Here is a 113,529-nt window from a genome sequence, read left to right on the forward strand (position 1 = left end):
GGGTGGATTTCGCCATTCAAAATCGATTGTCGGGTGGCAATCAGGTCGGCTTTCATGTGCAAAGGCTCCATTGAGGCTGAGTCAGGATGCTATAATCCTAAGGCTTTGTTGCTCTGAGCGTCTGTCATATGCGCTACTTGCGTCCAAGAAACTCAAAAGCAGCAAGCACATCCGCAAACCAGCCCCTCAAGGTGTTGCGCCGAAACAGATTCGGTGTGATCAGTGGGTTGGATTTAAGAAACAACCTTTGGAGTACTTTATGTCCGTTACCATGCGCGAAATGCTGGAAGCCGGTGTCCACTTCGGCCACCAAACCCGCTTCTGGAACCCCAAGATGGCCCCCTTCATCTTCGGCCACCGCAACAAGATTCACATCATCAACCTGGAAAAATCGCTGCCGATGTTCCAGGATGCGATCAAATTCGCGAAACAACTGTCTGCCAACCGCGGCACCATCTTGATGGTGGGTACCAAGCGCCAAGCCCGTGAGCTGGTGGCTGCTGAAGCCCAACGCGCTGGCGTGCCTTTCGTTGACCAACGCTGGTTGGGCGGCATGCTGACCAACTTCAAAACCGTCAAGACCTCGATCAAGCGTCTGAAGGACATGAAGGCCCAGCAAGAAGTCGGCCTCGACAGCCTGAGCAAAAAAGAACAACTGATGTTCAAGCGCGAGATCGAAAAACTCGAAAAAGACATCGGTGGTATCCAAGATATGGCTACTTTGCCTGACGCGATCTTTGTGATCGACGTGGGCTACCACAAGATCGCCATCGCCGAAGCCAAGAAGTTGGGCATCCCATTGATCGGTGTGGTCGACTCTAACCACTCGCCCGAAGGCATCGACTACATCATTCCCGGTAACGATGACTCGGCCAAGGCCGTGGCTTTGTATGCCCGTGGCATCGCTGACGCCATCATCGAAGGCCGTGCCAACGCCGTCAACGATGTGGTCAAGGCTGTGACCGAAGGCGCTGACGAGTTCGTCGAAGTGGAAGACGCTTCGGCCTGATTCCCCAAGACTCGGTGAAAGGGGCTTTGTGGCCCCTTTTTTTTAACCTGACTTTTAGATTGAATACGGAGAAATCAAATGGCTGCAATTACCGCAAGCATGGTCGCTGAACTGCGCGCAAAAACCGACGCTCCCATGATGGAGTGCAAAAAAGCCCTGACCGAGGCCGATGGCGACATGGCCAAAGCTGAAGAGTTGTTGCGCGTCAAGCTCGGCACCAAAGCCGGCAAAGCCGCATCGCGTGTGACCGCCGAAGGCGTGGTCACCAGCTTCGTTGAAGGCAACACTGGCGCCATGATCGAAGTGAACTGCGAAACTGACTTTGTGACCAAAAACGACAGCTTCCTGGCCCTGGCCAATGCTGCTGCGCAGTTGGTGGCCAAGCACAACCCCGCCGACGTGGCTGCTCTGGGTGAGCTGCCTTACAGCCAAGACGGTTTTGGCCCCACTTTGGAAGAAGTTCGCAAAGGCCTGATCGGCAAGATTGGTGAGAACATGAGCTTCCGCCGCTTCAAGCGTGCGGCCGGTGGTGCCCAATTGGCCACTTACCTGCACGGCACACGCATTGGCGTCTTGGTTGAATTCGAAGGCCAAGAGCAAGCGGCCAAAGACGTGGCCATGCATGTGGCCGCCATGAAGCCCGTGGCTTTGACCAGCGCCGATGTGCCAGCTGAGTTGATCGAAAAAGAGCGTTCTGTGGCCACCGCCAAAGCTGCTGAGTCTGGCAAGCCTGCTGACATTGCCGCCAAAATGATCGACGGTTCGGTTCAGAAGTACCTCAAAGAAGTCTCCTTGTTCAACCAACCTTTCGTGAAAAACGACAAGCAAACCGTTGAACAAATGCTCAAAGCCAACAGCACTACCGTCAAGGCCTTCACCTTGTTCGTGGTCGGCGAAGGCATTGAAAAGAAAGTGGACGACTTCGCTGCTGAAGTGGCTGCGCAAGTGGCTGCTGCACAAGCTGCTGCTTGATTTGAATCCATCGCGTCATCCCATCGTTCGTATCCATATTGAAGGAGTCCATCATGTCCGAAGCCAAGCCAGCCTATAAGCGCATATTGCTCAAGCTGTCCGGCGAGGCCCTGATGGGGGACGACGCTTTTGGTATCAACCGCGCCACCATTGTTCGCATGTCTGAAGAGATCGCCGAAGTCACTCGACTGGGCGTTCAGGTGGCGGTGGTCATTGGTGGCGGCAATATTTTTCGCGGCGTCGCTGGCGGCTCGGTCGGCATGGACCGCGCCACGGCCGACTACATGGGCATGTTGGCCACCGTGATGAACTCACTGGCTTTGGCCGACGCCATGGACAAAGCCGGTTTGACCGCTCGCGTCATGTCGGCCATTGGCATTGACCAAGTGGTGGAGCCCTATGTGCGCCCCAAGGCTTTGCAATACCTCGAAGAGGGCAAAGTGGTGGTGTTTGCAGCTGGAACAGGCAACCCGTTTTTCACCACCGACACGGCAGCCGCATTGCGTGGCGCAGAAATTGGTGCTGAGATGGTGCTCAAGGCCACCAAGGTCGATGGCGTTTACACCGCTGACCCCAAGAAAGATCCATCGGCCACCCGTTACAGCGAAATCAGCTTCGATGAGGCCATTTCCCGCAACTTGGGCATCATGGACGCGACCGCTTTTGCCTTGTGCCGTGACCAGAAGCTGCCGATCAAGGTGTTTTCGATCATCAAAAATGGCGCTTTGAAGCGCGTGGTGATGGGCGAAGACGAAGGCACCTTGGTTTATGCTTGAACGCGTTCTGACGAGGAGAACCCCATGACCATAGCTGACATCAAAAAAACAACCGAGACCAAGATGGAGCAATCCATTGCGGCATTCAAAAACAACCTGACCAAAATCCGGACAGGACGCGCCAACCCCGCATTGCTCGACACCATCCATGTCGACTATTACGGCTCCATGGTGCCTTTGTCGCAGGTGGCCAACGTGTCCTTGATGGATGCCCGCACCATCAGCGTGCAGCCTTGGGAAAAAGGCATGGGCGCCAAGATCGAAAAAGCCATTCGTGAAAGCGACTTGGGCTTGAACCCCTCATCCATGGGTGAACTGATTCGCGTGCCCATGCCGCCGATGAGCGAAGAGCGCCGCAAAGAGATGACCAAACTCGCGCGCACCGAAGGCGAGAACGGCAAGATTGCCATCCGCAACTTGCGCCGCGATGCCAACGAATCGGTCAAAAAGCTGGTCAAAGACAAACTGGCATCCGAAGACGATCAAAAGCGCGCAGAAGCCGATGTGCAAAAATTGACCGACAAGCGCATGACCGAGATTGACCAACTGGTGGCTGCCAAAGAACAAGAGATCATGGCGGTCTGAGTTTGCGTACGATGCCGTGGCACCCCACGGCCTGAATGGCCGCCCTTTGGCGGCCTTTTTTTCTGGAGAAAGCATGCTCAAGCAAAGAGTCATCACTGCACTGGTTCTGTTGGCCCTGATGCTGCCCGCATTGTTTGCGTCCAACCCCATGCCATTCATGGCGTTGACGGTGGTCATGATAGCCGCCGGTGCTTGGGAATGGGGACGCTTGAATGTCATGGGCTCGCTGTGGTCGTGGGTGGGCGCGCTCTTGACCTTGGCCTTGTGCGGATTGGCTTGGCGCATGGGTTGGGTGACTTCAACCCCGCCGCAATTGTGGTTGTTGGCCGGTGCTGGCTGGGTCTTGCTGGGGGCCTGGATGATCCACCGAGGTGTGGCAGCTTGGGCTTTGTGGCCTCAGGGGCTGCGCTGGGCGGTCGGGTTGCTGTTGCTGACCATGGCTTGGCTGGCCATGGCTCAAGCCCATCAACGTGGTGTGAATTTTCTGCTGTCTGTTTTGGTTTTGGTCTGGGCTGCTGACGTGTTTGCTTATTTCTTTGGTCGCGCATTGGGCGGTCGAATGGTGTCTGTCAAATTGGCCGCCAGCATCAGTCCTGGCAAAAGCTGGGAGGGTGTGTTTGGCGGCATGCTGGGGGTGATGCTGGTTGCTTTGGTGTGGGCTGAAGTGGACAAACACTGGGCTTTGCCAGACTTGAGTTTTTATTCGTTGCTGTTTGCCAAAGGCGCTTGGGTGGCTTGGCCTGCCTTGCTTTTCATGTGCGCCATGAGTGTGGTGGGTGATTTGGTCGAGTCTTTGGTCAAGCGCAGCGTGGGCATGAAGGACAGTTCAGGCTTGCTGCCAGGTCACGGCGGTGTGCTCGACCGAGTGGATGCCCTCTTGCCCACATTGCCTTTGGCCATGATGCTCATGACCTGGATCTGATGGAGCAACGATGAACAAGAAACACCACATTACGATTTTAGGCTCCACGGGTTCCATTGGGACCAGCACTTTGGACGTCTTGTCGCGCCACCCTGATCGGTTTGCGGTCTATGCCTTGACTGCATCCAGCCAAGTCGATTTGATGTTGGCGCAATGCGCGCAGTTCAAGCCCCAAGTGGCCGTGATGGCCCAAGAATTGTCAGGTCGGTTGTTGGCGGACAGAATCAAAGCCGAAGGTTTGCCTGTACAAGTGCGTTGGGGTGCTGAGGCCTTGGATGAAGTCGCCAGCGCGCCCCCTGTGGATGCCGTCATGGCGGCCATCGTGGGCGCTGCGGGCTTGTCACCCTGTTTGGCGGCCGCCAAAGCCGGTAAGCGCCTTCTCTTGGCCAACAAGGAAGCCTTGGTGGTGGGGGGCGATGTGTTTCTGTCTGCTGTTAAACAGGGTGGGGCCGTGTTGCTGCCCATTGACAGTGAGCATTCCGCGATCTTTCAGTCTCTTCCGGAAGATCCTGCGACCTGGCAAAACCGTGTTCAAAAAATCATTTTGACGGCCTCCGGCGGGCCATTTCGTGGACGTGATCCTGCCACCTTGAAGGATGTGACACCTGAACAAGCCTGCGCTCACCCCAACTGGGTCATGGGGCGCAAGATCTCGGTGGACTCGGCCACCATGATGAACAAGGCGCTGGAAGTCATTGAGGCGCGGTACTTATTTGGGATGAAACCCGCTCAATTGGAGGTGGTGATTCATCCCCAAAGCGTCATCCATTCCATGGTCCAGTACCAGGACAACTCGGTGGTCGCTCAACTCGGCACGCCGGACATGCGTGTGCCCATTGCCTATGGTTTGAGCTGGCCTGAGCGGATGACATCGGGCGCATCAGCGTTGGATTTCCATGCTTTGGCCGCCATGACTTTTGAGGCCATGGATGACCATGGTCACCCTGAACGCTTTCCAGGCTTGAACTTGGCCTGGGAAACATTGAACGGTGCACCTGGCAGTTGTGCCTTGCTCAACGCGGCCAATGAAATTTCGGTCGAGGCATTCTTGAATCGACACATCAGGTTTGATCAGATCCATGCGGTGAACCGCGCGACCTTGGACCGCATCACCAATCCTGCGCCACAAAATCTGGAAGATTTGATGGATCTGGACCGTCGAGGGCGTGAAGCAGCGAAATCCATTGTCAAAGCGCTGAACATTTGACGGTTTTTTTACCTGAAGTGTGGCCCGCTCAAAGTGGGTATTTCCAGACACCTGAGATATGATCACGATGACCACGGCAGTGGCCAAGGGTTCATTGCTTAAGCCCTTGCATCTTCACCGGATCACCCATGAATTTCTCAACCGTTCGCGCGCGCATGAATCCTGCGGCTTTGACCTTGTTGGCATCGGCCATGGCTTGTTTGCCTTCGTGGGCCGTGGATCCTTTCACTGTCCGCGATATTCGCGTCGAAGGTTTGCAACGGATCGAGCCAGGGACGGTCTTTGCCTCCTTGCCCTTTCGCGTGGGGGATCAATACACCGATGACAAGGGCGCTTCGGGGATTCGCGCCTTGTTTGCCTTGGGTTTGTTCAAAGATGTGCGTCTTGAAACTCAGGGCGACGTTTTGGTTGTGGTGGTGGAAGAGCGGCCATCGGTGGCTGCCGTTGAATTTATCGGCCTCAAAGAATTTGACAAGGATGTCCTGAGCAAGGCGCTCAAGGAAGTGGGCTTGGCAGAAGGCCGCCCGTATGACAAAGCTTTGGCGGACAAGGCCGAGCAAGAACTCAAGCGTCAGTACATCAGCCGCAGTCTTTATGCCGCTGAAGTGGTGACCACTGCCACACCGATTGATCGCAACCGTGTCAATTTGACTTTCACCATCACTGAAGGTGGTCCGGCCAAAATCGCCAAGATCGAATTGGTCGGCAACAAGACTTTTTCAACCGACACGCTGCGCGATCAGTTCAACCTTGACACCGGCGGCTGGATGAGTTGGTATACCAAGTCCAACCGCTACTCCAGAACCAAGCTCAATGGCGATCTGGAAGCATTGCGTTCCTATTACCTGTCTCGAGGTTTCCTAGAGTTTCGGATTGAGTCCACCCAAGTGGCCATGTCCCCTGACAAGCAGGAAATGGCCATCACCATCAACGTGACGGAAGGCGAGCGCTTTGTTGTGTCGGGGGTCAAACTCGAAGGCAATTACCTTGACAAAGAAGACGAGTTCAAGTCCTTGGTGAAGATCGTTTCTGGCCAACCGTACAACGCGGAAACGGTGGCAGAAACCACCAAAGCCTTCACTGATTATTTCGGGAAATTTGGATTTGCTTTTGCCCGGGTAGACGCCAAGCCCATCATTGACCGTCAAAACAACCGGGTTCAGTTTGTCCTGCAAGCTGAACCTTCCCGTCGGGCGTATGTGCGCCGCATTTTGGTGGCGGGCAATAACCGCACACGGGACGAAGTCATCCGCCGAGAGTTCCGACAGTTGGAGTCTGCTTGGTACGACGGTGACAAGATCAACTTGTCACGCGACCGCGTCAATCGCCTGGGTTATTTCACAGATGTGAATGTGGACACGCAGGAAATCTCAGGCGCTCCCGATCAGGTGGATTTGTTGTTCAGCGTGACGGAAAAACCAACCGGCAGCATTTCTCTGGGCGCAGGCTTTTCGTCCACTGAAAAAATTGCCCTGACGTTCGGTATCCAGCAAGAAAATGCTTTTGGATCGGGTAACTACTTGGCACTGCAAGTCAATACCAGCAAGTACAACCGCAATTATGTGGTCAGCACCACCGATCCTTACTTCACACAGAATGGCATTTCAAGATCGTTCGATCTGTTCCACAGGACGACCAGGCCTTATCTGGGCGATCTGAACTCTTACAGCCTTGTCAATTCGGGCTTGGGTTTGCGTTTTGGCGTGCCGATCACCGAAACCGACAGGGTCTTTGTGGGGGCTAATTTGGAGCAGACGCAGATCGTTGCGGGCACGAATTTGCCAACAGAATATGCCAACTACGCCCTGAAATTCGGCAGCAAGAGCACGGCGATTCCTTTGACCTTGGGGTGGGCCCACGACGCGCGAGACAGTGCTTTGGTTCCGACCAAAGGGTCTTTGCAAAGCTTCACCGCTGACGTCAGTGTGGCAGGTGATGTGCGTTACGCCCGAACGAACTACAAGTATCAGCAGTACATTCCCCTCAGCAAGAAATACACGTTTGCTTTCAACACGGATCTCGGATGGGGGCAGGGCTTGAATGGGCAGGACTATCCGTTGTTCAAGAACTTCTATGTGGGCGGCTTGGGCAGTGTGCGAGGATTTGAACAATCCACCCTCGGCCCCAAATCGTCCACAACAGGCATTTACTTAGGTGGCCCCAAGAAAGTGGTGTTCAACGCAGAATTCATCACACCGTTTCCAGGGGCGGGCAATGACAAGACACTCCGCATGTTCGCTTTCACCGATGTGGGCAAAGCATTCGGTCAGGACGAAAAGGTTTCCTTTGGTGAGCTTCGCGCCTCAGCCGGTATCGGTTTGAGCTGGATTTCGCCGATGGGCCCCTTGCGCTTTTCATATGGTGTCCCTATTCGCCAGCAGACTGGCGATAGAATCCAAAAACTTCAATTCCAAATCGGAACTTCCTTCTAATGAAACCGTTTCGCTCCACCATCGCCCTGGCGTTGCTTGCTGCAACCGCCACTTTCAGTTCTTTGGCGCAAGCCCAGGAATTCAAGCTGGGGTTCGTCAACACCGAACGCATTTTCCGCGAGGCGGCGACAGCCAAGCAGGCTCAAGCCAAGCTTGAGCAAGAATTTTCCCGCCGCGAAAAAGAACTCGTGGATGCTGGTAACGCCTTGAAACTGGCTTCTGAAAAGTTCGAACGCGAAGCTCCCACCTTGGCAGAGTCACAACGCACAGCTCGTCAAAAGCAGTTGCTGGAGCAAGACCGTGAGTTCCAGCGCAAGCGCCGTGAATTCCAAGAAGATTTGAATGCCCGTAAAAACGAAGAGCAGCAAATCGTGGTCGAGCGCGCCAACCGTGCAGTCAAACAGGTGGCTGAGTCTGAGAAATACGATGTCGTTTTCCAGGAAGCCGTCTACATCAACCCCAAGCACGACATCACCGAAAAAGTCATCAAGGCGCTCAACGCCACAGCGGGTAAGTAACAGGCTTTGGCCTGTTCAAGAGGTAGCGCGTGAAGCTGGCTTCGATCGTTGAGGTGCTGGGTGGTCGATTGCTGGGGGATGCGCAGTTGGACATTGTGGGTCTTGCACCATTGCAGTCGGCTCAATCCAATCAGATCAGCTTTCTCAGTCATCCTCGCTACCAAAGTCAATTGGCCGAAAGTTTGGCAGCGTGCGTCATCGTCGCGCCTGCGTTTGAAAATTTGGTAGCCGCGCGACCTGCCGCCATCGTGACGGATGATCCCTATCTGTACTTTGCGCGCTTGACCCGTTTGTGGAAACAAACGCACCAAAAGCCCCAGCGTTCGCGCATCCACCCCAGCGCAGTGATCGACGAAGACGCCTTCGTCGCCCATGATGCCGTCATCGGCCCCCTGTGCGTCATTGAGCGGGGTGCCCGTGTGGGCGCAGGAACCGTTTTGAAATCCCGCGTCACCGTGGGTGAAGATTGCCATCTTGGTGCCCGTTGCATGGTGCATTCTGGGGTGGTGATCGGGGCCGATGGTTTTGGCTTTGCACTGCACCAAGGGCAATGGGAAAAAATCGAACAGTTGGGGGCTGTGCGCATCGGTGACGATGTGGAAATTGGCGCCAACACCTGCATCGACCGCGGTGCACTGGATGACACAGTCATTGAAGATGGCGTCAAACTCGACAACCTGATTCAAATTGGCCACAACGTGCACATCGGCAAGCACACGGCGATGGCCGGTTGTGTCGGGGTAGCAGGCAGTGCTCGCATCGGTGCGCATTGCACCGTTGGCGGTGGTGCGGTGGTCTTGGGACACCTGACCCTGGCCGATCATGTGCACATTTCTGCAGCCTCGGTGGTCACACGTTCCATATTGCAAGCGGGTCAGTACACCGGCATGTTTCCCTTGGACAGCAATGCCAACTGGGAAAAGAACGCTGCCAGCCTCAAACAACTTTCACGATTGCGAGAACGCATCAAAGCGCTTGAATCCGAGATTCAAAATAACAAGGAAAATTGACCATGATGGACATCCACCAAATTCTCAAGCAACTCCCGCACCGCTATCCCATTTTGTTGGTGGACCGTGTGTTGGAGTTGGAAAAGGGCGTACGGATCAAGGCGCTCAAAAACGTGTCCATCAATGAGCCGCATTTCCTGGGTCATTTCCCGCATCGCCCCGTCATGCCGGGTGTCTTGATGCTCGAAGCCCTGGCACAAGCTGCGGCCTTGTTGGCTTTTGACACGCTGGGTGAAACGCCTGACGATCAAACGGTGTATTACTTTGCGGGCATCGATGGTGCGCGCTTCAAGCGCCCTGTGGAGCCTGGTGACCAGCTCATCCTTGAGGTGGAACTCGACCGCATGAAAGCTGGTATTTTCAAGTTCAAGGCTCGAGCCAAAGTGGGTGATGACATCGCGACCGAGGCCGAGTTGATGTGTACCATGCGGAAAATTCCTCAGGCCTGAACACCATGAGCAAGATCCATCCCACGGCCATCATCAGCCCAGGCGCGCAGCTCGACAGCTCCGTGACGGTTGGGCCCTACAGCGTGATCGGCCCTCACGTTCGCATCGATGCGGGCACCACGGTGGCCAGTCACTGCGTGATCGAAGGCCACACCACCATTGGTCGAGATAACCGGATTTTCCAGTTCAGCTCTTTGGGGGCTGTGCCACAAGACAAAAAGTACACCAACGAACCGTGCGAGCTCACCATTGGAGACCGCAACACGATCCGTGAATTTTGCACATTCAACATCGGCTCGCCAGGCGACCGCGCTGTGACCTCGGTGGGCAATGACAATTGGATCATGGCCTATGTGCATTTGGCACATGACTGTGCCGTGGGCAACCACACGATCTTTGCCAACAACACCCAATTGGCCGGCCATGTGGTGGTGGACGATTGGGTGATTTTGGGTGGCTTCACGGTGGTCCATCAGTTTTGCCGCATTGGTGCCCACAGTTTCACGGCGATGAACTCTTTGCTGTTTGGCGATTTGCCACCGTTTGTGATGGCTCAAGGTCAGCCCGCACAGGCGCGATCGATGAACTTCGAAGGCCTGCGCCGTCGTGGGTTCTCTGCTGAGCGCATTGCTGCGGTCAAAGCCATGCACAAGGCGCTTTACCGCGATGGCTTATCACTGGCGGATGCCATGGCCCGTATTGCAAGCTTGACGGAAAAGACGCCAGAGGCCACCCCTGACGTGAAAATGATGCTCGACTTTTTATCAACCACATCACCTCAGCGCGGCATTGTGCGTTGAACCTGAATGGCTGACTTGGACACACAAGCACCACAGGCCCCTTCGGGGGCTTTGTCCTTTGGCATGGTCGCAGGCGAAGCGTCTGGCGATTTGTTGGCCGGGCTTTTGATCGCGGGCTTGCACAAGCGTTGGCCGCAAGCGCAGGGGCGTGGTATTGGTGGCCCCCGAATGGCCGCCTTGGGGTTTGATGCTTGGTGGCCCCACGAGCGATTGGCCGTGCGTGGCTATGTGGAGGTCCTGCGCCATTACCGAGGCATTGTGGCCATTCGTGAGCAGCTCAAGCAGCGCCTTTTGGCCGTGCCGCCCGACGTCTTCATCGGCGTGGATGCGCCTGATTTCAATCTCGATTTGGAAGCAAGCCTCAAAAACGCAGGCATTCCCACGGTGCATTTTGTGTGCCCCTCTGTTTGGGCGTGGCGGCCGGAACGCATAGAAAAAATTCACCGCAGTGTGGATCACATGTTGTGCATTTTCCCTTTTGAAACGCCTTTGCTCGCCAAAGCTGGAATCGATGCCACGTATGTGGGGCACCCGCTGGCTTCAACCATCGCGATGACACCTGATCGGGCTGCTGCGCGCGAGGTGTTGGGCTTGGATCAATGCCGTCCCGTGGTGGCTTTGTTGCCCGGCAGTCGCCGCTCTGAGATCGAACACTTGGTGCCCCGCTTCATTCAAGCGGCACAAGTGATGCAGCAAAAGCAGCCGGGTTTGCAGTTTGTGTTGCCAGCCATTCCCAGTCTTGTGACGGCTGTGCAGGAGCTGGTCGACGCTCAAGGTGCAGTCAATGGCTTGAAGGTGCTCAATGGCCAGTCGCACCCAGCATTGGCCGCCTGTGATGTGACGATGATCGCCAGTGGTACGGCCACTTTGGAAGCCGCCTTGTTCAAGCGCCCCATGGTCATTGGCTACCACATGAATTGGGTCAGCTGGCAAATCATGAAGCGCAAGAAGCTGCAGCCTTGGGTGGGTTTGCCCAACATCTTGTGTCAAGATTTTGTGGTGCCAGAGCTCATCCAAGATGCGTGCACCCCAGAAGCCTTGGCAGCATCAACGCTGGCATGGTTGAGCCATCCGGATCGCGTCGATGCATTGCAAATCCGTTTTCAACAGCTGCACCAGACCTTGCAGCGTGACACCGCAACTTTGGCAACCCATGCCCTCGAAAAAGTCTTGGGTGCTTGAGCAAGCTGCGCTCAATTTTGATGTCCCTGGCCTCATGGCCGGGGTGGACGAAGCCGGCCGTGGCCCATTGGCAGGGCCTGTGGTGGCGGCTGCTGTGATTTTGGACGATCAGCATCCGATTGCCGGCTTGAACGATTCCAAAAAACTGAGCGCCAAGCGACGCGAGAAGTTGTTCGATGAAATCAAGGCCAAGGCATTGTGTTTCTCGATTGCCGAGGCTTCGGTGCAAGAAATTGACGAGATCAACATCTTGCAAGCGACGCTGCTGGCCATGAAACGCGCGGTGGAAGGCTTGCGGCTCAAACCCGTCAAAGTGCTGGTGGATGGCAACCGATTGCCTGCGCTGGACATCCGTGCTGAAGCCATTGTTCAAGGCGACGCATTGGTGCCAGCGATTTCGGCGGCCTCGATTTTGGCCAAAGTGCATCGCGATCGTTTGTGCGAAGAGATGCATGCCCGATACCCGCAGTATGGCTTTGACCAGCACAAGGGCTATGGCACAGCGGTCCATTTGGCTGCCTTGCAAGCCCATGGTCCAGCCGATTGCCACAGATTGACTTTTGCCCCGGTGGCCAGGAGTGTTCGATGAATTTGATCACCTCGCGTGACAACCCCCAGGTCAAAGCCATTCGTCGCTTGGCACAGGACAACACCGCTTACCGCAAAGCGGGTCAGTTCTGGTTGGAAGGCGATCATTTGTGTAAAGCTGCACTGGACCGGGGTGTTCGCCCGCAACAGATGGTGCTGACGGAGTCTTTTTGGAACGAGCAAGGGCCGCAGTGGGCATCGATGTGTGATCAGGTGCTGGTCATGCCCGATGCTTTGTTCGCGACCCTGAGCGGATTGGAGTCACCCGCTCGCATGGGTTTTGTGGTGGCCTGGTCTGACCCCGCTCGGGTCATGAACGACGTCGCCACGGTCATATTGGACCGCCTGCAAGACGCAGGGAATGTTGGGGCCATCTTGCGGTGTGCTTCAGCGTTTGGTTATCGCCAAGTTTTGGCCATCAAAGGCACGGCAGCTTTGTGGTCGCCCAAAGTCCTGCGAGCTGGCATGGGCGCGCATTTTGGGCTCCATTTGGTGGAATCCGCATCGCTTGACGACGTCGCCACTTTGAAGGTGCCGATCCTGACCACGAGCTCGCATGAGGGTGATTTTTTGCACGAGCTTTTGAAAAGCGGTCGCTTGCAGCCCCAATGTGCGTGGCTTTTGGGGCATGAAGGGCAGGGCGTCAGCCATGATTTGATGGTTCTGGCCGGCCAAAAAGTTCGCATTGCCCAGCCCGGCGGCGAGGAGTCGCTGAACGTGGCCACTGCCGCTGCGATATGCCTGCATGCCAGCGCTACGGCTTAAAAAGAGTTCTTTTGTACATATTTGACCTCAGGGCTTGTGGCACTGAGTCAGGGTTTTCGCGGTGGTCCTCGGCTATAATGAGAGGCTTTCCCGCATCAACCCGTACGCCACAGTCCATCCCAGGCCCATTCCTCGAACAAGCAGCCAAAAAGAGACTCGTTCTCTGATGCGCGCTGAGGCGTACCCGAACTATTCCGGAGAACCCAGTGCTTTTGTCTCTTCAGGGAACCTTCCCGCCCGCCATCCTGGCGCTCGCAGACGGCACGGTCTTTATCGGCAACTCGATCGGAGCCACCGGCTCCACAGTCGGCGAAGTGGTGTTCAACACCTCGCTCACCGGCTACCAAGAAATCCTCACCGACCCCAGCTACTGCCAGCAGATCGTCACCTTGACGTATCCGCACATTGGTAACTACGGCGTCAACACGGAGGATATCGAGGCTGACCAAGTCCATGCCGCTGGCTTGATCATCAAAGACCTGCCCTTGATTGCGAGCAACTTCCGCTCCAGCCAAACCTTGTCGTCTTACTTGGCCGATGCCGGCACCGTCGCCATTGCCAACATTGACACCCGTCAACTCACCCGCATCTTGCGCACCAAAGGCGCCCAAAACGGTGCGATCGTGGGTTTGGCCAAAGGCCAAGAAGTCACACAAGCCGTGATCGACCAAGCCGTGGCGGCAGCCAAAGCGGCGCCCCACATGGCTGGCCTCGATTTGGCGCAAAAAGTCACCGTGTCCAAGTCGTATGAGTGGACACAATGCGAGTGGAAGCTGGGCGAAGGCTACGGCAACTTGTCCGCGGCCAAGTTCCATGTGGTCGCGTATGACTTCGGCGTCAAGAAAAACATCTTGCGCATGTTGGCCGAGCGCGGCTGCAAAGTGACCGTTGTGCCCGCCAAGACGCCTGCTGCTGAGGTGCTCAAGCACAAGCCCGATGGCATCTTCTTGTCCAACGGCCCTGGCGATCCAGAGCCTTGCGATTACGCGATCACAGCTGCGGCTGAGCTGATCGAAACCGGCATTCCGACCTTCGGCATTTGCTTGGGTCACCAAATCATGGCTTTGGCCAGTGGCGCTAAAACTTTCAAGATGAAGTTTGGCCACCACGGCGCCAACCACCCCGTGAAAGACCTCGATTCCGGCCGTGTGTCCATCACCAGCCAGAACCATGGTTTTGCGGTGGATGAAAAGTCCTTGCCTGCCAATCTCCGCGCCACGCATGTGTCCTTGTTTGATGGCACCCTGCAAGGCTTGGCCCGCACCGACAAGCCCGCGTTTTGCTTCCAGGGTCACCCTGAAGCATCGCCTGGCCCACACGACATTGCTTACCTCTTTGACCGCTTCATCAAACTGATGGAGGCGAAATAATCATGCCAAAGCGCACCGACCTCAAAAGCATCCTCATCATTGGCGCGGGCCCGATCATCATCGGTCAGGCTTGCGAGTTCGACTATTCCGGCGTGCAGGCTTGCAAAGCTTTGCGTGAAGAGGGTTACAAGGTCATCTTGATCAACAGCAATCCCGCCACGATCATGACCGACCCGGCCACGGCCGATGTGACCTACATCGAGCCCATCACTTGGCAAACGGTTGAGAAGATCATCGCCAAAGAGCGTCCCGACGCCATCTTGCCCACCATGGGTGGCCAGACCGCGCTCAACTGCGCTTTGGACCTGTGGCACCACGGTGTGCTCGACAAATACAACGTCGAGCTGATTGGCGCTACGCCCGAAGCGATCGACAAAGCCGAAGACCGCCTGAAGTTCAAAGACGCCATGACCAAGATCGGTCTGGGATCGGCCCGTTCGGGCATTGCCCACAGCATGGAAGAAGCTTGGGATGTGCAAAAGCGCGTGGGATTCCCCACCGTCATTCGCCCCAGTTTCACGCTGGGAGGCACCGGTGGCGGCATTGCCTACAACCCCGAAGAGTTCGAGACGATTTGCAAACGCGGCTTGGAGGCGTCGCCCACCAATGAGTTGCTGATTGAAGAATCGCTGCTCGGTTGGAAAGAGTACGAGATGGAAGTGGTGCGCGACAAGGCGGACAACTGCATCATCATCTGCTCGATCGAAAACCTGGATCCTATGGGCGTGCACACCGGTGACTCGATCACCGTGGCCCCAGCCCAGACCTTGACCGACAAGGAATACCAGATCCTGCGCAACGCCTCTTTGGCAGTGCTCCGTGAAATTGGCGTGGACACCGGCGGATCGAACGTTCAGTTCTCGATCAACCCCAAAGACGGTCGCATGGTCGTCATCGAGATGAACCCACGCGTGTCGCGTTCTTCCGCCTTGGCATCCAAAGCCACAGGTTTCCCGATCGCCAAAGTGGCTGCTAAATTGGCTGTTGGCTACACCTTGGATGAGCTGCGCAACGAAATCACCGGTGGCGCTACGCCTGCATCGTTCGAGCCTTCGATCGACTACGTGGTCACCAAGATCCCACGTTTTGCGTTTGAGAAATTCCCAACAGCCGACAGCCGCTTGACCACCCAAATGAAATCGGTGGGCGAGGTGATGGCGATGGGGCGTACCTTCCAAGAGTCCTTTCAGAAAGCCTTGCGCGGCCTGGAAGTGGGCGTGGACGGTATGAACGAAAAAACCCAAGACCGTGAAGTGCTGGAAAAAGAATTGGGTGAGCCCGGTCCCGAGCGCATTTGGTACGTGGGCGATGCCTTCGCCATGGGCTTGAGCGTGGACGAGGTGTTTGCCTTGACCAAGATCGACCCTTGGTTCTTGGTGCAGATCGAAGAGATCGTGAAGATTGAACTGGAGTTGGAAAAAACCAGCCTGGATGCGATCACCGCTGTCGAGTTGCGTGCCCTGAAGAAAAAAGGCTTTTCGGATCGCCGATTGGGCAAATTGCTCAAGACGACCGAGCACGTGGTTCGCGCGCGCCGCCATGAACTCAACATCCGTCCTGTTTACAAGCGCGTGGACACCTGCGCTGCCGAATTTTCGACGGACACCGCTTACATGTACTCGTGCTACGAGGGGCATGGCGACGGTGAGTGCGAAGCCGAACCCACCAACAACAAAAAAATCATGGTGCTGGGTGGCGGACCGAACCGCATTGGTCAAGGCATCGAGTTTGATTACTGCTGCGTTCATGCTGCGCTCGCCATGCGCGAAGACGGCTACGAAACCATCATGGTTAACTGCAACCCAGAGACCGTCTCAACCGACTACGACACTTCGGATCGCTTGTACTTTGAGCCATTGACTTTGGAAGACGTGCTTGAGATCGTCGCCAAGGAAAAGCCGACCGGCGTGATCGTGCAATATGGCGGTCAAACCCCATTGAAGTTGGCGCTGGGTCTGGAAGCGGCTGGTGTTCCGATCATCGGTACCAGCCCCGACATGATCGATGCGGCCGAAGACCGTGAGCGTTTCCAAAAACTGCTGCAAGACCTGGGGCTGCGCCAACCGCCCAATGCCACTGCGCGTACCGAGCCAGAAGCATTGGAAAAAGCAGCCGCTTTGGGCTACCCCTTGGTCGTCCGCCCGAGCTATGTGCTGGGTGGCCGCGCCATGGAGATCGTGCACGAGCAACGTGACCTTGAGCGCTACATGCGCGAAGCGGTCAAAGTCTCTAACGACTCACCCGTGCTTTTGGACCGTTTCTTGAACGATGCGATCGAGTGCGATGTCGATTGCCTGCGCGACCCCGAAGGCAAGACCTTCATCGGCGGCGTGATGGAACACATCGAGCAAGCCGGTGTGCACAGCGGTGACTCCGCTTGTTCATTGCCGCCTTATTCCTTGTCGGCCGAAACGGTGGCCGAACTCAAACGCCAATCGGCGGCCATGGCGGGTGCTTTGAACGTGGTAGGTTTGATGAACGTGCAGTTCGCCATCCAACATGTGGACGGCAAAGATGTGATCTACGTGCTGGAAGTCAATCCCCGTGCTTCACGCACCGTGCCTTATGTCTCCAAAGCCACGGGTATCCAGTTGGCCAAGGTGGCTGCCCGCTGCATGGCCGGTCAAACCTTGGCGTCGCAAGGCATCACCAAAGAAGTCACACCCCCTTACTTCAGCGTCAAGGAAGCCGTCTTCCCCTTCGTGAAGTTCCCTGGCGTGGACACCATCCTCGGCCCGGAAATGAAATCCACCGGTGAAGTCATGGGCGTGGGCAAGACATTTGGCGAGGCCTTTGTGAAGAGCCAACTGGGTGCTGGCACCAAGCTGCCACGTTCGGGCAAAGTTTTCCTCACGGTCAAAAACAACGACAAAGCGCGCGCGGTGCAAGTGGCTCGCCAATTGGTCGACCTGGGTTTTGAGTTGTTGGCCACTAAAGGCACGGCTGCGGCGATTGAAGCGGCGCAAGTGCCGGTGCAATTGGTCAACAAGGTCACCGAAGGTCGCCCCCACATTGTGGACATGATCAAGAACAACGAAGTGGCCATGGTCATCAACACCGTGGAAGAGCGTCGCAATGCGATTGCCGATTCGCGCCACATCCGCACTTCGGCTTTGCTCAACCGCGTGACCACCTTCACCACCATCGCTGGTGCTGAAGCGGCCGTGCAAGGCATGAAGAGCATGGATAACCTGGACGTCATTTCCGTGCAGGAAATGCATGCCCAATTGACCGCATGACGCCCATGCCATGCGATGTTTCGCAGGGCATAATGGCTAAAAATCACCGCCGAGAGGCAACTCTCGGCGGTTTGCTTTTGGAGAATACCTGATGTCGACCATCCCAATCACCAAACGTGGTGCTGAGAAACTCAAGGAAGAGTTGCAACGCTTGAAAAGCGTGGACCGGCCAGCGGTCATTCAAGCCATTGCCGAAGCACGTGCGCAAGGCGACTTGAGTGAAAACGCCGAATACGACGCCGCCAAGGACCGTCAAGGTTTCATTGAAGGCCGCATTCAGGAAATCGAAGGCAAGTTGTCAGCCGCACAAATCATCGACCCGGCCACGGTCGATGCCGGTGGCCGTGTGGTGTTTGGAACCACCGTTGAACTCGAAGACGAAAGCACCGGGGACCCCGTGACTTACCAGATCGTGGGTGAAGACGAAGCCGACTTGAAGCTGGGCTTGATCAACATCAGCAGCCCCATCGCCCGTGCCTTGATCGGCAAGGAAGAGGGCGATGTGGCCGAAGTTCAGGCACCCGGTGGTGTTCGCCGTTACGAGATCGTGGGCGTTTCTTACATTTGAGACCCATAAAAAAGCCTGGTGAGGCTGTGGCATCACCAGGCTCTAAGTTGCAATCAAGCTTTCAGGCTTGACGGGTTGTCATCAGTCGAGACGGCCTTTTTTGACCGACTTTTGTTTGGGCTTGGCGCGCTTGATCTGGCCGCCAGCAGTTAGCCGTTGGTTGCCCAGAACGCGCAGTGTTTTGACTTCAGGGCGCTGACCACCGCGTTTGCTGTATTTCAAAACCTTGAAGTCGCGTGGGCCTGCTTTGCGGTCCTCGTCGATTTCTTTGATCTTCTCGGGCTGTGGCCTCCACAGCACCAGCAGCTTGCCGATGTGTTGTATGGGGGCTGCATTGAGTTGATCGGCCAACTGTACAAACATGGCTTCGCGGGCGGCGCGGTCGTCGCCCAAAACGCGGATTTTGATCAGGCCGTGGGCATTGAGCGCCGCTTCGGTTTCCTTGATCACGGCGGCTGACAAGCCATCGCCGCCGATCATGACGACAGGATCAAGGTGGTGTGCATCGGCGCGGAAAACTTTGCGCTCTGCGGGAGTGAGTTGTATTTGAGGCATGGCGCTATTATCCTCGCAAGGACGGACAGGTATGAAAGTAAAAACACAAAGTAAAAAAGTCAACAAGGCTTGGCTGAACGACCATGTCAACGATCCTTACGTCAAGTTGGCGCATAAAGAGGGCTACCGTGCGCGCGCAGCCTACAAGCTCAAAGAAATTGACGAGACCTTGGGTTTGATCCGGCCTGGGCATTTGGTGGTGGATTTGGGCTCAGCCCCTGGTGCGTGGAGTCAATACCTGCGCCGCCGTTTGTCACCTTCGGGGGCGGCTGTAGGAGAACTCAATGGAACCATTGTGGCACTGGACCTTTTGCCGATGGAGCCCATCGAAGGCGTGCAATTCATTCAGGGTGATTTTCGCGAAGACGAGGTCCTGGCCCAATTGGAAGCGGCGGTTGCCGGTCGGCAAGCCGATGTGGTGGTCTCGGACATGGCGCCCAATTTGTCGGGCATCGAGTCCACCGATGCTGCCCGCATTGCCCACCTGATCGAGCTGGCCCTCGACTTCTCTCAAAACCACCTCAAGCCGCAAGGCGCTTTGGTGGTCAAGTTGTTCCATGGCAGCGGCTACAGCCAGTTGGTCAAGTTGTTCAAGGCCACTTTCAAGGTGGTCAAACCGATCAAACCCAAATCCTCACGGGACAAGTCTTCGGAGACGTTTTTGGTGGGTATTGGCTTGATTTCGCCCCCCGCATGAGCAAATCCCGCGTTTTACAGGGCCAAAACACCTCTGGACGCAAGGAAGATCAGCTGCACAGGCCTAAAATGATGACAGTTTTATTTCCTATTGGAGCCTCGCTTGAATAACCCCTGGTTTTCCAAAATCGCCGTATGGGTGGTGATCGCCATGGTGCTGTTCACTGTTTTCAAACAGTTTGACAGCCGTGGTGCCACCGGTGCGAATGCGATTGGCTATTCGGACTTCCTCGAAGAAGTGCGCGGCAACCGCATCAAAACCGCGACCATTCAGGAAAGCCCTGGCGGCACCGAAATCGTTGCGACCACCAACGATGACCGCCGCATCAAGACCACTGCGACCTATTTGGACCGTGGTTTGGTGGGCGATCTGATCAACAGCGGCGTCAAGTTCGACGTCAAGCCGCGTGAAGAGGGCTCATTGCTGATGAGCTTGCTGGTCAGCTGGGGTCCGATGTTGCTCTTGATCGGCGTTTGGGTTTACTTCATGCGCCAGATGCAAGGCGGTGGCAAGGGCGGTGCTTTCAGCTTTGGCAAATCCAAGGCTCGCATGCTCGATGAAAACAACAACCAGGTCACGTTTGCCGACGTGGCCGGTTGTGATGAAGCCAAAGAAGAAGTCAAAGAGGTGGTCGACTTCTTGAAAGACCCTCAAAAATTCCAGAAGCTTGGCGGCCGCATCCCGCGTGGTCTATTGCTGGTCGGTCCTCCCGGCACCGGTAAAACCTTGCTGGCCAAAGGCATCGCCGGCGAAGCGAAAGTCCCGTTTTTCAGCATCTCCGGTTCGGACTTCGTTGAAATGTTTGTCGGCGTGGGTGCTGCCCGCGTGCGCGACATGTTCGAGAACGCCAAGAAAAACGCACCTTGCATCATCTTCATTGACGAAATCGATGCGGTCGGTCGCCAGCGTGGTGCCGGTTTGGGCGGTGGCAACGACGAACGCGAGCAAACCCTCAACCAGATGTTGGTTGAAATGGATGGTTTTGAAACCAACCTGGGCGTCATCGTGGTGGCTGCCACCAACCGCCCTGATATTTTGGATGCCGCTTTGCTGCGCCCTGGTCGCTTTGACCGTCAGGTCTATGTGACCTTGCCCGACATCCGTGGCCGTGAACAGATCCTGAATGTGCACATGCGCAAGGTGCCGATCGGCCAAGACGTCAAAGCCGATGTGATCGCCCGTGGTACCCCCGGCATGAGCGGTGCCGATCTGGCGAACTTGTGCAACGAGGCTGCATTGATGGCTGCCCGCCGCAATGCCCGCGTGGTCGAGATGCAGGACTTTGAAAAGGCCAAAGACAAGATCTTGATGGGCCCTGAGCGTAAGAGCATGGTCATGCCTGAGCATGAGCGTCGCAACACGGCGTACCACGAAGCTGGACACGCCTTGATCGGCAAGCTCTTGCCCAAGTGCGACCCAGTGCACAAAGTCACCATCATTCCTCGGGGCCGTGCCTTGGGGGTGACGATGAGCTTGCCCGAGCAAGACCGTTACAGCTACGACAAAGAGTTCATGCTGAACCAGATCAGCATGTTGTTCGGTGGTCGCATTGCCGAAGAAGTCTTCATGAATCAGATGACCACCGGCGCCAGCAATGATTTTGAACGGGCCACGTCAATTGCCCGAGACATGGTGATGCGTTATGGCATGACCGATGCCTTGGGCCCCATGGTGTATGCCGAGAACGAGGGTGAAGTGTTCCTCGGACGCTCGGTGACCAAGACCACCAACATGAGCGAATCCACCATGCAAAAGGTGGATGCTGAAGTGCGTCGCATCATCGACGAGCAGTACAAGCTGGCGCGTCGATTGATCGAAGAGCACAGCGTGCAAATGCACGCCATGGCCAAAGCCTTGCTCGAATGGGAAACCATCGACAAGGACCAATTGGACGACATCATGGCGGGGCGTGATCCGCTGCCCCCCAAAGATTGGACACCACGCAACCCACCATCTGGCGGTGGATCAAGCGGTGGCACGCCAGCTGTTCAGGCCGAACCGGCCACCACGGCTGCTTGAGACGCTCGATCAGCCAATTGAACGGGGCCTTGTGCCCCGTTTTGCTTTTGTACCCCTGATGCAGGAGTTGTTGGATGCCTTGGCAAACCACACGTTTTGATCTTGATCTTTCCCGGCCGCTGGTGATGGGCATCGTCAATGCCACGCCCGATTCTTTTTCGGATGGTGGACGATACGACGATGCCAAGGCCGCGATTGCGCATGCCGAGCGTTTGGTCAGCGCCGGAGCTGACATCTTGGATGTGGGGGGAGAATCCACCCGGCCTGGCGCGCAAGTGGTGCCCGCAGAACAAGAGTTGTCGCGACTGGTGCCTGTGCTGCAAGAGTTGCTCCGCTGGCAAATACCCATCTCGGTCGACACTTACAAGCCAGAAGTGATGCATGCTGTGCTCGATTTGGGCATTGACATCGTGAACGACATTTGGGCTTTGCGTCAGCCTGGTGCCTTGGCTGCAGTGGCACCGCATCCGCGCTGCGGCGTGTGCTTGATGCACATGCACCGTGACCCCCAGACCATGCAATTACATCCCATGCAGGGGAATGTGGTGGCGGCTGTGATCGACTTTTTGCAAGAACGCGTCACTGCCTTGGAGGATGTGGGAATTGCAAGCAGCCGCCTGGTGCTCGACCCCGGCATTGGCTTTGGCAAGACGGTGCAGCAAAATTTCCAATTGTTGGCGGGTCAAGACCAATTGTTGAGCCTCGATTTGCCCATTCTCGCGGGGTGGTCCCGCAAATCTTCTTTGGGCGCTGTATTGGCCCAAGCGGGGCAAACGCCTGCTGCCGATCAACGCCAATTCGCCAGTGTGGCCGCGGCGTTGCTCGCTGTAGAGCGGGGCGCAGCCATCGTCCGTGTGCACGATGTGAAAGAAACCGTGGATGCTTTGAAGGTCTGGCAAGCGGTACGCGACAGCAGCTGAGCCAGTGTTTGAGCTCACACAGGGATGGCATGGGATCTGTTTGGCCCCTGTGCAGACATAAAATCAGTGATCAAGTATAAAAAACAGGACGGTTGGCATGGCTCGGCAATATTTCGGCACAGACGGCATTCGCGGCACGGTGGGGCAAAAGCCCATCACGCCTGATTTCATATTGCGTTTGGCGCATGCTGTGGGGCGTGTGCTGAAGTCCCAAGAAGCCCACCCCACCGTCTTGATCGGCAAAGACACGCGGATTTCGGGCTACATGCTGGAAAGCGCATTGGAGTCGGGTTTCAATTCGGCGGGTGTGGATGTGGTGTTGCTCGGTCCGGTGCCCACACCGGCGGTGGCTTATTTGACCCGTGCGCAAAGAGCATCGTTGGGTGTGGTCATCAGTGCCAGTCACAACCCTTTTGCCGACAATGGCATCAAATTTTTCAGCGCCCAGGGGACCAAGTTGTCGGACGCTTGGGAAGAAGCAGTTGAGGCAGCACTGTTGGAGGACCCTGTTTGGGTCGAGTCAGCTTCTTTGGGCAAGACCCGTCGCTTGGCCGATGCAGCTGGGCGTTACATCGAATTTTGTAAGAGTACTTTCTCCAATGACTTGACCCTCAAGGGGCTGAAGATCGTGGTGGATGCTGCCCACGGCGCGGCTTATCAAATTGCCCCCAAAGTGTTTCATGAATTGGGCGCTGAAGTCATCTCGATGGGGTGCTCCCCTGATGGTCTGAACATCAACAAAGGTGTCGGTGCGACGCATCCCGAAGCCTTGGTGCAACTGGTCAAAGACCAGCAAGCCGACTATGGCGTGGCGCTGGATGGCGATGCCGATCGCTTGCAGTTGGTGGATGCTTCCGGGCGCTTGTTCAACGGTGACGAATTGCTTTACTTGATGGTGGCAGACCGTTTGGCGCGGGATGAATCCGTGCCTGGCGCTGTAGGGACTTTGATGACCAATATGGCTGTCGAAGTGGCGCTCAAGCAAAAGGGCGTGGCTTTTGTGCGTGCCAAAGTGGGCGACCGTTATGTGCTCGAGGTCTTGCACGACAAAGGCTGGCTCCTCGGCGGTGAGGGCTCGGGCCATTTGTTGGCATTGGACAAGCACACCACAGGCGATGGCTTGGTCAGTGCCTTGCAGGTGCTGCAAGCTTGCGTGGGCAGTGGCAAGACCATGGCGCAGTTGCTGCAAGGCATCGATTTGTTTCCTCAGACCTTGATCAATGTTCGATTGACCCCCGGCTTCGATTGGCAAGGTCACCAAGCCTTGTGGGATGCGACCAAGGCTTGCGAGCTGGCCTTGGGGGATTCTGGTCGCGTGTTGATTCGAGCCAGTGGCACCGAACCTTTGGTTCGGGTCATGGTGGAAGCGCGTGATCCTGAGATGGCACGGCTGTGCGCTGAGCAAATAGCCGCTACATTGACACCCTGATCGGATCAAGGCGGGTGAGGGCGCCTCAATAGATGAGACGTTCGGGCCGAATTTCTTGCAGGATGGTGGTGGCGATTTCTTCGATCGATTTGGTGGTCGTGGACAACCACCGAATGCCCGAGCGGCGCATCATGGCTTCGGCTTCGGAGACTTCCATTCGGCAGTTTTCAATGCTGGCATAACGCGAGTCGGGGCGCCGCTCCGCGCGGATTTCGGCCAAACGGTCGGGGTGGATGCTCAGGCCGAAGATCTTTTTGCGGTGCGGCACCAGGGCGGGGGGCAACTGGCGGCGGTCGAAATCTTCTGGAATCAAGGGGTAGTTGGCGGCCTTCAAGCCATGCTGCATGGCCAGGTACAGGCTGGTCGGTGTTTTGCCACTGCGGCTGACGCCCACCAAAATGACGTCGGCAGACTCCAAATCCCGGTTGGATTGGCCGTCATCGTGCGCCAAAGAGAAATTGATGGCCTCGATCCGATCGTGGTACTCCTTGCTTTTGCTGACATCCGAAAAGCGTCCCACGCGGTGGTGTGATTTGATGCCGAGTTCGTCTTCCAGCGGATGAACAAATGTGCCGAACATGTCCAGCAGCATGCCTTGGCAGTGCTCTTGCAAGACCTTGAGCACCTCCATATTGACCAAGGTGGTGAACACGATGGGCTTGGTGCCCTCGGTTTCCGCGGTGTGGTTGATCTGGCGTACCGCTTGGTGTGCTTTGTCGATCGTGTCGGTGAAAGGCAGTCGGATGTGCCGAGTTTTCATCTCGAACTGCGCGAGGATCGCATTGCCAAAAGTTTCAGCCGTGATGCCGGTGCCGTCGGACACAAAGAAAACAGTGCGTTTGGACATGGGGTACCCAAAAAATTTCAAAGCTCAGGGGCTGCTGAGCCCCTAAAATGATTTGATTATCCATGGCCCATAGGCTTTCGGTCCCATAACCAGAACAACAATGACGCCGCCTGTGGCATGGAGCCCGGTTTTTAACTTTGGAGCTTCTCATGTCTGTATTGTTTGATCAGGCCGCTTTGGTCGTGCCTTTCGAAAAGTTGCGCATGACCGACGTGGAGTCGGTAGGCGGTAAGAACGCCAGTCTGGGAGAAATGATTTCCCAGTTGCCGCAAGGGGTTCGGGTGCCCACGGGTTTTGCCACCACCGCCCACGCCTTTCGTGAGTTTCTGAAATTCGATGGCCTGACCGACCGCATCAATGCGCGTTTGGATGCCTTGGACACCGACGATGTCCGTGCCTTGGCGGCAGCCGGTGCGGAAATCCGCGCCATGGTCGAGGCGCAGCCTTTTCCGACTGACTTGGCGCAAGCCATTCGCGAAGAATTCATTCGACTGCAAGCAGGCAACCCCGAAGCCTCATTCGCTGTGCGTTCATCGGCTACTGCAGAAGATTTACCAGACGCTTCATTCGCGGGTCAGCAAGAAACCTTCCTCAACGTGGTGGGCATCGAAGATGTGCTCCACAAGATGAAAGAAGTGTTCGCCTCCTTGTACAACGACCGCGCCATCAGCTACCGCGTGCACAAGGGCTTTGCCCATGCCGATGTCGCCTTGTCGGCTGGCGTTCAACGCATGGTGCGATCAGACTTGGGCGCAGCCGGTGTGATGTTCACGATCGACACCGAATCCGGTTTCGAGGATGTGGTGTTCATCACCTCAAGCTACGGCTTGGGGGAGACGGTGGTACAGGGTGCTGTGAATCCGGATGAGTTTTATGTGCACAAACCCATGTTGGCGTCAGGTAACCGCGCCGTTATCCGACGTAATTTGGGCTCCAAACTCATCGAAATGGTGTTTGCCACGCCTGAGGAAAAAGCCACATCTGGCAAATTGGTCAAAACCATTGATGTGCCCACCGAATTGCGCAACCGCTACAGCCTGACCGATGCCGAGATTGAGCAGTTGGCCCAATACGCGGTCATCATCGAGCAACATTACGGCCGTCCCATGGACATTGAATGGGGCAAGGACGGCACCGATGGTCAGCTTTACATCTTGCAAGCCCGACCTGAAACGGTCAAAAGCCAGGCCAAAGGCACACCAGAGTTGCGCTACAAGCTCAAGGGCAAGAGCACCGTTTTGGCCGAAGGCCGGGCCATTGGTCAAAAGATTGGCACAGGCCCTGTGCGCTTGGTGCACAACATCAGCGAGATGGACCGCGTTCAGCCCGGCGACGTGCTGGTGACAGACATGACCGACCCCAACTGGGAGCCGGTCATGAAGCGTGCCAGTGCCATCGTGACCAACCGTGGTGGCCGCACATGCCACGCCGCCATCATTGCGCGTGAGTTGGGCATTCCAGCGGTGGTGGGTTGCGGGCAGGCCACTGAGCAACTCAAAGAAGGCACATTGGTCACTGTGAGCTGCGCAGAGGGCGATACAGGCCACATCTACGACGGTTTGCTGGAAACTGAAATCAGCGAAGTCCAGCGTGGCGTCCTGCCCGAGATCAAGACCAAGATCATGATGAACGTCGGCAACCCTCAGCTGGCGTTTGACTTTGCCCAGTTGCCCAATTCGGGCGTGGGTTTGGCCCGCCTCGAATTCATCATCAACAACAACATTGGTGTGCACCCCAAGGCGATCTTGGACTATCCCGCCATCGATGCCGATCTGAAAAAAGCGGTGGAGTCTGTGGCCCGTGGCCATGCCTCGCCCCGTGCTTTTTACGTGGACAAAGTGGCCGAAGGCGTGGCCAGCATCGCAGCAGCTTTTTGGCCCAAGCCCGTGATCGTGCGTTTGTCCGACTTCAAAAGCAATGAATATCGGAAATTGATCGGTGGCAGCCGTTACGAGCCAGAAGAAGAAAACCCGATGCTGGGCTTTCGCGGTGCGGCCCGTTACATCAGCGAAGACTTTGGCGAAGCTTTTGCCATGGAGTGTGAAGCCCTCAAGCGCGTTCGCGGCGAGATGGGTTTGACCAACGTGCAAATCATGGTGCCATTTGTGCGTACTTTGGGCCAGGCTGAGAAAGTCACTCAGCTGCTGGCCAGCCAAGGTTTGCGCCGTGGCGTGGACGATTTGAAGCTCATCATGATGTGCGAGGTGCCCAGCAATGCCATCTTGGCCGAGCGTTTCCTCGAGTTCTTCGATGGCTTTTCGATCGGGTCCAACGATCTGACGCAATTGACCTTGGGGCTGGACCGCGATTCGGGCATGGAGTTGCTGGCCGTCGATTTTGACGAGCGCGATCCGGCTGTGACCGCCTTGATCGAGCAGGCCATCAAAGCTTGTTTGGCCCAAGGTAAGTACATCGGCATCTGCGGCCAAGGCCCCAGCGACCATCCGGACTTCGCCCATTGGTTGATGGACCGGGGCATCAGCTCCATCTCTTTGAATCCGGACACGGTCATCGAGACTTGGACGGCTTTGGGTTCCTGACCCTCTGAAGGGCAAGATGGCGATGAACAAGTCAGCGCAAGCAGGCATTTCATCTGCGTACCGCTGGCGCATTCATCGCAATGTGCTCATCTACATCGGGGTTCTGGTCGCTCTGATGGGCGTCATGGCCTGGGCTGAGCAATGGGGTTTGTCACGCAATTTGATTGGCCCCATTTTCTTGTTCAGCACGGTCATGATTTATGCCTTGATTGGTATATCAGGGCGCACTTCCGATCAAGAAGAATATTTCGTGGCAGGGCGGCGCATACCGGCCCTCTACAACGGCATGGCAACCGCCGCTGACTGGATGAGCGCCGCCTCCTTCATCAGCTTGGCGGGCGCCCTGTATTTGCAAGGTTTCTCGGGCAGTGGGCAGCAGCCTGGAGGCTTGGCTTATGTGATGGGGTGGACCGGCGGCTTTTGTTTGGTGGCCTTTCTGATTGCGCCGCAATTGCGGGCCATGAAGCTCTACACCTTGCCCGATTATTTCGACCAACGCTTTGGCGGTCGATGGCCCCGAGTGATTGCCGCCTTGTCGTCTGTTTTGTGCTCTTTCACCTATGTCGTGGCGCAAATTTACGGCATTGGCCTCATTGCCTCGCGTTTGACCGGGGTTCAATTCGAGATTGGCATTTTGCTTGGTTTGGGCGGGGTGCTGCTGTGTTCTTTCTTGGGCGGCATGCGTGCCATCACCTGGACGCAGGTGGCGCAATACATCATGCTCCTTTTGGCCTTCTTGATTCCGGTGTCTTGGTTGGCCTACCAGCAAATGGGCTCGCCTTTGGCCCCGCTGGCCTATGGCACCCAGTTGGCCCGCATCGAAGTCATTGAACAAAAGTTGATCCATGATCCAGCCGAGATCGAGGTTCGGCAAGAGTACGCAAGGCGTGCGCGGGTGTTCGAGGCCCGTTTGGTGGATGTGGACAAATCCATGGTGGAATTGCGGCAATCGCTGGAAGAAGAAATCCGCCATCTCAAGACGCAAGGCGCCGATTTTGCCTCGATCGCCAAAGTTCGGCGAGAGTTGCTGGCTGTCCCCAAGGACCCAGCTGCAGCCAAAGAGCAGTGGACGCGTGCCATGCTTGAAAACCGTGAACGATCGTTGCCTTTAGGAGGCATGCCGCAGCACGCCAAACCATTCCAAGGCGATCCCACGGGCAGCCCTCAAGAGGTGGCTCAATACAACGATTCGCGGCTGAACTTTCTGGCTTTGATCTTTTGTCTGATGGTCGGCACGGCGGGCTTGCCCCATTTGTTGACCCGTTTTTACACCTTGCCATCGGTGGCTGAAACCCGAACGTCTGTGGCTTGGTCTGTTTTTTTCATCGCGCTTTTGTACCTGAGCGTTCCTGCCTTGGCCGTACTCGTCAAATTTGAAGTCCTCAACAACTTGGTGGGCACCCCGATAGACGATTTGCCAACCTGGATGACGCAGTGGTCTCGACTGGATTCGGGTTTGCTCGAAATCTCGGATGTCAATGGTGACCGGATTTTGCAATTGGGCGAATTGAAGCTGGGGGCTGACATGATCATGTTGGCCACCCCAGAGCTGGGCGGTATGCCTTTTGTGGTGTCCGGCCTGGTGGCAGCGGGCGGCTTGGCGGCAGCTTTGTCCACCGCCGATGGTTTGCTTTTGACCATCAGCAATGCCTTGGTGCACGACATGGGGCCGGGCAGGGCGCGCAAGCCCAAATCTGCAGAAGGCCGGGTCATATTGTCCAAGTTCGCGCTATTGTCGGTGGCCATGTTGGCTGCCGTGGTCGCGGCCTTCAAACCCGCTCAGATTCTTTCATTGGTCTCAGCGTCTTTTTCTCTGGCTGCTGCAGCTTTCTTCCCGGGCATGGTCCTGGGCATGGCATGGAAAAAGGTACATCGTCATGCTGTGGTGGTGGGGATGTTGGCTGGTTTGTCTGTGACGATTTATTACCTGGTCTCCAATGCGCCGGGCTTTCGTCATGCCCTGGACCTTGATCCCGTGGGCGGGTTGTGGTTTGGGATTCAACCCTTGTCATCAGGCGTTTTTGGGGTTCCTGTGGGCTTTGTGGCCATGATCTTGGCCACTTGGTGCTTGCCAGCGCCCCAGGGCGAATCGGCAGTCAAACCCTCCCTCGAGGGTGAGCGCTATCCGGGATTGTGATTTCAGGCTATAATCTCTGGCTTCGCCTTGCTGCACCCCGACAGACGCTGGGGGCAGCTTTTCCAACCTTTTGGGTTAACCGCAAGGAGTCTCAATGCGTCATTACGAAATCATTTTGCTGATCCATCCCGATCAGTCCGAACAAGTTCCAGCCATGCTGGAGCGTTACAAAGGCATGATCACTGCCGGCGGTGGCAACATCCACCGTGTTGAAGACTGGGGCCGCCGTCAGTTGGCATACCAGATCAACAAGCTGGGCAAAGCCCACTACCTGTGCGTGAACATCGAAGCCGATCAGGCTGTGATGGCTGAACTGGAGCACGCATTCAAGTTCAACGATGCCGTTTTGCGTCACCTGACTGTGCAAAAGAAAAAGGCTGACACCGCTCCTTCGTCGATGATGAAGACTGTTGAGCGCGAAGAAGCCCGCAAGTCACAACAAGCCGAATTCGCCGCTTGACACTTGCCTGTTGAGGAGTGAACCGAACCGAACTGACCGCTTGTATTGCTGAGCAAGCCGCTTTGCGATACACCCCCGCTGGTTTACCTGCTCTGGACGTGATCCTTGAGCACGCCTCTGAAATTCAAGAGGCAGGGCTAAACCGCAAAGTCCAGTTGAAAATCCGTGCTTTGGCCATCGGTGCCATCGCCGAAAGACTGGTTAAGCAGGCAGTGGGCAGTGTTTGGACGTTCAGAGGCTTTTTGGCCACCCCTCGACAAGGCAAAAGTGTCGTGTTGCACATTCAAGAGTTTCAGCAAGATTAATTTCAGGAGGCCCTATGGCCACGTTCAAAAAATTCAACAAAGACAAGCGCCCAAAGCGCAACACCCAGTCGCTGCTGTTCAAGCGCAAGCGTTTCTGCCGCTTCACCGTCACTGGCGTCGAAGAAATCGACTACAAAGATGTGGACACATTGCGTGACTTCATCGCCGAAAATGGCAAGATCATTCCTGCACGCTTGACTGGCACCCGTGCCATTTTCCAGCGTCAGCTCAACACCGCCATCAAGCGCGCACGCTTTTTGGCCATGTTGCCCTACACCGACCAGCACAAAGTCTAAGGAGAACAACCATGCAAATCATTCTGCTCGAAAAGGTTGTGAACCTGGGTAACTTGGGCGAGATCGTCAAAGTCAAAGACGGTTACGCACGCAACTTCCTGATCCCTTCGGGTCGCGCACGCCGCGCCACAGAAGCCAACAAGGCCGAGTTCGAAGCTCGCCGCGTTGAATTGGAAAAAGCCGCTGCAGCTAAATTGGCCGAAGCCCAAGCCCAAGGCGAGAAACTCGCTGGTCTGGTGGTCAAATTGACCCAAAAAGCCGGTGTTGATGGCCGTTTGTTTGGTTCTGTGACCAACCATGACATCGCTGAAGAACTCAACAAGCAAGGTTACGCCTTGGTGAAGTCTCAGATCCGCATGCCTCACGGCCCCATCAAGGTTGTGAGCGATTCCACCGTGTCCGTTGCATTGCACACTGACGTGGTGGTCGATGTGACCGTGACGGTTTACGGCGAATCTGCCTGATCCTTCGGTTCATCCCGACAAGAGCCGCCGGCGCAAGCTTGGCGGCTTTTTTATTGTGCTTGCAGTCCATTGGTACTCATGTGTTGCTTGTCCCGCATTGATCACTGGATTCCCCCTGCTTATCCACAGACTTATCCCGTGACGGGTGAACTTTGGCCGAGTACGATGCCCTTTTAAGTTGTGTCCTGATGTCCGCTGTTTTTTCGAACCACCTGAATGAGTTTCCCACCGATCTGTCCTCTGACAGCCAAGTGGCCAAACTGCGTGTACCCCCACATTCGATCGAGGCCGAATCCAGTGTGCTCGGCGGTCTGTTGCTCGACAACGGCGCGTGGGACCGTGTGGGTGACCTCTTGGTGGACCATGATTTTTACCGCCACGAACACAAGTTGATCTACAGTGCCATCGGTGCCTTGATTAACGCCTCCAAGCCTGCTGATGTGATCACCGTCAGCGAGCAGCTTCAAAACCAGGGCAAGGCCGAAGAGATGGGCGGCTTGGCTTACCTGAACTCTTTGGCGCAATATGTGCCCAGTGCCAGCAACATCCGGCGTTATGCCGAGATCGTTCGTGAACGTTCCATCCTGCGCAAACTGGTCTCTGCCAGTGACGAGATCGCCACCAATGCCTTCAACCCTCAGGGCAAAGCGATTGACCGCATTCTGGATGAGGCCGAGCAAAAAATCTTCAACATCGGTGAAGAAGGCTCACGCATGAAGCAAGGTTTCCAGTCCATGGATACCTTGGTGGTGGAGTTGCTTGACCGTGTTCAGGAGATGGCCGACAACCCCAACGACATCACCGGCGTGCCCACCGGGTTCTATGACTTGGACCGCATGACTTCTGGTTTGCAGCCCGGCGACATGGTGGTGTTGGCCGCGCGTCCTTCGATGGGCAAAACCGCCTTTGCGATCAACATTGCGGAGCACGTGGCGCTCAACGAAGGTTTGCCTGTGGCCGTGTTCTCCATGGAAATGGGGGCATCCCAGTTGGCTGTTCGTGTGGTCGGCTCGATTGGCCGTGTGGACCAAGGCCATTTGCGAACAGGCAAATTGACCGATGAAGAATGGCCACGCCTCACGGAGGCCATCGAGAAACTGCGCACAGTGTCCTTGCACATCGATGAAACGCCTGGTTTGACCCCTTCGGAGTTGCGCGCCAACGCCCGCCGCTTGGCGCGTCAGTGCGGCAAGCTGGGCTTGATCGTGGTCGACTACTTGCAGCTGATGAGTGGCTCCGGCGGCTCTGGCGGGGACAACCGCGCCACCGAGCTCGGTGAGATTTCGCGGGGTTTGAAGATGCTGGCCAAAGAGTTACAGTGCCCAGTGATTGCCTTGTCGCAGCTCAACCGCAGTGTGGAGCAGCGCACCGACAAACGCCCCATGATGAGTGACTTGCGTGAATCGGGCGCCATCGAGCAGGATGCCGACATCATCATGTTCATTTACCGCGACGACTACTACAACAAGGATTCCAAGGATCCAGGTGTTGCCGAGATCATCATCGGCAAACAACGAAACGGCCCCACTGGGACCGTTCGTTTGGCTTTCTTGAAGAACCTGACGCGCTTTGAGAGCTTGGCCTCTGGCGGTCTGGGCAGCGACGACTACTGATCGCCGCCACCGGACTTAGAGTGTCTCGCTGGCGAAGTCGGCCAAGCGAGAGCGCTCACCTCGGGCCAGCGTGATATGACCACCATGGGCCCATCCCTTGAATCGGTCCACGGCGTAGGTCAAGCCTGAAGATCCTTCGGTCAGGTAAGGCGTATCGATTTGGGCCAGATTGCCCATGCAGATGATCTTGGTGCCCGGGCCTGCTCGGGTGATCAAGGTTTTCATCTGCTTGGGCGTCAAGTTTTGGGCCTCATCAATGATCACGTATTTGTTCATGAAGGTGCGGCCCCGCATGAAGTTCATGCTCTTGATCTTGATGCGGCTCTTGATCAACTCGTTGGTGGCAGCGCGCCCCCATTCCCCTGCATTGCCACCATCGCCTTTGGCCAGGAATTCGAGGTTGTCGTCCAAGGCGCCCATCCAGGGGCCCATTTTCTCTTCTTCGGTGCCCGGCAGAAAACCGATGTCCTCGCCCACGCTGACGGTGGCACGGGTCATGATGATTTCAGTGTAACGGCGATCGTCCAGTACCTGGGTCAGGCCTGCAGCCAATGCCATCAAGGTCTTACCCGTGCCCGCCGTACCTGCCAAGGTTACGAAATCCACATCCGGGTCGGTCAGCAGATTCATGGCGAAGTTCTGCTCGCGGTTGCGGGTGGTCACGCCCCAGACAGCGTTCTTTTGAGAGGTGAAGTCCTTGAGTGTTCGCAGCACAGCGGTTTTGCCACGGATTTCTGTTACGCGTGCATACAGGCTTGGCTCGCCGGGGGCTTCAAAAAACACAAACTGGTTCATGAACAAGCTGGGCACCACCGGGCCGGTGATCCGGTAATAGGTGTGTGTGCCTTGTTGCCAGCTTTCCACCGACTTGCCGTGCTTGGTCCAGAAGTCGGCAGGCAAGGCGAAAGAGCCGGGGTAAAGCAGGTCACCGTCTTCCAGGGTTTTGTCGTTCTGGTAGTCCTCTGCTTGCAGGCCGAGGGCGCGGGCTTTGACCCGCATGTTGATGTCCTTGGAGACCAGGACCACATCTCGTGGCTGGTGCAGCTCACCGAGCGCCTTCACCACGCCCAGAATCTGGTTGTCGGCTTTGCCCTGGGGCAGTGCCAATGGCAAGCTCAGGTCCAGCGCCTGTGTTTGGAAAAACAATTGCCCCAGGGCATCGGTGTAGCCCGTGGTGTTCAGGGGCGAGCCTTTGCCCAAATCAGCGCCTTGCGCCGAAGCCAATGCGTCCAGTGAACGGCTGGCTTGACGCGCATTGCGGGCCACTTCGGTCATGCCTTTTTTGTGCCCATCGAGCTCTTCCAGCACGATCATGGGCAAGAAAACATCGTGCTCTTCAAACCGAAACAAGCTCATCGGATCGTGCATCAGCACGTTGGTGTCCAGCACGAACAGTTTGGTCGGACCACTTCCACGCTTGATGCGAACGGGTTTGGTTTTGCTCAGGGACTTCTGGCTCGGTTGTGGCGCCGGGGCTGGGGCGGCAGGGACAATTTCAGGCTTGGCCTGCGCGGCCTTGAAACTGCGTTTGGAGGGTGAGGGTTCGACTGTGGCGGGTAAGGCCTGTTGCTCAGGGGCAGCACTGTCGAGGTCAGCGAGCTGATCGTCAAATGCCTTGTGGGTCAGACGGCTGGCGCGTTGGGTGGGGGCGGGTGGCAGTGGCATGGTCGAAGGCCTCTTGAAAAGTGGAAAAAATACCGACTAAAAAAGAAAAAGCCGCCTGGAGGCCAAGGCGGCTTTTTCGTGGAGTAAAGGGCTGATTTTCAGCGGCATGAATTCATTATGCACGAGCCCTGTGACAAGACCTGTTGAAGGTCTTGAAAAATCATTTGGCTTTTTTCAGGTCTTTGACTGCCTTGAGGACTTCTTCCACATGACCGGGTACTTTGAGGCCGCGCCATTCTTGTTTCAAGGTGCCGTCTGGGCCGATCAAAAAGGTGCTGCGCTCAATCCCCTTGACCTTCTTGCCGTACATGATTTTGTTTTTGACCACGCCGAACATGTGACACATTTTTTCTTCTGTGTCGGCAATCAATTCAAAAGGCAACTCAAGTTTGGTCTTGAAATCGTCGTGTGACTTCATGTTGTCACGCGAGACGCCAAACACTGCTGCGCCGGCTTTCGCGAAGTCTTTGTACTTGTCGCGAAATTGCATGGCTTCGGTGGTGCACCCAGGGGTGTTGTCCTTGGGGTAGAAATACAACACAACGGTTTGGCCGTTGTGGGATACGTTCGAAACTTTCAGACCGCCGGTGGCGTTCGCTTCAAATTCGGGAAGGGGTTTGTTCAGAACGATCGCCATAAAACTTTGAACTCGCTAGACTGGTTGAGCTTTTGCCGCCATCGGTGGCGTCAGCTTCGCTAAAGGCTGCGTGCCTTGACAACCTTCTATTTTACTCTGAAAGAATAGTGCGCTGATACCGGTTAACCATGACGGTCAACCCAGCGCGAAATGCATTCTTTAGGATTCGATCAGCAGGGCGGCAAACACTTTGCGTCCTTCGCTGGCCAAGATGTTGTAAGTGCGGCATGCGGCCAAGGTGTCCATGCTTTCCAGGCCGATGCCTTTGCTGATCAAGGGCCTCAACAATGAAGCGGGTGGAAATTGCAGCTTCTTGCCACAACCCAAAAGCACCAGTTCCACGCCATCTTGAGCCAGCTCTTCAAAGGCTTGGGCGCTGAGTTCGTTGAAGTGCTTGGGCGTCCAGGTCCATGAGGCCACACCATCGAGGCTGCTGACCACCACCGATTGCGTGTGCTTTTCGCCGTTGACTTCGATCCAGCCCGGCCCATGGGCATTGATGGTCGGTGCATTGGACTTGTCGGGTTGGAGTTTCATGGACAGTTCTAAAACGAGCGTCACGGCTCGGGTGTGGACGGCGGGAATGGGCCTGAAATTGTGGTCAAATTATAGGTTTTCCCTTACAGCCAAGCCTTTGGAGGCCCATTGAAGCCCATTCAGAAATCCGCCAAGCTCGCCAACGTCTGCTATGACATCCGCGGCCCGATCATGGACCGTGCACGTCAGATGGAAGAGGACGGCCACAAGATCATCAAACTGAACATCGGAAACCTGGCGGTTTTTGGCTTTGATGCGCCGGAAGAAATCCAGCAGGACATGATCCGCAACCTGCCCAATTCGGCGGGTTACTCGGACAGCAAAGGCATCTTTGCGGCGCGCAAAGCGGTCATGCACGAGACCCAAAAGCAGGGCATCTTGGGCGTCACCCTGGATGACATTTACCTGGGCAACGGCGCCAGCGAATTGATCGTCATGGCCACCAACGGCTTGCTTGACGATGGCGATGAGTTGCTCCTGCCTTCCCCCGATTACCCTTTGTGGACGGCTGCTGCCAGTTTGTCTGGCGGCACACCCGTGCATTACCGCTGCGACGAAGCCAATGGCTGGATGCCCGATTTGGCCGACATCCGCGCGAAAGTCACGCCCCGCACCAAGGGCATCGTGGTCATCAACCCGAACAACCCCACTGGGGCGCTTTATTCGGACGATTTGTTGATGGGCATTGTGGCCATTGCGCGTGAACATGGCTTGGTGATTTTTGCCGACGAGGTTTACGACAAGGTCCTGTACGACGGTGTGAAGCACACCCCTTTGGGCAGTTTGTCGCAAGATGTGTTGACCTTGACTTTCAACTCCCTGTCCAAAAGTTACCGCTCCTGCGGTTACCGGGCAGGGTGGATGGTGATTTCGGGGGACAAGAAGCCCGCCAAGGACTACATCGAGGGCTTGAACATGCTTTCGAACATGCGCTTGTGTGCCAACGTGCCAGGCCAGTGGGCCATTCAGACGGCGCTGGGCGGTCACCAAAGCATCAACGAGTTGGTGGGCGAGGGCGGTCGCCTGCGCAAGCAGCGCGACATGGCTCACGAGCTCATCACGGCGATCCCGGGGGTCAGCTGTGTGAAGCCACGGGCTGCCCTGTACATGTTCCCCAAACTCGACCCCAAGATTTACCCCATCCAGGATGATCAGGATTTCTTCTTGCATTTGCTGGAAGAAACCAAGGTCATGCTGGTCCAAGGCACGGGCTTCAACTGGCCCGACCCGGACCATTTCCGAATCGTGTTCTTGCCGCATGTGGATGATTTGCGCGAAGCGATTGGCCGCGTGGCCCGCTTCCTGGAAGGTGCACGCAAGCGTTTTGGCACCGACCATTTGGTGGCCTGAAATTTTTTGAATCAAGACCCGGAAAGTCCGGGTCCAACTGTAGAAGAGAAGTCGATGAATCCGATCAAAGTGGGCCTGTTGGGCATTGGTACCGTAGGCAGTGGCACCTTCAATGTGCTCAAGCGCAACCAGGAAGAAATCCAGCGCCGTGCAGGCCGTGGCATTGAAATCGCCATGGTGGCCGATCTGAATGTGGCACGTGCCCAAGAGGTGGTGGGCGCTGGCGTGAAGGTGGTGTCCGATGCCCGCGAGGTGATTGCCAATCCAGAAATCGACATCGTGATCGAGTTGATCGGTGGTTACGGCATCGCCAAGGCCTTGGTGCTCGAAGCCATTGCCGCAGGCAAGCACGTCGTCACGGCCAACAAGGCTTTGCTGGCTGTGCATGGTACCGAAATTTTCGCGGCGGCCCAAGCCAAAGGCGTGATGGTGGCTTTTGAAGCCGCTGTGGCGGGTGGCATCCCGATCATCAAGGCGCTGCGTGAAGGCCTGACGGCCAACAGCATTCAGTGGGTGGCCGGCATCATCAACGGCACCACCAACTTCATCTTGTCCGAAATGCGCGACAAAGGCCTGGACTTTGGTGTGGTGCTCAAGGAAGCGCAACGCCTGGGTTATGCCGAAGCCGATCCAACTTTTGACATTGAAGGCGTGGACGCAGCCCACAAAGTGACCTTGATGAGCGCGATTGCTTTTGGCATTCCCGTTCAGTTTGACAAGGCCTATGTCGAAGGCATCACGAAGTTGGGCGCTGCCGACATCAAGTACGCCGAGCAATTGGGCTACCGCATCAAGCTCTTGGGTATCACCAAGCGCACCGCGCATGGCGTAGAGCTGCGTGTGCACCCCAGCTTGGTGCCGACACAGCGTTTGATCGCCAACGTCGAAGGCGCCATGAACGCGGTGATGGTGCAAGGCGATGCTGTGGGCACCACCTTGTACTACGGCAAGGGTGCAGGCTCTGAACCCACGGCCAGCGCCGTCATTGCCGACTTGGTGGACATCACCCGCTTGCACACGGCTGACCCTCTGAACCGTGTGCCTCATCTGGCTTTCCAGCCCGGCGCCATGAGCGACCTGAGGGTCTTGCCCATGTCCGAGGTGGTGACCAGCTATTACCTGCGTTTGCGCGTGGCCGATCAGGCCGGTGTGCTGGCCAAGTTGACCGGTTTGCTGGCCGATGCGGGCATCAGCATTGACGCCGTTTTGCAGCGCGAGGCCGATCAGGTCAGCCAAGCCGATGAAAACCAGACCGATGTGATCATCTTGACCCACGACACGCGCGAAGGCACTTTGAACGATGTGTTGGCTCAGATGCAATCTTTGCCCACCGTGATGGCACCGATCGTCCGCATTCGCAAAGAAGAGTTGAACTGATGCGTTACCTGTCTACCCGTGGTCATGCGGACCGCAAACGCTTTTGCGAAATCTTGCTCGAAGGCCTGGCACCCGATGGCGGTTTGTACCTGCCCGAGTCCTACCCCAAGGTGGATGCCGCTGCATTGACCCGCTTGCGTCAAGTTTGGCAAAACCAGGGCTATACCGCGCTGGCGTTTGAAATTTTGTCGCTCTACATCGACGACATTCCCGCGCAGGACCTCAAAGCCTTGTGCGACAAGACCTACACAGAAAAAGTGTTTGGCACTGCGCAGATCGTTCCGCTCAAGCCTTTGCAAAGCGCAGGCAGCGCCAAGCCAGAGCTTTACCTTGAAGCCTTGTCCAATGGCCCGACATTGGCCTTCAAAGACATGGCCATGCAGTTGCTGGGCAACTTGTTCGAATACGAGTTGGCCCGCCGTGGCGAAGAGCTCAACATCTTTGGCGCAACTTCGGGTGATACCGGTAGTGCTGCCGAATACGCCATGCGCGGCAAGAAGGGCGTGCGTGTCTTCATGACCAGCCCCCATGGCCGCATGAGTCCATTTCAGCAGGCCCAAATGTTCAGTCTGCTGGATGAAAACATCCACAACATCGCCATCGAAGGCGTGTTTGACGACTGTCAGGACCTGGTCAAGGCGGTGTCCAACGATCTGGATTTCAAGCGCCAGTACAAAATCGGCACGGTCAACTCGATCAACTGGGCCCGCTTGTTGGCCCAGGTCGTCTACTACTTTGCCGGTTACTTTCAGGCCACCCAAGGCAACGACCAGACCGTGAGCTTCACAGTACCCAGTGGCAATTTCGGCAACGTGTGTGCCGGCCATGTGGCCCGCATGATGGGTTTGCCCATCCACCGACTGGTGGTCGCCACCAACGAAAACGACGTCCTCGATGAGTTCTTTCGCACTGGCGTTTACCGAGTGCGCGGCACGTCAGACACGCACGAAACATCGAGCCCCTCGATGGACATTTCCAAGGCCAGCAATTTTGAGCGCTTTGTGTGCGATCTGCTCGAACGCGACACCGCGCAGGTCAATGCTATTTTCGGCGAGGGCTTGAGCCGTCAAGGTTTCTTCGATTTGTCCGCTGACCCACGCTTTGCCAAGGCGGCAGATTTTTATGGCTTCCAAAGCGGCAAGAGCACGCACGCCGATCGCCTGAAAACCATCCAGCAAGTGTTCGCCAAGTACGGTGTGATGATCGACACCCACACCGCTGACGGTGTGAAAGTGGCGCAAGAGCATCTGGACCCCAGGGTGCCGATGATCGTGCTCGAAACCGCTTTGCCGATCAAGTTTGCAGCCACCTTGGTGGAAGCGCTGGGTCGTCAACCCGATCGCCCACCGCAGTTCGAAGGCATTGAAAGCTTGCCCAAACGCGTGACGGTCATGAAAGCGGATCTGGCCGATATCAAGGCCTACATCTCCAAACACTGCGATTGAGGCCAGACATGTTCAGCGGCAAAAGATCCCCCTTGATGCCTCTGGACGAGGCGCTGTCTTCACTGCTGTCGCACATCAGCCCATTGACCAGCTCCGAGCTGGTGGCGACCTTCGATGCCGATGGCCGGATCCTGGCCGAGGACGTGGTGTCTTTGCTGCAAGTGCCTGCCTTTGACAACTCGTCCATGGACGGCTATGCCGTCAGGCGTGCCGACCTGCTGACTGGTGAGGCTTTGCAGGTCACGCAGCGGATTGCGGCAGGTCATGTGGGGCAGCCCTTGCAAGCAGGACAGGTGGCCCGCATTTTCACGGGGGCTCCCGTCCCGCCTGGGGCTGATGCGATCGTTATGCAAGAACAAGCCGAGGTTGTGGAGCCCGGCGATGTGCCCAAGGTTCGCTTCACCCACCAAGCGGCTGAAGGCGAGTGGATTCGCCGCAGCGGAGAAGACATCCGGAAAGGGCAAACCGCGCTTCGACGCGGCCAAAAACTGGGCCCGGCCGAGTTGGGCTTGGCAGCCAGTTTGGGCTTGGCGCAACTTCGGGTGGTCGCGCGCCCTCGGGTGGCTTTGTTTTCCACGGGGGATGAGTTGGTCATGCCCGGGGATGTGTCGCCGCAAGACATGCCTGCAGGTGCGATTTACAACTCCAACCGCTTTTTCTTGCGTGCATTGCTGCATCGCCTGGGCTGCGAAGTCAGCGATCTGGGCATCGTGCCAGACAAGCGCGAGGCCACCTTGGCGGCCTTGAAAACAGCAGCAGATCACCACGATTTGATCTTGACCAGCGGCGGCGTATCGGTCGGTGAAGAAGACCATGTGAAACCTGCCGTGCAAGCTTTGGGCGCCTTGTCTTTGTGGCAAATCGCCATGAAGCCCGGCAAACCCTTCGCCTATGGTCATGTGCAACGTGAATCGGTCGGTGGTGCGGCCCATTTTGTGGGCTTGCCCGGCAATCCGGTGTCCAGCTTCATGACCTTCTTGCTCTTGGTTCGGCCTTTGATTTTGCAGTTGCAAGGCGCCGATCCTTCCATGCCCGCACCTGTGCACTTGCCCGCTCATTTTGCGGTACCCAAAGCCGATAAGCGCCGTGAATTTTTGCGTGTTCGCCGCAATGCACAAGGTGGGCTGGATCTCTTTTCCAACCAAAGCTCTGGCGTTTTGACATCGGTGGTTTGGGGTGATGGGGTGATCGATAACCCCGCAGGTCAAACGATTGCCCAAGGCGATGTCGTTCCATTTTGGCCTTTTGCAGGATGGCTGTGATGAAAGTTGAAATCCGTTACTTCGCCTCCTTGCGCGAGACCTTGGGCCTGTCCAATGAAACGGTGGAAACCCAGGCCGCTGATGTGGCCAGTTTGCGCCGCGAATTGATCGCCAAAGGTGGCGCGCATGCGCAAGTCTTGGCGCCGGGTCGGGCGGTGCGGGTGGCCGTCAATCAGGTCATGGCCAACGACGCGACCGCCCTCATGGACGGATGTGAGGTGGGCTTTTTCCCGCCGGTGACCGGAGGCTGATCGCATGACACAACGCGTCGCCATTCAGGCCGCAGACTTCGATGTGGCTGCCGAAATTCAAACCTTGCGGGCTGAGGATTTGCGTGTGGGGGCCGTGTGCAGTTTTGTCGGCACCGTGCGCGATACACGCGCACTGACAGGGCAAGCTCAGGACGAAGTGCAAGCCATGGAGCTGGAGCACTATCCGGGCATGACTGAAAAATCGATCGAAGCCATGATCGATGAAGCCCATCAACGGTTTGATTTTTATGGGGCCCGCGTGGTACACCGCGTTGGGCGTCTCTTGCCCGCCGATCAAATTGTGCTGGTGGTGGTGACTTCGGCCCATCGGGGCGAGAGCTTCAAAGCCTGCGAGTTCTTGATGGACTACCTCAAGACGCAAGCGCCATTCTGGAAGAAAGAGCAAACACCCCAAGGCGCCCAATGGGTGGATGCGCGGGTGTCGGATGATGCGGCGCTGGCGCGCTGGGGCATCACGGCCACCAACAGCTGAAGACCGGCGCTCAGTGGGTGTAGCGCGGGGCAGGGTCTTTCGGCACTTCAGCTGGCTCCACAATGGCCGCTGTTTTGGCCGCTGTGGTGAAGCCCCATTCGGCCTTGGCCAGGGCCTGCTGGATCAAGTGCACCAAACCATGCACCAAGCTGGCCTGCAGGTTCAGCTGGCATGACTTGATGGGGGCATCAACGGTTTTTTCTTGGAACGTGACCAACAAACCGCCGCCTGTTTGCAAACTCAATTGGGCGTCGGTGATCAGCATGGGCTCTTCGCCCAAGGGTCGCTGCTCAGATGACGCTTCGAACGGTGATGAAAAGTCGGCTTTTTGCAAAAATGCCTCGCGCTTGATCTCGGTCAGCATTTTTTGTGACGTAGGGTCTGGCACAGCCACGCCAGGCTGGCTCGCCTCCAGACGCACCACCGACTGGTCAATCGCAGGCATGAGGCGCAAACACATGCGGCGTGTGAGCCAGAAACGGAATTCCTGCTTGTCAAGTGTGTTCAGGCGCAACAAGATGCGGTCTTGGCGCTCTTCATAACTGACCGAAAGCTGATGAATGTTCATGATTTGATTTTAGGCAAATTCCCGAAGGCTGCCTGCGCTTGAAAATGCAAGTTGCGGCCCAAGTTAGGAAGCATTGGAGAACCATTCATGCGCATAGACAAGTTAACCACCAAATTCCAGGAAGCCTTGGCAGACGCCCAGTCCCTGGCCCTGAGCCGAGACCACGCCTACATCGAGCCCGTCCACGTGCTGGTGACCATGCTCAAGCAAGACGAAGGGCCAAAAGCCTTGTTGCAACGTGCAGGCGTTCAGGTGCAAGCTCTCTTGCAAGCCGCCGAAGCGGCCGTTTCACGTTTGCCCCAAGTCACCGGACAAGACCAGGTACAAGTCGGCCCTGAGCTCGTGAAGTTGTTGCAAGCGGCTGAAAAAGAGGCCATGAAAAAAGGCGATGCTTTCGTGGCGAGCGAACTGTTCTTGCTGGCCTTGGCCGACAGCAAGGCCGAAGCAGGGCGCTTGTGCAAGGAAAGCGGCCTGTCGCGAAAAAGTCTCGAGTCGGCTGTGGATGCCGTGCGTGGTGGCCAGACCGTGGGCAGTGCCGATGCCGAAGGTCAGCGCGAAGCCCTGAAAAAATACTGCATCGACCTGACCGAGCGCGCCCGCATGGGCAAGCTCGATCCGGTGATCGGCCGTGACGATGAAATCCGCCGGGCCATTCAAGTGTTGCAACGCCGCACCAAGAACAACCCGGTGCTCATTGGTGAGCCGGGGGTTGGCAAAACCGCCATCGTTGAGGGCCTGGCCCAGCGCATCGTGGCTGGAGAAGTGCCTGATTCGCTGCGGGGCAAACGTGTCTTGTCCCTGGACATGGCCGCTTTGCTGGCCGGTGCCAAGTTCCGCGGTGAGTTTGAAGAGCGGCTCAAAACCGTGCTCAGTGAACTGGCCAAAGACGAGGGCCAGACGATTGTGTTCATCGACGAGCTGCACACCATGGTGGGTGCAGGCAAAGCCGAAGGGGCCATGGATGCGGGCAACATGCTCAAACCCGCATTGGCCCGTGGGGAGCTGCATTGCGTGGGCGCCACGACTTTAGACGAGTACCGCAAATACATTGAAAAAGATGCCGCTTTGGAGCGCCGTTTTCAGAAAATCTTGGTCAGTGAACCCTCAGTCGAAGCCACCATCGCCATCCTGCGGGGCTTGCAGGAAAAATACGAAATTCACCACGGGGTGGACATCACCGATCCGGCCATTGTGGCGGCGGCGGAGCTCAGCCACCGTTACATCACCGATCGGTTTTTGCCCGACAAGGCCATTGACCTGATTGACGAGGCGGCGGCCAAAATCAAGATCGAGATCGACTCCAAGCCTGAAGTCATGGACAAGCTCGATCGCCGTTTGATCCAACTGCAAATTGAGCGTGAAGCGGTGCGCAGAGAAAAAGACGAAGCTTCCCAAAAGCGCTTGACTTTGATCGAAGAAGAAATCATCAAGCTCAAGAAAGAGGCTGCCGATCTCGAGGAAATTTGGCAGGCCGAAAAAGCGCAAGCCCAGGGGGGGCAGCAAATTCGTGAGCAAATAGACCAACTGCGCCAACAAATCGAAGAGCTCACCCGTGCAGGCGATTTCAACAAAGTGGCCGAATTGCAGTATGGCCAGTTGCCAGCGCTCGAAAAAACACTCAAGGACGTGCAGGCCAAAGAAGCCGTCCCGGGCGAAAAGCCCGTGCACCGCTTGCTGCGCACCCAAGTGGGCGCCGAAGAGATCGCGGAAGTGGTCTCGCGAGCGACGGGTATTCCTGTGTCCAAGATGATGCAAGGCGAGCGCGAGAAATTGCTTCAAATGGAGGGGAAACTTCACCAGCGCGTGGTGGGCCAAGACGAGGCCATCGCAGCTGTGGCCAATGCCATTCGGCGTTCACGCTCGGGTCTGTCTGATCCCAACCGCCCAACCGGCTCTTTCTTGTTTTTGGGCCCTACCGGCGTGGGCAAAACCGAGTTGTGCAAAGCTTTGGCGGGCTTTTTGTTTGACAGCGAGGACCACTTGATCCGCGTGGACATGAGCGAGTTCATGGAAAAACACTCGGTGGCCCGTTTGATCGGTGCGCCTCCCGGCTATGTGGGCTATGAGGAGGGGGGCTACCTCACCGAAGCGGTGCGCCGCAAACCCTACAGCGTGTTGTTGTTGGACGAAGTGGAAAAAGCCCACCCAGATGTCTTCAACATCTTGCTGCAGGTGCTCGATGATGGACGTTTGACGGACGGTCAGGGCCGAACGGTGGACTTCAAGAACACGGTGATCGTGATGACCTCCAATTTGGGCTCACACCTCATTCAGGCCATGGTGGGGCAGCCCGCCGAAGACATCAAGGATGCGGTGTGGGACGAGTTGAAGGCCCATTTCAGGCCCGAGTTCCTCAACCGCATTGACGAGACCGTGGTCTTCCATGGTTTGGATGCGCAACACATTGCCTCCATTGCCAGCATCCAGTTGCAGGCTTTGCGCGATCGCCTGGCCCGCATGGATTTGAGCCTCGATGTCAGCCCAGCGGCCTTGTCGGAATTGGCCAAAGTGGGCTTTGATCCGGTTTTCGGTGCGCGACCTTTGAAGCGAGCCATCCAGCAGCGGCTTGAAAATCCCTTGTCGCGTCTCTTGCTTGAAGGGCGCTTTTCACCCAAAAGCCGCATTGAAGTGTCTGTGGACCCAGTGCAAAACCCGGGGCACTTCGATTTCAAGGTGATTGAAACTGCGGCTTGACCTATTGGGTTGACCCGCTGGCTTGGTCGGGGCATGGTGGCGACACCGTGCCCCTTTTTTCATGGCTAAACTGCCAGTTTTGCAGCGCGACTGAAACTTCAGATCCTTGAATCCGTTCGCTGCAAGCCTGAAAGAGTTATCCCTATGCCATCGGCTTCTTCCGACGCAGCGCCCCTCGTCCCTTTGTCTTCCGACGCCAAGGTGATGGGTTTGGTGGGGTTGGCACATGCCAGCTCCCATTTTTCCCACCTCTTGTTGCCCTTGCTGTTTCCGATTTTGATCCGGGACTTTGGCTGGTCCTATGCTGAATTGGGTTTGCTCAGCACCTTGTTCTTTGTGGTCTCGGGCGTGGGGCAAGCCTCGGCCGGTTTTGTGGTTGACCGATTTGGTGCGCGGCCTGTTTTGTTTGCCTCCATGGTCTTGTTCACCTTGGCCTGCCTCTTGGCTTCGGTCGCGCAAGGTTATGCCGCACTCATGGGCGTGGCCGTTTTGGCGGGCCTTGGCAATGCGCCATTTCATCCGGTGGATTTCACGATCTTGAATCAACGGGTCTCAACGCCCAGACTCGGCTATGCCTTCAGTGCCCATGGTTTGAGCGGCAATCTGGGGTGGGCTGTCGCACCCGTCTTTTTCACCGGGTTGGGGGCGCTGTGGGGGTGGCGTGAGGCCTTTGTGGCGGCCGCCGTGATGTATGCGGCCTTGTTGCTGCTTTTGTGGGTCTACAGGGATGACTTGCACACTGATGCGTCAGCACGCCCTCAGGCTGGGCAGGTCGCTTCTCAAGATTTGAACTTCGTGCGCTTGCCAGTGGTTTGGTGGTGCTTTGCTTTCTTTTTGTTGTCGACGGTCACCTTGGCGGTGGTTCAGAATTTCTCAGTCCCCATCCTCAAAGCTCTGCATGGGGTGAGTTTGGAAGTGGCATCCATGACCTTGACGGCTTACATGCTCTGCGGTGCATTGGGCATGTTGGCGGGTGGCTTCGTGGCGGCCCGTTGGCCTCGCTTGAGCGACCGTGTGGTGGCGATCTGTATGACTTGTGCGGCTTTGCTGATGGCTGTTTGCGCCAGTGGCTTTTTCGGTCAAACCGGCACCCTGTGGGTGCTGGCGGCAACGGGTTTTGCCGTGGGTGTAGGGGGGCCTAGCCGTGATTTGATGATCAAGAAAGCCACGCCCAAGGGCGCAACCGGCCGTGTTTATGGCTTGGTTTATTCTGGGCTGGATGTGGGCTTTGCCTTGTCGCCCATTTTCTTCGGCGCCCTGATGGATCACGGTCACTACCAGGCCACCTTGCTGGGGGCGGCCTTGGTCCTTTTGCTCAGTGTCGTGGCCGCTTTGGGCGTGGGCAAGAGAACGCTCGCACAGGCTTGAGGACCGTTTACCTGGGCGACAGCCCAGCATCTGCCTCATGGGCAAAATCGGCGCATGAATTCAAAAATTGCCGGCCATCTGCTCGTTGAATGCCTCCTGGCCCAAGGTGTGACCCATGCTTTCGGTGTGCCCGGTGAGAGTTACCTCGCTGTTCTTGACGGTTTCCATCTGCACCGCGACCAGATCCGATTTGTGATCTGCCGCCAAGAAGGGGGAGCGGCCTACATGGCCGAAGCACAAGGCAAGCTCACCGGCCGGCCCGGCGTTTGCTTTGTGACCCGGGGACCAGGCGCCACCAACGCCTCGATTGGCGTGCACACGGCTTTTCAGGACTCCACGCCCATGGTCTTGTTTGTGGGCGATGTGGCCAGTGACACGCGTGACCGTGAAGCTTTTCAAGAGATGGACTACACCCATTTCTTTGGGCCATCGACCAAGGGCATGGCCAAGCGTGTGGAGCGCGTGGATGACCCAGAACGTTTGCCCGAGTATGTGGCCCGTGCTTTTGCCACCGCCATGAACGGCCGACCAGGCCCTGTGGTGCTGGTCCTGCCCGAAGACATGCTCACGCAAACCATCGTCCATGCGCAGCCCTTGCCCCGCGTGGAGCCTGTGCAGGCCTGGAGTGATCCGGGTGCATTGCGCAGCTTGCGCGATTTGCTCTTGCAGGCCACCAAGCCATTGGTGATCTGCGGTGGCGGGGGCTGGACTGTGCAGTCGGCCCAAGCCTTGGAGCGGTTCGCAGAAAACTGGCAATTGCCGGTGGCCAACGCGTTTCGATTCCAAGACACCTTTGACAACCACCATCCCCAGTACGCGGGTGATGTGGGCATCGGCATCAACCCCGCATTGGCTGCGCTGGTGCGTGACTCGGATTTGATTGTGGCCATCGGTCCGCGTTTGGGAGAAATGACCACCGGCGGATACACACTGCTCAAAGCCCCGAAAACATCACAAAAGCTGGTCCACATCCACGGCAGCGCTGAAGAGTTGAACCGGGTCTACCAAGCCGATCTGGCCATTCTTTCGACCATGAACGCGGCAGCCCGAAGCCTGGAAGTGCTGACAGCGCCGCCAACGCTTCCATGGGCAAACTGGACCGCAGCGGCCAATGCGGCTTACCTCGATAACTTGAGGCCGCAAACCCTGCCAGGGGACATCGACATGCCGGCCATCGTGGCGACTTTGAAGAAGCATCTGCCCGCCGACGCGGTCTTGACCAATGGCGCAGGCAACTTCGCCAGCTGGATGCACCGTTTTTTCAAGCACCACGGACTTGTCAAGGGGCTCAAGACACAGTTGGCCCCTACCGTAGGGGCCATGGGCTATGGTGTGCCGGCTGGCATTGCGGCTAATTTGCTCACCGGTCGCTTGGCCTTCACCATTGCAGGCGATGGCGACTTTTTGATGAACGGTCAAGAATTGGCCACGGCTGTCCAGCACGGTGGCAAGAGCATCATCTTGTTGCTCAACAATGGCATGTACGGCACGATCCGCATGCACCAAGAGCGCTAATACCCCACTCATGTCACCGGCTCACAACTGAGCAACCCTGATTTTGTGATGCTGGCCAAGGCCTATGGCTACGCTGCCACGCGCATTCACAATACACAAGAGTTTGAGGCGGCTCTGCTGGCCGCTTTGCAATGCGAGCAGGGCACTTTGATTGAAGTGATGCTGGACCCCGAAGTGATCACCACCCGAGGCACCTTAAGCGCCATCACCCAATCGGCCTTGGCCAAGCAAAAGACCGGAAACAGCTGATCGCCAACAGGCAACAAAAAACCCGCCGAAGCGGGTTTTTTGTGGGCAGTCACCGAATCACTTCAGGTGCTTGCCGATCAAGCCAGCCATTTCAAACATGGTCACTTGAGCCTTGCCGAACACAGCCTTGAGTTTGTCGTCGGCGTTGATCGCACGGCGATTGGTGGCATCTTGCAAGTTGTGTTTCTTGATGTAAACCCACATCTTGCTCACGACTTCGGTGCGTGGCAGGGGAGTGGCGCCCACCACGGCAGCCAAGGCGGCGCTGGGGGTCAGAGCTTTCATGAACGCAGCGTTGGGGGTGCGCTTTTTAGCTGGAGCTGCTTTTTTAGCAGGGGCTTTGGCCGCTACTTTTTTTGCAGGTGCTGCAGCTTTTTTAGCTGGAGCGGCTTTCTTGGCCGGTGCTGCTTTTTTAGCGGGAGCAGCTTTTTTGGCCGGGGTTTTTTTCGCAGTTGCCATGGTTAAGTTCCTTTGATCGGAAGTTGGTTCGCCGCTGAGAAACAATGCGTTTTCAGCTGAATGCATGCTACTGGAGAAAAGGGCAGTTTCCAAGAGGAAAAATCAGTTTTTGCTAGGGGTTGTTGCGTATTTGTGAGGCCTCATGAGCATTTTTATGGCTTTTGCCCTGTCGTGGTGCGTATGGCCTGCGTAAGAGGCGTGTTTTCCACTCGCTCATTTTTAAGGAAACGCGCATGAGCTCTCTGCCCCATTTGGATTTTTCGACCTGTGACTTGTGTGATGAGTACAAAGCCGATGAAAGCGGCACTTTTCGATACGTGCCCACCGTTTTCCAAAACTACGGTGCCCGCGAGAAGTTTGCAGGCCCTGTTTTGACCATCAAGTGCTGCGAAGACAACAGCCACGTCAAACAAGCGGTGGAGTCCGAAGGCCATGGCCGTGTGTTGGTGGTCGATGGTGGTGCGTCCATGCGCAAGGCGCTCTTGGGCGGCAACTTGGCTGCAGCGGCACAGCGCAATGGCTGGGCAGGCGTTGTGATTGACGGTTGCGCGCGCGATGCTGCTGAGTTGGCGGTTTTGGACTTGGGCATTCGCGCCTTGGCCTTGAACCCCATGCCCACGCAACGCGCATTACAAGGTCAAACCGGATTGCCTGTTTTCATTCAGGGTGTTCGGGTCCAAACGGGCGATTGGCTCTATGCAGACGCCGATGGCATGGTCATCAGCAGCCAAGCCTTGCACCGAGTTTCATGATGCGCACTCATGTTTTCATAATTTGAAATATTGATGTGTTGCAGTGCATCAAATTTTCTCAATATGGGAAATGACGTTTTGTATTGAGAAAAATATTTCGTAAGGCATTGATTTTAAACAAATAAAAATAAGTCTTGTATAAGACATAAGAATGAAAATAAGTCTTGTACAAGAGTTAAGATTTGAACAACGACGAAGCAGAATCCGCTGCCTACATCGCCCGATTTCAACTTGACTTCAGGAGTTCTGACATGCCAGCAAACCTCAACCAACAATTGAGCCGTGAACAACAAATCGCTGCCCTCGAAAAAGACTGGGCGACCAACCCCCGTTGGAAAGGCGTGAAGCGCGGCTACTCTGCAGCCGACGTCGTGCGTCTGCGCGGCAGCATGCAAATCGAGCACACGCTGGCCAAGCGCGGTGCTGAAAAGCTGTGGGAAAAAGTCAACGGCGGCGCCAAGAAAGGCTACGTCAATGCATTCGGTGCCATCAGCGCTGGCCAAGCCATGCAACAAGCCAAAGCCGGTTTGGAAGCGGTTTACCTGTCGGGCTGGCAAGTGGCTGCCGACGGCAACACCTCCGAGACCATGTACCCTGACCAGTCGCTGTACGCCTACGACTCGGTGCCCACCATGGTTCGCCGCATCAACAACACCTTCAAGCGCGCTGACGAAATCCAGTGGGGCCGCGGCATCGAGCCAGGTTCCAAGGACTTCATCGACTACTTCCTGCCCATCGTGGCAGATGCTGAAGCCGGTTTCGGTGGCGTCTTGAACGCTTTCGAACTGATGAAGAACATGATTTCCGCTGGTGCTGCTGGTGTTCACTTCGAAGACCAATTGGCCGCTGTAAAGAAGTGCGGTCACATGGGTGGCAAAGTGTTGGTGCCTACACAAGAAGCTTGCGAAAAGCTGATCGCTGCGCGATTCGCTGCCGACGTCATGGGCGTGTCCACCATCGTGTTGGCCCGCACAGACGCCGAAGCCGCCAACCTGATCACTTCTGACCACGACGCCAATGACAAGCCTTTCCTGACTGGCGAGCGCACACAAGAAGGCTTCTACCGTGTCAAAAACGGTCTGGAGCAAGCCATCAGCCGTGGCGTGGCTTACGCCCCGTACGCTGACTTGGTCTGGTGCGAAACCGGTGTGCCAGACATTGGCTTTGCCCGTGAATTCGCCCAAGCTGTGCACGCTGCTTGCCCAGGCAAGTTGCTGTCCTACAACTGCTCGCCTTCTTTCAACTGGAAGAAAAACCTCAACGACAGCCAGATCGCTTCTTTCCAAGACGACCTGTCGGCACTGGGCTACAAGTACCAGTTCATCACATTGGCCGGTATCCACATCAACTGGTTCAACACCTTCCAGTTCGCCCACAACTACGCCCGCGGCGAAGGCATGAAGCACTACACCGAGATGGTGCAAGAACCTGAATTCGCAGCCCGCGACAAGGGTTACACCTTCGTGTCGCACCAGCAAGAAGTCGGCGCAGGCTACTTCGACGACGTGACCACCGTGATCCAGGGCGGCTCCTCAAGCGTGAAGGCCCTGACCGGTTCCACCGAAGAAGAGCAGTTCCACTGATCAACTTGGGGAGCTGAAGGCGAGGGCGGCGTAAAATCCGTCCTCAGCGTTTAGACATCTCTTTCAAGCGCGGCCTTTGCCGCGCTTTTTTACTTGCAAACTCATGGTTCAGATTACCCTTCCCGACGGTTCATTGCGTGAATTTCCTGGCCCCGTGACCGTGGCCGAAGTGGCCGCCTCCATTGGCGCTGGCTTGGCCAAAGCGGCTTTGGGCGGCAAGGTCAATGGTCAATTGGTGGACACCAGTTTCAGCATGGCTGCCGATGCCAACTTGGCCATCGTCACGGCCAAAGACCCTGAAGGTCTGGAGCTCATCCGTCACTCGACGGCGCATTTGTTGGCCTACGCCGTCAAGGCGCTGTTTCCTGAGGCCCAAGTGACCATCGGGCCTGTGATCGACAACGGGTTTTATTACGACTTCTCTTACAGCCGTCCCTTCACGCCAGAGGACTTGGTTGCCATCGAAAAGCGCATGACCGAGTTGTCCAACAAAGATGAGCCGGTGGTGCGCCGCGTTTTACCGCGTGACGAGGCGGTGGCCTATTTCAAAGGTTTGGGCGAGCACTACAAAGCCGAGATCATCGCCAGCATTCCGGCGGATCAAGACGTGAGCCTCTACCGTGAAGGCCATTTCGAGGACCTGTGCCGAGGCCCTCACGTGCCCAGCACCGGCAAACTCAAGCATTTCAAATTGATGAAGGTGGCCGGAGCCTACTGGCGCGGCGACAGCAAGAATGAGATGCTCCAGCGTGTCTATGGCACGGCCTGGGCCAGCAAAGACGATCTGCAGCAATACCTGACTCGTCTTGAAGAAGCTGAAAAGCGCGATCACCGCAAACTCGGCCGCGAGTTGGATTTGTTCCACATCGACGAACATGCACCCGGCTTGGTGTTTTGGCACCCCAAGGGCTGGACCGTGTGGCAAATCATTGAGCAGTACATGCGCCAGGTGTACCGCGACAACGGCTACCAGGAAGTCAAGGGTCCGCAGATCATCGACAAGAGCCTGTGGGAAAAAACCGGTCACTGGGACAAGTACCGTGACAACATGTTCACCACCGAGTCGGAAAAGCGCGATTACGCCTTGAAGCCGATGAACTGCCCGGGTCACATCCTGATCTTCAAGCAAGGCATCAAGAGCTACCGTGACTTGCCTTTGCGCTACGGCGAATTTGGCCAGTGCCACCGCAATGAGCCCTCCGGTGGCTTGCACGGCATCATGCGTGTGCGCGGCTTCACCCAAGACGATGGCCACATCTTCTGTACAGAAGACCAAATCCTGCCCGAGTGCGACACCTTCACCAAGGTGCTCAAGAAGGTGTATGCCGACTTTGGCTTCACCGACATCCTCTACAAGGTCTCGACCCGCCCAGCGGCCCGCATTGGGTCTGATGAGTTGTGGGACAAGGCCGAAAAAGCCTTGATGGACAGCTTGCGGGCTTCCGGTTGCGAGTTTGTGATTTCGGACGGTGACGGCGCGTTCTACGGCCCCAAGATCGAATACACCCTGAAAGACGCGATTGGCCGTGAATGGCAATGCGGCACCATCCAAGTGGACTTCAACCTGTCTGAGCGTCTGGACGCAGAATATGTGGCCGAAGACGGTTCACGCCAGCGCCCTGTGATCTTGCACCGCGCCATCGTGGGCAGCATGGAGCGTTTCATCGGTATTTTGGTCGAGCAGCATGCCGGCGCCTTGCCCACTTGGCTGGCGCCTTTGCAGGTTTCTGTCCTCAACATCACCGATGCTCAGTCCGATTACTGTCGTGAAATCGCTGCAAAACTGCAAAAATCAGTGTCAAATCAAGGCCTTAGGGTCGATTTGGACCTGCGCAACGAGAAAATCACGTATAAAATACGCGAGCATTCGTTGCAAAAGCTGCCTTACATCCTTGTCGCAGGCGACAAAGAGAAGGCAGCTGGTACCGTCGCTGTGCGCGCCCGGGGTAACAAAGACCTCGGTGTGATGTCGATCGATGCGTTCATTGAACTCATTGCTGCCGACATCGCTTCTAAAGCCTGAAGGTGATTTTCGCCACTTGCTTTGGCCCGTGGGCACAAAGACGGTTTGGCTGCTTGTTGCAGTTATTACCCTTGAAGGATTGAGTCATCGCTACCGAATTTCGTGATCGTCGCCAACGCGAAGAACGCAAACACCGTTTGAACCGTGAAATCATGGCTCCTGAAGTCCGTGTTTCCGGCCCTGAAAACGAGCCATTGGGCATTTTGTCTTTGGCAGAAGCCCTTCGCATGGCCGGTGAGTTGGATGTGGATTTGGTGGAAATCGCCGCCACCGCCAACCCGCCTGTGTGCCGTTTGATGGACTACGGCAAGTTCAAGTACCAAGAGCAAAAGCGTGCGGCAGAAGCCAAAGCCAAGCAAACGGTCATTGACATCAAGGAAGTCAAGTTCCGCCCAGGCACTGACGATGGTGACTACAACATCAAGATGCGCAACATCCGCCGCTTTTTGGCAGATGGTGACAAATGCAAGATCACTTTGCGTTTCCGCGGTCGTGAGATCACCCACCAAGAGTTGGGGATGGCCTTGCTGAACCGGATTCGTGACGAGTTGGCCGACTCCATCATCGTCGAGCAGTTTCCCAAGTTGGAAGGCCGCCAGATGATCATGATGATCGCGCCAGGTCGCAAAAAGCCTGCTGGCAAAGCTGCAGACACTGCAGCCCCTGCTGAATCGGCTTGAAGAAGAATTTGACCGGCCCTCGGGTTGGTCGAGTCTGAAACCGCCTTAGGGTGGTTTTTGTAAAAGTGGCTCGGGGCCATCAAGGCTGCAAAGATTTTGCAGACGCCTCACGAGCACAAATAAAGGAGCATTGATATGCCCAAGATGAAGACCAAAAGCAGTGCTAAAAAGCGCTTCCGTGTTCGTCCAGGTGGAACCGTTAAACGCGGTCAAGCCTTCAAGCGTCACATTCTGACCAAGAAGACCACCAAGAACAAACGCCACCTCCGCGGTGCAGTGGCTGTGCATGAGACCAACATGGGTCACATGGCGCAGATGCTGCCTATGGCTGGCCTGTAATTCACTGACGAACTAGGAGAAAAATATGCCTCGCGTTAAACGTGGTGTAACGGCACGTGCCCGTCACAAGAAAGTTTTGGCCCTTGCAAAAGGTTTCCGCGGTCGCCGCGGTAATGTCTTCCGTATCGCCAAACAGGCGGTGATGAAGGCTGGCCAATACGCCTACCGTGACCGTCGTGCCAAAAAGCGTGTGTTCCGTCAGTTGTGGATTGCCCGTATCAACGCCGCTGCGCGTGAATGCGGTCTGACCTACAGCCAATTCGCCAACGGCCTGAAAAAGGCTGCCATCGAAATCGACCGTAAGATGCTGGCGGACATCGCCGTGCACGACAAGGCCGCTTTTGCTGGCATCGTGAACCAAGTCAAAGCCAAACTGGCCGCAGCTTGATTTCATGAGCGAGATGGGCTTTTTGGGCCCATGCCTCGCGCATTCGATCAAAGGGATTGAGGCTCACAAAAGCTTCAATCCCTTTTTTATTCCGTCATCTACCGAATCCCCACCATGAACGAGCTGGACACCCTGGTCGAATCCGCCCGCCAGAGTTTTGCGCAGGCACTGACACCTGCTGATCTCGAAAACGCCAAAGCCCAATTTCTGGGCAAAGCCGGTCGCGTGACCGAGCTGATGAAGGGCATGGCCGCTCTGAGCGTGGAAGACAAGAAAACCCGTGGTGCGGCCATCAACCTGGCCAAGCAAGCCATTGAAACCGCGCTCAGCGATCGCCGCCAGGCCTTGGCCGATGCCGAGTTGCAAGCCCAGCTTAAGGCCGAAGCACTCGATGTGAGCTTGCCCGGCCGGAGTGCTGCCGTGGGTGGCTTGCACCCCGTCTCGCTCACGCTTGAGCGCGTCGAAAATATTTTTGGCTCCATGGGTTTTGAAGTGGCCCAGGGCCCTGAGATCGAGACCGACTGGTTCAACTTCACGGCGCTCAACACGCCTGAAGACCACCCCGCGCGCTCGATGCACGACACTTTTTATGTCGAAGGCGGTCATCTGCTGCGCACCCACACGAGCCCCATGCAGATCCGCCACGCGGTGCAGCACGTCAAGCGCTACCGCCACCAGATCGACGCCGGTCAGGGCATGCCCGAGATCCGCGTGATTGCCCCTGGCCGGACCTACCGCGTGGACAGCGATGCGACCCATTCGCCCATGTTCCACCAGTGCGAAGGCCTGTGGATTGGTGAAAACGTGAGCTTCAAGGACCTGAAAGTCGTGGTCACAGATTTCTGCCGCACCTTCTTCGAAAGCGATGACTTGGTGCTGCGCTTTCGCCCCAGCTTTTTCCCTTTCACCGAGCCCAGCGCCGAGATCGACATCCAATTCCAAAGCGGGCCTCTGGCTGGCCGTTGGCTTGAAGTGGGTGGTTCTGGCCAAGTCCATCCGAACGTGGTGCGAAACATGGGCCTGGACCCCGAGCAGTTCATTGGCTTTGCCTTTGGCATGGGCATGGACCGTTTCACCATGTTGCGCTACGGCGTGAACGATTTGCGCCTGTTCTTTGATGGCGATGTGCGCTTCTTGAGCCAGTTCCAGTAATTCCCGAGATCGAGATATGCAATTTCCTGAATCCTGGTTGCGCGAGTTTTGCAACCCGTCCCTGACGACCCAGCAACTGGCCGACACCTTGACCATGGCCGGTCTCGAAGTGGAAGAGCTCGAGCCCGTGGCCCCGCCATTCACCAAGATCGTGATCGGTGAAATCAAAGAAGCCGTGCAGCACCCCAACGCCGACCGTCTGCGCGTGTGCCAGGTGGATGTGGGGCAGGGCAGCTTGCTGAACATCGTCTGCGGTGCGCCGAATGCCCGAGTGGGTATCCGTGTGCCCTGCGCCATGGTGGGGGCCGAATTGCCGCCTGGTGAGGATGGCAAGTCTTTCGTCATCAAGGTTGGCAAGCTGCGAGGCGTTGAAAGCCAGGGCATGCTGTGTTCGGCCAAAGAACTGAAAATCGCCGACGACCACGGTGGCCTGCTGGAATTGCCGCTGGACGCTCCTCTGGGGCAGGACATCCGCCAATACCTGAATCTGGACGACACCCTGTTCACGATCAAGTTGACCCCCAACCTGGCGCACTGCCTGAGCGTTTACGGCATCGCCCGCGAAGTCTCGGCTTTGACCGGTGCGCCCTTGAAGGCCCCGTCTTTCCCTTCAGTGGCCACGCAAATCCAGGACAAGGTGGCCGTGCAAGTGCAAGCCACAGACTTGTGCGGTCGGTTCAGCGGTCGCGTGGTCAAAGGTGTGAACACCCAGGCCAAAACACCTCAGTGGATGGTGGACCGCTTGGCCCGCTGCGGGCAGCGCAGCGTGAGCCCTCTGGTGGACATCTCCAACTACGTGATGTTCGAGTTCGGCCGTCCTTCCCACATTTTTGACCTGGACAAAATCCACGGTGGCCTGCAGGTGCGCTGGGGCAAGCCAGGTGAATCGCTCAAGCTGCTCAACGGCACCACCGTGACGGTGGATGAGAAGGTCGGTGTGATCGCTGACGACAGCCAAGTCGAGTCGCTGGCCGGCATCATGGGCGGTGACGCCACGGCCGTGTCCGATGACACGAAAAACATTTACATCGAAGCGGCTTTCTGGTGGCCCACGTCCATCGCTGGCCGTTCGCGCCGCTTCAACTTTTCAACCGATGCCGGTCACCGCTTTGAGCGTGGCGTGGACCCGCAACTGACGGTGGAGCACATCGAGCGCATCACGCAGTTGGTGTTGGACATCTGCGGCACACCCGAAACGCAAGTTGCCCCCATTGATGACCAAACCCTGAATGTGCCCGCCATCACGCCCGTCACACTGCGTGTGGCCCGTGCGGTCAAAGTCATCGGCATGCCTTTGACGCAGCAACAATGCGCCGATGCACTGCGCGGCTTGGGCTTGCAAGTCTCGGAAGGCGAGGGCACGGTCACCGTGACGCCGCCCAGTTTCCGATTTGACCTGCAGATCGAGGAAGATTTGATCGAGGAAGTGGCCCGCATGGTGGGCTACAACAATCTGCCCACGAATCCACCACTGGCCCCCATCACGGCCAAGGTGCGCCGCGAGACCGAACGCAGCCCATCTGCGGTGCGCCGTGCCATCGCAGCCCGTGGTTATCAGGAAACCATCAACTACAGCTTCGTCGAAGAATCCTGGGAAAAAGACTTGGCCGGCAACGAGAACCCGATTCGCTTGCTCAACCCGATCGCCAGCCAGATGAGCGTCATGCGCTCCAGCCTGATCGGCTCGCTGCTGCAAGTCGTCAAGTTCAACGCCGACCGCAAAGCCGACCGCGTGCGCGTGTTCGAGCTCGGTCGCGTGTTTTTGCGCAACGGCCAAGCGGTCAACAGCGACACCACGGTGGAAGGCTTTGACCAACCCATGCGAGTGGCCGCCATGGCCTGGGGCCCTTTCGAGACCTTGGGTTGGCAAGGCAAATCTCGCCTCGTGGATTACTTCGACGTCAAAGGGGATGTCGAAGCCTTGCTGGCACCCCGTCAAGCGGAGTTTTTGGCCGTTGAACACCCCGCATTGCACCCCGGTCGCTCGGCGCAAGTTGTACTGGACGGTGTGGTGATCGGCCATGTGGGCGAGTTGCACCCCCGTTGGCGTCAAGCTTGGGACTTGCCACACGCACCCGTGGTCTTTGAATTGTCCTTGGATGCGGTGACCACCCGTCTGGTGCCTGCCGCACAAGGCCTAGCCAAGCACCAGCCTGTGGAGCGCGACATTGCCGTCATCGTGGCTGAATCGGTCACGCATGCCCAATTGATGCAAGCCATCCACGCTGCGCCGACCGAGGGCTTGCTCCAAGGCGCCGTGTTATTTGACATCTACCGACCCAAGTCCGATGCAGTCGGCGGCAGTTTGGCCGCTGGTGAAAAGAGTTTGGCCGTGCGCCTGACTTTGGGCACCGCCGAAGCCACGTTGACCGATGCGCAGATCGATGCGGCCATGAACGCGGTGTTGGCTCATCTGAGTCAACAGGTTGCTGCTCGTTTGCGCGCTTGATGGGTTGGCGTGATGGAAATTTCAGTCGAAAGCCTTGAAACCCCCGCCTTGACCAAGGCGCACTTGGCCGATTTGTTGTTCGAACAGATCGGTTTGAACAAACGCGAGTCCAAGGACATGGTCGATGCCTTCTTTGACCTCATGGTGGACAGCCTGATTGAAGGCACCGATGTGAAAATTTCGGGCTTTGGCAACTTCCAGATCCGCACCAAGGCGGCCCGCCCCGGCCGCAATCCGCGCACAGGAGAATTGATTCCTATTGATGCACGTCGTGTTGCCACCTTCCATGCCAGCCATAAATTCAAGGCATTGATTCAGGGCGACACCGATGAAGACGGCAGCGTGGACATGGTGGGCCTTTGAAACTGCAACACGCTTTCAGGAGGGCACCATGCTTTTCAAATTCAAATCGGCCGCTGCCAGCGACCTGATCATGCTCGAGGCCGATGGCCGCAAATTGCTCAAGATCATGTTGGGCGATGACCCCGTCAAAGGCATTGTGTTGGCGGCGGACATTCCTGCCCGCATCGCTGCCCTCGAGGCGGCTGTGGCGCAAGACGAAGCCCTGCGCCAGCAGCATGCCGAGCAGTCGGCATCAGACCAAGAGAACGATGAAGCGGTGGTGCTCGACGCGGTGCGCTTGTCTCAAAGGGCCACCCCCATGCTCAAGCTCTTGGCACGCAGCTTGGCTGAGCAATCCGACGTGGTCTGGGGCGTCTGAGGCGACGTTTCAACGGCCGAAAACTTGGCCACCCAGCTGGTAACCCGCCTTGATCTGCCGCTTGGCAAACCACCCCACGTTCATTTCCAGTACATAGCGCACCGGTTTGGTTGAGCAGTGCGAATCGTCGCTTTGTGGCTTCATGTCCGCCAAGTTCACGATGGTGCCGTCGTCGGCCACAAAAGCCGCCGTCAGGGGGATGAGCGTGTTGCGCATCCAGAAACACTGCGTGGCCGCTTGTTCAAACACAAACAGCATGCCCTCGTGTTGCGGCATTTCTTTGCGGAACATCAGACCGATTTGACGTTGCTCGGAGGTTTGCGCCACTTGCACATCCAGCATGTGCATACCTGCCGTCAGCTTGGTGCGGGGCAATTGCAGTTGAGGGCCAGATTGGGCCGCCGCCCAAGTGGACAGGCTTGTCAGCAAGAAGCCGCAGATCCAGTGCAGGGCAGGGTGCATTGATCGGGCACAAGAGCGAGAGGTCATTGAAAAATCCATCCAAACAGTGTTCGCAACACGGCAAGGATAACGCCTGCAAGAGGTGTTCGATCAGCTGCTGGTCGAGATGGGGGGCGTGCTGTTGGGGATGGGCTCTCCAGGCGGTTCGGAGTTGACTTCGGTGCGGATGTTGGCCGCCATCAAGCCCTTAGCGCCATCCGTCAGCTCAAAGCTGACCCGGGCACCTTCTTTGAGACTTTTGTAGCCTTCGGCCACGATGGCCGAGAAGTGCGCAAAAGCATCCGGGCCACCTCCATCGGGCTGGATGAATCCAAAGCCTTTGGCGTCATTGAACCATTTGACCGTACCACTGGGCATGGCTTGTCTCCGTCTTTGTTTGCACCAATTTGAGGCGTGCTTGTTGTTTTTGTCAATGTCGGTTTACCCCAGCCGTGGTTTGATGAAAAAAGACTTTTAGAGCCTTGGCCCTCAAGGGCTTGAAAGCGCCGATAGAATGAATTCATGGCAACGAAAAAACCGCAGAACCCGACGCTGCCCCCGGTCACACCCCACACCCCTGAAGGTGGGGAATCGGTGGTCCTCGAGCGTCTCGCTCAGAAGATCCAGCCGCCCCAGATGTACCAGGTGGCGATGCTCAACGATGACTACACCCCGATGGAGTTCGTGGTGATGGTGATCCAAGAATTTTTTGGCAAAGACCGCGAGTCGGCCACCCAGATCATGCTCAAGATCCACTTGGACGGCAAAGGCATTTGCGGCGTTTATTCCCGCGATGTGGCCGCCACCAAGGTCGATCAGGTGCTCGATGCCGCCAAGCAGGCGGGGCATCCCCTGCAGTGCGTCAGCGAGCCCATTGAATAGTGGGCCAAACGCCCCACATGAACAGAATCACTCAGCAAGGCAAAAAGGAAATCACATGATTGCCCAGGAATTGGAAGTCAGCTTGCACATGGCCTTTGTCGAGGCCCGTCAGCAGCGCCACGAGTTCATCACGGTCGAGCATCTCTTGCTCGCCTTGTTGGACAACCCCAGCGCTGCCGAGGTGTTGCGCGCTTGCGCTGCCAACATCGACGACTTGCGCACCGCCTTGACGAACTTCATCAAGGACAACACCCCCCAAGTGGCAGGTACCGAAGAGGTGGACACCCAGCCCACATTGGGTTTTCAGCGCGTCATCCAACGCGCCATCATGCATGTGCAGTCCACAGGCAATGGCAAGAAGGAAGTCACTGGCGCCAACGTGCTGGTGGCCATCTTCGGCGAGAAGGACTCGCACGCTGTGTATTACCTGCACCAGCAGGGCATCACGCGTCTGGATGTGGTGAACTTCATTGCCCACGGCATCCGCAAGAGCGATCCGCCTGAAGCGGCCAAATCCGCTGAAGCGCCGCCCAGTTCAGACGCTGAGGAATCTTCGGGTGGGGAGCGCAATGAAAAAGCCTCGCCGCTGGAGCAGTACACCAACAACCTGAACCAAGCGGCCAAGGACGGCAAGATAGATCCGCTGATCGGCCGTGAATACGAAGTCGAGCGCACGATCCAGATTCTGTGCCGTCGCCGCAAAAACAACCCCCTGCTGGTGGGCGAAGCCGGCGTGGGCAAGACGGCGATTGCCGAAGGCCTCGCTTGGCGCATCACCCAAGGCACCGTGCCCGAGATCTTGGCCGAGGCCCAGGTCTATTCGCTCGACATGGGCGCTTTGCTGGCCGGCACCAAGTACCGGGGCGATTTTGAGCAACGCTTGAAAGGCGTGCTCAAAGCGCTCAAAGACAAGCCCAATGGCATCCTGTTCATCGACGAGATCCACACCTTGATCGGTGCGGGCGCCGCCTCGGGCGGTACGCTGGACGCGTCCAACCTGCTCAAGCCAGCGCTGTCCAGCGGTCAGCTCAAGTGCATTGGTGCCACCACCTTCACCGAATACCGTGGCATCTTCGAAAAAGACGCCGCACTCAGCCGCCGTTTCCAGAAAGTGGATGTGGTCGAACCCACGGTCTCTGAGACGGTGGAAATCCTCAAAGGCCTCAAGAGCCGCTTTGAAGAGCACCACAGCGTCAAGTACGCCAACGCCGCGCTGCAGGCCGCTGCCGAGCTGTCGGCCAAGTTCATCAACGACCGTCAACTGCCCGACAAGGCGATTGACGTGATTGACGAGGCCGGCGCTGCGCAGCGCATCTTGGTGGCGTCCAAGCGCAAGAAAACCATTGGCAAGGCCGAGATCGAAGACATCGTGGCCAAGATCGCCCGCATCCCGCCAGCCAATGTGTCCAACGACGACCGCAGCAAGTTGCAGACCATCGAGCGTGACCTCAAGTCCGTGGTGTTCGGTCAAGACAAGGCGCTCGAAGTGCTGGCTTCTGCCGTCAAGATGGCCCGCTCGGGCTTGGGCAAGGCCGACAAGCCGATTGGCTCTTTCTTGTTCTCAGGCCCCACGGGCGTGGGCAAGACCGAAGCGGCCAAGCAGTTGGCCTACATCATGGGCATTGAGCTGATCCGCTTTGACATGTCTGAGTACATGGAGCAGCACGCGGTGAGCCGCCTGATCGGTGCGCCTCCGGGCTATGTGGGCTTTGACCAGGGCGGTCTCTTGACCGAGGCCGTCACCAAAAAGCCGCATTGCGTACTCTTGCTCGACGAGATCGAAAAAGCGCACCCTGCGATCTTCAATGTGCTGCTTCAGGTCATGGACCACGGCACACTGACCGACAACAACGGGCGCAAGGCCGATTTCCGCAACGTGATCATTGTCATGACCACCAACGCGGGCGCCGAAACCATGAACAAGGCCACGATTGGCTTCACCAACCCACGTGTGGCTGGTGACGAGATGGGCGACATCAAGCGCCTGTTCACCCCCGAGTTCCGCAACCGCTTGGACGCGATCGTCAGCTTCAAGCCGCTGGACGAGCAGATCATCTTGCGTGTGGTGGACAAGTTCTTGCTGCAATTGGAGCAACAGCTGGGCGAAAAGAAAGTGGACGTTACCTTCACCGACAAGCTGCGCAAACACTTGGCCAAGAAGGGCTTCGATCCGCTCATGGGTGCACGCCCGATGCAGCGCCTGATCCAGGACATGATCCGCAAGGCCCTGGCCGACGAGTTGCTGTTCGGTCGCCTGACCGATGGCGGCCGCTTGTCGGTGGACCTGGACGACATGGACGAGGTGTTGCTGGACATCACCCCGCTGCCCAAAAAGGAAAGTCGCTCTGCGCGTGCGGAGCCTGCTGAGCCTGAGGAGGCTGCAGCCAGCTGAAATGGGCTGAACCCCAAAAAATAGGAGGCCTTGGCCTCCTATTTTTTGGGGGTGAACAGCGTCAATCAGCGCTTTCGCTTTGACCCTGACGAGCCCAGCAGGCCGCCGAGTACGCCGCGAACAATCTCTCGCCCAATGGCCGAGCCCATGGTGCGGACCGCACTTTTGACCACCATTTGCGCCACGCCATCGTGTTGACCGCCCCGAGGGCCGGTGGAGCCGAAGATGAAATCGGACACACTGTTCATGAGGCCAGATCGGCTGTCGGAGGTTGCGTCTGCTGAACCCGCTGGAACTGGGGCGCCATTCGCCGCAGGCGCGCCTTTGAGCTTTTCGTAGGCCGATTCGCGGTCTTGCGCGGCTTCATAAACACCAGCCACCAGCGAGTTTTTCAGCAGGGCTTGGCGCTGCTCGGGCGTGATCGGGCCCAGCTGGCTGGCCGGGGGCATGACAAACACGCGTTCGGTTTCGGTGGGCCGTCCTTTAGCGTCCAGCAGGCTCACCAGGGCTTCGCCCACGCCCAGCTCTGTGATGGCCGCTTCGATGTCCAGACCCGTCTTGGGGCGCATGGTTTGCGCCGTGGCGGCCACGGCTTTTTGGTCGCGTGGGGTGAAGGCGCGCAGGGCGTGCTGCACGCGGTTGCCCAGCTGGCCCAAGATGCTGTCGGGGATGTCCAGCGGGTTTTGCGTCACAAAATAAACCCCCACGCCTTTGGAGCGCACCAGACGCACCACCAGCTCGATGCGTTCGATCAAGGCTGCGGGTGCGTCTTTGAACAATAGGTGTGCTTCGTCAAAAAAGAACACCAGCTTGGGTTTTTCGGGGTCGCCTATTTCAGGCAAGACTTCGAACAATTCGGACAGCATCCACAGCAAGAAAGTCGCGTAAAGGCGCGGCGAATTCATCAGCTTGTCGGCCGCCAAGATGTTGACCACCCCCATGCCGTCGGCCGTTTGCATGAAGTCTTCGATGTTGAGCATGGGCTCGCCAAAGAACTGGTCGCCGCCTTCGGTCTCAATCTGCAGCAGGCCGCGCTGGATGGCGCCGATGCTGGCCGCGCTGATGTTGCCGTATTCGGTGGTGAAGTTTTTGGCGTTGTCGCCCACGTGCTGCAACATGGCCCGCAGGTCTTTCATGTCCAGCAGCAGCAAGCCGTTGTCGTCGGCGATCTTGAAGACCAGGTTGAGCACACCGGCCTGGGTGTCGTTCAGGCCCAGCATCCGCGCCAGAAGCAAAGGCCCCATGTCGGACACGGTGGCCCGCACCGGGTGGCCTTGGGCGCCAAACACGTCCCACAGCGTGGTGGGGCATGCCAGGGGTTCGGGCAGGGCTATGCCACGGTCTTTCAACACGGCGGCCAGCTTCTCGCCGATACGGCCTGGCTGGCTGATGCCGGTCAAATCGCCTTTGACGTCGGCCATGAAGACCGGCACGCCCAAGCGAGAGAAGTTCTCGGCCAGGGTTTGCAAAGTGACGGTTTTGCCCGTGCCGGTGGCACCGGTGATCAGGCCGTGGCGGTTGGCCAAGCTCGGCAGCAGCTGGCACTGCGCCGTCTTGTTTTGGGCAATCAACATGGGTTCGGCCATCAAAATCTCCCTCACGCGTGTGAAAAGTAAAATCTACCCATAGGTTAAATCAACATTCAAGGAATTCCCGATGGCTGGCCACAGTAAATGGGCAAATATTCAGCACCGCAAGGGCCGACAAGACGAAAAAAGGCAACGGATTTGGACCCGGGTGGTCCGTGAAATCATGGTGGCCGCCCGCACCGGCGGTGGCGATGTCTCGGCCAACCCCCGTTTGCGTCTGGCCATTGAAAAGGCCAAGGCGGCCAACATGCCCGCCGACACCATCAAGCGCAATGTGGACAAAGCCACCGGCAACCTCGAAGGCGTGAGCTACGAAGAAATCCGATACGAAGGCTATGGCATTGGCGGTGCCGCCGTGATCGTCGACACCATGACCGACAACCGTGTGCGCACGGTGGCCGAGGTGCGCCACGCTTTCAGCAAGCATGGCGGTAATTTGGGCACCGAAGGCTCGGTGGCTTTCCAGTTCAAGAACTGCGGCCAGCTGATCTTTGCCCCTGGCACGGACGAAGACAAGGTCATGGAAGTGGCCTTGGAAGCTGGTGCGGAAGACGTGATCACCGACGAAGAGGGCGCCATCGAGGTGCTGACCGCGCCCGCCGATTTTGAAGCGGTCAAGAACGCTTTGGAAGCGGCCGGCCTGGTGGCCGATATGGCCGAGGTCACCATGCGTGCGGAGAACACCATTGCGCTCAGCGGTGACGACGCCGCCAAAATGCAAAAGCTTCTGGACATTCTGGAAGACTTGGACGATGTGCAAAACGTCTTCCACAACGCCGACATTCAAGAATAAGGACATCTGATGAAAGTTTTGGTGGTCGGCAATGGTGGCCGTGAACATGCCATGGCCTGGAAATTGGCTCAATCTAGCCGGGTGCAACAGGTGTATGTGGCGCCGGGCAATGGCGGCACGGCCCGCGACAGGAATTTGGTGAACGTGCCCATCACCGACATCCCGCAATTGCGCCAATGGGCACAAGACAACCAGATCGGTTTGACGGTGGTGGGGCCTGAGGCCCCACTGGCTGCTGGCATCGTGGACGATTTCCGCGCACATGGTTTGCGCATTTTTGGCCCCACCCAAAAAGCCGCGCAGCTGGAAAGTTCCAAGGCTTTTTCCAAAGCGTTCATGGAACGCCACAACATCCCCACGGCCGAGTTTGAAACCTTCATCGACCCGGTGGCGGCTCATGCATACGTGGACCGCAAGGGCGCACCCATCGTGGTCAAGGCCGATGGCTTGGCCGCAGGCAAAGGCGTGGTCGTGGCCATGAGCCTGGCCGAGGCGCACGAAGCGATCGACTTCATGCTGGTGGACAACACCCTGGGTGTGACCCACAACGCCGGTGGTGCCCGCGTGGTGATCGAAGAATTTTTGCATGGCGAAGAGGCCAGCTTCATCGTGCTGTGCGACGGCAAAAACGTCGCCGCTTTGGCCACCAGCCAGGACCACAAGCGTCTGCTGGACGCCGACCAAGGCCCCAACACGGGTGGCATGGGGGCTTATTCGCCCGCACCGGTGGTCACGGCCGAGGTGCATGCCCGCGCCATGCGTGAAGTCATCATGCCCACCATCAAGGGCATGGAAAAGGACGGCATCCCTTACACCGGCTTCTTGTATGCCGGCTTGATGATTGACGAGCAGGGCAAACCCAAGACGCTGGAATTCAACTGCCGCATGGGCGACCCCGAGACGCAGCCGATCTTGATGCGCCTGAAGTCTGATCTGCTGGAAGTCATGCTGGCCGCCACCTCGGAGGGGCTGGACAAGATCGATCTGGAATGGGACCGCCGTGTGGCCCTGGGTGTGGTGATGGCCGCTGCCGGTTACCCGCTCAACCCGCGCAAAGGCGATGTGATCAGCGGCTTGCCGCAAGACGCGGAAGACGCCATGGTCTTTCATGCGGGCACCACCGAAAAAGAAGGTCAGATTTTGACTTCGGGTGGGCGCGTGTTGTGCGTCACAGCCCTGGCCGACTCGGTGCGCCAAGCGCAACAAAAGGCCTACCAAACCGCCAGCACCATCGCTTTTGACGGCATGCAAATGCGCAAAGACATTGGCTATCGCGCCATCAAAAATTGAAGCGCCCTTGAAAGGCCCTTACCCATGACACACCCCGTGACTTTCCAAGGTTCGCGCATGGCGCGTTGGATTTTGAAAGCCTTTGGCTGGCGTTTGAACTTTGAAGGATTTCCCACGCTGCAGGGTGTGGCAATTGTTTATCCGCACACCAGCAATTGGGATTTTCCGGTGGGCATCTTGGCCAAATGGGCCCTGGGCATTCCGGCGAATTTTTGGGGCAAAGACAGCCTGTTCAAATTTCCCATCATGGGGGCTTGGATGCGCTGGGTGGGGGGTGTGCCGATCGACCGCAGCTCGCCCAAAGGCGTGGTAGGCGAGATGGTGCAGGTGTTTGAACAACACAAGCAGCAAGGCCGCCTGCTCTGGCTGGCCTTGGCCCCTGAAGGCACCCGCAGCCCGACCCCCGGCTGGCGCAGCGGCTTTTACCAAGTGGCCAAAGGGGCTGATGTGCCCTTGGCGATGGTCAAGCTCGATTGGGGCACGCGTACCCTGTCCTTGGTCGATTTTTTCAAACTGTCGGGCGATGTGGAAGCCGACTACGCCCACATGGCCCAGGTGTTTGAGGGGGTCAAAGGGTACAACGCCCTTCAGGCAGCGCCCGTGATCCCGTGGAGCCCTCCTGCGCGAAACGAGGCCTTGGCATCCACCGCGTCTGCGACCGATGTGGACAACAACAAAAACTTGCACTCATGAACGATTCCATTGATCTGGGCGCTGTGCGCCAATACCTGCAGGGCTTGCAGGCCCGCATCACGCAGGCTCTGACCGACATCGACGGCACGCCTTTTGTGGTGGACCACTGGACCAAAGACCCTGGCGAAAAATTGCAGGGCAATGGCATCACCCAGATCTTGGAAGGTGGGCCGATCTTTGAGCGAGCCGGTTGTGGTTTTTCGCATGTGAGTGGGCCGCAGCTGCCGCCATCGGCCACACAGCACCGCCCCGAACTGGCGGGCTCGGCATTTGAAGCCATGGGCGTGTCGCTGGTTTTTCATCCGCGCAACCCCTATGTGCCCACCGTCCACATGAACGTGCGCATGATCGCGGCCAAGCCCGAGGGCAGGGCGCCTGTGGCCTGGTTTGGCGGTGGCTTGGACCTGACGCCGTATTACGGCTTTGACGAGGATGCGGTGCATTTCCATCAGACCTGCAAAGACGCCTTGGCACCTTTTGGCGAAGGCCTGTTCCCTCGTTTCAAAACCTGGTGCGACGACTATTTTTGCAACAAGCACCGCCATGAGCAGCGCGGCGTTGGCGGTATTTTCTTTGACGACTTCTCCGAGTTGGGCATGGGCCAGAGCTTTGCCATGCTGCAAAGCGTGGGCGATGCTTTGCTCAAAGCCTATTTGCCCATTGTGGAGCGCCGCAAAGACATGGCTTATGGCGAGCGTGAGCGCGATTTCCAGCTCTACCGCCGTGGCCGCTATGTGGAGTTCAATTTGGTCTGGGACCGGGGCACGCATTTTGGCTTGCAGTCGGGCGGCCGGACCGAGTCGATTTTGCTGTCCATGCCGCCCGAAGTGCGGTGGTCTTACCAACGCCAAGATGAGCCGGGGTCGCCCGAGGCAAAACTGCTCAGCCACTTCCTCGTGCCCAAGGACTGGGTTTGAGCGCTGCACAGCACCCCATGCGACTGGGCGTCTTTGGCGGGGCGTTTGACCCGCCACATACGGCCCATGTGGCACTGGTGCAAGCGGCAATTGCTCAGCTTCAACTTGACCAAGTTCGCGTGTTGCCCACGGGGCAGGCTTGGCACAAGCCGCGAGCCTTGTCTGACGGGGCAGATCGCTTGGCCATGACCCGTCTGTCTTTTGCCCAGGTCCCCCAAGTGGTGGTGGACGAGCGCGAATTGCAGCGGCAAGGCCCCAGTTACACGGTGGACAGTTTGCGCGAGTTGAAGGCGCAGTTTCCACAGGCGCAGCTGTTTTTATTGATTGGCGATGACCAGCGCAGGTCCCTGCCATCGTGGCGGCAGATCGAGGAAATTGCCCGGCTGGCTATAATTTGTGCCGCAGGCCGCGATGGCGCCGTTCCAGCGTGGCGTGATTCCAGCGCGGAGACCTCGGCAACTGCCCCCCAACCCTTTGATGCGCGCATCCAGACTTTGTCGATGCCGCTCATGCCTCACAGTGCCACGGACATCCGTGCGCTGGTGGCCACAGACCGCAACATCGAAGGTCTGGTGCCGCCCGCTGTTGAGCGCTATATTCACGAACACCACCTCTACAGGCCCCATTGATGACCGATACCGCTGCTAAAAAAGATATTCAAAAACTCCAGCGTGCCATTGTGGACGCCCTGGAAGACGTGAAAGCACAAGACCTTCAGGTCTTTGACACGGAGCACCTTTCTCCATTGTTTGAACGTGTGGTGATCGCGTCGGGCACATCAAACCGCCAAACGAAAGCCTTGGCCGCCAGCGTGCGCGACAAGGTGCGCGAAGCCGGTTTCGGCAAGCCCCGTATCGAAGGCGAAGACAACGGTGAATGGATCATCGTGGACTGCGGCTCGGCTGTGGCGCACATCATGCAGCCCACCATTCGCACTTACTACAACCTCGAAGAAATCTGGGGTGACAAGCCTGTGCGCCTGAAGTTCGGTGCGCCCAAACCCGCAACCCCTGAGGCCAAGACACCTGCCCGCAAGGCTGCAGCCAAGAAATCGGCAGCCAAAACAGCGGCAGCCAAAACCAGCGCAGCCAAACCAGCCCCCAAGTCCAAGGTGGCCTTGAAGGCACCGGCCAAATCGGCCAAGCCTGCTGCCAAAACTGCGGCAAAAACGCCTGCTAAAACTGCGGCCAAATCTGCTGCGCCCAAAGCAGCCGCCAAGAGCAGCACCAAACCCACCGTGAAAACCGTGGGCAAGCCATCGCCCAAAGCCGCCGCCAAAACAGCCGCTGCCCAAACGCCCGCTCGCAAGGCGCTGAAAGTGCCCACCCGTCGAAAAGCCGATTGATTTTTCATGAAGCTGCTGATCGTCGCGGTCGGCCAGCGTGTGCCTGACTGGGCGCAGACCGCCTGGGACGACTATGCCAAGCGTTTTCCGCCCGAGCTCAAGGTTGAGCTCAAGGCTGTGAAGACCGAGCCGCGCGGCTCCAAAACCCTCGCCACCTTGTATGCGGCTGAGCGCCAGCGCATCGAGGCGGCGATTCCCCGTGGCACCCGCATCGTGGCGCTCGACGAGCGCGGCACCAACCTCACCACACAGGCTTTGGCCACGCGACTGACCTCTTGGCAGTTGGGGGGAGACGATGTGGCCTTGGTGATTGGCGGGCCCGACGGTCTGGAGCCAGAGTTTCGTCAAGCTGCGCACGAGCGCATCCGTTTGTCCGACATGACTTTGCCCCACGCCATGGCCCGTGTCTTGCTGATCGAACAGCTGTACCGCGCCTGGTCCATCAACGCCAACCACCCTTACCACCGCGAATGAGCGACTTCATTTACCTGGCTTCGCAAAGCCCTCGCCGCAGTCAGTTGCTCACCCAAATCGGCGTTGCCCATGAACTCTTGTTGCCCGATCCTGCGGAAGACGCCGAGGCGCTCGAAGTCGTCCGGGGGCGTGAAGCGCCGGGTCGTTATGTGGCACGCGTCACAGGCTTGAAGCTGGACGCGGCCGTGGCACGTCTCCAGCGCTTGGGCTTGCCCGCAGCGCCCGTGCTCTGCGCCGACACCACCGTGGCTTTGGGCCGCGAGATTTTGGGCAAACCTGCCGACGAGGCCGATGCCCGTCGCATCTTGCAGCAGCTGTCGGGGCAAACCCACCGGGTGTTGACGGCCGTGGCCATTCAATCAGGGCGCAAGCGCGTTCAGGCCGTGTCCGAATCCTGGGTGCAATTTGCGCCCATGACGGCTTCGCAAATCAAAGCTTATGTGGCCAGTGGTGAGCCCATGGGCAAAGCCGGCGCCTACGGTGTGCAGGGCAGGGCCGCGTCGCACATTGAACAGATCCGCGGCAGTTATTCAGGCATCATGGGTTTGCCACTGTTCGAGACCGCAGCGCTGTTGCGTTCGGTGGGCGTGGCCTGCTGAGCGCTTCTGAGCGAGGCCGACTTTTCTCATTCACCTGAAGCGATCCATGCAACAAGATATTTTGGTCAATTGGTCCCCGCAGGAAACACGCGTGGCCGTGGTGGAGTTCGGCGCTGTGCAGGAGTTGCACGTGGAGCGCACGCTGGAACGCGGTTTGGTGGGCAATATTTACCTGGGCAAAGTGGCCCGCGTCTTGCCTGGCATGCAATCGGCTTTCATCGACATTGGTCTGGACAAAGCCGCTTTTTTGCATGTGGCCGATGTGTGGCAAAAGCACACCGATGGCGATGCCTCAGCCCGCACCGGTCAGCCGCTGGTGCCGATCGAAAAACAGGTGTTTGAGGGCCGGGCCATCATGGTGCAGGTCATCAAGGACCCGATGGGCACCAAGGGTGCTCGCTTGTCGACCCAAATCAGCATCGCTGGTCGCCACTTGGTATTTTTGCCGCAAGACGATCACATCGGTGTGTCGCAAAAAATCCCTTCGGACCAGCGCGATGCGCTGCGTCAACGCTTGCAGGGCTTGGTGGGACCTGCGGGCGGTGGCTTCATTTTGCGCACCAACGCCGAAGACTCCAGCGATGAAGAATTGCAAGACGACATCGCCTACCTGCGCAAGACCTGGGCACGCATCAAGGATGCTTCGATGCGATTGCCGCCTACGTCCATCTTGCACCAAGACCTGACTTTGTTGCAGCGCGTATTGCGCGATTTGGTGGGGGAACTCACGCAAAGCATCCGCATTGATTCGCAAGAGCAATACGCCCAGTTGGTGGCGTTTGGGCGCGAGTTCATGCCCAAAGCGGCCGAGCGTTTGCAGCACTACAAGGGTGAGCGGCCGATCTTTGACCTGTATGCGATCGACGAAGAAATTGCCCGCGCTTTGGGCCGCCGTGTCGATCTGAAGTCAGGCGGCTACCTGATCATTGACCAGACCGAGGCCTTGACCACGGTGGACGTGAACACCGGCGGCTATGTCGGGGCTCGGAATTTTGAGGACACCATCTTCAAAACCAATCTGGAGGCCGCCCAAGCCATCGCCCGGCAGTTGCGGCTGCGCAATCTGGGCGGGATCATCATTGCCGACTTCATCGACATGTCGCGTACCGACCACCAAGATGCGGTCTTGGCCGAGTTTCGCAAGCAACTCTCGCGAGACCGGGTCAAAACCATGGCGGGCGGCTTTTCCTCGCTGGGCCTGCTGGAGATGACACGCAAGCGCACCCGCGAATCTTTGGCACACATGCTTTGCGAGCCTTGCCCCAGTTGCCAAGGCAAGGGCATTGTCAAAACAGCGCGTTCGGTGGCTTACGACATCTTGCGCGAGATTTTGCGTGAAGCGCGTCAGTTCAACCCACGCGAGTTCCGCGTGGTGGCGGGCGCTGCGGTCATCGATTTGCTGCTCGACGAAGAGAGCCAGCATTTGGCCGGTTTGTCCGACTTCATCGCCAAACCGATTTCTTTGCAAGTCGAAAGTGGGATGGGGCCCGAGCAGTACGACATCGTGCTGCTTTAAGCCGGGTGGCTTCAGGCCTTGGGTGCCAAGTCTTCTGGGCTCACCCACTCGCCGCGGTTGTGCAAGCGGGCATAGGCCCCGCCGGCATTGAGCAGCGCCGCTGGCGAACCTTGCTCCACCATTTGCCCTTTTTCCATGACCACGACACGATCAGCATGCTCGATGGTGGACAGACGGTGCGCCACGATGAGGGTGGTGCGGCCTTGCATGAGTTTTTGCAAGGCATCTTGAACAAGCCGTTCTGATTCGTTGTCCAAAGCCGAAGTGGCCTCGTCCAAAATCAAGATGGGTGCATCCTTGTAAAGAGCGCGGGCAATGGCCAGTCGCTGGCGTTGGCCGCCGGACAACTGGTTGGCGTTGTGCCCTAAGACCGTGTCCATGCCTTGCGGCAGTTGGCTCACGTGCGTCCACAAATTGGCCGCTTCCAGGCTCTTTTGGATGCGCTCACGGTCTGCGGACATGCCCAGGCACACATTGGCCGCCAAGGTGTCGTTGAGCATGACCACGTCTTGGCTGACCATGGCGATTTGTTGTCGCAGGCTGGACAAAGTCCATTCTTGAACGGGGACCTGATCGATCAAGACTTGCCCTTGTGTGGGCTTCAAAAAGCGGGGCAAGAGCTGGATCAGCGTGGTCTTGCCTGCGCCTGAGCTGCCCACCAAGGCCACTGTTTCACCCGGCTGGACCTTCAAAGACACCTGGTTCAGGGCAGGGGGGCTGTCCGGTTTGAATTGCAGGCTCACCGATTGCCACTCGATGGCGCCTTTGGCCCGCTCGGCCTCGTGCGTGCCCTGGGTTTCTTCCGGGGCATCATTCATCAAGGCCAGGCCGCGCTCCAAGGCGGCCAGGCCGCGCGTGATGGGGTTGGCCACCTCCGCCAAGCGCTTGATGGGGGAGACCAGCATCAACATGGCGGTGATGAAGGCCACAAACCCGCCGACGGTGGCACCTGAGCCGATGTCGCGGCTTTGGATCAAGGCAATCACCAACACCAAGGACAAGGCGATGGCCGACATGATTTGCGTCAAGGGCGACATGGCTGCTGAAGCCACCGTGGACTTGAGGGCCAATTTACGCAGGTTTTTGCCCAGTTGCGCAAAGCGATCCATTTGCTGGTCTTGAGCCCCGTGCAAACGGACCATGCGGTGGGCTAGCACGTTTTCTTCGACCACGTAGGCCAGTGCGTCGGTGGACTCCTGGCTTTCACGGGTCAGGCGGTAAAGGCGTTTGGACAAGACCTTCATGATGTAACTCAGTGCCGGTGCCACAATGAACACGACCAAAGTCAGCTTCCAGTTGAGCCACATCAGGTAGGCCACCAAAGCAATCAGGGTGAATCCGTCACGGCTCAAACCGATCACCGCGGCAATCAATTGGCTTGCACCATTCATGACCTCATAGACCACGGTGTTGGACAGGGCGCTGGCCGATTGGCGGTTGAACAGGCTGAGATCGGCCTTCATCAATTGGGCAAAGAGGTCGTTGCGCAGTTTTTCCATGCCGTCATTGGTGACGCGTGCCAGCGCGTACTGCGCCAGGAAAAACGTGATGCCGCGGATGGCAAACAAACCAATAACGACCACAGGGATCGACCAGATCGGAATACCATTGCCCGAAAAACCTTGGTCCAACAGCGGTTTGAACAGCGCAGGGATCATGGGTTCGGTCAGGGCCGCGATCATGGTGGCCCCAATCGCCAAAGCCCATACACCCCGCTGGCGGGCAAAATAAGGGGCCAATTTCAGCAATCGGCTGCGGATGCTGGGGGCGGAGGCGGGGGTGTCTTTGGTGTTCATGACTGATTCGATTGTAAGCAGCCGCTCATGTCCGCCCCCTCAGGCCTGTCATCTGTCAGCCATTTTCATCGCGGTTACGGCACAGAAATGGTGCTTGAAAGGTGTACGATCAGGGCCTGCCTTCCCAGGCGATTTTCCACTTAATTGACATGTTGCCTTTTCACCCAAAAAACCGTTGCTCCCATGGGCTGATCGCGTTGGCTCTGCTGTTGGGTGGTGCCATGCCGTCTTGGGCGCAGTTTCGCGTTGAAGTTTCGGGCGTGGGCATGACCCAATTGCCGGTGGTGGTTGCACCCTTCAAGGGCGAAGCCCAATCCCCGCAAAAGCTGGCGGCCATCGTCCAGGCCGACTTGGAGCGCAGCGGGCAATTCAAAGGGTTGCCTGCGGGCAGTACCCAGCTTGACGAACTCAGTCGTCCGGACTGGTCTGTTTGGCGTCAGCAGTCGGCTGAAGCGCTGGTGGCTGGTTCGGTCTCGCGTCTGGCCGACGGCCGATATGACATACGAGCACGCCTGTGGGACGCGGTCAAGGGCCAGGAAAAATCAGAATTTCGTGAAACCGTGGTACCTGCGGATTTGCGCTTGTCTGCGCACCGCATGTCCGATTGGGTGTACCAGCAGCTCACGGGTGTTCAAGGCGCGTTTGCCACGCGCATCGCGTATGTCACCAAATCCTCAGGGCGATACACCCTTTGGGTTGCCGACTCTGATGGCGACGGGTCCAAAGCGGCATTGAGTAGCCCCGAGCCGATCATTTCACCGACGTGGGCGCCCAATGGTGCAAGCTTGGCCTATGTGTCCTTTGAGTCACGCAAACCTGTGGTGTATGTGCATGAGTTGCTGTCCGGTCAACGTCGTGCGGTGGCCAATTTCAAGGGCTCCAACAGTGCACCGACTTGGGCACCCGATGGCAAGTCCTTGGTCGCGACCTTGAGCCGTGATGGTGGCTCGCAATTGTTTCGCATCGATCTGGCGGGCGGCGAGCCGCGCAAATTGACACAGGCGGGCGCCATCAACACCGAGCCGGTGTTCACGCCCGATGGCAGCGCTTTGTATTTTGTGAGTGACCGCGGCGGCAGTCCCCAGGTTTACCGCATGCCCTCGCAAGGCGGTCCCGCAGAGCGTGTGACCTTTGCCGGCAACTACAACATTTCGCCCGCGCTCAGCCCCGATGGCCGGTGGCTGGCTTTTGTTTCGCGCAGTGGCGGTTCGTTCCGCTTGCATGCGATGGATTTGAATTCGGGTCAGGTCACGCCCTTGACCGACACCAGCGCTGACGAGCGTCCCAGTTTTGCGCCCAACAGCCGCTTGCTGGTTTATGCCACGGTGCAGCAGGGTCAAGAGGCCTTGATGACCACCACGCTGGACGGCCGCATCAAAGCGCGATTGTCAGGCCAAGGTGGTGACATCCGCGAACCCCATTGGGGTCCTTTGCGCAAATAAGTTTTTGTTTTTTTTCAATGGGTCAGAAGAGGTAAATTATGAAAAAGAGTTTTTGGGCAGGTTTGTTGATGGTGGCTTTGCTGGCAGGTTGCGCTTCTGGCGTGAAATTGGACGATGTCCCAGTTGAAGACAAAACCGCCACATCTTCATCGGGTGCGACCAGCCAAGGCATTGGTGACGGTCAAAACAGCGTTGCAGGTGTTTTGACAGACAAGTCGGTGGGCGGCACAGGCCCAGCGGGTGTTGCCCATGTCGTCTTTTTCGATTACGACAGCTTTGTGGTGCGCGCCGAAGCCCGACCTGTGATCGAGTCGCATGCCCGCTTCTTGCAAGCGAACAAGCAACGCAAGGCCAATCTCGAGGGCCACACAGACGAGCGCGGGGGCCGTGAGTACAACCTGGCCTTGGGACAAAAGCGCGCCGAAGCGGTTCGCCAAGCCCTGACGCTGTTGGGCGTCTCGGATGCGCAGATGGAGGCGGTGAGCTACGGCAAGGAAAAACCTGCTGCACAAGGTGCCAGCGAAGCCGACTACGCCAAAAACCGCCGCGTTGAAATCCGTTACTGATCACCATGGCAACCATCCTGAACTTGAAGTTCTTGTCCCGTCTGGCCGTGATGCTGGCATGGGCAGGTGTGGCTTGCACAGCACAAGCGGCCCTGTTTGAAGACGACGAGGCCCGTCGTGCCATTTTGGATTTGCGCCAACGTCTGGACCAATCCAACAAAAGCTTGAGTGAAGAAAACGCGCAATTGCGCCGCTCTTTGCTCGACTTGCAGTCGCAAATCGAGAGTCTGCGCAGTGATGTGTCTCAAACCCGTGGTGCTCAGGAAACCTTGGTCCGTGATGTTTCTGAAGTGCAGCAACGTCAAAAGGATGTTGCTGCGGGTGTGGATGCCCGTTTGCGCAAGTTCGAGCCGATCAAGGTCAGCGTTGATGGTTTGGAGTTTTTGGCCGAGCCGGCAGAAAAACGAGATTACGAATCGGCCATGGAGATATTCCGCAAAGGCGACTTTGTGGCCGCCCAAACGGCCTTGGTTCAGTTTTTGCAGCGAAATGGGAGAAGCGGTTACGCGCCTTCGGCCCTGTTTTGGCTGGGCAATGCCCAATACGCCAACAAGGGTTACAAAGACGCCATGGCCAATTTCCAGCAATTGCTGACGGTGGCGCCGACCCATGCTCGCGCCCCTGAAGCCATGCTGGCCATCTCGAATGTCCAGCTGGAGCTCAAGGACCTCAAAGGTGCACGAAAATCGCTGGAGGACTTGGTGAAGGCTTTTCCTGCATCTGAAGCGGCCAATACGGCCCGTGATCGCTTGACGCGCTTGCGTTAACTCAAGGTTGAGCCGATGACGATGGCGCAATTGCAGGCCCAGACCCTGTGGGTGCTGGGCCTTTCTTTTTTCGTTTCTGCAGTGTGGGGCGTGGTCTTGCACCGCAGCCATTTTTGCACCATGGGCGCCATCAGCGATGTGCTCATCATGGGCAGCAGCACACGATTGCGCCAATGGGTCTTGGCGGTGGCGCTCTCGGCTTTAGGCTTTGGCTTCATGACGGCCATGGGCTGGATCAGCCCGCTCAACACCATTTATGGCGGCACACCCTTGAACGGCTTGACGCTTGTTTTGGGTGGCGTGCTGTTCGGTGTGGGCATGGTCCTGGCCTCGGGTTGCACCAGCAAAAATTTGGTGCGGTTGGCCGGCGGTAACTTGAAATCCTTGGTGGTGCTCATCAGCATGGGCATCTTTGCCTTGGCCACCATGCGCGGCCTTCCAGGTGTTTTTCGGGTGCAGGTGCTCGACAAAGTTTCCCTCGACCTGGCCTCGCCCTTTGCGGGGCAATCGCTCAGTGCCTTGGCCGGTTGGCCTTTGAGCGTAGGCGTGGCGACCTCATCGGCCCTGGTGGCCTTGGCTTTGCTGGTGTGGGTCTTCAAGGACCGTGACTTCCGGCAAGCAGCTCAGTGGTGGCCTGGTTTGGCCAGTGCGTTGGTCGTGCTGGTGGTGTGGTGGCTCAGTGGTGTGGTGGGCTTTGTGCCCGAGCATCCGGAAACCCTGGAGGCTGTGTTTTTGACAAGCGCCAGCGGCCGCATGGAGTCCTTGAGCTTCACGGCACCGATGGCCTATACCCTGGATGCCTTCATGTACTTCAGCGATGGCAGCAAGCGTGTCAACTTGGGCATGGCCTTGGCGGCGGGTGTGCTGTTCGGGGCATGGGTCAGTGCTTGGCAGCAGGGCTCTTTGCGCTGGGAAGGTTTCACGCGGATCTCAGATTTGTCACTGCATTTGCTGGGCGGTGCCTTGATGGGCGTGGGCGCGGTCATGGCCATGGGCTGCAGCGTGGGGCAGGGCTTGTCGGGTCTGTCGACGCTCAGTTGGGCCAGCATGTTGGCGGTGGCGGGCATCGTGTTGGGGGCCGTGCTCACCTTGCAATGGCAAATCCACCGAGCACAAGCGTCATCATGATGATGTCCAGCGAAGAAGAGCAACGCCGTTTCGGTGGTTTGCAGCGGCTGTATGGCATGGACGGTGCCCAGCGCATCCGTCAGGCCCATGTGGTGGTCGTGGGCATCGGTGGCGTGGGCTCTTGGATTGCGGAGGCCTTGGCCCGCAGCGGTGTGGCGCGGCTGACCCTGGTGGACATGGACCACATTGCAGAGTCCAACATCAACCGCCAGATCCATGCGCTGAGCACCACCACCGGACAAGCCAAAGTGCAGGCCATGCGCGACCGGATCGCCTTGATCCACCCTCAGTGCAAGGTCGATGCGGTCGATGATTTTGTGGGCCCTGACAACTGGCCTGCGATTTTGCCGGCCATGCCGGATGCGGTGATCGATGCTTGTGATCAAGTCAAAGCCAAAGTCGCCATGGCGCACTGGGCCTTGCAAACACGGTGCGGTTTCATCACCGTGGGGGCTGCTGGTGGCAAGCGTATGGCGCACAAGGTGGATGTGGACGATTTGTCCAAAATCACCCATGACCCCTTGTTGGCCCAGCTGCGTTACCGCTTGCGCAAGCACCACGGCGCCCCCAAAGGTGACAAGCGCATCGGCGTCCAGGGCGTGTTCAGCCGGGAATCGGTGGCGCCTCCCGATGCGTCTTGCGCCATCGAAGGCGACGGTTCGCTCAACTGCCACGGCTATGGCTCGGTGGTGAGCGTGACGGCCACTTTTGGCATGTGTGCGGCCTCTGAAATTCTGAACTTTTTGGCCGGTGGCTTTTCGAAGCCCTAAAAATGACGCTATAATTCAAGGCTTGCTGCAGTGCACCGCTCTGGAGCATAGGGACCATAGCTCAGTTGGTAGAGCAGCGGACTTTTAATCCGTTTGTCGTGGGTTCGACCCCCGCTGGTCCCACCAATACGAAAAGCACTTTGTATGAAAATACAAAGTGCTTTTTTCTTTGGCCCAACACGCCTTTCACCAACCCACTCCAAGCCCATCGCCATGAGCGCCAAACAGAACATTCAAAATGAGTTGAAAAAGATGACGCTTTGCGAGCCTTGCTCAGGCATCCAGCGCAACTGGCGCCGTGCGCCCGGCCATGCTGAATTGGTGCAGGGGGCTAACCGTAAAGAGTTGCGTGACAGCACCTCGGTCACGATCACGCGTTACCGCTGCGACCGATGCGGCACCAGCTGGGAATACGAAAACAACAAAGCCGACCAGCATGCAGGCTGGTCAGTGGTTGGGGGCTGAAGCCTGCAACACCTCCAAAAACCGGACCCGCTTCACAGCAGTCCGGTTTTTTTTCTGGCCGTTTGGCTCAGGCCATGGCTTCCAGCTGGGCCGTTAATTCCAACCAGCGCTCTTCCAGGCTGGACACCTCGTCGCTCAGGGCCTTGAGTCGTCGTCCCGCGTCGGCAATTTCGGTGGGTGTGATCGGTGTGGTCAGCAGCGTTTCGAGGGCGGCTTTTTCTTTCTCAACAGCGGCCATGCGCTGCTCGTTTTGCTCCAGCTCCTTTTTCAGGGGGCGTGTTTGTGCGGCTTGTTGCTGGCGGCGTTGTGCGTCCAATTTGCGTTGTTCGCCGCTGCTCAAGTTGTTGGCGGGCACCTCGATGACCACTGGCTTTTTCTCTTCGATGACCACAACGGGTGCGATGGGCTCGGGGGCTGGGTTGGCGTCGCGGGCGGCGTTTTTGGCCACTTCGCGCAAGCGCTTGGATTCTTCCAGCAAATACTTCTGGTAGTCGTCCAAGTCGCCGTCAAAGGGCTCGACCTTGCCCCGGCCCACCATCCAGAACTCGTCACACACGGCACGCAACAAAGCACGGTCGTGGCTGACCAGCATGACGGTGCCTTCGAATTCGTTGAGAGCCATGGACAGCGCTTCGCGGGTGGCCAAGTCCAAGTGGTTGGTCGGTTCGTCCAGCAGCAAGAGGTTGGGGCGCTGCCAAACGATCATGGCCAGCACCAAGCGGGCTTTTTCACCGCCGCTCATGGTGCCCACGGTCTGCTTGACCATGTCGCCACTGAAGTTGAAGGTGCCCAGGTAGTTGCGCAAATCTTGCTCGCGGCTGGGCTCGCCACTGTTGGGACCGAGCTCTTTGGCCAGGCGGATCATGTGCTCCAGCGGGTTGTCCTGCGGGTGCAGGACATCGAGTTCTTGCTGGGCAAAGTAGCCAATGTTCAGGCCTTTGCCCTCGGTCAAGGTGCCCGACAGCTGAGGCATCGTGCGGGCAATGGTTTTGACCAAGGTTGATTTGCCTTGGCCGTTGGCGCCCAGAATGCCGATGCGCTGCCCGGCCAACACCGATTTGCTGACGCCTTGCACGATGGTCTTGGGCTCGCCATCGACCAGGTAGCCAAAGCTCGCCTCGCTGATGGCCAGCATGGGGTTGGGCAGGTTGTTGGGTTCTTTGAAGCCGAAGGTGAATTCGGCATCGGCCAGCAACGGGGCGATTTTTTCCATGCGCTCGAGCGCCTTGACCCGGCTTTGTGCTTGCTTGGCCTTGCTGGCCTGGGCCTTGAAGCGGTTGATGAACTTTTGCAGGTGGGCAATCTTGTCTTGCTGCTTGGCAAACGAGGCCTGTTGCAGCTCCATCTGCTGGGCGCGCAAAATTTCAAAGCCGCTGTAGTTGCTGCCGTAGCGGGTCAGCTTGGCGTGTTCGATGTGCAAAGTGACGTTGGTCACCGCATCCAAAAATTCGCGGTCGTGGCTGATCACGATCATGGTGCCAGCGTAGCGCTGCAACCAGGCTTCGAGCCAAACCAAGGCGTCCAAGTCCAAGTGGTTGGTGGGTTCGTCCAGCAGCAAAATGTCCGACGGGCACATCAAGGCCCGCGCCAGTTGCAAACGCATGCGCCAACCGCCCGAGAAGCTGTTGACAGGGTTGTTCAGTTCGTCCACCCGAAAGCCCAAGCCCAAAATCAAGGCCTCGGCGCGAGGCAGGGCGTCGTGGTCGCCCGCGTCGGCCAGGTCTGTGTAGACGTGCGCCATCTCCATGCCGTCGCCGCTTTCTTCGGCGGCCACCAAGCGCTGGCGCAGCTCGGCCAAGCGGGTGTCGCCTTCCAGCACAAACTCAGATGCCGGCTGGTCGGTCTCGGGCATGTTTTGTGCGACTTGCGCCATGCGCCAAGCTTTGGGCATCTCGAAGTCGCCGCCGTCTTCGTGCAGCGTGCCATTGAACAAGGCAAACAAGGTGGATTTGCCCGCACCGTTGCGCCCGACCAAGCCGACTTTTTCTCCGGGGTTGAGGGTGACCGAAGTTTGGTCCAGCAGCACTTTGGTGCCGCGGCGGAGGGTGACGTTTTTGAGGTTGATCATGAAAGCAAAATGCCCCGGAACCGATCCGGGGTGTGGGCCGTGACCGAAGTCCGACCATGAAAGTCAAAGATAGTTCAAGAGGGCTTCACGGGTGATCAGCAGGACCTGATCATCGCCTGCACTGGTGTCGAGCCAGGCCACTTCAAGTTCGGGAAAAGCGGCCGTGAAATGATCCACTTCGTTGCCGATCTCCAGCACCAGCACCGCGTGTTCGCTCATGCGCGAAGGCGCATCTTTGAACAACTGGCGCACAAAGTCCATGCCATCGGTGCCGCCGGCCAGCGCCAGCACGGGCTCAGCGCGGAACTCTGCGGGCAGCGCGTCCATGCTGGCTTGGCAGACATAAGGCGGGTTGCACAAGATCAGGTCAAATGGGCCGGGCAGGGCCGACAAACCATCGCTGTGCACCAGTGTGACGCGCTCATCCAGTTCGTGGCGTGCCACATTGATGGCGGCGACGGCCAGCGCGTCGTCAGAAATCTCGGCCCCAGTCACCTGCACCTCTGGCCAGGCCAACGCCGCCAGCACGGCCAGGCTGCCGTTGCCGGTGCACAGGTCCAGCACGCGGGTGGTCTGATCGCTCAGCCATGCATCAATCGTCCCGTCGGCCAACACCTCGGCAATCAGGCTGCGCGGCACGATGGCCCGTTCATCGATGAAAAACGACACGCCCTGCAACCAGGCTTCTTGCGTCAGGTAAGCGGCGGGTTTGCGGGAGGTGATGCGTTCTTCAATCAGCTGTGCGCAAGCGTTTTGTTGCTCGGGCGGCACGGCTTGTTCGGCCACATCCTGGAGATCGGTGTCCAGCGGCAGACCCAAGCGCCAGAGCACCAGCCAGACGGCTTCGTCAAAAGCGTTCAGGGTGCCGTGACCGAAGGACACACCGGCTTGGGTCAGTCGCTCAGCCGATTGTTCGATCAGGCTCAAAAGGGTCATGGCGCTCATGCCGACAGGCCCAGGTTGAGTTGTTCCAATGTACGGCGGTAAATGGCTTTGAGCGGCGCGATGTCGGCCAATGCCACGTGCTCGTTGACCTTGTGGATGGTCGCGTTGGGCGGACCGAACTCGATCACCTGGGGGCAGATCTGCGCGATGAAGCGGCCATCGCTGGTGCCGCCGGTGGTGGACAGTTCGGTGGTCAGGCCCGTCTCGTCGGCAATCGCTTGTTGCACAGCGGCCACCAAGGTGCCCGGTGTGGTCAAAAACGGCAGGCCGCCAATGGTCCATTTCAAGTCGTATTGCAGGCCATGCTGGTCCAGCACGGCGGTCAATCGCTGCTGCAAGCGCTCGGGTGTGGATTCGGTGCAAAAGCGGAAGTTGAAATCCACCACGCAGTCGCCCGGGATCACATTGCTCGCGCCCGCGCCCGCATGGATGTTGCTCACCTGCCAGCTGGTTGGGGGGAAGAAGGCGTTGCCTTCGTCCCAGCGGATCGCCACCAGATCGGCCAGCGCCGGGGCCAAGCGGTGGATGGGGTTGTTAGCCAAGTGCGGGTAGGCGATGTGGCCTTGCACGCCCTTCACAGTGAGCTTGCCGCTCATGGTGCCGCGTCGGCCGTTTTTGATCATGTCGCCGGTTTGCTGCACCGAGGTGGGTTCGCCCACGATGCAAAACTGCGGCGCGTCGCCACGGGCTTTGAGCTGGTCGCAAACCACCACGGTGCCGTCGAGCGCCGGGCCCTCTTCGTCGCTGGTGAGCAAAAAGGCCAGCCCCAATGCCGGATGGGGGTTGGTGGCCAAAAATTCCTGAACCGCCACCACCATGGCCGCCAGCGAGGTTTTCATGTCGCTTGCGCCACGGCCAAACAGCTTGCTGTCTTTGTGGGTGGGCGTGAAGGGGTCGCTGTCCCATTGCGCCAGCGGCCCGGTCGGAACCACGTCGGTGTGACCGGCAAAGGCCAGGGTCTGGCCTGATGTACCGGCGCGTTTGGCCCACAGGTTGCGCACGCGAAAGGTCTCGGGGCCGGAGTCCATGAATTCGCATTCAAATCCTAAGGGCTTCAAGGCATTGGTGATCAGATCCATGCAGCCCGCATCGTCGGGCGTGACGGAAGGACGGGCAATCAGCTGCTCGGCCAGGCGAAGGGTGTCGTGACAAGTGCTCATGTTCAAGCTTTGCTGGGGTGGGCGCGCACAAAACGGGCAATGCGCTCGGCCGCTTCCAGGCACTCGGCGGTTTCGGCGACCAAGGCCATGCGAATGCGACCACGGCCTGGATTGCTGCCGTTGAAGTCACGCGCCAAATAGCTGCCGGGCAGCACCGTCACGCATTCAGCTTCGTACAGCGCTTTGGCAAACGCCGCGTCGTCGCCTTGCCAGCCGGCAGGCACGCCGGCCCACAGGTAAAAGCTGGCGTCGGGCAGTTTCACATCGAGCACCTCGGCCAGCACGGGCGTGACCTGGGCGAACTTGGTGCGGTATTGGTTGCGGTTGTCCACCACATGGCTTTCGTCGCCCCAAGCAGCGACGCTGGCTGCTTGCACCACCGGGCTCATGGCGCTGCCGTGGTAGGTGCGGTAAAGCAAGAACTGTTGGATGATGGCCGCATCACCGGCCACAAAGCCGCTGCGCAGGCCAGGCACGTTGCTGCGCTTGGAAAGACTCGTGAAGGCGATCAGGCGCTTGAAGTCTGTGCGGCCCAGCTGGTGGGCGGCTTCGAGACCGCTCAAGGGCGCTTCTTCGCGGAAATAAATCTCGCTGTAGCACTCGTCGGACGCGATCACAAAGCCGTGTCGGTCGGACAGGGCAAAGAGTTTTTCCCATTCAGACAGCGGCATGACGGCGCCCGTGGGGTTGCCGGGCGAGCAAACAAACAAAAGCTGGGTGCGGGCCCAGACATCGGCGGGCACGCTGTCCCAGTCGTTGGCAAAGTTGCGCGTTGGGTTGCTGGGCACGTAATACGGCTCAGCCCCTGACAGCAAGGCTGCACCTTCGTAGATTTGATAGAAAGGATTGGGGCTGACCACGGTGGCGCCAGGGCGGCTCGGATCGATCACGGTTTGCGTCAGGGCAAACAAAGCTTCGCGCGAGCCATTGACTGGCAGCACCTGGGTGGCCGCATCCAGCTTGAGGGCGTAGCGGGTTTGGAGCCAGGCCGCACAGGCTTGGCGCAAAGCGGGCTCGCCTGCGGTGGCGGGGTAAGCCGACAAACCGTTGGCCACCGAGGCCTTCAGGGCCTCTTGAATGAAGGTGGGTGTGGCATGTTTGGGCTCGCCAATGCCCAGGCTGATCGGCTTCAAATCCGGGTTGGGTGAGACAGCGGCGAACAGTTGTTTCAGCCGTTCGAAGGGGTAGGGCTGCAGCTTGGCAAGAAGGGGATTCATCCCTCGATTATCCGGGATCATCTGAGACGTGTTGCTGAGTTAATATTGAACAGCGTCCTGGATCAGCTGGAACGCCCAATTCATCGAACGGACGCCTCATTGATTGCGTCATTTCGTATTCTTTTATTCGATCAAGTCGACCGCCGTGCGCCTCAATTCCATCAAGCTTTCCGGCTTCAAATCGTTTGCCGAGCCGACCAACTTCCTGCTGCCAGGGCAGCTGGTGGGGGTGGTCGGCCCCAACGGTTGCGGCAAATCCAACATCATGGACGCGGTGCGTTGGGTGTTGGGCGAGTCCAAGGCGTCGGAGTTGCGTGGCGAATCCATGCAGGACGTGATCTTCAACGGCACCACCACCCGCAAACCGGCCAGCCGGGCCAGTGTGGAGCTGGTGTTTGACAATGCCGACCACCGTGCGGGCGGCCAGTGGGGCCAGTTTGCCGAGATCGCCGTCAAGCGCGTGCTCACCCGCGACGGCAACAGCAGCTACTACATCAACAACCAGCCGGTGCGCCGCCGCGATGTGCAGGATGTGTTTTTGGGCACGGGCTTGGGACCACGCGCCTACGCCATCATCGGCCAGGGCACCATCAGCCGCATCATCGAGTCGCGCCCCGAAGAGCTGCGCTTGTTTTTGGAAGAAGCAGCGGGCGTGTCCAAATACAAGGAACGCCGCCGGGAGACGGAAAACCGCCTGTCGGACACCCGTGAGAACTTGACCCGGGTCGAAGACATCTTGCGCGAGCTGAACGCCAATCTTGAAAAGCTGGAAAAGCAGGCCGAGGTCGCGCAGCGTTACAACAATCTGCAAGCCGACAGCACGCTCAAGCAGCACCAGCTGTGGTTCTTGAAACGCCGCGACGCTGAAAGCGACCAGGGCAAGGTCAAGACCGATGTGGACCAGGCCGTGAATGCGCTCGAATCGCGCATCGCCGATCTGCGCCATGTGGAGTCGGATCTGGAGACCATCCGCCAGGCGCACTACGACGCAGGTGATGAAGTCAACAAGGCGCAAGGTGCTTTGTACGAAGCCAGCGCCGAAGTCGGCCGCCTGGAAGCCGAAATCCGTTTTGTGGTCGAAGGCCGCCAGCGCGCAGAACAGCGCCTGCAACAGTTGATCGAGCAAACCGCCCAATGGGGCACCCGCAGCGAAGATGCTCAGGCCGAGCTGGAAACCCTGGCCGAGCAAGCGGCCATGGCCGAAGACCAGAGCATGACGCTGGCCGCCCAGGTGGAAGACCAAGCCATGGCCTTGCCTGATTTGGAAGAGGCCCTGCGCAAAGCGCAAAACGATGCCACCGCCCAACGCGCCAGCGTGGTGCAGGTGCAGCAGCAAATCGGTGTGCTGGCCGCAGACCAGCGCAATGTGCAAGAGCAATCGCGTCAGCTTGAAAACCGCCGTGAGCGTTTGCTGGCCGACCGCAATGCCTTGGCCGCGCCCGATGAGGCGCGACTGAACGGCTTGCAAGAACAATTGGCCGCTGCTGAAGGTTTGGCAGCCGAGTCTGAAGCCCGTTTGCACGACCTGCAAGAGCAAGTGCCCGCGCTGGACGAAGACCGCCGCACGCGCCAACAAGCCGTCAACGATGAATCGGCCCGTTTGGCCGATCTGAGTGCCCGCATCGAAGCGCTCAAGGCCTTGCAAGAGAAAGTGCGCACCGACGGCAAGCTCAAGCCTTGGCTCTCCAAGCACGGCATGGATGGGTTGGAAGGGTTGTGGAGCCGCATCCACATCGAGGCGGGCTGGGAGAACGCATTGGAATCCGCCTTGCGCGAACGCCTGTCGGCCCTCGAGGTGTCCCGTCTGGACATGGTGCGATCATTTGCCAACGATGCCCCACCGGCCAAACTGTCTTTCTTCACGTCGCCATTGGCCTCCAGCGCCTCGCCACGCAGTGGCATGCCCGGTGGGTGCCAGCCCTTGGCGCAAAAATTGCGCATCTCGGACGCGGGCTTGTCAGCCCTGGTGACCGATTGGCTTCAGGGCTGCTACACCGCCCCCAACATGGAAGACGCCCTGGCTTGGCGCAGCCAGCTCAAGCCCGGCGAGACCCTGTTTGTGCAAGCCGGCCACGCGGTCGATCTGAACAGCGTGGTGTTTTACGCGCAAGACTCCGAGCAGGCCGGTTTGCTGGCCCGTGCCCAGGACATTGAAAACTTTGAAAAGCAGCAGCGAGCCCAGACCTTGATTGCTGAAGAAAGCCGCAGCGCTTTGGTGCGTGCTGAAGCGGCTTATGCTGACGCTTCTCAGCGCCTGATCACCGTGCGCCGCGAAGCGGCTGAGCACCAGTCTCGCGCCCATGAGCTCCAAGTTGAAACCTTGCGTTTGTCGCAATTGGTGGAGCAAACCCGTGCCCGCAGCGAGCAGATCAGCAATGACTTGGCCGAAGTGGATGCTTTGCTGGATGAGTTGCAAGAGCGCCGCGTGACCGCCGAGGCCCGCTTTGAGGAGCTGGACATGCAATTGGCCGACAGCCAAGAGCGTCATGCCCAACTGGACGAACGCGTCATCGAAGCCGAGCGCAAATTGGCCGAATGCCGCGAACAGCAGCGCAGCCTGGAGCGCCGTGCCCAAGAGGCGCAGTTCTCGCAGCGCAGCTTAGATGCGCGCCGTGCGGAGTTGAACCGCACGATCGAGACGGCGCAGCAACAAGTGGCCAGCATCGACGACGAAATGCAGCGCGCCCGCGACGAACTCAGCCGCTTGACCGATGCCGCTGCGCAGGCCGGCTTGCAAAACGTCTTGGCCGTCAAGATGGAGCGCGAGCAAGCCTTGGCGGCGCGCCGCAGTGCCTACGATGACCTGACCGCCAAACTGCGCGCCAGCGACGAGCGGCGCGTGGCCTTTGAACGTGAGCTCGAACCCCTGCGCCAGCGCATCACCGACTTGCAGCTCAAGGAGCAAGCCGCCCGCCTGGGGCTGGAGCAGTACACCCAGCTGCTGGCCGATGCCCAGGCCGATCTGGAGGCCGTGGCTCTGTCCATTGAAACTGGCCAAGTCCGCGTGACCGGTTTGCAAGGTGAAATCGACCGCATCCACCGCGAGATCACCGCTTTGGGCCCGGTCAACCTGGCGGCGCTGGAAGAGCTCAGCACATCGCGTGAACGCAAGACTTTCCTGGATTCGCAAAACGCCGATTTGACCGAGGCCATGAACACGCTGGAAGACGCCATTCGCAAGATTGACGGTGAAACCCGTGAATTGCTGGGGGGTACCTTCAAGATCGTGAACGAACATTTCAGCCGCATGTTCCCTGAGCTGTTTGGGGGCGGCAATGCGCGTTTGGTGATGACGGGCGACGAGATTCTGGACGCTGGCGTGCAAGTGCTGGCCCAGCCGCCCGGCAAGAAGAACCAGACCATCCATTTGCTCTCGGGTGGCGAAAAGGCTCTGACGGCGATTGCATTGGTGTTTGCCATCTTTCAGCTCAACCCGGCTCCGTTTTGCTTGCTGGACGAGGTGGACGCGCCGCTGGACGACGCCAACACCGAACGCTATGCCAGGCTGGTCGCGGGCATGGGCAAAGAAACGCAGTTCCTGTTCATCAGCCACAACAAGATCGCCATGGAAATGGCTGAGCAGTTGATCGGTGTGACCATGCAGGAGCAGGGCGTTTCACGCATTGTGGCTGTGGACATGGAGTCTGCAGTGTCTTTGGCCGATGTGGCCTGAGGTTTTGATCTATGTTGGATTCCTTGAGTTCCTTGCAATTGAGCCTGTTCGGGTTGGGTTTTCTGACCTTGTTGGCTGTGGTGGCTTACAACTACTGGACATCTCGTAAAAATCAGCCTCGCCAAGCTGAGCCCATGGACGAATCCACCTCGGGTGAGTCTTTGGCACAGGATCCAAGTGAACCCCAAGAGCCGGTGTTGAGTGATGATTTTGCAGGCTTACCTCAGCCAGAGCGCAAGGCTCAAATCGATGCCTTGATCGATGTTATCGCCACCGTTGAAGTCGATATGCCCGTCTCCGGAGATGCCGCCTTGGCTGCCTTGCCTGCTACGCGTCGGGTGGGAACCAAGCCTTTCAATGTAGAGGGCTGCAGCCAAGTCAATGGTCAATGGGAGGCATTGCTCCCTGGGCGGCGGTATTCGGCCTTCCAAGCGGGCGTTCAATTGGCCAACCGCATGGGGGCCCTCAATGAGATCGAGTTCTCTGAATTTGTCGTCAAGACGCAGGCCTTTGCCGATGCGGTCAATGGCACCGTCACTTTCAGCGACATGCTCGAAGAAGTGGCCCGTGCCCGCGAACTGGACCAATTCGCCAGCGATCATGATGCCCAGCTGAGCTTCACGCTTTGTGCCCGCGCGGCGGCCTGGAGCCCCGGCTATATCCAACAGCACGCTTCCCGCCAAGGCTTTGTGGCGGGTGTCATTCCGGGGCGCATGGTTTTGCCATCGGCAGTGCAGGGCCTACCACCTGTCTTGTCATTGACCTTTGACACCCAAGCGGCCATGGCCGATGACCCCGCGCTGTCCGCGATACGAGAAGTGACGTTGAGCTTGGATTTGCCTCAGATCGCGCGCGAGGACATGGCTTTCGAGCGCTTGCGTCAATCGGCCCATCTCTTGGCCAAAGACATGGACGGTGTGATCACCGACGGTGCTGGCAATGTGCTGAGCGACGAAATGCTCGATCAAATTGCCCATGACCTGAGTCAGCTCTACGAAGCTCTGGATCAGCGTGAGCTGTCTGCGGGGTCACCTCAGGCGCGTCGCTTGTTCTCCTGAACGTATTGGAGTTTCCATGTCCACAATGGACTTGTTTGCGGATGAATCTGCAGACCGAAGCAGCCAATCGATTGCCATCGCCCGGGCTGCTCAGTTGCGCAACTGCTTGCACCACCATGCGCATTGCTATTACACGCTGGATGCCCCCGAAGTGCCAGATGCCGAATACGATCGGCTGTTTCGCGAGTTGCAAGCCCTTGAAGACGCGCATCCTGAACTGCTGACGCCCGATTCCCCCACGCAGCGCGTCGGTGGGCGTGTGCTGGATGCCTTTGCGGCGGTGGCGCACCGCGTGCCCATGTTGAGCATCCGCACCGAGACCGACACCGAGGCCAGCGGCGCAGAAGCTTTTGACACCCGAGTGCGCAAGGAATTGAGTTTGAGTGATGGCGATCCCGCCGTGGAATACGTGGCCGAACTGAAATTCGATGGCCTGGCCATGAGTTTGCGCTACGAAGCCGGTGTGCTGGTCCAGGCGGCCACCCGGGGCGATGGCGAAACCGGCGAAGACGTCACCGCCAACATCCGCACGATTGGCCAGATCCCGCTGCGACTGCCAAGCGATGCGCCAGCGGTGCTGGAGGTGCGTGGCGAGGTGTACATGCGCCGCGATGATTTTGAAAAACTCAACGAACGCCAGCGTGCCCGAATTGCCTCGGGCCTAAAGGGCGAAAAAACATTCGTCAATCCGCGCAACGCGGCCGCCGGAGCAGTTCGCCAATTGGACTCGGGCATTGCCGCTGAGCGGCCCTTGAGCTTTTTTGCTTATGGTTGGGGCGATATATCGGAGGCCAAAGGGGGCCCAGTTTGGACGACGCATTACCAAGCTTTGCAGCAACTCAAGGCCTGGGGTTTTCCGGTGGCGGAGCAGACTTCATGTGTATGGGGTGCTGCTGGTTTGGTGGGTTTTCACCAGCGCATGGCCGCCGAGCGCGATGCTTTGCCTTACGACATCGATGGGGTGGTGTACAAGGTCAACCGTCTGGATTGGCAGCAGCAATTGGGTTTTGTGACCCGTGAGCCACGTTGGGCGGTGGCCCACAAATACCCGGCGCAAGAAGAAATGACCCAGGTCTTGGCCATCGATGTGCAAGTGGGCCGCACCGGCAAGCTCACGCCCGTGGCCAAACTGGCGCCCGTCTTTGTGGGCGGTGTCACCGTGACCAATGCCACGCTGCACAACGAACTGGAAGCCCGACGCAAAGATGTGCGGGTGGGGGACACCGTGATCGTGCGCCGAGCTGGCGATGTGATCCCCGAAGTGGTGTCTGTGGTGCTGGACAAACGCCCGCAAAATGCGCTGCTGTTCACCATGATGAGCCACTGCCCAGTGTGTGGCAGTTTGGCCGAGCGTGAGGAGGGCGAAGCCGACCACCGCTGTACGGGGGGCTTGTTTTGCAGTGCGCAGCGCAAGCAGGCGGTGTGGCACTTTGCGCACCGTCGCGCCATGGACATCGAAGGTTTGGGTGACAAGCTGGTGGACCAACTGGTCGACTCAGGACAGGTCAACACACTGGCCGATTTGTACCACCTGAAGCTTGAAACCTTGGCGGCGATGGACCGCATGGCGGAAAAATCGGCTATCAATTTGCTCGAAGCTTTGGAGCAGTCCAAACAAGCAACGCTGCCTCGGTTTTTGTTTGGCCTGGGCATCCGCCATGTGGGCGAAGCCACCGCCAAAGAGCTGGCCCGCCATTTTGGTCAGCTGGCGGCCATCATGGAGGCCAGCGAAGACGCGCTTTTGCAAGTACCTGATGTGGGGCCGATCGTGGCCCACAGCATCCACACCTTCTTTGCCCAAGCCCACAACCGCGAAGTGGTGCAGGCCCTGCGCGATGCGGGCGTCCGCTGGGCCGAAGGCGAAGCCTTGGCCCCGACCGAGATGCCTTTGAGCGGGATCACGGTGGTGCTCACGGGCACTTTGCAAAGCATGGGCCGTGATGAGGCCAAAGACAAGCTGGAAGCCTTGGGTGCCAAGGTGGCAGGCTCGGTCAGCAAGAAAACCAGTTATGTGGTGGCAGGCGCCGAGGCGGGCAGCAAGCTCGACAAAGCGCAGGCCTTGGGTGTGCCGGTGCTCGACGATGCGGGTTTGGCACTTTTGTTGAACGGAGACAAGCCATGACGGTTCGAGAAATTCTGAAAATGGGCGATGAGCGCTTGCTGCGCATGGCCCAAGCGGTAACCGAGTTCGACACGCCCGAATTGCACGCCTTGGTGGCCGACATGTTGGAGACCATGGCCGCAGTCAACGGTGCGGGACTGGCTGCCCCTCAGCTGGGGGTGAACCTGCAAGTGGTGATTTTCGGGACAGGCGCCGTCAACCCGCGCTACCCGCAAGAGGCGCCGTTTCCGCAAACCGTTTTGATCAATCCGGTCATCACCCCATTGGACGACGAAGAGCAATTGGGCTGGGAGGGCTGTTTGTCGGTGCCCGGCATGCGCGCTGTGGTGCCACGTTGGCAACGCATCCGTTACTCGGGGCTGGATGCCAGGGGGAAAGTCATTGACCGCATGGCGGATGGATTCCATTCGAGAGTGGTGCAGCACGAATGCGACCACCTGATCGGCAAGCTTTACCCGATGCGGGTGCGGGACTTCAGCAAGTTTGGCTTCACCTCGGTGTTGTTTCCGGGGCTGGACGACAACACCGACGACTGAGGCCTCAAAGGCGCTGGAGTTTGGTGAGTGCCAGTTGCAGCGTGGGGTCTTGCTTGGCAAAGCAAAAGCGGATGACTTTTTGGTCAAAACCGCCGCCATAAAAGGCGGACAGTGGAATGGCCGCCACACCGATATCGGTGGTCAACCATTTGCAAAAATCGGCTTCGCTCAGGTTTTTCTCGGGCACGCCCAGCTCTGAAATGTCCACGCACTGGAAATAGGTGCCTTCACCGGGCAACAATTTGAATTTGGTTTGCGCCAAGCCTTGGCGAAAGAGGTCTCGTTTGCGTTGGTAGAAAGCAGGCAGCTCCAGATAGGGCTTGGCATCCATCATGTAGCGCGCCAGCGCATGCTGCATGGGCGTGTTCACCGTGAACACGTTGAACTGGTGGACTTTGCGGAACTCGGCTGTCAGCGAGGCCGGGGCGGCCACCGTGCCAATTTTCCAGCCGGTCACATGGTAGGTTTTGCCGAAACTGGAGACGATGAAAGCGCGTGCTGCCAGACCATCAAAATGCGCGGCACTCCAGTGTTGGTTGGGGGCATAGACCATGTGCTCGTAGACCTCATCACTGATCAGGATGATGTCTGTTGGCGCCAAGATCTCTTGCAAGCTCAACATGTCTTCACGCGACCAAATCATGCCGCTGGGGTTGTGCGGTGAGTTGATCATGATGGCACGGGTTTTGGGGCTGATGGCCGCGCGGATTTTGTCAAAGTCGGGCCTGAAGGTGCCCGGTGTCAGCGGCACCCGAACCACGGTTCCGCCTGCCAATTCGATGTTGGGCACATAGCTGTCGTAGCAGGGCTCCAAAACAATCACTTCATCGCCTTGATGCACGATGGCCAATATGATGGTCAAGATGGCTTGGGTGGCGCCGGCTGTGACGGTGATTTCGCTCACGGGGTCGTACTGGCGGCCATACAGCGTCTTGATTTTTTGCGAGACCGCATCGCGCAGGGGCGCCACGCCGGTCATCGGGGGGTATTGGTTCAAGCCCTCACGCATGGCGTCATTGACCAGATCCAGCAGATGCGGGTCGCAGGGAAAGTCTGGAAAGCCTTGCCCGAGATTGACGGCGCCTTTTTCAGCGGCCAAGGCGGACATGACCGTGAAGATGGTGGTGCCCATGTTGGGGGCTTTGGAGACCAGGTTCGGAGTGCGTGCGTTCATGGTTCAGAGCTCGTAATCGTTGACATGGCCGCTCATGGCCTTGGTGATGAGGGGCTGCGTGAGCCGGTCACTCAGCAATTGGGCGAAATGGTAAACAAAGTGGCGCAGGTAAGCGCCGCGCTTGAAGGCCACACGGGCCACGTTCATGCCCAGCAAACCGCCCAGGGGCCTGACGGCCAAGTCTTGGACGGGGTCGTCCTTGACCGCCATCTCTGCGACGATGCCAATGCCCAGACCCAGACGGACATAGGTCTTGATGACGTCGGAATCGATGGCTTCGAGCGCAATGCGCGGGTGCAGTTTTCGGGCTGCGAAGGCTTGATCGATGCGCCCCCGACCGGTGAAGGAAGGGTGGTAAGTCACGATGGATTCACCGGCAATGTCTTCCAGCGAAATGTTCTCTTTGCTGGCCAAGGGGTGGTCCAGTGGCAGAACCAGCACGTGTTGCCACTCGTAGCAGGGCAGGGTGACGAGTTCCTCGTAAGCGGACAGTGATTCGGTGGCAATGCCGATCTCGGCGGTGTCGTCCAGCAGCATCTTGGCCACTTGGTCCGGCGCACCTTGGTGCAAGCTGATGTTGACCAAGGGGTACTTTTCGCGCAACTTGGCCACTGGCATGGGCAAGACATAGCGTGCCTGGGTGTGGGTGGTGGCGATCGAGAGGGTGCCGCTGTCCTGCGCGCTGTATTGGTCGCCGATTTTGCGCAGATTGCCCACTTCACGCAGGATGATCTCGATGCTTTGCAGCACGTGTTGTCCGGGTTCGGTGATGCGCTTGAGGCGCTTGCCATGCCGGGCAAAGATTTCAATGCCCAGCTCTTCCTCAAGTTCAATGATGGCTTTGGACACGCCAGGCTGGGACGTGTGCAGGGCTTTGGCCGTCTCTGTCAGGTTCAAGTTGCGGCGTGCAGCTTCCTGAACAAAACGAAATTGGTGCAGATTCATATGCAGATCGTCATATTGATTGACGCCATTATGCTTTATGAGTCTATGTCTGGGTGCCCGCTGCGATCTCAGCCATCAAACGCGTCATGGCCGGGTGCTCGCCGATGGAGGCGGTCAATTCAAACTGAACCTGGGGGTAAGCCTGACGCAAATCGGCCACCAGTTGCGGCAGGTCTTCTCGGGCGTGGCGCCCAACCCCTAAAAACATGGGCACGATGCGCAAGTGATCCATGCCCTGCATCACCATCTGCTCGACGACCTCGGGCAATGCCGGTGTCGTGAGCTCCAAAAAGGCGCAACGCACGGGTAATTGCGGCCATTGCTGATGCATTTGCAGGGCCACGGCATCGATGGGCAAGCGCCACAAAGGGTCGCGCGAGCCATGAGCAAACAAGATCACGCCGGTATTTGAATTGTTCATCGCCTGAGCACCATCCACCAAAAAGCGGCCAGAGAAATGGCGCTGTAGATCAAGGAGGGCGCCGCCGAAGTCAGCCATGGCTCCCAGTTTTGAAGGTCACCCACAAATCGGAAGACGTTGTTGAGCAAGGAAAAGCTGATGCCCGCCAAAACACCACCAAAGACATGGCCTGCGATCTGGCCAGAGCGGAAGTGCAAGTAGGCAAAAGGCAGGGCCAGCACCAGCATGACCAGGCAACTCAAAGGGTAAAACACTTTGCGCCAAAACTCGATTTCGTAGCGCTGCGAGTTTTGTTTGTTGTTAGAGAGGTGGCGCATGTACTTGAACAGCTCCCAAGTTCGCATGCGGTCAGGGGTCAGCAAAGCGGCGGCCACCATGTCGGCGCTGATCTCGGTCTTCCATGTTTGGTTTTTCAAGGGGATGGACTCCAACTTCAAACTGCCTGAGGCTTTGTCCGGATAAATGCTTTTTTTCACCACGCCTTGGAGGGCCCATGTATCGCTTTGGATGTCGGCGGTTTCAGCGGTGGTGATGCCCAGCAGTTGGCCTTGGTCGTTGAACTCGTGGATGCGGATCTGTCGCATGTGCTCGATGCCGTCAAAACTGCGTACATTGACAGCAAATCGCCGGCCATCTTGGTTTTCTTTCAGCCATGCGCCCGTTTGACCCAAGGTCAGGTGCCCCTGGTAGATGGCTTTGATTTGAATGGCTTGCCTGTCGGCCCAAGGCGCCAAATAGTCCCCAATCAGGAAGGTCGTCGCGACAAAGACCAAACCCAGGCGCAGCAGGGTGCTCAGTGCGCGCAAGGGGTCGAGGCCGCCTGTACGCAAGATGGTGTATTCGGAGCTTTGGGCCAAGCGGGCCATCACAAAAATGCTGCCAATCAGGACCGACAGGGGGAGCAACTGGTACAGATGCTCAGGGATTTTAAAGGCGATGTAGAGCAGGGCTTGCTGCAATTGGTAACCCTGAGCGGCATGCCTTGCCACAGACTGCAGCTCATCGACCAGGTCGAAAAACATGAACAAGGCCAAAAAGCCCACGGCCACAAAGGTCACGGCGGTGATGATCTCGCCATGCAGCAGACGACGAACGGTTTTCATGCGACCGCCTTCACAGACGTGTCTCGGCCAGGCCAAAGAGAGCGCCAGGACCAATTCATGTGACGCGCATACAGCCAGCTCAAAGCCAACAGAAAAACGCCCCCATGCAAGGTCAACAGGAAACTGGCGAAGGGCACGCGTCCTGACGTGATCCAGCTTTGCCCGACGTTGAGCATGTTGTAGTAGGCGATGAAGATGAACAGGGCCAAACCCAAGTGGTAACTGCGGCCCACGCGTGGGTTGATCGCCGAAACAGCCAAAGCCAGCAAGACCAGATTGATGGCCGAAAGGCCCAAGCCCAGGCGCCAAGCCAATTCACCCAGGTTTTCCTTTGTGGGTTTTTGGAGCAGCTGCCAGCTCGAGGTGTGCCGGCTGGTCAGTCCATCGTTGGCAGGGATGACTTCGTCGTCCATCAGCACTTCGTAGTGTTCAAACTGGGTCAACCGGGTTTCGCCGGTTTCCAGATTGGTCAGCCATTGCTGGCCTTTGTCGAGCATCAAGAATCGTTCATTGCCTACCAATTCAACGCGCCCTGTTTGGGCTGTGGTGATGCTTTCGATGCCTTTGTCGATGCTGGAGACGAACACATGGTTGCCCAAGCGCTGATCTGGGCTGTCTTTGTCGATGAAAAAAACGCGTTTGCCACCCGATGACTCCTGAAACTGACCCGGCGCCACGCGCTCCAGGTCGTTGCGTTTTTCATAACGGTTTTGAAGTTCTTGAATTTGCAAATTGCTCCAAGGCCAGGCAAACAGCGCGAGCAAGACGATGATGAGCAAAACAGGCCAAGCAAAGCGCAGCAAGGGCCGCACAAAATGCGCCAGGCCTTGGCCGCTGGAAAACCAAATGACCATTTCGCTGTCGCTGTACATGCGCGACAGGGTCGACACCACAGCAATGAACAAACTGAGGGTGATGATGGTGGTCATCTGGCTCAAGACACTGAAACCCATGACCAGCAACACTTCAGAAGGGTTGACACTGCCCCGACTGGCTTGACCCAGGGTGCGAATCAAAATCACGGTCATCACGATGGTGATCAAAATCACCAAGGTGGCGCCGAAATTGCGTGCAAGGTCCTTGCGTAAAGAGGAATGGAATAACATTGTCGAGAAGGAAAAGCTGAATTATGAACTTCGAAATCCAAAAACGCGCACTCTCCCGTGTCATTCGTGACGATCTGGACGCTTTGATTGTTTTCTGGCCATCACAGGGCCCCCAGGGCGATGCTGCCACTGACCCCTTGTCTCAGTTGGTTTTGCAAGCGGTCCAAAAAGGCGACTTTGAAGACAAAGCCGGTACTTTGTTGAATCTGTATGGCCATGCTGGCCTCAAGGCGCGCACCACGGTGGTGGTGCACGCCGCTGACAACCAAGCGAGCCAAATCCGCACGGCGGTCAGGGCCGCGTGGTCTGCGGTCAAGTCATCCAAGGTCAAAAAGCTGGGGCTTCACATGCCCGGTCAGTGGTCATCTGCACATCTGCAATTGGTGACCCAGACGCTGTCGGAGCTTTCCTACAGCTACACCACCACCTTGAGTAAACCCCAGCCGCGCACTTTGAAGCACCTGGTGTTCAGTGCGCCATCGGTGACAGCCGACAACCAATTGGCTCTCAGTAAAGCTCAGGCGCTGTGCGCTGGCATTGATTTGGCCAAAGAGTGGGCCAACCGACCTGCCAATCACGCCACACCCACCTTGCTGGCACATGCGGCCCAAAGCATTGCCAAAGCGGGGGCCTTCAAATGCGACGTGTTGGGCCCCAAAGAAGTCGCCAAATTGGGCATGGGCTCCTTCATGGCGGTGGCCAAAGGCGCTGCGGAACCCTTGCGTTTCATCGTCATGCGCTACAACGGTGCGGCCAGCACCCAAGCGCCCATCGTCTTGGTGGGTAAGGGGATCACCTTCGATACGGGCGGCATCTCCATGAAGCCTGCGCCCGAGATGGATGAGATGAAATACGACATGAGCGGGGCCGCCAGTGTTTTGGGGGTCTTTAAAGCGTTGGGCGAGCTCAAGCCTGCCATCAATGTGGTGGGTTTGATTCCCGCCACCGAAAACATGCCCGATGGCTTGGCCGTCAAACCGGGTGATGTGGTCACCAGCATGAGCGGTCAAACCATTGAAATCTTGAACACCGATGCCGAAGGGCGCTTGGTTTTGTGCGATGCCTTGACCTATGCCGAACGCTTCAAGCCCCAGTCTGTGGTGGACATTGCGACCTTGACAGGCGCCTGCGTCATTGCCTTGGGCGCGGTGCGTTCAGGTTTGTTCACCAGTGACGATGCGCTCGCACTTGAACTCCAGCAAGCCGGTGAGCAATCGGGTGATTTGTGCTGGCGCATGCCCATGGACGATGAATACGCCGAAGGCTTGAAGACCCAATTCGCCGACGTGGCGAACGTGGCGGGCCGGATGGCCGGCTCGGTCACAGCCGCCAAATTCCTCCAGCGGTTTGCCAAGAAATACCCCTGGGCGCATCTGGACATCGCAGGCACAGCCTGGAAGAGTGGGGCGGCCAAAGGCGCGACAGGCAGGCCAGTGGCCTTGCTCTTGAACTATGTATTGACCCAGGCCGGCAAGCAGGCTAGTCAGCCTGCCAAAGCCAAACGCAGTCGCTCGGCAGCCTGATGACCCGCATTGAATTTCACTTCAATGCGCCAGAGCGCCTGCAATACGCTTGCCGCTTGCTGCGCAAAGCCAGTGCGCAAAATTTGCGCATTGGGGTGGTGGGCTCGGCCGCTGCCTTGCGCCAATTGGACGCGGCTTTGTGGAACTTCTCGGCGGTCGATTTTTTGCCGCACAGTACCGCATCGGATGCAATCGATCTTCAGCAAGCTACTGGCATCTTGCTCAGCGAAGACCCTGCTGTGTGTGCGGATCGCCAGGTGCTGATCAATCTGGGCGATGAGGTGCCCGACGGTTTTGATCGCTTTGAAAGATTGATTGAAATTGTGGCCGTGGACGACCATGGTCGCATGACCGCTCGGCAACGTTGGAAGCATTACACCGCGCAGGGCTATGAATTGAAGCAACACGACTTGTCCAAATTGGGGGTGTCATGACAGACAACGCTTTGATGACGGGTGGCGATTTACCCACCGACCCCATCCCGCTTTTGACTTCTAGGGTTCCTGCGGATCAGATCCCGCAAGCGTTGCTGGTGGCTTTGGACGCACGGGAAGCCGAAAAAGCCTCTGTCCTTGCCTTGTCTCAGGAACTCATGAACAACCTGCGCCCAGAGTTGGACCGCATCGCCTCCGAGTTGGTTCAGCGCAGTGTACAAGGCATGTGGGAAAAACGCGCTGAAATTTACCAAAACCTCCATCACCCTAAAGGGTAAATTGGGAGGGCTTTTGGTTTTCCCTCAGACACTTCGAAGGTTTTTTGCTTTATCTTTGCGACTTGCTTGATTGAAGCAATTTCTTCTTCGGAGTTTTCATGACATTTCCCGCTCACCGTTCTTTGACCGTTGTGGCCCTCGCTGTTGCAGCACTCGGCTTGGCTGCCTGCGGCAAGAAAGAAACCGCATCGGATGCCCAGGTCATCAAAATTGGTCACGTTGGCCCCGTCAGTGGCGCCATCGCCCACTTGGGCAAGGACAACGAAAACGGCGCCCGCATGGCCATTGAAGAGCTCAATGCCGCTGGTTTGAAGATGGGCGACAAGCCCGTCAAGTTTGAACTGCTGGCTGAAGACGATGCCGCCGACCCCAAACAAGGCACCGCTGCCGCGCAAAAATTGGTGGACGCCAAAGTCAATGGCGTGATCGGTCACCTGAACTCGGGCACCACCATCCCAGCCTCACAGATTTACAACACCGCTGGCATTCCTCAAATTTCACCTTCGGCCACCAACCCCAAGTACACCCGTCAGGGCTATACCGGCGCTTTCCGCGTGGTGGCTGACGACGTGCACCTCGGCGGCACTCTGGGCAAATACGCGGTTGAAACGCTCAAAGGCAAAAACATTGCCGTGATCGATGACCGCACGGCTTATGGCCAAGGCGTGGCCGAAGAGTTCAAAAAAGGCGCAACGGCCGCTGGCGGCACCATCGTGGGCCACGAGTTCACCACCGACAAGGCCTCTGACTTCAATGCCATCTTGACCACCCTGAAAGCCAAAAAACCAGACGTCGTCTTCTTTGGTGGCATGGATGCCGTGGCTGGCCCCATGCTGCGTCAGATGAAATCTTTGGGCATCAACGCCAAATTCATGGGGGGTGACGGCATCTGCACCACCGAGTTGGCCAAACTGGCTGGCGACGCCATGAAGGACGAAACCGTGTTCTGCGCGGAAGCCGGTGGTGTGGAAGGCGAACAAAAAGCCGGCATGGACAAGTTCCGTGCGGACTTCAAAGCCAAGTTCAATGCCGACGTTCAGGTCTATGCACCCTACGTCTATGACGCTGTCAAAGTCATGGCCACGGCCATGGTCAATGCCGGCTCCGCTGACCCCGCCAAATACCTGCCTGCTTTGAAAGCCATCAAGTACAAGGGCGTGACTGGCGACATCGTGTTCGACGAAAAAGGCGACATCAAAAATGGCGCTTTGACCCTGTACACCTACAAAGGTGGCGAGCGCGCCCAACTGGCCGTTGTTCGTTGATGCCACGCGCCCCGAACAGGGGCGTTGAAGGCATAAAAAAAGCCTGCACTTGCGTGCAGGCTTTTTTCGTTTCTGGCGGAACAGGCGGGATTCGAACCCGCGGTGGGCTATTAACCCACACACGCTTTCCAGGCGTGCGACTTAAACCACTCATCCACCGTTCCAGAACTTTCAATTGTAGCAGTGGAAATCAGGCTTTTTGACGTGTCAACGCAAATCCTGCCGCCGGGCTAGCGAAGGTTTTTTCATGAAATCTGAGCTTTGTCGCGTGGAAGTCACTTTTTATCCTTAAACTTCGCGGCTATTTCCCTCATTTCCAACGGGCGCCAGCCCAACCCAGTCCATGAAATTTCGCTTTCCGATCGTCATCATCGACGAAGACTACCGTTCCGAAAACACGTCGGGTCTGGGCATCCGCGCTTTGGCAGATGCCATCGTCAGCGAAGGCTTCGAAGTTCTGGGGGTGACCAGCTACGGCGATCTGTCTCAGTTCGCCCAGCAGCAAAGCCGTGCAAGCGCCTTCATTTTGTCGATTGACGATGAAGAGTTCTCGCCAGGACCTGATCTGGACCCCGCCGTGATCAGCCTGCGGGCCTTCATCGACGAAGTGCGCCGCAAGAACGCCGATGTACCGATCTACATTTACGGCGAAACCAAGACCAGCCAGCACCTGCCCAACGACATCCTGCGCGAGTTGCACGGCTTCATCCACATGTACGAAGACACGCCCGAGTTCATGGCGCGTCACATCATCCGCGAAGCCAAGAGCTACCTCGAGGGTCTGCAGCCCCCGTTCTTCAAGGCTTTGCTCGATTACGCCGAGGACGGCTCCTACTCGTGGCATTGCCCCGGCCACTCTGGCGGCGTGGCTTTCTTGAAGAGCCCTGTCGGTCAGATGTACCACCAGTTTTACGGTGAAAACATGCTGCGCGCCGACGTGTGCAATGCGGTGGAAGAGCTCGGCCAGTTGCTGGACCACAACGGCGCGATTGGTGAGAGCGAGCGCAACGCCGCTCGTATTTTCAACGCCGACCACTGTTTCTTTGTGACCAACGGCACCAGCACCTCCAACAAAATGGTTTGGCACCACGCCGTGGCGCCAGGCGATGTCGTGGTGGTGGACCGCAACTGCCACAAGTCCATCCTGCATTCGATCATCATGACCGGGGCCATTCCGGTTTTCTTGAAGCCCACGCGCAACCATTTCGGCATCATTGGCCCGATCCCCAAAAGCGAATTCGAGCCCGCCGCCATTCAGGCCAAGATCAAGAAAAACCCTTTGCTCAAAGGCGTTGACGCCAAAAAGGTCAAGCCTCGCATCTTGACGCTGACACAGTCCACTTACGACGGCGTTCTTTACAACACCGAGACCATCAAGGGCATGCTCGACGGTTATGTCGAAAACCTGCACTTCGACGAGGCTTGGTTGCCGCATGCGGCTTTCCATCCGTTCTATGGCCCGTACCATGCGATGGGCAAAAAGCGCGCCCGTCCTAAAGAGTCGATGGTTTATGCCACCCAATCCATTCACAAACTGTTGGCGGGCATCAGCCAAGCGAGCCATGTGTTGGTGCAGGACGCGCAAAACACCAAGCTGGACCGTCCGCTGTTCAACGAGGCGTACTTGATGCACACCTCCACCAGCCCGCAGTACAGCATCATCGCCAGCTGTGACGTGGCGGCGGCCATGATGGAGCCACCTGGCGGTACTGCACTGGTGGAAGAGAGCATTGCCGAGGCGCTGGACTTCCGCCGAGCCATGCGCAAGGTCGATGCCGAATACGGCAAGGACTGGTGGTTCAAAGTTTGGGGCCCCGAGAAATTCTCGGAAGAGGGCGTCGGCCGTGCTGACGACTGGATCTTGCGCAACGATCCTCGCAAGAAAGCCAGCAAATGGCACGGCTTTGGCCAGCAGTTGGCCGATGGCTTCAACATGTTGGACCCGATCAAATCGACCATCGTGACCCCGGGCTTGGACTTGGACGGCAAGTTCGACAAGACCGGTATTCCTGCGTCCATCGTCAGCAAGTTCCTGACCGAGCACGGCGTTGTGGTGGAAAAGACTGGCCTGTACAGCTTCTTCATCATGTTCACCATCGGCATCACCAAGGGCCGCTGGAACACCTTGCTGACGGCTTTGCAGCAGTTCAAGGACGATTACGCCAAGAACCAGCCGATGTGGAAGATCTTGCCCGAGTTCTGCCAAAAGCACCCTCGTTACGAGCGCATGGGCTTGCGTGATCTGTGCCAGCACGTGCACGAGATGTACGCCCGTTACGACATCGCCCGTTTGACGACTGACATGTACCTGTCGGATTTGGCACCCGCCATGAAGCCTTCTGATGCCTACGCGCACATTGCCCAGCGCAAGACCGAGCGCGTGGAAATCGACCACCTCGAAGGCCGTATCACGGTGGGTCTGGTCACGCCTTACCCACCTGGCATTCCCTTGCTGATCCCCGGTGAAGTCTTCAACAAGAAGATCGTCGACTACCTCAAGTTCGCCCGCCAGTTCAACCAAGAGTGTCCCGGCTTTGAAACCGACATCCACGGTCTGGTCGAAATCAAGGACGACGAGGGCAAGAAGCGCTACTACGCCGATTGCGTCAAAGAGTCTTGAACCTGCGAGCGGACTGTCCGTTTCAGTTGGGACAATAAAAAAGCGGCCAAGGCCGCTTTTTTGATGGATCGTCTAAAGTTCAAGCTGTTTCGGCTGGCTCAGCAATGCCACCCACCACTTGGCTGAAACCGCCGTCCACATAGGTGATTTCGGCGGTCACGCCTGCGGCCAAATCGCTCAGCAAGAATGCGGCGACATTGCCCACGTCGTCGATCGTGACGTTGCGGCGGATGGGCGAGGTCTCGGCCACCACCGACAAAATCTTGCCGAAACCCTTGATGCCGCTGGCGGCCAGGGTTTTGATGGGGCCAGCCGAAATGCCGTTGGCACGCATACCGCGGCCTTGGCTACCGAGTGATTCGGCCAGGTAGCGCACAGAAGCTTCCAGGCTGGCTTTGGCCAAGCCCATGGTGTTGTAGTTGGGCACATTGCGGATGGCACCCAAGTAGGTCAAGGTCAACACCGACGATTTGTCGTTCAGGTAAGGCAGGCAGGCCTTGGCCATCGCAGGGAAGCTGTAGGCGCTGATGTCGTGTGCGATCTTGAAGCCTTCGCGCGACAGGCCTTCCAGAAAGTCACCCGCAATGGCTTCGCGGGGGGCGTAACCAATGGCGTGCACAAAGCCATCAAACTTGGGCCAGTGGACCGACAAATCGGTGAACAGCTTTTCAATTTGCTCATCGCTGCCCACATCGCAGTCAAACACCAGTTTGGAGCCAAAGTCTGCTGCGAATTCTGTGATGCGGTCTTTGAAACGCTCGCCCACATAGCTGAAGGCCAGCTCAGCGCCTTGTGCGTGACAAGCTTTGGCGATGCCATAAGCAATCGAGCGGTTGGACAGTACGCCAGTGATCAGCAGTTTTTTGCCTGTGAGGAAACCTGTTGGAGTGGTCATGGAAGTCTTCTTTCGGAACAAAATCTGGGTGGGATTGTCGCATGCGCCACTGGGCGTTTTTCAGGCACTGCCCCAGCCGCGCCATCGGGCAAAGGCAATGGCCGCCAAGGGCATCAGCAGCCCTATCACCAGGGCACTCAGCAGCAAACCGCTCAGGTCTGCGTAGTTGGCGGGCACGGTGATGGCGCCACTGGCGTCTCGCACTTGGCGTGTCAATGTGAAAATTTGGTTCAGGTATTTGGTGCCCAATTGCGCAGCCGACAGGGCCAGGTTGGTGAAACTGGCCATGACCGCAAAATACGTGGCTTTGAGGTGGGGCGGGGCGGAGTTGGCAATCCAGACCAGCATCGGAATCATGCTGATTTGGCCCAGCGGCGACTCCAAGGCGGTATCCACCAAAGCGATGAAGCGCGCATCGACCACGCCGCCCGTGTGCGCCGCGGTCCAGTGGTGCAGGCCCCAACTCATGCCCAAGGTCGGCAGGCTGAGCAAGGTGCCCAGCACCGTGAGCGACCCCACCACATAAAAGATCGACCGCGAGGACATGAAACGCCGAAATACGAACATGCCCGCCAAGGCCAAGGTGCTGCCAATGAGCGACAAAACCGAGAAAAAGGGCTGGTCAAAACCCAGTTCATCGATCATCCACCAGTTCATCCCAGCACCCGTGCCGGGAACCGCTCGGAACATGAAAATGACCAAAGCCGTGCCCAGCAGGGTCTGGCGTGCCGAGGGTTCAAGCTCGCGCATCAGCCTGGCCATCAAGGTGCCAATGATGGCCATGGAGCTGACAAAAATCAGCTCTTGGCTGTAGCGCCAGCCTGACAGGCCCAGCCCAATGGTCAGGGCCACAAAAAACAAGCTGCCCACCAAAAGAACCGCATTGGGCGTGGTTTCTTCTTCATCGGACCTCAGCAAGGCCAGGGCCTGATGCCGGTCCAGCCCTCTGGCCATGTGTTGCTTCAGTTGTTGGCCGCGTTGCAAACGCGCCACCACCAGTCCAGCGACCGACATCAAGGGGATGATCAGCGCCATCAGGTAAAGATTTTGGTAAGTCTCTGTTTTTGCCGCCGCGCTCAAATTGCGCACATCGGCAAACATGCCCAAATTGATCAGGGCCACGATGATGGTGCCTCCCACGATGGCCACGCGGCCCAAGGTCTGCATGGTGGTGTGCATTTGCTTGAGGATGGCCGGATCGACCGGTGTTCCGTCGGCTTGAAAACGTGGCACGGCTTCGACCGTCATGGCGTCGGCGGTGGCGTCTTGCAACACATAGCCCACCGGGCTGAGCAAGGCGGCCAGCACAAACCAATGGTTCACGCTCCAGACCGAGGCCATGGCCTCGCGCTGCCCGACCAAGCCCGCCATGATGAGCAAACTGGCTGCGATGAGGCCGGCACCCAAGAGGATGAAACCTGATTTGTAGCGCCAAAAGATGTCGACCAAATGGCCAATGGGCATCTTCAAGGCCCAGGGCAGACCGGCCCAAAAAGCCAGGGCAGCCAGGAATTCGGCCGACAAGCCCAAATGTTCTTTAACGAAGAAGGTGCCCACGATGCCTGTGAGGCCTTGCACCCCAGCGGCCATGTAAACCATGAGGGGTGGCAAGAAAGACCACCGCATGTCGCGAGCCAAAGACCTGACGTTTTCGTCCAACCAACGTGAAATTGTGTTCAAACCATGCCCCTTAGACTTCACAGGAGCGTCCATTGTGCCTTCCTGTCGGCATGCACCAGTTTGGGCTGGCCTTCGGGCGCTTGTTGGCACATATTTCGCTTAAAAATCACACACTTAGCTCGTTTTTCAGATAGAATACCGACTTCACGACCAAACGGGCGGGTTTTCACCGCCCGTTTTTTTTGGTCTTTCATTTTTCAAGTCTGATATTTCGAAGTTCTGTGGCACTGCAACAAATCGTTGAAGAAACCGTGACCGGCCTGGGCTATGACCTGGTCGAAATTGAACGCACTGCGGGCGGTTTGCTGCGCATCACCATCGATTGGCCGTGGGCGCCAGGCTCGGAAGCTTTCATCACGGTTGAAGACTGCGAAAAAGTCAACCGCCAGTTGCAGTTTGCCCTTGAAGTAGATGGCGTGACCTACAACCGCCTGGAGATTTCATCGCCAGGCATTGACCGTCCTTTGCGTCATGAAAAAGACTTTGAACGCTTTGCAGGCGAGTTGATCGATCTGACGCTCAAAGCCCCCATGGGTGAAAACGCGGCCGGCATGGTCAGCGCCAACCGCAAAAAATTTCGCGGCACGCTCGAGCGTGACGCAGCCGGTACCGGCTGGCAAATCGTCTGGAGCGATGAGCCCGCCGTCAAACCCGGCCAAAGAATCAGTAAAAAACGTGCCCCTTTGCCCATGCATGCCTTGGGGTTCACGCTGGACGAATTGCGTGACGCCCGTTTGGCGCCCGTGGTGGATTTCAAAGGACGGAAGTCCAAGGCACAAGCCTGACGCTCGCGTCGGCTGTTTGAATATTTGAATCGGGATTGCATTGCAGTCCCACTGGAACAGGAGAGTCGAGTCATGAATCGCGAAATGTTGATGTTGGTCGAAGCCATCTCACGTGAAAAGAACGTGGAGCGCGACGTGGTGTTTGGTGCTGTGGAAGCCGCTTTGGCCCAAGCCACCAAAAAGCTGTTTGAAGGCGAAGTGGACATCCGCGTGGCCGTTGACCGCGACAGCGGCAACTACGAAACCTTCCGCCGCTGGCACGTGGTGCCCGACGAAGCCGGTTTGCAGTTGCCCGAGCAGGAAATCTTGCTGTTTGAAGCCCAAGAGCAAATCCCAGACATCGAAGTTGACGAATACATCGAAGAGCCGATCGAGTCTTTGCCCATTGGCCGCATTGGCGCCATGGCGGCCAAGCAAGTGATCTTGCAAAAGATCCGCGACGCAGAGCGTGAAATGCTGCTCAACGATTTCATGTCGCGCGGCGAAAAAATCTTTGTCGGCACCGTCAAGCGCATGGACAAGGGCGACATCATTTGTGAAGCCGGTCGCGTTGAAGGCCGCTTGCGTCGCAGCGAAATGATCCCCAAGGAAAACCTGCGCAGCGGTGACCGCGTGCGCGCCATGATCATGGACGTGGACCTGACCCTGCGCGGCGCGCCCATCATCTTGTCGCGTTCGGCGCCCGAATTCATGATCGAGCTGTTCCGTCAGGAAGTGCCCGAGATCGAGCAAGGCCTGCTGGAAATCAAAACCTGCGCCCGTGACCCTGGTTCGCGCGCCAAGATCGCTGTGCTCTCGCACGACAAGCGTGTGGACCCGATTGGCACCTGCGTCGGCGTGCGTGGCACCCGAGTGAATGCCGTAACCAATGAATTGGCTGGCGAGCGTGTGGATATCGTGCTGTGGAGCGAAGACCCCGCCCAGTTTGTGATCGGTGCATTGGCCCCCGCCAACGTGCAGTCCATTGTGGTGGACGAAGAAAAGCACGCCATGGACGTGGTGGTGGACGAAGAAAACTTGGCGATCGCGATCGGTCGCGGTGGTCAAAACGTCCGCTTGGCTTCTGACCTGACCGGCTGGAAGATCAACATCATGGACGCGGCCGAATCTGCCCAAAAGCAGGCCGAAGAAACCTCCGGTATCCGTCAGCTGTTCATGGAAAAGCTTGATGTGGACCAGGAGATCGCCGACATCCTGATCGAAGAAGGTTTCACCAGCCTGGAAGAAGTGGCTTATGTGCCCATCCAGGAAATGCTGGAGATCGAAAGCTTCGACGAAGACACCATCAACGAGCTGCGCGCACGCGCCAAAGACGCTTTGTTGACCCTCGAGATCGCACGTGAAGAGAGTGTCGAAGACGTCTCTCAAGACCTGCGTGACCTGCCTGGCCTGACGCCTGAGCTGATTTCCAAGCTGGTGGAAGCGGGTGTCCACACCCGCGACGACCTGGCTGACCTGGCGACTGACGAATTGACCGACATCACTGGTCAAACCGCCGAAGAAGCCACCGCCCTGATCATGAAAGCCCGCGAACATTGGTTCGCAGGCCAGGCCTGAAGTTAACGGAGGCTTGAACACCATTATGTCCAGCACCACAGTTGCCGAGTTCGCCAATGAACTCAAAAAATCCGCCGATGTCCTGTTGCAGCAATTGAGCGCAGCCGGCGTGGCCAAAACCTCGGACAGCGATGCACTGTCCGATGCCGACAAGCAAAAGCTCCTGAGCTATTTGCAAACGAGCCACGGCACACAAGCCGGCGACCGCAAAAAAATCACTTTGGTCAAGAAATCGACCAGCGAGATCAAGCAAGCCGACTCCTCTGGCAAGGCCCGCACGATTCAAGTTGAAGTGCGTAAAAAGCGCACCTTGATCAAGCGAGACGATGAAGTCGTCTCTGAAGACGCCGCTGAAACAACACCTGAGTCAGTGATCGATCATGCTGAGCTGGCACGCCGTGAAGAAGAAGCACGTCGTCAAGCCGAGTTGATCCGTCGTCAGGAAGAAGAGTTGGCCGAAAAACGACGCCTTCGTGAGGAGCTAGAGGCCAAGCAGCGCGCTGTCGCTGAAGCTGAAGCTCAGGCCGCACAAGCCCAGGCTGATGCGGCAGCTCAAGCAGCCAAGCCTGCATTGAGCCGCGATGAGCGCGAGCAACTCGCCCGTGCAGAAGCAGCCAGCATCAACGCTTCCCAGTCAAAGCCTGCCCAAGCGCCCGTCGTGGATACGGCCGCCTTGGAAGCCGCTGAAAAAGCCCAAGCGGCTCAGGCAGCCCGCGAGGCCGCAGCCGTTCAAGCAGCGGCTGAATCCAAAGCACGTGCGGACGAAGAAACTGCCCGCGCCCGTGATTTGGATGAGCGTCGCCGCAAAGCCTTGGCTGAAGCCGAGGCCATTCGCACCATGATGAATGCCCCGAAGAAGGTGTTGGTCGCGAAGAAGGATGAGCCCAAAGTTGAGCCTAAAACCGCTGTCAAAGGCACTTTGCACAAACCAGCCGGAACACCTGCACCCGGCGCTCGCGCTGCTGCAGCCAAGGCCGGTGACGCGGCTGCCCCCGGTGGTAACAAAGAAGTCAAATCGGCCAAGCTCTCCTCCAGCTGGGCAGGTGAGCCGGGCAAGAAAAAGGCCATCCCGACCCGTGGTGACACCAGTGGCGGCGTGGGCCGAAACAGCTGGCGAGCAGGCCCCAAGGGCCGCCGTGGCAACGATCGCGACCGTGACGATTCCCATGGTCAATCTGCACCTCAAGAAGTGCGCGTGATCGAAGTGCACGTGCCAGAAACCATCACCGTGGCCGAATTGGCACACAAGATGGCGATCAAAGCCTCCGAAGTCATCAAGCACCTGATGAAACTCGGTCAAATGGCCACCATCAACCAACCGCTGGACCAAGACACTGCCATGATCGTGGTGGAGGAAATGGGCCATAAAGCCGTGGTGGCTGCTTTGGACGATCCCGAAGCTTTCACCGATGAAGAAGTTTCCGATCAACACGCAGAGGCCAAATCGCGTGCCCCTGTGGTGACCGTGATGGGTCACGTGGACCACGGTAAAACATCGCTTCTCGATTACATCCGCCGTGCCAAAGTGGCTTCTGGCGAAGCCGGTGGCATCACGCAGCACATTGGCGCTTACCACGTGGAAACACCACGCGGCATGATTTCCTTCTTGGACACGCCCGGTCACGAGGCCTTCACGGCCATGCGTGCCCGTGGCGCACAAGCCACCGACATCGTCATCCTGGTGGTGGCCGGTGACGACGGCGTGATGCCTCAAACCAAGGAAGCCATCAAACACGCCAAAGCGGCCGGTGTGCCGATCGTGGTCGCCATCAACAAGATGGACAAGCCCGATGCCAACATCGAGCGTGTGCGCGCTGAACTGATCTCCGAAGAAGTGGTTCCCGAAGAGTTTGGTGGCGATTCGCCGTTTGTGTCTGTGTCGGCCAAGACCGGCATGGGTATTGACGATTTGCTGGAGCAAGTGCTCTTGCAAGCCGAAGTGCTTGAACTCAAGGCCCCGGTGGATGCTGCTGCCAAGGGTCTGGTGATCGAAGCGCGTCTGGACAAGGGCCGTGGTCCTGTGGCCACTATCCTTGTGCAGTCCGGTACCTTGAACACGGGCGACGTGGTTCTGGCAGGTCAAACCTTTGGCCGTGTGCGGGCCATGTTGGACGAAAACGGCCAACCCATCAAATCGGCTGGTCCTTCGATTCCTGTCGAGATTCAGGGTCTGACCGAAGTGCCTCAAGCTGGCGACGAATTCATGGTCATGGGCGATGAGCGTCGTGCCCGCGAGATCGCCACTTACCGCGCTGGCAAGTTCCGCAACACCAAGCTGGCTAAGCAACAAGCGGCGAAGCTTGAAAACATGTTCACCGACATGTCTGCTGGCGAAGTCAAGACTTTGCCCATCATCGTCAAGGCCGACGTGCAAGGCTCGCAAGAAGCCTTGGGCGCATCCTTGCTCAAGCTGTCGACCGAAGAGGTCAAAGTGCAGATGGTGTACTCCGGCGTGGGTGGCATCAGCGAGTCGGACATCAACTTGGCCATTGCTTCCAAAGCCATCGTCATCGGCTTCAACGTGCGCGCCGATGCCGGTGCCCGCAAGTTGGCCGAAGGCAATGGTGTGGATATCCACTACTACAACATCATTTATGACGCTGTGGATGAGCTCAAAGCTGCCATGTCGGGCATGTTGGCACCAGAACAGCGCGAAGAGGTCATCGGTACCGCCGAGATCCGCACGGTGTTCGTGGCTTCCAAGATCGGCACGGTTGCAGGTTGTATGGTCACGTCGGGCATGGTCAACCGCAATGCCAAGTTCCGTTTGCTGCGCGACAACGTGGTCATCTACACCGGCGAGCTCGATTCGCTCAAGCGCCTCAAGGACGATGTGCGCGAAGTCAAAGAAGGCTTCGAGTGCGGTATCAAGCTCAAGAACTACAACGACATCAAAGAAGGCGATCAACTCGAATTCTTCGAAGTCAAGGAAATCGCGAGAACCCTGTAAATGGCCCGTAAAAAGGTTTCATCCGTACCCAATCGCGGTTTCCGCGTGGCCGACCAGATCCAGCGCGATCTGGCCGAGTTGATCGCGCGTGAGTTGAAAGACCCACGCGTGTGCATGGTCACGCTCAACGCGGTCGAGGTGACACCCGACTACGCCCATGCCAAGGTTTTTTTCAGCGTTTTGACCGGTAACCCCGATGAAGCCACCGAAGGCCTGAACGCCGCTGCGGGTTTTCTGCGCAATGGTTTGTTCAAGCGTTTGCACATCCACACCGTGCCGACACTGCACTTCTTGTTTGACCGCACCACAGAGCGTGCATCGGACATGAATGCCTTGATCTCCAAAGCGGTGGCCTCTCGCGCCAAAGACGACGAAGCATGACCGCAGCGCCACGCACCAGGGTGCAGCGGCGCCCTGTGCATGGGGTGCTGCTGCTCGACAAACCGCTGGGACTGTCCAGCAACCAGGCTTTGCAAAAGGCCAAGTGGTTGCTGCGTGCCGAAAAGGCCGGACACACCGGGACTTTGGACCCCTTGGCCACCGGTTTGTTGCCCTTGTGTTTTGGTGCAGCCACGAAATTCAGTCAGCAACATCTGGATGCCGACAAGGTTTACGAGACGACGGTACGACTGGGCATCAAGACCAGCACGGCCGACGCTGAAGGTGATGTGATTCAGACACGAGAAGTGTCATGTACACCGGGTAGGGTGGTGGAAGTTCTGGACCAGTTCATGGGCCCGATCAGCCAGGTGCCCCCGATGCACAGCGCCTTGAAAAAGGACGGCAAAGCTTTGTACGAATACGCCCGCGAGGGCGAAACCGTCGAGCGTGCGCCTCGCAATGTGGTGATTCACGATCTGGAGTTGCTCGACATGCAGCTGCAAGGTGATGCCCCGTTTTTGCGCTTGCGCGTGGCGTGCAGCAAAGGCACTTACATCCGAACCCTGGGCGAGGACATTGCCGAGGCTTTGGGTTGTGGGGGGCATCTGAGCGCATTGCGCCGGGTGCAGACCGGTCCTTTTGACCAAGCGCAATGCGTGAGTCTGGAGCAGCTCGATGCAATGGCTGAAAACGAGCGCTTGAGCGCTTTGCAGCCGGTGGATGTTTTGCTGCCGGGCTATACCGATGTGAGCTTGGACAGCGAAAACGCTGGACGATTTTTAAGTGGGGTGCGCCGACGCGGCCCTTGGGTTGATTGTGATCATGTGGCCGTTTATGGAGAACATCCTCGTGCACTGCTGGGAACAGCGCATGTGCGTGGCGGCGAATTGATTCCGGGTCGATTGTTGAGCCCGATCGAAATTCAACAGATTTTGGAAAAATCACCTGCCAACGAGCCGTTGCTGGCCGAGCAGGTTTAAAGGAAGAAAGCATGAGCAAGCAAATTCGCAACATCGCCATCATTGCCCACGTTGACCACGGTAAAACCACCATGGTCGACCAACTGCTGCGCCAGTCGGGTACCTTCGCTGACCACGAAAAAGTGGTCGACACCGTGATGGACAACAACGCCATCGAACGTGAGCGCGGCATCACCATTTTGGCCAAGAACTGCGCTGTGAGCTGGGAAGGCACCCACATCAACATCGTGGACACCCCTGGACACGCGGACTTCGGTGGCGAAGTGGAGCGCGCTTTGTCCATGGTCGACGGCGTGGTGTTGCTGATCGATGCGCAAGAAGGCCCTATGCCTCAAACCCGATTCGTGACCAAGAAAGCCTTGGCTTTGGGCCTCAAGCCCATCGTGGTCGTGAACAAGGTGGACAAACCCGGTGCCAACTGCGACAAAGTGGTCAACGCTGCTTTCGATCTGTTCGACAAACTCGGTGCCACCGACGAACAACTGGACTTCCCCGTGGTGTACGCCTCCGGCATCAACGGCTGGACCTCGATGGAAGAGGGCGCACCTGGCGAGCAGTGGGGCCCCGACATGTCGGCCCTGTTCAACACCGTGCTCCAGCACGTCAAGCCCAACTCGGGTGACCCAGCAGCACCATTGCAATTGCAAATCTCGGCGCTCGATTTCTCCACCTTTGTGGGCCGCATCGGCGTGGGCCGCATCAGCCAGGGCACCGTCAAGCCTGGCATGGACGTGGTTGTGATGGAAGGCCCTGATGGTTCTTCCGTCAAAGGTCGTGTCAACCAGGTGCTGACTTTCCAGGGTCTGGACCGTGTGCAAGTGACCGAAGCCGGTCCTGGCGACATCGTGCTGATCAACGGCATTGCCGATCTGAACATTGGCGTGACCGTGACCGACCCAGTCAACCCCACACCACTGCCCATGCTCAAAGTGGACGAACCCACGCTGACCATGAATTTCTGCGTGAACACTTCACCATTGGCCGGCCGTGAAGGTAAGTACGTGACCAGCCGCCAAATCTGGGACCGTCTGCAAAAAGAATTGCAGCACAACGTCGCTTTGCGCGTGAAAGAAACCGACGAAGACGGTATCTTTGAAGTCGCTGGCCGTGGTGAACTGCACCTGACCATCTTGCTGGAAAACATGCGCCGCGAAGGCTACGAGCTGGCGGTTTCAAAACCCCGTGTTTTGTTCCGCGATGTGGACGGTGAGCGCCATGAGCCTATTGAGTTGGTCACAGCCGACATCGAAGAAAACCACCAGGGCGGCGTGATGCAAGCCTTGGGCGAGCGCAAAGGCGAGCTGGTCAACATGGAACCCGATGGCCGCGGTCGCGTCCGTCTGGAATACCGCATCCCCGCCCGTGGCCTGATCGGTTTCTCCAACGAATTCCTGAACCTGACCCGTGGCTCTGGCCTGATCTCCAACATCTTTGACGGCTACGAGCCCCACAAAGGTGACATCGGTGGTCGCAAGAACGGCGTGCTGATCTCGATGGACGACGGTGAAATCTTCACATACGCCCTGGGCAAGCTGGACGACCGTGGCCGCATGTTCGTCAAAGCGAACGACCCGGTGTACGAAGGCATGATTGTGGGTATCCACAGCCGTGACAACGACCTGGTGGTCAACGCCACGCGCACCAAGCAGCTGACCAACTTCCGCGTGTCCGGCAAGGAAGACGCGATCAAGATCACCCCACCGATCGACTTGACCCTGGAATACGGCGTCGAATTCATCGAGGACGACGAGTTGGTCGAAATCACGCCCAAGAGCGTTCGCCTGCGCAAGCGCTTCTTGAAAGAGCATGACCGCAAGCGCAACAAGTGATCTGAACCACGCGGCTTGACATGAAACTCAGGCACGGTCAGGCGGTCGCGATGATGGTGGGGATCACAGCCTTGTGGTCCATCGCCGGCGTTGTGACCCGCCATCTGGAGCAGGCCCGCAGTTTTGAGGTGACGTTCTGGCGCAGTTTCTTCACGGTGCTGTCGCTGCTGGTCATCCTCCCGCTGTGGCAGGGCAGGGGCGTCCTGTCCCGTATGCCTTGGCGCAGCCCCTATTTTTGGCTCTCTGGCGTGTGCTGGAGCGTCATGTTCACCGCCTTCATGTTGGCCCTCATGCTGACGGCGGTGGCCAATGTCTTGATTACCATGGC

103 protein-coding genes, 2 tRNA genes and 1 pseudogene (2 of these 106 running past the window's edge) are annotated in these 113,529 nt (G+C 57.7%); 81 read left to right on the plus strand and 25 right to left on the minus strand.

Going from position 1 to position 113,529, the window contains the following annotated elements; all coding sequences use genetic code 11:
* Positions 1 to 56 carry the 5' end (the start) of an amidase gene (locus tag QLQ16_RS01965; RefSeq protein WP_283222999.1) on the minus strand. Its footprint begins 1,294 nt before the window's first position, so 56 of the gene's 1,350 nt are visible here — the first part of the coding sequence; its start codon is at positions 54 to 56; its stop codon lies off the left edge, out of view.
* 203 nt (positions 57 to 259) lie between these two features.
* Between QLQ16_RS01965 and rpsB the strand changes: the two genes are divergently transcribed.
* The 17 genes from rpsB (at position 260) to greA (ending at position 18,392) form a co-directional block, all read left to right on the plus strand.
* On the plus strand, positions 260 to 1,009 hold the full coding sequence (rpsB, locus tag QLQ16_RS01970; RefSeq protein ID WP_283223000.1) for a 30S ribosomal protein S2: 750 nt from the start codon (positions 260 to 262) through the stop codon (positions 1,007 to 1,009).
* Between the two features lie 78 nt (positions 1,010 to 1,087).
* Positions 1,088 to 1,981, plus strand: coding sequence for a translation elongation factor Ts (tsf, locus tag QLQ16_RS01975; RefSeq protein WP_283223001.1), 894 nt, complete (start codon positions 1,088 to 1,090; stop codon positions 1,979 to 1,981).
* A 53-nt stretch (positions 1,982 to 2,034) separates the two neighbouring features.
* Positions 2,035 to 2,757 (plus strand): UMP kinase, encoded by a 723-nt coding sequence (pyrH, locus tag QLQ16_RS01980; protein WP_283223002.1) that lies wholly within the window; start codon positions 2,035 to 2,037, stop codon positions 2,755 to 2,757.
* A 24-nt stretch (positions 2,758 to 2,781) separates the two neighbouring features.
* Entirely contained in the window at positions 2,782 to 3,342 is a 561-nt protein-coding gene (gene frr / locus QLQ16_RS01985; protein ID WP_283223003.1) for a ribosome recycling factor, read from the plus strand.
* A gap of 73 nt (positions 3,343 to 3,415) precedes the next feature.
* A complete protein-coding gene (locus tag QLQ16_RS01990) occupies positions 3,416 to 4,264 on the plus strand; it encodes a phosphatidate cytidylyltransferase (protein ID WP_283223004.1) in 849 nt (282 codons plus the stop codon).
* 10 nt (positions 4,265 to 4,274) lie between these two features.
* Positions 4,275 to 5,471, plus strand: a complete 1,197-nt coding sequence (gene ispC / locus QLQ16_RS01995; RefSeq protein ID WP_283223005.1) for a 1-deoxy-D-xylulose-5-phosphate reductoisomerase — start codon at positions 4,275 to 4,277, stop codon at positions 5,469 to 5,471.
* Between the two features lie 128 nt (positions 5,472 to 5,599).
* The gene (gene bamA / locus QLQ16_RS02000; RefSeq protein ID WP_431310366.1) at positions 5,600 to 7,903 is read left to right on the plus strand and encodes an outer membrane protein assembly factor BamA; all 2,304 of its coding nucleotides are present in this window, start codon (positions 5,600 to 5,602) and stop codon (positions 7,901 to 7,903) included.
* Complete coding sequence (locus tag QLQ16_RS02005; protein WP_283223006.1) at positions 7,903 to 8,421, plus strand: OmpH/Skp family outer membrane protein; 519 nt, start codon at positions 7,903 to 7,905, stop codon at positions 8,419 to 8,421. Before bamA ends, QLQ16_RS02005 begins: the two co-directional genes overlap by 1 nt.
* A 29-nt stretch (positions 8,422 to 8,450) precedes the next feature.
* Positions 8,451 to 9,431: a UDP-3-O-(3-hydroxymyristoyl)glucosamine N-acyltransferase gene (gene lpxD, locus QLQ16_RS02010; RefSeq protein ID WP_283223007.1), complete on the plus strand. Its 981-nt coding sequence runs from the start codon at positions 8,451 to 8,453 to the stop codon at positions 9,429 to 9,431.
* A gap of 2 nt (positions 9,432 to 9,433) precedes the next feature.
* Entirely contained in the window at positions 9,434 to 9,880 is a 447-nt protein-coding gene (fabZ, locus tag QLQ16_RS02015) for a 3-hydroxyacyl-ACP dehydratase FabZ (protein WP_283223008.1), read from the plus strand.
* A 5-nt stretch (positions 9,881 to 9,885) separates the two neighbouring features.
* Entirely contained in the window at positions 9,886 to 10,680 is a 795-nt protein-coding gene (gene lpxA / locus QLQ16_RS02020; protein WP_283223009.1) for an acyl-ACP--UDP-N-acetylglucosamine O-acyltransferase, read from the plus strand.
* A 6-nt stretch (positions 10,681 to 10,686) separates the two neighbouring features.
* The gene (lpxB, locus tag QLQ16_RS02025) at positions 10,687 to 11,862 is read left to right on the plus strand and encodes a lipid-A-disaccharide synthase (protein ID WP_283223010.1); all 1,176 of its coding nucleotides are present in this window, start codon (positions 10,687 to 10,689) and stop codon (positions 11,860 to 11,862) included.
* Positions 11,834 to 12,451, plus strand: a complete 618-nt coding sequence (rnhB, locus tag QLQ16_RS02030; protein WP_283223011.1) for a ribonuclease HII — start codon at positions 11,834 to 11,836, stop codon at positions 12,449 to 12,451. The genes lpxB and rnhB overlap by 29 nt, the downstream gene beginning before the upstream one ends.
* Positions 12,448 to 13,215, plus strand: coding sequence for a TrmH family RNA methyltransferase (locus QLQ16_RS02035; RefSeq protein ID WP_283223012.1), 768 nt, complete (start codon positions 12,448 to 12,450; stop codon positions 13,213 to 13,215). The genes rnhB and QLQ16_RS02035 overlap by 4 nt, the downstream gene beginning before the upstream one ends.
* A 206-nt stretch (positions 13,216 to 13,421) precedes the next feature.
* Positions 13,422 to 14,585: a glutamine-hydrolyzing carbamoyl-phosphate synthase small subunit gene (gene carA, locus QLQ16_RS02040; RefSeq protein ID WP_283223013.1), complete on the plus strand. Its 1,164-nt coding sequence runs from the start codon at positions 13,422 to 13,424 to the stop codon at positions 14,583 to 14,585.
* 2 nt (positions 14,586 to 14,587) lie between these two features.
* The gene (gene carB / locus QLQ16_RS02045; RefSeq protein ID WP_283223014.1) at positions 14,588 to 17,824 is read left to right on the plus strand and encodes a carbamoyl-phosphate synthase large subunit; all 3,237 of its coding nucleotides are present in this window, start codon (positions 14,588 to 14,590) and stop codon (positions 17,822 to 17,824) included.
* 91 nt (positions 17,825 to 17,915) lie between these two features.
* The gene (gene greA, locus QLQ16_RS02050) at positions 17,916 to 18,392 is read left to right on the plus strand and encodes a transcription elongation factor GreA (RefSeq protein ID WP_283223015.1); all 477 of its coding nucleotides are present in this window, start codon (positions 17,916 to 17,918) and stop codon (positions 18,390 to 18,392) included.
* 81 nt (positions 18,393 to 18,473) lie between these two features.
* Here the strand turns inward: greA and QLQ16_RS02055 are convergent, their stop codons facing one another.
* Entirely contained in the window at positions 18,474 to 18,947 is a 474-nt protein-coding gene (locus tag QLQ16_RS02055; protein WP_283223016.1) for a YhbY family RNA-binding protein, read from the minus strand.
* Between the two features lie 31 nt (positions 18,948 to 18,978).
* On the opposite strand from QLQ16_RS02055, the gene QLQ16_RS02060 reads away from it, so the two are divergent.
* The 4 genes from QLQ16_RS02060 (at position 18,979) to glmM (ending at position 24,012) form a co-directional block, all read left to right on the plus strand.
* Positions 18,979 to 19,644 carry an RlmE family RNA methyltransferase gene (locus QLQ16_RS02060; RefSeq protein WP_283223017.1) on the plus strand — a complete coding sequence of 222 codons (666 nt, stop codon included), beginning with the start codon at positions 18,979 to 18,981 and terminating at the stop codon, positions 19,642 to 19,644.
* Positions 19,645 to 19,746: 102 nt separating this feature from the next.
* On the plus strand, positions 19,747 to 21,663 hold the full coding sequence (ftsH, locus tag QLQ16_RS02065; RefSeq protein ID WP_283223018.1) for an ATP-dependent zinc metalloprotease FtsH: 1,917 nt from the start codon (positions 19,747 to 19,749) through the stop codon (positions 21,661 to 21,663).
* Positions 21,664 to 21,737: 74 nt separating this feature from the next.
* Positions 21,738 to 22,583: a dihydropteroate synthase gene (gene folP, locus QLQ16_RS02070; RefSeq protein ID WP_283223019.1), complete on the plus strand. Its 846-nt coding sequence runs from the start codon at positions 21,738 to 21,740 to the stop codon at positions 22,581 to 22,583.
* A 97-nt stretch (positions 22,584 to 22,680) separates the two neighbouring features.
* Complete coding sequence (gene glmM / locus QLQ16_RS02075) at positions 22,681 to 24,012, plus strand: phosphoglucosamine mutase (protein ID WP_283223020.1); 1,332 nt, start codon at positions 22,681 to 22,683, stop codon at positions 24,010 to 24,012.
* Between the two features lie 25 nt (positions 24,013 to 24,037).
* Here glmM and ppsR read toward each other — a convergent pair whose 3' ends face one another.
* Positions 24,038 to 24,859 carry a posphoenolpyruvate synthetase regulatory kinase/phosphorylase PpsR gene (gene ppsR / locus QLQ16_RS02080; protein ID WP_283223021.1) on the minus strand — a complete coding sequence of 274 codons (822 nt, stop codon included), beginning with the start codon at positions 24,857 to 24,859 and terminating at the stop codon, positions 24,038 to 24,040.
* 149 nt (positions 24,860 to 25,008) lie between these two features.
* Here ppsR and ppsA point away from each other — a divergent pair, with 149 nt between their 5' ends.
* The 7 genes from ppsA (at position 25,009) to dnaB (ending at position 32,674) form a co-directional block, all read left to right on the plus strand.
* Complete coding sequence (gene ppsA, locus QLQ16_RS02085) at positions 25,009 to 27,399, plus strand: phosphoenolpyruvate synthase (RefSeq protein ID WP_283223022.1); 2,391 nt, start codon at positions 25,009 to 25,011, stop codon at positions 27,397 to 27,399.
* 16 nt (positions 27,400 to 27,415) lie between these two features.
* Positions 27,416 to 29,536, plus strand: coding sequence for a VC_2705 family sodium/solute symporter (locus QLQ16_RS02090; protein WP_283223023.1), 2,121 nt, complete (start codon positions 27,416 to 27,418; stop codon positions 29,534 to 29,536).
* 94 nt (positions 29,537 to 29,630) lie between these two features.
* Entirely contained in the window at positions 29,631 to 29,996 is a 366-nt protein-coding gene (gene rpsF, locus QLQ16_RS02095; RefSeq protein WP_108322559.1) for a 30S ribosomal protein S6, read from the plus strand.
* A 17-nt stretch (positions 29,997 to 30,013) separates the two neighbouring features.
* Entirely contained in the window at positions 30,014 to 30,301 is a 288-nt protein-coding gene (gene priB, locus QLQ16_RS02100) for a primosomal replication protein N (protein WP_283223024.1), read from the plus strand.
* Between the two features lie 14 nt (positions 30,302 to 30,315).
* Positions 30,316 to 30,597, plus strand: a complete 282-nt coding sequence (rpsR, locus tag QLQ16_RS02105; protein ID WP_019427495.1) for a 30S ribosomal protein S18 — start codon at positions 30,316 to 30,318, stop codon at positions 30,595 to 30,597.
* An 11-nt stretch (positions 30,598 to 30,608) separates the two neighbouring features.
* Complete coding sequence (rplI, locus tag QLQ16_RS02110) at positions 30,609 to 31,061, plus strand: 50S ribosomal protein L9 (protein WP_283223025.1); 453 nt, start codon at positions 30,609 to 30,611, stop codon at positions 31,059 to 31,061.
* A gap of 188 nt (positions 31,062 to 31,249) precedes the next feature.
* Complete coding sequence (dnaB, locus tag QLQ16_RS02115; protein ID WP_283223026.1) at positions 31,250 to 32,674, plus strand: replicative DNA helicase; 1,425 nt, start codon at positions 31,250 to 31,252, stop codon at positions 32,672 to 32,674.
* 15 nt (positions 32,675 to 32,689) lie between these two features.
* On the opposite strand, the gene QLQ16_RS02120 is transcribed toward dnaB, so the two are convergent.
* The 3 genes from QLQ16_RS02120 to QLQ16_RS02130 form a co-directional block, all read right to left on the minus strand.
* Positions 32,690 to 34,339, minus strand: a complete 1,650-nt coding sequence (locus QLQ16_RS02120; protein ID WP_283223027.1) for a PhoH family protein — start codon at positions 34,337 to 34,339, stop codon at positions 32,690 to 32,692.
* A gap of 160 nt (positions 34,340 to 34,499) precedes the next feature.
* Positions 34,500 to 34,976, minus strand: a complete 477-nt coding sequence (locus tag QLQ16_RS02125; protein ID WP_283223028.1) for a peroxiredoxin — start codon at positions 34,974 to 34,976, stop codon at positions 34,500 to 34,502.
* Between the two features lie 159 nt (positions 34,977 to 35,135).
* Positions 35,136 to 35,513, minus strand: a complete 378-nt coding sequence (locus QLQ16_RS02130) for an Mth938-like domain-containing protein (protein WP_283223029.1) — start codon at positions 35,511 to 35,513, stop codon at positions 35,136 to 35,138.
* A 108-nt stretch (positions 35,514 to 35,621) separates the two neighbouring features.
* On the opposite strand from QLQ16_RS02130, the gene QLQ16_RS02135 reads away from it, so the two are divergent.
* From QLQ16_RS02135 to QLQ16_RS02160, 6 genes are read left to right on the plus strand one after another with little or no spacing between them, the layout of a single operon-like run.
* Positions 35,622 to 36,863 (plus strand): pyridoxal phosphate-dependent aminotransferase, encoded by a 1,242-nt coding sequence (locus tag QLQ16_RS02135; protein WP_283223030.1) that lies wholly within the window; start codon positions 35,622 to 35,624, stop codon positions 36,861 to 36,863.
* A gap of 54 nt (positions 36,864 to 36,917) precedes the next feature.
* Positions 36,918 to 38,240, plus strand: coding sequence for a homoserine dehydrogenase (locus QLQ16_RS02140; RefSeq protein WP_283223031.1), 1,323 nt, complete (start codon positions 36,918 to 36,920; stop codon positions 38,238 to 38,240).
* On the plus strand, positions 38,240 to 39,685 hold the full coding sequence (gene thrC / locus QLQ16_RS02145) for a threonine synthase (RefSeq protein ID WP_283223032.1): 1,446 nt from the start codon (positions 38,240 to 38,242) through the stop codon (positions 39,683 to 39,685). Before QLQ16_RS02140 ends, thrC begins: the two co-directional genes overlap by 1 nt.
* Positions 39,686 to 39,693: 8 nt before the next feature.
* Positions 39,694 to 40,947 (plus strand): molybdopterin molybdotransferase MoeA, encoded by a 1,254-nt coding sequence (locus QLQ16_RS02150; RefSeq protein WP_283223033.1) that lies wholly within the window; start codon positions 39,694 to 39,696, stop codon positions 40,945 to 40,947.
* Positions 40,947 to 41,198, plus strand: coding sequence for a molybdopterin converting factor subunit 1 (gene moaD / locus QLQ16_RS02155; RefSeq protein ID WP_283223034.1), 252 nt, complete (start codon positions 40,947 to 40,949; stop codon positions 41,196 to 41,198). Before QLQ16_RS02150 ends, moaD begins: the two co-directional genes overlap by 1 nt.
* 4 nt (positions 41,199 to 41,202) lie before the next feature.
* Positions 41,203 to 41,691 (plus strand): molybdenum cofactor biosynthesis protein MoaE, encoded by a 489-nt coding sequence (locus QLQ16_RS02160; RefSeq protein ID WP_283223035.1) that lies wholly within the window; start codon positions 41,203 to 41,205, stop codon positions 41,689 to 41,691.
* 10 nt (positions 41,692 to 41,701) lie between these two features.
* On the opposite strand, the gene QLQ16_RS02165 is transcribed toward QLQ16_RS02160, so the two are convergent.
* Positions 41,702 to 42,259 (minus strand): hypothetical protein, encoded by a 558-nt coding sequence (locus QLQ16_RS02165; RefSeq protein WP_283223036.1) that lies wholly within the window; start codon positions 42,257 to 42,259, stop codon positions 41,702 to 41,704.
* Positions 42,260 to 42,346: 87 nt separating this feature from the next.
* On the opposite strand from QLQ16_RS02165, the gene clpB reads away from it, so the two are divergent.
* From clpB to QLQ16_RS02180, 3 genes and pseudogenes are all read left to right on the plus strand, one after another.
* Positions 42,347 to 44,953 carry an ATP-dependent chaperone ClpB gene (clpB, locus tag QLQ16_RS02170; protein WP_283223037.1) on the plus strand — a complete coding sequence of 869 codons (2,607 nt, stop codon included), beginning with the start codon at positions 42,347 to 42,349 and terminating at the stop codon, positions 44,951 to 44,953.
* 144 nt (positions 44,954 to 45,097) lie between these two features.
* Positions 45,098 to 46,321 (plus strand): MFS transporter, encoded by a 1,224-nt coding sequence (locus QLQ16_RS02175; protein WP_283223038.1) that lies wholly within the window; start codon positions 45,098 to 45,100, stop codon positions 46,319 to 46,321.
* A 54-nt stretch (positions 46,322 to 46,375) separates the two neighbouring features.
* A pseudogene (locus QLQ16_RS02180) lies at positions 46,376 to 48,085 on the plus strand (thiamine pyrophosphate-binding protein).
* Positions 48,086 to 48,142: 57 nt separating this feature from the next.
* Here the strand turns inward: QLQ16_RS02180 and QLQ16_RS02185 are convergent.
* Entirely contained in the window at positions 48,143 to 48,544 is a 402-nt protein-coding gene (locus QLQ16_RS02185) for an SWIB/MDM2 domain-containing protein (RefSeq protein WP_283223123.1), read from the minus strand.
* Between the two features lie 233 nt (positions 48,545 to 48,777).
* Between QLQ16_RS02185 and rraA the strand changes: the two genes are divergently transcribed.
* The 10 genes from rraA (at position 48,778) to QLQ16_RS02235 (ending at position 58,631) form a co-directional block, all read left to right on the plus strand.
* Complete coding sequence (rraA, locus tag QLQ16_RS02190; RefSeq protein ID WP_283223039.1) at positions 48,778 to 49,296, plus strand: ribonuclease E activity regulator RraA; 519 nt, start codon at positions 48,778 to 48,780, stop codon at positions 49,294 to 49,296.
* A gap of 251 nt (positions 49,297 to 49,547) precedes the next feature.
* On the plus strand, positions 49,548 to 50,879 hold the full coding sequence (gene aceA, locus QLQ16_RS02195) for an isocitrate lyase (protein WP_283223040.1): 1,332 nt from the start codon (positions 49,548 to 49,550) through the stop codon (positions 50,877 to 50,879).
* Between the two features lie 103 nt (positions 50,880 to 50,982).
* Positions 50,983 to 52,902, plus strand: coding sequence for a threonine--tRNA ligase (gene thrS, locus QLQ16_RS02200; RefSeq protein WP_283223041.1), 1,920 nt, complete (start codon positions 50,983 to 50,985; stop codon positions 52,900 to 52,902).
* Positions 52,903 to 52,988: 86 nt separating this feature from the next.
* Positions 52,989 to 53,582, plus strand: coding sequence for a translation initiation factor IF-3 (gene infC / locus QLQ16_RS02205; protein ID WP_283223124.1), 594 nt, complete (start codon positions 52,989 to 52,991; stop codon positions 53,580 to 53,582).
* A gap of 135 nt (positions 53,583 to 53,717) precedes the next feature.
* Positions 53,718 to 53,921 carry a 50S ribosomal protein L35 gene (rpmI, locus tag QLQ16_RS02210; protein WP_108322580.1) on the plus strand — a complete coding sequence of 68 codons (204 nt, stop codon included), beginning with the start codon at positions 53,718 to 53,720 and terminating at the stop codon, positions 53,919 to 53,921.
* Between the two features lie 25 nt (positions 53,922 to 53,946).
* Complete coding sequence (gene rplT, locus QLQ16_RS02215; protein WP_283223042.1) at positions 53,947 to 54,309, plus strand: 50S ribosomal protein L20; 363 nt, start codon at positions 53,947 to 53,949, stop codon at positions 54,307 to 54,309.
* Between the two features lie 114 nt (positions 54,310 to 54,423).
* Positions 54,424 to 55,461, plus strand: a complete 1,038-nt coding sequence (pheS, locus tag QLQ16_RS02220; protein WP_283223043.1) for a phenylalanine--tRNA ligase subunit alpha — start codon at positions 54,424 to 54,426, stop codon at positions 55,459 to 55,461.
* Positions 55,462 to 55,477: 16 nt separating this feature from the next.
* Positions 55,478 to 57,910 carry a phenylalanine--tRNA ligase subunit beta gene (gene pheT / locus QLQ16_RS02225; protein ID WP_283223044.1) on the plus strand — a complete coding sequence of 811 codons (2,433 nt, stop codon included), beginning with the start codon at positions 55,478 to 55,480 and terminating at the stop codon, positions 57,908 to 57,910.
* Positions 57,911 to 57,922: 12 nt separating this feature from the next.
* A complete protein-coding gene (locus tag QLQ16_RS02230) occupies positions 57,923 to 58,273 on the plus strand; it encodes an integration host factor subunit alpha (RefSeq protein WP_283223045.1) in 351 nt (116 codons plus the stop codon).
* Between the two features lie 28 nt (positions 58,274 to 58,301).
* Positions 58,302 to 58,631, plus strand: a complete 330-nt coding sequence (locus QLQ16_RS02235) for a DUF1840 domain-containing protein (protein ID WP_283223046.1) — start codon at positions 58,302 to 58,304, stop codon at positions 58,629 to 58,631.
* Positions 58,632 to 58,640: 9 nt separating this feature from the next.
* Here the strand turns inward: QLQ16_RS02235 and QLQ16_RS02240 are convergent, their stop codons facing one another.
* Both QLQ16_RS02240 and QLQ16_RS02245 read right to left on the minus strand, forming a co-directional pair.
* The gene (locus QLQ16_RS02240; protein WP_283223125.1) at positions 58,641 to 59,093 is read right to left on the minus strand and encodes a DUF192 domain-containing protein; all 453 of its coding nucleotides are present in this window, start codon (positions 59,091 to 59,093) and stop codon (positions 58,641 to 58,643) included.
* 90 nt (positions 59,094 to 59,183) lie between these two features.
* Entirely contained in the window at positions 59,184 to 59,450 is a 267-nt protein-coding gene (locus tag QLQ16_RS02245) for a cold-shock protein (RefSeq protein ID WP_283223047.1), read from the minus strand.
* A 144-nt stretch (positions 59,451 to 59,594) separates the two neighbouring features.
* Between QLQ16_RS02245 and clpS the strand changes: the two genes are divergently transcribed.
* Both clpS and clpA read left to right on the plus strand, forming a co-directional pair.
* A complete protein-coding gene (clpS, locus tag QLQ16_RS02250; RefSeq protein WP_283223048.1) occupies positions 59,595 to 59,954 on the plus strand; it encodes an ATP-dependent Clp protease adapter ClpS in 360 nt (119 codons plus the stop codon).
* A 55-nt stretch (positions 59,955 to 60,009) separates the two neighbouring features.
* Positions 60,010 to 62,346: an ATP-dependent Clp protease ATP-binding subunit ClpA gene (gene clpA / locus QLQ16_RS02255; protein ID WP_283223049.1), complete on the plus strand. Its 2,337-nt coding sequence runs from the start codon at positions 60,010 to 60,012 to the stop codon at positions 62,344 to 62,346.
* 65 nt (positions 62,347 to 62,411) lie between these two features.
* On the opposite strand, the gene QLQ16_RS02260 is transcribed toward clpA, so the two are convergent.
* Positions 62,412 to 63,932, minus strand: a complete 1,521-nt coding sequence (locus tag QLQ16_RS02260) for a helicase HerA-like C-terminal domain-containing protein (RefSeq protein WP_283223050.1) — start codon at positions 63,930 to 63,932, stop codon at positions 62,412 to 62,414.
* Between the two features lie 70 nt (positions 63,933 to 64,002).
* Here QLQ16_RS02260 and QLQ16_RS02265 point away from each other — a divergent pair, with 70 nt between their 5' ends.
* The 9 genes from QLQ16_RS02265 to rng are packed head-to-tail and all read left to right on the plus strand — an operon-like array spanning position 64,003 to position 71,562.
* Positions 64,003 to 64,728, plus strand: coding sequence for a YebC/PmpR family DNA-binding transcriptional regulator (locus QLQ16_RS02265; protein ID WP_283223051.1), 726 nt, complete (start codon positions 64,003 to 64,005; stop codon positions 64,726 to 64,728).
* A 9-nt stretch (positions 64,729 to 64,737) separates the two neighbouring features.
* Positions 64,738 to 66,018 (plus strand): phosphoribosylamine--glycine ligase, encoded by a 1,281-nt coding sequence (purD, locus tag QLQ16_RS02270; RefSeq protein WP_283223052.1) that lies wholly within the window; start codon positions 64,738 to 64,740, stop codon positions 66,016 to 66,018.
* A gap of 24 nt (positions 66,019 to 66,042) precedes the next feature.
* Positions 66,043 to 66,711 carry a 1-acyl-sn-glycerol-3-phosphate acyltransferase gene (locus tag QLQ16_RS02275; protein WP_283223053.1) on the plus strand — a complete coding sequence of 223 codons (669 nt, stop codon included), beginning with the start codon at positions 66,043 to 66,045 and terminating at the stop codon, positions 66,709 to 66,711.
* Positions 66,708 to 67,628 carry an oxygen-dependent coproporphyrinogen oxidase gene (gene hemF / locus QLQ16_RS02280; protein ID WP_283223054.1) on the plus strand — a complete coding sequence of 307 codons (921 nt, stop codon included), beginning with the start codon at positions 66,708 to 66,710 and terminating at the stop codon, positions 67,626 to 67,628. Before QLQ16_RS02275 ends, hemF begins: the two co-directional genes overlap by 4 nt.
* Positions 67,625 to 68,257 carry a nicotinate-nucleotide adenylyltransferase gene (gene nadD, locus QLQ16_RS02285; protein ID WP_348534147.1) on the plus strand — a complete coding sequence of 211 codons (633 nt, stop codon included), beginning with the start codon at positions 67,625 to 67,627 and terminating at the stop codon, positions 68,255 to 68,257. The genes hemF and nadD overlap by 4 nt, the downstream gene beginning before the upstream one ends.
* Positions 68,257 to 68,973, plus strand: coding sequence for a ribosome silencing factor (rsfS, locus tag QLQ16_RS02290; protein WP_283223055.1), 717 nt, complete (start codon positions 68,257 to 68,259; stop codon positions 68,971 to 68,973). The genes nadD and rsfS overlap by 1 nt, the downstream gene beginning before the upstream one ends.
* A gap of 6 nt (positions 68,974 to 68,979) precedes the next feature.
* Complete coding sequence (gene rlmH, locus QLQ16_RS02295; protein WP_283223056.1) at positions 68,980 to 69,447, plus strand: 23S rRNA (pseudouridine(1915)-N(3))-methyltransferase RlmH; 468 nt, start codon at positions 68,980 to 68,982, stop codon at positions 69,445 to 69,447.
* The gene (locus tag QLQ16_RS02300; protein WP_283223057.1) at positions 69,444 to 70,046 is read left to right on the plus strand and encodes a Maf family protein; all 603 of its coding nucleotides are present in this window, start codon (positions 69,444 to 69,446) and stop codon (positions 70,044 to 70,046) included. Before rlmH ends, QLQ16_RS02300 begins: the two co-directional genes overlap by 4 nt.
* A gap of 46 nt (positions 70,047 to 70,092) precedes the next feature.
* Positions 70,093 to 71,562, plus strand: a complete 1,470-nt coding sequence (gene rng / locus QLQ16_RS02305) for a ribonuclease G (RefSeq protein WP_283223058.1) — start codon at positions 70,093 to 70,095, stop codon at positions 71,560 to 71,562.
* Between the two features lie 11 nt (positions 71,563 to 71,573).
* On the opposite strand, the gene msbA is transcribed toward rng, so the two are convergent.
* Positions 71,574 to 73,358, minus strand: coding sequence for a lipid A export permease/ATP-binding protein MsbA (msbA, locus tag QLQ16_RS02310; protein ID WP_283223059.1), 1,785 nt, complete (start codon positions 73,356 to 73,358; stop codon positions 71,574 to 71,576).
* A gap of 221 nt (positions 73,359 to 73,579) precedes the next feature.
* On the opposite strand from msbA, the gene tolB reads away from it, so the two are divergent.
* The 7 genes from tolB to QLQ16_RS02345 all read left to right on the plus strand — a co-directional run bounded on the left by tolB (position 73,580) and on the right by QLQ16_RS02345 (position 78,496).
* Positions 73,580 to 74,800: a Tol-Pal system beta propeller repeat protein TolB gene (gene tolB, locus QLQ16_RS02315; RefSeq protein WP_283223127.1), complete on the plus strand. Its 1,221-nt coding sequence runs from the start codon at positions 73,580 to 73,582 to the stop codon at positions 74,798 to 74,800.
* 38 nt (positions 74,801 to 74,838) lie between these two features.
* Positions 74,839 to 75,366 carry a peptidoglycan-associated lipoprotein Pal gene (gene pal, locus QLQ16_RS02320; protein WP_283223060.1) on the plus strand — a complete coding sequence of 176 codons (528 nt, stop codon included), beginning with the start codon at positions 74,839 to 74,841 and terminating at the stop codon, positions 75,364 to 75,366.
* 5 nt (positions 75,367 to 75,371) lie between these two features.
* The gene (gene ybgF / locus QLQ16_RS02325) at positions 75,372 to 76,133 is read left to right on the plus strand and encodes a tol-pal system protein YbgF (protein ID WP_283223061.1); all 762 of its coding nucleotides are present in this window, start codon (positions 75,372 to 75,374) and stop codon (positions 76,131 to 76,133) included.
* 15 nt (positions 76,134 to 76,148) lie between these two features.
* Positions 76,149 to 77,261: a YeeE/YedE family protein gene (locus QLQ16_RS02330; protein WP_283223062.1), complete on the plus strand. Its 1,113-nt coding sequence runs from the start codon at positions 76,149 to 76,151 to the stop codon at positions 77,259 to 77,261.
* 2 nt (positions 77,262 to 77,263) lie between these two features.
* Positions 77,264 to 78,031: a tRNA threonylcarbamoyladenosine dehydratase gene (locus tag QLQ16_RS02335; RefSeq protein WP_283223063.1), complete on the plus strand. Its 768-nt coding sequence runs from the start codon at positions 77,264 to 77,266 to the stop codon at positions 78,029 to 78,031.
* Positions 78,032 to 78,081: 50 nt separating this feature from the next.
* Positions 78,082 to 78,157: transfer RNA gene (locus QLQ16_RS02340), tRNA-Lys, on the plus strand.
* An 87-nt stretch (positions 78,158 to 78,244) separates the two neighbouring features.
* Complete coding sequence (locus QLQ16_RS02345) at positions 78,245 to 78,496, plus strand: hypothetical protein (RefSeq protein ID WP_283223064.1); 252 nt, start codon at positions 78,245 to 78,247, stop codon at positions 78,494 to 78,496.
* A gap of 67 nt (positions 78,497 to 78,563) precedes the next feature.
* Here QLQ16_RS02345 and QLQ16_RS02350 read toward each other — a convergent pair whose 3' ends face one another.
* The 4 genes from QLQ16_RS02350 to dapC all read right to left on the minus strand — a co-directional run bounded on the left by QLQ16_RS02350 (position 78,564) and on the right by dapC (position 83,886).
* Positions 78,564 to 80,564, minus strand: a complete 2,001-nt coding sequence (locus QLQ16_RS02350) for an ABC-F family ATP-binding cassette domain-containing protein (protein WP_283223065.1) — start codon at positions 80,562 to 80,564, stop codon at positions 78,564 to 78,566.
* 63 nt (positions 80,565 to 80,627) lie between these two features.
* On the minus strand, positions 80,628 to 81,509 hold the full coding sequence (gene prmB / locus QLQ16_RS02355) for a 50S ribosomal protein L3 N(5)-glutamine methyltransferase (protein ID WP_283223066.1): 882 nt from the start codon (positions 81,507 to 81,509) through the stop codon (positions 80,628 to 80,630).
* Entirely contained in the window at positions 81,506 to 82,669 is a 1,164-nt protein-coding gene (gene dapE, locus QLQ16_RS02360) for a succinyl-diaminopimelate desuccinylase (protein WP_283223067.1), read from the minus strand. The genes prmB and dapE overlap by 4 nt, the downstream gene beginning before the upstream one ends.
* Before the next feature lie 2 nt (positions 82,670 to 82,671).
* Entirely contained in the window at positions 82,672 to 83,886 is a 1,215-nt protein-coding gene (dapC, locus tag QLQ16_RS02365; protein WP_283223068.1) for a succinyldiaminopimelate transaminase, read from the minus strand.
* A gap of 145 nt (positions 83,887 to 84,031) precedes the next feature.
* On the opposite strand from dapC, the gene smc reads away from it, so the two are divergent.
* The 4 genes from smc to def are packed head-to-tail and all read left to right on the plus strand — an operon-like array spanning position 84,032 to position 91,275.
* A complete protein-coding gene (gene smc, locus QLQ16_RS02370; RefSeq protein WP_283223128.1) occupies positions 84,032 to 87,559 on the plus strand; it encodes a chromosome segregation protein SMC in 3,528 nt (1,175 codons plus the stop codon).
* A gap of 23 nt (positions 87,560 to 87,582) precedes the next feature.
* Entirely contained in the window at positions 87,583 to 88,617 is a 1,035-nt protein-coding gene (locus tag QLQ16_RS02375) for a cell division protein ZipA C-terminal FtsZ-binding domain-containing protein (RefSeq protein ID WP_283223069.1), read from the plus strand.
* Positions 88,618 to 88,633: 16 nt separating this feature from the next.
* On the plus strand, positions 88,634 to 90,739 hold the full coding sequence (gene ligA / locus QLQ16_RS02380) for an NAD-dependent DNA ligase LigA (RefSeq protein ID WP_283223070.1): 2,106 nt from the start codon (positions 88,634 to 88,636) through the stop codon (positions 90,737 to 90,739).
* Positions 90,736 to 91,275 (plus strand): peptide deformylase, encoded by a 540-nt coding sequence (def, locus tag QLQ16_RS02385; protein WP_283223071.1) that lies wholly within the window; start codon positions 90,736 to 90,738, stop codon positions 91,273 to 91,275. Before ligA ends, def begins: the two co-directional genes overlap by 4 nt.
* A 4-nt stretch (positions 91,276 to 91,279) precedes the next feature.
* On the opposite strand, the gene QLQ16_RS02390 is transcribed toward def, so the two are convergent.
* The 5 genes from QLQ16_RS02390 to lptF are packed head-to-tail and all read right to left on the minus strand — an operon-like array spanning position 91,280 to position 96,024.
* The gene (locus tag QLQ16_RS02390; RefSeq protein ID WP_283223072.1) at positions 91,280 to 92,449 is read right to left on the minus strand and encodes a pyridoxal phosphate-dependent aminotransferase; all 1,170 of its coding nucleotides are present in this window, start codon (positions 92,447 to 92,449) and stop codon (positions 91,280 to 91,282) included.
* 3 nt (positions 92,450 to 92,452) lie between these two features.
* Positions 92,453 to 93,394: a CysB family HTH-type transcriptional regulator gene (locus QLQ16_RS02395; RefSeq protein WP_283223073.1), complete on the minus strand. Its 942-nt coding sequence runs from the start codon at positions 93,392 to 93,394 to the stop codon at positions 92,453 to 92,455.
* Positions 93,395 to 93,437: 43 nt separating this feature from the next.
* Positions 93,438 to 93,815 (minus strand): sirohydrochlorin chelatase, encoded by a 378-nt coding sequence (locus QLQ16_RS02400; RefSeq protein ID WP_283223074.1) that lies wholly within the window; start codon positions 93,813 to 93,815, stop codon positions 93,438 to 93,440.
* Entirely contained in the window at positions 93,812 to 94,918 is a 1,107-nt protein-coding gene (gene lptG, locus QLQ16_RS02405; protein WP_283223075.1) for an LPS export ABC transporter permease LptG, read from the minus strand. Before lptG ends, QLQ16_RS02400 begins: the two co-directional genes overlap by 4 nt.
* Complete coding sequence (lptF, locus tag QLQ16_RS02410; RefSeq protein WP_283223076.1) at positions 94,915 to 96,024, minus strand: LPS export ABC transporter permease LptF; 1,110 nt, start codon at positions 96,022 to 96,024, stop codon at positions 94,915 to 94,917. Before lptF ends, lptG begins: the two co-directional genes overlap by 4 nt.
* A gap of 23 nt (positions 96,025 to 96,047) precedes the next feature.
* On the opposite strand from lptF, the gene QLQ16_RS02415 reads away from it, so the two are divergent.
* The 4 genes from QLQ16_RS02415 to QLQ16_RS02430 all read left to right on the plus strand — a co-directional run bounded on the left by QLQ16_RS02415 (position 96,048) and on the right by QLQ16_RS02430 (position 99,524).
* A complete protein-coding gene (locus tag QLQ16_RS02415) occupies positions 96,048 to 97,547 on the plus strand; it encodes a leucyl aminopeptidase (protein WP_283223077.1) in 1,500 nt (499 codons plus the stop codon).
* Positions 97,547 to 97,981, plus strand: coding sequence for a DNA polymerase III subunit chi (locus QLQ16_RS02420; RefSeq protein WP_283223078.1), 435 nt, complete (start codon positions 97,547 to 97,549; stop codon positions 97,979 to 97,981). The genes QLQ16_RS02415 and QLQ16_RS02420 overlap by 1 nt, the downstream gene beginning before the upstream one ends.
* Positions 97,978 to 98,259, plus strand: a complete 282-nt coding sequence (locus tag QLQ16_RS02425; RefSeq protein ID WP_283223079.1) for a hypothetical protein — start codon at positions 97,978 to 97,980, stop codon at positions 98,257 to 98,259. Before QLQ16_RS02420 ends, QLQ16_RS02425 begins: the two co-directional genes overlap by 4 nt.
* Positions 98,260 to 98,357: 98 nt before the next feature.
* Complete coding sequence (locus QLQ16_RS02430; RefSeq protein WP_283223080.1) at positions 98,358 to 99,524, plus strand: branched-chain amino acid ABC transporter substrate-binding protein; 1,167 nt, start codon at positions 98,358 to 98,360, stop codon at positions 99,522 to 99,524.
* A 73-nt stretch (positions 99,525 to 99,597) separates the two neighbouring features.
* Here the strand turns inward: QLQ16_RS02430 and QLQ16_RS02435 are convergent.
* Positions 99,598 to 99,688, minus strand: a tRNA-Ser gene (locus QLQ16_RS02435).
* 179 nt (positions 99,689 to 99,867) lie between these two features.
* Between QLQ16_RS02435 and QLQ16_RS02440 the strand changes: the two genes are divergently transcribed.
* Positions 99,868 to 102,144, plus strand: coding sequence for an arginine/lysine/ornithine decarboxylase (locus QLQ16_RS02440; protein ID WP_283223081.1), 2,277 nt, complete (start codon positions 99,868 to 99,870; stop codon positions 102,142 to 102,144).
* A 79-nt stretch (positions 102,145 to 102,223) separates the two neighbouring features.
* Here the strand turns inward: QLQ16_RS02440 and fabI are convergent, their stop codons facing one another.
* From fabI to QLQ16_RS02455, 3 genes are read right to left on the minus strand one after another with little or no spacing between them, the layout of a single operon-like run.
* Positions 102,224 to 103,039, minus strand: coding sequence for an enoyl-ACP reductase FabI (gene fabI / locus QLQ16_RS02445; protein ID WP_283223082.1), 816 nt, complete (start codon positions 103,037 to 103,039; stop codon positions 102,224 to 102,226).
* 60 nt (positions 103,040 to 103,099) lie between these two features.
* A complete protein-coding gene (locus QLQ16_RS02450) occupies positions 103,100 to 104,719 on the minus strand; it encodes an MFS transporter (protein WP_283223083.1) in 1,620 nt (539 codons plus the stop codon).
* Positions 104,720 to 104,736: 17 nt separating this feature from the next.
* Positions 104,737 to 104,913, minus strand: a complete 177-nt coding sequence (locus QLQ16_RS02455; RefSeq protein ID WP_283223084.1) for a hypothetical protein — start codon at positions 104,911 to 104,913, stop codon at positions 104,737 to 104,739.
* Positions 104,914 to 104,940: 27 nt separating this feature from the next.
* Between QLQ16_RS02455 and rimP the strand changes: the two genes are divergently transcribed.
* From rimP to QLQ16_RS02490, 7 genes are all read left to right on the plus strand, one after another.
* On the plus strand, positions 104,941 to 105,504 hold the full coding sequence (gene rimP, locus QLQ16_RS02460; protein WP_283223085.1) for a ribosome maturation factor RimP: 564 nt from the start codon (positions 104,941 to 104,943) through the stop codon (positions 105,502 to 105,504).
* 72 nt (positions 105,505 to 105,576) lie between these two features.
* Complete coding sequence (gene nusA / locus QLQ16_RS02465) at positions 105,577 to 107,061, plus strand: transcription termination factor NusA (RefSeq protein ID WP_283223086.1); 1,485 nt, start codon at positions 105,577 to 105,579, stop codon at positions 107,059 to 107,061.
* A 25-nt stretch (positions 107,062 to 107,086) separates the two neighbouring features.
* Positions 107,087 to 110,011 carry a translation initiation factor IF-2 gene (infB, locus tag QLQ16_RS02470; RefSeq protein ID WP_283223087.1) on the plus strand — a complete coding sequence of 975 codons (2,925 nt, stop codon included), beginning with the start codon at positions 107,087 to 107,089 and terminating at the stop codon, positions 110,009 to 110,011.
* Positions 110,012 to 110,392, plus strand: coding sequence for a 30S ribosome-binding factor RbfA (gene rbfA / locus QLQ16_RS02475; RefSeq protein WP_283223088.1), 381 nt, complete (start codon positions 110,012 to 110,014; stop codon positions 110,390 to 110,392).
* Positions 110,389 to 111,372, plus strand: a complete 984-nt coding sequence (gene truB / locus QLQ16_RS02480; protein ID WP_283223089.1) for a tRNA pseudouridine(55) synthase TruB — start codon at positions 110,389 to 110,391, stop codon at positions 111,370 to 111,372. Before rbfA ends, truB begins: the two co-directional genes overlap by 4 nt.
* An 11-nt stretch (positions 111,373 to 111,383) precedes the next feature.
* On the plus strand, positions 111,384 to 113,201 hold the full coding sequence (gene typA / locus QLQ16_RS02485) for a translational GTPase TypA (protein ID WP_283223090.1): 1,818 nt from the start codon (positions 111,384 to 111,386) through the stop codon (positions 113,199 to 113,201).
* A gap of 20 nt (positions 113,202 to 113,221) precedes the next feature.
* A protein-coding gene (locus QLQ16_RS02490) for a DMT family transporter (RefSeq protein ID WP_283223091.1) crosses the window boundary here: on the plus strand, positions 113,222 to 113,529 show its 5' portion. The gene runs 574 nt beyond the window's last position; the window shows 308 of its 882 coding nt (coding positions 1-308); the start codon lies at positions 113,222 to 113,224; its stop codon lies off the right edge, out of view.

Source organism: Limnohabitans lacus (assembly GCF_030053395.1).
GTDB lineage: Bacteria > Pseudomonadota > Gammaproteobacteria > Burkholderiales > Burkholderiaceae_C > Limnohabitans_A > Limnohabitans_A lacus.

What these genes read in the sequence shown, in the direction of transcription:
- rpsB (WP_283223000.1), top strand. Translation starts at nt 260, where the DNA reads ATGTCCGTTACCATGCGCGAAATGCTGGAAGCCGGTGTCCACTTCGGC.
- tsf (WP_283223001.1), top strand. Translation starts at nt 1,088, where the DNA reads ATGGCTGCAATTACCGCAAGCATGGTCGCTGAACTGCGCGCAAAAACC.
- pyrH (WP_283223002.1), top strand. Translation starts at nt 2,035, where the DNA reads ATGTCCGAAGCCAAGCCAGCCTATAAGCGCATATTGCTCAAGCTGTCC.
- frr (WP_283223003.1), top strand. Translation starts at nt 2,782, where the DNA reads ATGACCATAGCTGACATCAAAAAAACAACCGAGACCAAGATGGAGCAA.
- QLQ16_RS01990 (WP_283223004.1), top strand. Translation starts at nt 3,416, where the DNA reads ATGCTCAAGCAAAGAGTCATCACTGCACTGGTTCTGTTGGCCCTGATG.
- ispC (WP_283223005.1), top strand. Translation starts at nt 4,275, where the DNA reads ATGAACAAGAAACACCACATTACGATTTTAGGCTCCACGGGTTCCATT.
- bamA (WP_431310366.1), top strand. Translation starts at nt 5,600, where the DNA reads ATGAATTTCTCAACCGTTCGCGCGCGCATGAATCCTGCGGCTTTGACC.
- QLQ16_RS02005 (WP_283223006.1), top strand. Translation starts at nt 7,903, where the DNA reads ATGAAACCGTTTCGCTCCACCATCGCCCTGGCGTTGCTTGCTGCAACC.
- fabZ (WP_283223008.1), top strand. Translation starts at nt 9,434, where the DNA reads ATGATGGACATCCACCAAATTCTCAAGCAACTCCCGCACCGCTATCCC.
- lpxA (WP_283223009.1), top strand. Translation starts at nt 9,886, where the DNA reads ATGAGCAAGATCCATCCCACGGCCATCATCAGCCCAGGCGCGCAGCTC.
- lpxB (WP_283223010.1), top strand. Translation starts at nt 10,687, where the DNA reads ATGGCTGACTTGGACACACAAGCACCACAGGCCCCTTCGGGGGCTTTG.
- rnhB (WP_283223011.1), top strand. Translation starts at nt 11,834, where the DNA reads ATGCCCTCGAAAAAGTCTTGGGTGCTTGAGCAAGCTGCGCTCAATTTT.
- QLQ16_RS02035 (WP_283223012.1), top strand. Translation starts at nt 12,448, where the DNA reads ATGAATTTGATCACCTCGCGTGACAACCCCCAGGTCAAAGCCATTCGT.
- carB (WP_283223014.1), top strand. Translation starts at nt 14,588, where the DNA reads ATGCCAAAGCGCACCGACCTCAAAAGCATCCTCATCATTGGCGCGGGC.
- greA (WP_283223015.1), top strand. Translation starts at nt 17,916, where the DNA reads ATGTCGACCATCCCAATCACCAAACGTGGTGCTGAGAAACTCAAGGAA.
- QLQ16_RS02055 (WP_283223016.1), bottom strand. Translation starts at nt 18,947, where the DNA reads ATGCCTCAAATACAACTCACTCCCGCAGAGCGCAAAGTTTTCCGCGCC.
- QLQ16_RS02060 (WP_283223017.1), top strand. Translation starts at nt 18,979, where the DNA reads ATGAAAGTAAAAACACAAAGTAAAAAAGTCAACAAGGCTTGGCTGAAC.
- folP (WP_283223019.1), top strand. Translation starts at nt 21,738, where the DNA reads ATGCCTTGGCAAACCACACGTTTTGATCTTGATCTTTCCCGGCCGCTG.
- glmM (WP_283223020.1), top strand. Translation starts at nt 22,681, where the DNA reads ATGGCTCGGCAATATTTCGGCACAGACGGCATTCGCGGCACGGTGGGG.
- ppsR (WP_283223021.1), bottom strand. Translation starts at nt 24,859, where the DNA reads ATGTCCAAACGCACTGTTTTCTTTGTGTCCGACGGCACCGGCATCACG.
- ppsA (WP_283223022.1), top strand. Translation starts at nt 25,009, where the DNA reads ATGTCTGTATTGTTTGATCAGGCCGCTTTGGTCGTGCCTTTCGAAAAG.
- QLQ16_RS02090 (WP_283223023.1), top strand. Translation starts at nt 27,416, where the DNA reads ATGGCGATGAACAAGTCAGCGCAAGCAGGCATTTCATCTGCGTACCGC.
- rpsF (WP_108322559.1), top strand. Translation starts at nt 29,631, where the DNA reads ATGCGTCATTACGAAATCATTTTGCTGATCCATCCCGATCAGTCCGAA.
- rpsR (WP_019427495.1), top strand. Translation starts at nt 30,316, where the DNA reads ATGGCCACGTTCAAAAAATTCAACAAAGACAAGCGCCCAAAGCGCAAC.
- rplI (WP_283223025.1), top strand. Translation starts at nt 30,609, where the DNA reads ATGCAAATCATTCTGCTCGAAAAGGTTGTGAACCTGGGTAACTTGGGC.
- dnaB (WP_283223026.1), top strand. Translation starts at nt 31,250, where the DNA reads ATGTCCGCTGTTTTTTCGAACCACCTGAATGAGTTTCCCACCGATCTG.
- QLQ16_RS02120 (WP_283223027.1), bottom strand. Translation starts at nt 34,339, where the DNA reads ATGCCACTGCCACCCGCCCCCACCCAACGCGCCAGCCGTCTGACCCAC.
- QLQ16_RS02125 (WP_283223028.1), bottom strand. Translation starts at nt 34,976, where the DNA reads ATGGCGATCGTTCTGAACAAACCCCTTCCCGAATTTGAAGCGAACGCC.
- QLQ16_RS02130 (WP_283223029.1), bottom strand. Translation starts at nt 35,513, where the DNA reads ATGAAACTCCAACCCGACAAGTCCAATGCACCGACCATCAATGCCCAT.
- QLQ16_RS02140 (WP_283223031.1), top strand. Translation starts at nt 36,918, where the DNA reads ATGAATCCGATCAAAGTGGGCCTGTTGGGCATTGGTACCGTAGGCAGT.
- thrC (WP_283223032.1), top strand. Translation starts at nt 38,240, where the DNA reads ATGCGTTACCTGTCTACCCGTGGTCATGCGGACCGCAAACGCTTTTGC.
- QLQ16_RS02150 (WP_283223033.1), top strand. Translation starts at nt 39,694, where the DNA reads ATGTTCAGCGGCAAAAGATCCCCCTTGATGCCTCTGGACGAGGCGCTG.
- moaD (WP_283223034.1), top strand. Translation starts at nt 40,947, where the DNA reads ATGAAAGTTGAAATCCGTTACTTCGCCTCCTTGCGCGAGACCTTGGGC.
- QLQ16_RS02160 (WP_283223035.1), top strand. Translation starts at nt 41,203, where the DNA reads ATGACACAACGCGTCGCCATTCAGGCCGCAGACTTCGATGTGGCTGCC.
- QLQ16_RS02165 (WP_283223036.1), bottom strand. Translation starts at nt 42,259, where the DNA reads ATGAACATTCATCAGCTTTCGGTCAGTTATGAAGAGCGCCAAGACCGC.
- clpB (WP_283223037.1), top strand. Translation starts at nt 42,347, where the DNA reads ATGCGCATAGACAAGTTAACCACCAAATTCCAGGAAGCCTTGGCAGAC.
- QLQ16_RS02175 (WP_283223038.1), top strand. Translation starts at nt 45,098, where the DNA reads ATGCCATCGGCTTCTTCCGACGCAGCGCCCCTCGTCCCTTTGTCTTCC.
- QLQ16_RS02185 (WP_283223123.1), bottom strand. Translation starts at nt 48,544, where the DNA reads ATGGCAACTGCGAAAAAAACCCCGGCCAAAAAAGCTGCTCCCGCTAAA.
- rraA (WP_283223039.1), top strand. Translation starts at nt 48,778, where the DNA reads ATGAGCTCTCTGCCCCATTTGGATTTTTCGACCTGTGACTTGTGTGAT.
- aceA (WP_283223040.1), top strand. Translation starts at nt 49,548, where the DNA reads ATGCCAGCAAACCTCAACCAACAATTGAGCCGTGAACAACAAATCGCT.
- thrS (WP_283223041.1), top strand. Translation starts at nt 50,983, where the DNA reads ATGGTTCAGATTACCCTTCCCGACGGTTCATTGCGTGAATTTCCTGGC.
- rpmI (WP_108322580.1), top strand. Translation starts at nt 53,718, where the DNA reads ATGCCCAAGATGAAGACCAAAAGCAGTGCTAAAAAGCGCTTCCGTGTT.
- rplT (WP_283223042.1), top strand. Translation starts at nt 53,947, where the DNA reads ATGCCTCGCGTTAAACGTGGTGTAACGGCACGTGCCCGTCACAAGAAA.
- pheS (WP_283223043.1), top strand. Translation starts at nt 54,424, where the DNA reads ATGAACGAGCTGGACACCCTGGTCGAATCCGCCCGCCAGAGTTTTGCG.
- pheT (WP_283223044.1), top strand. Translation starts at nt 55,478, where the DNA reads ATGCAATTTCCTGAATCCTGGTTGCGCGAGTTTTGCAACCCGTCCCTG.
- QLQ16_RS02230 (WP_283223045.1), top strand. Translation starts at nt 57,923, where the DNA reads ATGGAAATTTCAGTCGAAAGCCTTGAAACCCCCGCCTTGACCAAGGCG.
- QLQ16_RS02235 (WP_283223046.1), top strand. Translation starts at nt 58,302, where the DNA reads ATGCTTTTCAAATTCAAATCGGCCGCTGCCAGCGACCTGATCATGCTC.
- QLQ16_RS02240 (WP_283223125.1), bottom strand. Translation starts at nt 59,093, where the DNA reads ATGCACCCTGCCCTGCACTGGATCTGCGGCTTCTTGCTGACAAGCCTG.
- QLQ16_RS02245 (WP_283223047.1), bottom strand. Translation starts at nt 59,450, where the DNA reads ATGCCCAGTGGTACGGTCAAATGGTTCAATGACGCCAAAGGCTTTGGA.
- clpS (WP_283223048.1), top strand. Translation starts at nt 59,595, where the DNA reads ATGGCAACGAAAAAACCGCAGAACCCGACGCTGCCCCCGGTCACACCC.
- clpA (WP_283223049.1), top strand. Translation starts at nt 60,010, where the DNA reads ATGATTGCCCAGGAATTGGAAGTCAGCTTGCACATGGCCTTTGTCGAG.
- QLQ16_RS02260 (WP_283223050.1), bottom strand. Translation starts at nt 63,932, where the DNA reads ATGGCCGAACCCATGTTGATTGCCCAAAACAAGACGGCGCAGTGCCAG.
- QLQ16_RS02265 (WP_283223051.1), top strand. Translation starts at nt 64,003, where the DNA reads ATGGCTGGCCACAGTAAATGGGCAAATATTCAGCACCGCAAGGGCCGA.
- purD (WP_283223052.1), top strand. Translation starts at nt 64,738, where the DNA reads ATGAAAGTTTTGGTGGTCGGCAATGGTGGCCGTGAACATGCCATGGCC.
- QLQ16_RS02275 (WP_283223053.1), top strand. Translation starts at nt 66,043, where the DNA reads ATGACACACCCCGTGACTTTCCAAGGTTCGCGCATGGCGCGTTGGATT.
- hemF (WP_283223054.1), top strand. Translation starts at nt 66,708, where the DNA reads ATGAACGATTCCATTGATCTGGGCGCTGTGCGCCAATACCTGCAGGGC.
- rsfS (WP_283223055.1), top strand. Translation starts at nt 68,257, where the DNA reads ATGACCGATACCGCTGCTAAAAAAGATATTCAAAAACTCCAGCGTGCC.
- rlmH (WP_283223056.1), top strand. Translation starts at nt 68,980, where the DNA reads ATGAAGCTGCTGATCGTCGCGGTCGGCCAGCGTGTGCCTGACTGGGCG.
- QLQ16_RS02300 (WP_283223057.1), top strand. Translation starts at nt 69,444, where the DNA reads ATGAGCGACTTCATTTACCTGGCTTCGCAAAGCCCTCGCCGCAGTCAG.
- rng (WP_283223058.1), top strand. Translation starts at nt 70,093, where the DNA reads ATGCAACAAGATATTTTGGTCAATTGGTCCCCGCAGGAAACACGCGTG.
- msbA (WP_283223059.1), bottom strand. Translation starts at nt 73,358, where the DNA reads ATGAACACCAAAGACACCCCCGCCTCCGCCCCCAGCATCCGCAGCCGA.
- tolB (WP_283223127.1), top strand. Translation starts at nt 73,580, where the DNA reads ATGCCGTCTTGGGCGCAGTTTCGCGTTGAAGTTTCGGGCGTGGGCATG.
- pal (WP_283223060.1), top strand. Translation starts at nt 74,839, where the DNA reads ATGAAAAAGAGTTTTTGGGCAGGTTTGTTGATGGTGGCTTTGCTGGCA.
- ybgF (WP_283223061.1), top strand. Translation starts at nt 75,372, where the DNA reads ATGGCAACCATCCTGAACTTGAAGTTCTTGTCCCGTCTGGCCGTGATG.
- QLQ16_RS02330 (WP_283223062.1), top strand. Translation starts at nt 76,149, where the DNA reads ATGACGATGGCGCAATTGCAGGCCCAGACCCTGTGGGTGCTGGGCCTT.
- QLQ16_RS02335 (WP_283223063.1), top strand. Translation starts at nt 77,264, where the DNA reads ATGTCCAGCGAAGAAGAGCAACGCCGTTTCGGTGGTTTGCAGCGGCTG.
- QLQ16_RS02345 (WP_283223064.1), top strand. Translation starts at nt 78,245, where the DNA reads ATGAGCGCCAAACAGAACATTCAAAATGAGTTGAAAAAGATGACGCTT.
- QLQ16_RS02350 (WP_283223065.1), bottom strand. Translation starts at nt 80,564, where the DNA reads ATGATCAACCTCAAAAACGTCACCCTCCGCCGCGGCACCAAAGTGCTG.
- prmB (WP_283223066.1), bottom strand. Translation starts at nt 81,509, where the DNA reads ATGAGCGCCATGACCCTTTTGAGCCTGATCGAACAATCGGCTGAGCGA.
- dapE (WP_283223067.1), bottom strand. Translation starts at nt 82,669, where the DNA reads ATGAGCACTTGTCACGACACCCTTCGCCTGGCCGAGCAGCTGATTGCC.
- dapC (WP_283223068.1), bottom strand. Translation starts at nt 83,886, where the DNA reads ATGAATCCCCTTCTTGCCAAGCTGCAGCCCTACCCCTTCGAACGGCTG.
- ligA (WP_283223070.1), top strand. Translation starts at nt 88,634, where the DNA reads ATGTCCACAATGGACTTGTTTGCGGATGAATCTGCAGACCGAAGCAGC.
- def (WP_283223071.1), top strand. Translation starts at nt 90,736, where the DNA reads ATGACGGTTCGAGAAATTCTGAAAATGGGCGATGAGCGCTTGCTGCGC.
- QLQ16_RS02390 (WP_283223072.1), bottom strand. Translation starts at nt 92,449, where the DNA reads ATGAACGCACGCACTCCGAACCTGGTCTCCAAAGCCCCCAACATGGGC.
- QLQ16_RS02395 (WP_283223073.1), bottom strand. Translation starts at nt 93,394, where the DNA reads ATGAATCTGCACCAATTTCGTTTTGTTCAGGAAGCTGCACGCCGCAAC.
- QLQ16_RS02400 (WP_283223074.1), bottom strand. Translation starts at nt 93,815, where the DNA reads ATGAACAATTCAAATACCGGCGTGATCTTGTTTGCTCATGGCTCGCGC.
- lptG (WP_283223075.1), bottom strand. Translation starts at nt 94,918, where the DNA reads ATGAAAACCGTTCGTCGTCTGCTGCATGGCGAGATCATCACCGCCGTG.
- lptF (WP_283223076.1), bottom strand. Translation starts at nt 96,024, where the DNA reads ATGTTATTCCATTCCTCTTTACGCAAGGACCTTGCACGCAATTTCGGC.
- QLQ16_RS02415 (WP_283223077.1), top strand. Translation starts at nt 96,048, where the DNA reads ATGAACTTCGAAATCCAAAAACGCGCACTCTCCCGTGTCATTCGTGAC.
- QLQ16_RS02420 (WP_283223078.1), top strand. Translation starts at nt 97,547, where the DNA reads ATGACCCGCATTGAATTTCACTTCAATGCGCCAGAGCGCCTGCAATAC.
- QLQ16_RS02425 (WP_283223079.1), top strand. Translation starts at nt 97,978, where the DNA reads ATGACAGACAACGCTTTGATGACGGGTGGCGATTTACCCACCGACCCC.
- QLQ16_RS02430 (WP_283223080.1), top strand. Translation starts at nt 98,358, where the DNA reads ATGACATTTCCCGCTCACCGTTCTTTGACCGTTGTGGCCCTCGCTGTT.
- QLQ16_RS02440 (WP_283223081.1), top strand. Translation starts at nt 99,868, where the DNA reads ATGAAATTTCGCTTTCCGATCGTCATCATCGACGAAGACTACCGTTCC.
- fabI (WP_283223082.1), bottom strand. Translation starts at nt 103,039, where the DNA reads ATGACCACTCCAACAGGTTTCCTCACAGGCAAAAAACTGCTGATCACT.
- QLQ16_RS02455 (WP_283223084.1), bottom strand. Translation starts at nt 104,913, where the DNA reads ATGAAAGACCAAAAAAAACGGGCGGTGAAAACCCGCCCGTTTGGTCGT.
- nusA (WP_283223086.1), top strand. Translation starts at nt 105,577, where the DNA reads ATGAATCGCGAAATGTTGATGTTGGTCGAAGCCATCTCACGTGAAAAG.
- infB (WP_283223087.1), top strand. Translation starts at nt 107,087, where the DNA reads ATGTCCAGCACCACAGTTGCCGAGTTCGCCAATGAACTCAAAAAATCC.
- rbfA (WP_283223088.1), top strand. Translation starts at nt 110,012, where the DNA reads ATGGCCCGTAAAAAGGTTTCATCCGTACCCAATCGCGGTTTCCGCGTG.
- truB (WP_283223089.1), top strand. Translation starts at nt 110,389, where the DNA reads ATGACCGCAGCGCCACGCACCAGGGTGCAGCGGCGCCCTGTGCATGGG.
- typA (WP_283223090.1), top strand. Translation starts at nt 111,384, where the DNA reads ATGAGCAAGCAAATTCGCAACATCGCCATCATTGCCCACGTTGACCAC.